The 113,936-nt window shown below is 64.5% G+C and carries 109 protein-coding genes, 2 tRNA genes and 1 pseudogene (2 of these 112 running past the window's edge); 56 read left to right on the forward strand and 56 right to left on the reverse strand.

Annotated elements, in window-relative coordinates; genetic code table 11:
* From HRU92_RS12610 to HRU92_RS12620, 3 genes are all read right to left on the reverse strand, one after another.
* Positions 1-267: the 5' portion of a hypothetical protein gene (locus HRU92_RS12610; RefSeq protein ID WP_172125663.1), read on the reverse strand. 228 nt of this gene lie to the left of the window's left edge; 267 of the gene's 495 nt are visible here — the first part of the coding sequence; it begins with the start codon at positions 265-267; the stop codon falls past the left edge of the window.
* Positions 264-998, reverse strand: a complete 735-nt coding sequence (locus HRU92_RS12615; protein ID WP_127754607.1) for a helix-turn-helix domain-containing protein — start codon at positions 996-998, stop codon at positions 264-266. The genes HRU92_RS12610 and HRU92_RS12615 overlap by 4 nt, the downstream gene beginning before the upstream one ends.
* A gap of 322 nt (positions 999-1,320) precedes the next feature.
* On the reverse strand, positions 1,321-2,145 hold the full coding sequence (locus HRU92_RS12620; protein ID WP_173088268.1) for a universal stress protein: 825 nt from the start codon (positions 2,143-2,145) through the stop codon (positions 1,321-1,323).
* A gap of 315 nt (positions 2,146-2,460) precedes the next feature.
* Here HRU92_RS12620 and HRU92_RS12625 point away from each other — a divergent pair, with 315 nt between their 5' ends.
* The 3 genes from HRU92_RS12625 to HRU92_RS12635 all read left to right on the forward strand — a co-directional run bounded on the left by HRU92_RS12625 (position 2,461) and on the right by HRU92_RS12635 (position 4,131).
* Positions 2,461-2,691, forward strand: coding sequence for a hypothetical protein (locus HRU92_RS12625; RefSeq protein WP_172125661.1), 231 nt, complete (start codon positions 2,461-2,463; stop codon positions 2,689-2,691).
* Between the two features lie 159 nt (positions 2,692-2,850).
* Positions 2,851-3,345, forward strand: coding sequence for an Hsp20/alpha crystallin family protein (locus HRU92_RS12630; RefSeq protein WP_173088270.1), 495 nt, complete (start codon positions 2,851-2,853; stop codon positions 3,343-3,345).
* A gap of 189 nt (positions 3,346-3,534) precedes the next feature.
* Positions 3,535-4,131: a DUF308 domain-containing protein gene (locus HRU92_RS12635; RefSeq protein ID WP_172125659.1), complete on the forward strand. Its 597-nt coding sequence runs from the start codon at positions 3,535-3,537 to the stop codon at positions 4,129-4,131.
* Positions 4,132-4,246: 115 nt separating this feature from the next.
* Here the strand turns inward: HRU92_RS12635 and HRU92_RS12640 are convergent, their stop codons facing one another.
* Genes HRU92_RS12640 through HRU92_RS12650 form a run of 3 tightly spaced genes read right to left on the reverse strand, consistent with a single transcriptional unit; the run spans position 4,247 to position 9,075 of the window.
* Positions 4,247-6,151, reverse strand: a complete 1,905-nt coding sequence (locus HRU92_RS12640; protein ID WP_172125657.1) for a glycosyltransferase family 2 protein — start codon at positions 6,149-6,151, stop codon at positions 4,247-4,249.
* A complete protein-coding gene (locus tag HRU92_RS12645) occupies positions 6,145-7,872 on the reverse strand; it encodes a cellulose biosynthesis cyclic di-GMP-binding regulatory protein BcsB (protein WP_172125655.1) in 1,728 nt (575 codons plus the stop codon). The genes HRU92_RS12640 and HRU92_RS12645 overlap by 7 nt, the downstream gene beginning before the upstream one ends.
* A 9-nt stretch (positions 7,873-7,881) precedes the next feature.
* Positions 7,882-9,075: an NAD-dependent epimerase/dehydratase family protein gene (locus HRU92_RS12650; protein WP_172125653.1), complete on the reverse strand. Its 1,194-nt coding sequence runs from the start codon at positions 9,073-9,075 to the stop codon at positions 7,882-7,884.
* Positions 9,076-9,431: 356 nt separating this feature from the next.
* On the opposite strand from HRU92_RS12650, the gene HRU92_RS12655 reads away from it, so the two are divergent.
* The gene (locus HRU92_RS12655; RefSeq protein ID WP_172125741.1) at positions 9,432-9,968 is read left to right on the forward strand and encodes a DUF1269 domain-containing protein; all 537 of its coding nucleotides are present in this window, start codon (positions 9,432-9,434) and stop codon (positions 9,966-9,968) included.
* Positions 9,969-10,047: 79 nt separating this feature from the next.
* Positions 10,048-10,635 (forward strand): helix-turn-helix domain-containing protein, encoded by a 588-nt coding sequence (locus tag HRU92_RS12660; protein WP_127754616.1) that lies wholly within the window; start codon positions 10,048-10,050, stop codon positions 10,633-10,635.
* Between the two features lie 100 nt (positions 10,636-10,735).
* Here the strand turns inward: HRU92_RS12660 and HRU92_RS12665 are convergent, their stop codons facing one another.
* Complete coding sequence (locus HRU92_RS12665; protein WP_173088272.1) at positions 10,736-11,548, reverse strand: universal stress protein; 813 nt, start codon at positions 11,546-11,548, stop codon at positions 10,736-10,738.
* An 18-nt stretch (positions 11,549-11,566) separates the two neighbouring features.
* On the reverse strand, positions 11,567-12,112 hold the full coding sequence (locus HRU92_RS12670) for a GNAT family N-acetyltransferase (protein ID WP_127754618.1): 546 nt from the start codon (positions 12,110-12,112) through the stop codon (positions 11,567-11,569).
* A gap of 246 nt (positions 12,113-12,358) precedes the next feature.
* Here HRU92_RS12670 and HRU92_RS12675 point away from each other — a divergent pair, with 246 nt between their 5' ends.
* Positions 12,359-12,775, forward strand: coding sequence for a host attachment family protein (locus tag HRU92_RS12675; RefSeq protein WP_210258718.1), 417 nt, complete (start codon positions 12,359-12,361; stop codon positions 12,773-12,775).
* Between the two features lie 26 nt (positions 12,776-12,801).
* On the opposite strand, the gene HRU92_RS12680 is transcribed toward HRU92_RS12675, so the two are convergent.
* Both HRU92_RS12680 and HRU92_RS12685 read right to left on the reverse strand, forming a co-directional pair.
* Positions 12,802-14,841 (reverse strand): response regulator, encoded by a 2,040-nt coding sequence (locus tag HRU92_RS12680; RefSeq protein ID WP_248307137.1) that lies wholly within the window; start codon positions 14,839-14,841, stop codon positions 12,802-12,804.
* Positions 14,838-20,513 carry a HAMP domain-containing protein gene (locus HRU92_RS12685; protein WP_172125735.1) on the reverse strand — a complete coding sequence of 1,892 codons (5,676 nt, stop codon included), beginning with the start codon at positions 20,511-20,513 and terminating at the stop codon, positions 14,838-14,840. Before HRU92_RS12685 ends, HRU92_RS12680 begins: the two co-directional genes overlap by 4 nt.
* A gap of 200 nt (positions 20,514-20,713) precedes the next feature.
* Between HRU92_RS12685 and HRU92_RS12690 the strand changes: the two genes are divergently transcribed.
* From HRU92_RS12690 to HRU92_RS12700, 3 genes are read left to right on the forward strand one after another with little or no spacing between them, the layout of a single operon-like run.
* The gene (locus tag HRU92_RS12690) at positions 20,714-21,064 is read left to right on the forward strand and encodes a hypothetical protein (protein ID WP_127754619.1); all 351 of its coding nucleotides are present in this window, start codon (positions 20,714-20,716) and stop codon (positions 21,062-21,064) included.
* A complete protein-coding gene (locus HRU92_RS12695) occupies positions 21,061-21,330 on the forward strand; it encodes a DUF5985 family protein (protein ID WP_248305167.1) in 270 nt (89 codons plus the stop codon). The genes HRU92_RS12690 and HRU92_RS12695 overlap by 4 nt, the downstream gene beginning before the upstream one ends.
* A gap of 3 nt (positions 21,331-21,333) precedes the next feature.
* A complete protein-coding gene (locus HRU92_RS12700) occupies positions 21,334-21,585 on the forward strand; it encodes a DUF5985 family protein (RefSeq protein ID WP_172125649.1) in 252 nt (83 codons plus the stop codon).
* Here HRU92_RS12700 and HRU92_RS12705 read toward each other — a convergent pair.
* Positions 21,569-22,621: a LacI family DNA-binding transcriptional regulator gene (locus HRU92_RS12705; protein WP_173088274.1), complete on the reverse strand. Its 1,053-nt coding sequence runs from the start codon at positions 22,619-22,621 to the stop codon at positions 21,569-21,571. The two genes, HRU92_RS12700 and HRU92_RS12705, sit on opposite strands and share 17 nt — an antisense overlap.
* A gap of 158 nt (positions 22,622-22,779) precedes the next feature.
* On the opposite strand from HRU92_RS12705, the gene HRU92_RS12710 reads away from it, so the two are divergent.
* Entirely contained in the window at positions 22,780-25,551 is a 2,772-nt protein-coding gene (locus HRU92_RS12710; RefSeq protein WP_172125647.1) for a glycoside hydrolase family 2 TIM barrel-domain containing protein, read from the forward strand.
* A gap of 38 nt (positions 25,552-25,589) precedes the next feature.
* Here the strand turns inward: HRU92_RS12710 and HRU92_RS12715 are convergent, their stop codons facing one another.
* Both HRU92_RS12715 and HRU92_RS12720 read right to left on the reverse strand, forming a co-directional pair.
* Complete coding sequence (locus tag HRU92_RS12715; protein WP_172125645.1) at positions 25,590-27,095, reverse strand: acetyl-CoA hydrolase/transferase family protein; 1,506 nt, start codon at positions 27,093-27,095, stop codon at positions 25,590-25,592.
* A 71-nt stretch (positions 27,096-27,166) separates the two neighbouring features.
* Positions 27,167-27,988 (reverse strand): universal stress protein, encoded by an 822-nt coding sequence (locus tag HRU92_RS12720; protein ID WP_172125643.1) that lies wholly within the window; start codon positions 27,986-27,988, stop codon positions 27,167-27,169.
* Positions 27,989-28,142: 154 nt separating this feature from the next.
* On the opposite strand from HRU92_RS12720, the gene murB reads away from it, so the two are divergent.
* Positions 28,143-29,141, forward strand: a complete 999-nt coding sequence (murB, locus tag HRU92_RS12725; protein WP_210258717.1) for a UDP-N-acetylmuramate dehydrogenase — start codon at positions 28,143-28,145, stop codon at positions 29,139-29,141.
* Positions 29,138-29,560 carry an arsenate reductase (glutaredoxin) gene (gene arsC, locus HRU92_RS12730; protein ID WP_172125639.1) on the forward strand — a complete coding sequence of 141 codons (423 nt, stop codon included), beginning with the start codon at positions 29,138-29,140 and terminating at the stop codon, positions 29,558-29,560. Before murB ends, arsC begins: the two co-directional genes overlap by 4 nt.
* A 36-nt stretch (positions 29,561-29,596) precedes the next feature.
* Here the strand turns inward: arsC and HRU92_RS12735 are convergent, their stop codons facing one another.
* Genes HRU92_RS12735 through HRU92_RS12750 form a run of 4 tightly spaced genes read right to left on the reverse strand, consistent with a single transcriptional unit; the run spans position 29,597 to position 33,774 of the window.
* Positions 29,597-30,736 (reverse strand): iron-containing alcohol dehydrogenase, encoded by a 1,140-nt coding sequence (locus HRU92_RS12735; RefSeq protein WP_248307138.1) that lies wholly within the window; start codon positions 30,734-30,736, stop codon positions 29,597-29,599.
* Entirely contained in the window at positions 30,729-31,658 is a 930-nt protein-coding gene (locus tag HRU92_RS12740) for a dihydrodipicolinate synthase family protein (protein WP_172125637.1), read from the reverse strand. Before HRU92_RS12740 ends, HRU92_RS12735 begins: the two co-directional genes overlap by 8 nt.
* Entirely contained in the window at positions 31,655-32,605 is a 951-nt protein-coding gene (gene pdxA, locus HRU92_RS12745; protein ID WP_172125635.1) for a 4-hydroxythreonine-4-phosphate dehydrogenase PdxA, read from the reverse strand. Before pdxA ends, HRU92_RS12740 begins: the two co-directional genes overlap by 4 nt.
* Complete coding sequence (locus HRU92_RS12750; RefSeq protein ID WP_172125633.1) at positions 32,602-33,774, reverse strand: exo-alpha-sialidase; 1,173 nt, start codon at positions 33,772-33,774, stop codon at positions 32,602-32,604. Before HRU92_RS12750 ends, pdxA begins: the two co-directional genes overlap by 4 nt.
* Before the next feature lie 363 nt (positions 33,775-34,137).
* Here HRU92_RS12750 and HRU92_RS12755 point away from each other — a divergent pair, with 363 nt between their 5' ends.
* The 6 genes from HRU92_RS12755 (at position 34,138) to HRU92_RS12780 (ending at position 40,857) form a co-directional block, all read left to right on the forward strand.
* The gene (locus tag HRU92_RS12755; RefSeq protein ID WP_172125727.1) at positions 34,138-35,583 is read left to right on the forward strand and encodes an ABC transporter substrate-binding protein; all 1,446 of its coding nucleotides are present in this window, start codon (positions 34,138-34,140) and stop codon (positions 35,581-35,583) included.
* 77 nt (positions 35,584-35,660) lie between these two features.
* A complete protein-coding gene (locus tag HRU92_RS12760) occupies positions 35,661-36,575 on the forward strand; it encodes an ABC transporter permease (RefSeq protein ID WP_172125631.1) in 915 nt (304 codons plus the stop codon).
* Positions 36,576-36,586: 11 nt separating this feature from the next.
* Positions 36,587-37,510 carry an ABC transporter permease gene (locus HRU92_RS12765; protein ID WP_172125629.1) on the forward strand — a complete coding sequence of 308 codons (924 nt, stop codon included), beginning with the start codon at positions 36,587-36,589 and terminating at the stop codon, positions 37,508-37,510.
* Entirely contained in the window at positions 37,503-39,119 is a 1,617-nt protein-coding gene (locus HRU92_RS12770) for an ABC transporter ATP-binding protein (protein WP_172125627.1), read from the forward strand. Before HRU92_RS12765 ends, HRU92_RS12770 begins: the two co-directional genes overlap by 8 nt.
* The gene (locus HRU92_RS12775; RefSeq protein ID WP_172125625.1) at positions 39,116-40,147 is read left to right on the forward strand and encodes a four-carbon acid sugar kinase family protein; all 1,032 of its coding nucleotides are present in this window, start codon (positions 39,116-39,118) and stop codon (positions 40,145-40,147) included. Before HRU92_RS12770 ends, HRU92_RS12775 begins: the two co-directional genes overlap by 4 nt.
* A gap of 11 nt (positions 40,148-40,158) precedes the next feature.
* Positions 40,159-40,857, forward strand: a complete 699-nt coding sequence (locus HRU92_RS12780) for a FadR/GntR family transcriptional regulator (RefSeq protein WP_172125623.1) — start codon at positions 40,159-40,161, stop codon at positions 40,855-40,857.
* On the opposite strand, the gene HRU92_RS12785 is transcribed toward HRU92_RS12780, so the two are convergent.
* A complete protein-coding gene (locus tag HRU92_RS12785; protein ID WP_172125621.1) occupies positions 40,858-41,367 on the reverse strand; it encodes a lipocalin family protein in 510 nt (169 codons plus the stop codon).
* 240 nt (positions 41,368-41,607) lie between these two features.
* On the opposite strand from HRU92_RS12785, the gene HRU92_RS12790 reads away from it, so the two are divergent.
* Positions 41,608-42,315, forward strand: coding sequence for a L,D-transpeptidase (locus HRU92_RS12790; RefSeq protein ID WP_127754636.1), 708 nt, complete (start codon positions 41,608-41,610; stop codon positions 42,313-42,315).
* Between the two features lie 36 nt (positions 42,316-42,351).
* On the opposite strand, the gene HRU92_RS12795 is transcribed toward HRU92_RS12790, so the two are convergent.
* From HRU92_RS12795 to HRU92_RS12845, 11 genes are all read right to left on the reverse strand, one after another.
* Positions 42,352-45,234: an EAL domain-containing protein gene (locus tag HRU92_RS12795; RefSeq protein WP_173088276.1), complete on the reverse strand. Its 2,883-nt coding sequence runs from the start codon at positions 45,232-45,234 to the stop codon at positions 42,352-42,354.
* 137 nt (positions 45,235-45,371) lie between these two features.
* Positions 45,372-46,193, reverse strand: coding sequence for a CoA ester lyase (locus HRU92_RS12800; RefSeq protein WP_173088278.1), 822 nt, complete (start codon positions 46,191-46,193; stop codon positions 45,372-45,374).
* On the reverse strand, positions 46,190-47,395 hold the full coding sequence (locus HRU92_RS12805; protein WP_173088280.1) for a CoA transferase: 1,206 nt from the start codon (positions 47,393-47,395) through the stop codon (positions 46,190-46,192). Before HRU92_RS12805 ends, HRU92_RS12800 begins: the two co-directional genes overlap by 4 nt.
* Before the next feature lie 219 nt (positions 47,396-47,614).
* Complete coding sequence (ugpC, locus tag HRU92_RS12810) at positions 47,615-48,673, reverse strand: sn-glycerol-3-phosphate ABC transporter ATP-binding protein UgpC (RefSeq protein WP_173088282.1); 1,059 nt, start codon at positions 48,671-48,673, stop codon at positions 47,615-47,617.
* Between the two features lie 130 nt (positions 48,674-48,803).
* Positions 48,804-50,900, reverse strand: a complete 2,097-nt coding sequence (locus tag HRU92_RS12815; protein WP_173088284.1) for an ADP-ribosylglycohydrolase family protein — start codon at positions 50,898-50,900, stop codon at positions 48,804-48,806.
* A gap of 76 nt (positions 50,901-50,976) precedes the next feature.
* The gene (locus HRU92_RS12820) at positions 50,977-52,146 is read right to left on the reverse strand and encodes an ADP-ribosylglycohydrolase family protein (RefSeq protein ID WP_172125607.1); all 1,170 of its coding nucleotides are present in this window, start codon (positions 52,144-52,146) and stop codon (positions 50,977-50,979) included.
* 183 nt (positions 52,147-52,329) lie between these two features.
* Entirely contained in the window at positions 52,330-53,754 is a 1,425-nt protein-coding gene (locus HRU92_RS12825; protein WP_248305169.1) for an extracellular solute-binding protein, read from the reverse strand.
* Positions 53,755-53,922: 168 nt separating this feature from the next.
* Positions 53,923-54,822: a carbohydrate ABC transporter permease gene (locus HRU92_RS12830; protein ID WP_127754643.1), complete on the reverse strand. Its 900-nt coding sequence runs from the start codon at positions 54,820-54,822 to the stop codon at positions 53,923-53,925.
* Positions 54,822-55,853: an ABC transporter permease subunit gene (locus tag HRU92_RS12835; protein WP_248307139.1), complete on the reverse strand. Its 1,032-nt coding sequence runs from the start codon at positions 55,851-55,853 to the stop codon at positions 54,822-54,824. The genes HRU92_RS12830 and HRU92_RS12835 overlap by 1 nt, the downstream gene beginning before the upstream one ends.
* Positions 55,854-55,867: 14 nt before the next feature.
* Positions 55,868-56,914: a LacI family DNA-binding transcriptional regulator gene (locus HRU92_RS12840; RefSeq protein ID WP_127754644.1), complete on the reverse strand. Its 1,047-nt coding sequence runs from the start codon at positions 56,912-56,914 to the stop codon at positions 55,868-55,870.
* Between the two features lie 142 nt (positions 56,915-57,056).
* A complete protein-coding gene (locus HRU92_RS12845) occupies positions 57,057-57,788 on the reverse strand; it encodes a Crp/Fnr family transcriptional regulator (RefSeq protein WP_173088286.1) in 732 nt (243 codons plus the stop codon).
* 506 nt (positions 57,789-58,294) lie between these two features.
* Between HRU92_RS12845 and HRU92_RS12850 the strand changes: the two genes are divergently transcribed.
* The 3 genes from HRU92_RS12850 (at position 58,295) to HRU92_RS12860 (ending at position 61,855) form a co-directional block, all read left to right on the forward strand.
* A complete protein-coding gene (locus HRU92_RS12850) occupies positions 58,295-58,804 on the forward strand; it encodes an oxidoreductase (RefSeq protein WP_172125603.1) in 510 nt (169 codons plus the stop codon).
* 8 nt (positions 58,805-58,812) lie between these two features.
* A complete protein-coding gene (locus tag HRU92_RS12855; protein WP_172125601.1) occupies positions 58,813-61,224 on the forward strand; it encodes an EAL domain-containing protein in 2,412 nt (803 codons plus the stop codon).
* Between the two features lie 91 nt (positions 61,225-61,315).
* Positions 61,316-61,855, forward strand: a complete 540-nt coding sequence (locus tag HRU92_RS12860; RefSeq protein ID WP_172125599.1) for a hypothetical protein — start codon at positions 61,316-61,318, stop codon at positions 61,853-61,855.
* Between the two features lie 7 nt (positions 61,856-61,862).
* On the opposite strand, the gene HRU92_RS12865 is transcribed toward HRU92_RS12860, so the two are convergent.
* A complete protein-coding gene (locus HRU92_RS12865) occupies positions 61,863-63,011 on the reverse strand; it encodes a YihY/virulence factor BrkB family protein (protein WP_172125597.1) in 1,149 nt (382 codons plus the stop codon).
* A 140-nt stretch (positions 63,012-63,151) separates the two neighbouring features.
* Entirely contained in the window at positions 63,152-65,206 is a 2,055-nt protein-coding gene (locus HRU92_RS12870) for a hypothetical protein (protein ID WP_172125595.1), read from the reverse strand.
* 307 nt (positions 65,207-65,513) lie between these two features.
* Between HRU92_RS12870 and HRU92_RS12875 the strand changes: the two genes are divergently transcribed.
* Both HRU92_RS12875 and HRU92_RS12880 read left to right on the forward strand, forming a co-directional pair.
* Positions 65,514-66,005: a CAP domain-containing protein gene (locus tag HRU92_RS12875; RefSeq protein ID WP_172125593.1), complete on the forward strand. Its 492-nt coding sequence runs from the start codon at positions 65,514-65,516 to the stop codon at positions 66,003-66,005.
* Positions 65,995-66,222, forward strand: a complete 228-nt coding sequence (locus HRU92_RS12880) for a sulfurtransferase TusA family protein (protein WP_248307140.1) — start codon at positions 65,995-65,997, stop codon at positions 66,220-66,222. Before HRU92_RS12875 ends, HRU92_RS12880 begins: the two co-directional genes overlap by 11 nt.
* On the opposite strand, the gene HRU92_RS12885 is transcribed toward HRU92_RS12880, so the two are convergent.
* Complete coding sequence (locus HRU92_RS12885; protein ID WP_172125589.1) at positions 66,219-67,385, reverse strand: D-alanyl-D-alanine carboxypeptidase family protein; 1,167 nt, start codon at positions 67,383-67,385, stop codon at positions 66,219-66,221. The genes HRU92_RS12880 and HRU92_RS12885 overlap by 4 nt on opposite strands.
* A gap of 164 nt (positions 67,386-67,549) precedes the next feature.
* Here HRU92_RS12885 and HRU92_RS12890 point away from each other — a divergent pair, with 164 nt between their 5' ends.
* From HRU92_RS12890 to HRU92_RS12920, 7 genes are all read left to right on the forward strand, one after another.
* A complete protein-coding gene (locus HRU92_RS12890; protein WP_172125587.1) occupies positions 67,550-68,131 on the forward strand; it encodes a DJ-1/PfpI family protein in 582 nt (193 codons plus the stop codon).
* A gap of 54 nt (positions 68,132-68,185) precedes the next feature.
* On the forward strand, positions 68,186-68,602 hold the full coding sequence (locus HRU92_RS12895) for a helix-turn-helix domain-containing protein (RefSeq protein WP_127754655.1): 417 nt from the start codon (positions 68,186-68,188) through the stop codon (positions 68,600-68,602).
* Positions 68,603-68,606: 4 nt separating this feature from the next.
* Positions 68,607-69,404 carry an aminoglycoside 3-N-acetyltransferase gene (gene aac(3), locus HRU92_RS12900; protein WP_173088288.1) on the forward strand — a complete coding sequence of 266 codons (798 nt, stop codon included), beginning with the start codon at positions 68,607-68,609 and terminating at the stop codon, positions 69,402-69,404.
* An 82-nt stretch (positions 69,405-69,486) separates the two neighbouring features.
* Positions 69,487-69,570 (forward strand) — tRNA-Leu (locus HRU92_RS12905).
* Between the two features lie 376 nt (positions 69,571-69,946).
* Positions 69,947-70,633, forward strand: a complete 687-nt coding sequence (locus HRU92_RS12910; RefSeq protein ID WP_127754657.1) for an outer membrane protein — start codon at positions 69,947-69,949, stop codon at positions 70,631-70,633.
* Positions 70,634-70,654: 21 nt separating this feature from the next.
* Positions 70,655-71,476 (forward strand): DUF72 domain-containing protein, encoded by an 822-nt coding sequence (locus HRU92_RS12915; protein WP_172125583.1) that lies wholly within the window; start codon positions 70,655-70,657, stop codon positions 71,474-71,476.
* A gap of 85 nt (positions 71,477-71,561) precedes the next feature.
* The gene (locus HRU92_RS12920; RefSeq protein ID WP_172125581.1) at positions 71,562-72,080 is read left to right on the forward strand and encodes a disulfide bond formation protein B; all 519 of its coding nucleotides are present in this window, start codon (positions 71,562-71,564) and stop codon (positions 72,078-72,080) included.
* Here HRU92_RS12920 and HRU92_RS12925 read toward each other — a convergent pair.
* From HRU92_RS12925 to HRU92_RS12935, 3 genes are all read right to left on the reverse strand, one after another.
* The gene (locus HRU92_RS12925) at positions 72,077-72,634 is read right to left on the reverse strand and encodes an HNH endonuclease (protein WP_172125579.1); all 558 of its coding nucleotides are present in this window, start codon (positions 72,632-72,634) and stop codon (positions 72,077-72,079) included. The two genes, HRU92_RS12920 and HRU92_RS12925, sit on opposite strands and share 4 nt — an antisense overlap.
* Positions 72,635-72,695: 61 nt before the next feature.
* Positions 72,696-73,385 carry a phospholipase gene (locus tag HRU92_RS12930; protein ID WP_172125577.1) on the reverse strand — a complete coding sequence of 230 codons (690 nt, stop codon included), beginning with the start codon at positions 73,383-73,385 and terminating at the stop codon, positions 72,696-72,698.
* Positions 73,382-74,041: a DNA-3-methyladenine glycosylase 2 family protein gene (locus HRU92_RS12935; RefSeq protein WP_172125575.1), complete on the reverse strand. Its 660-nt coding sequence runs from the start codon at positions 74,039-74,041 to the stop codon at positions 73,382-73,384. The genes HRU92_RS12930 and HRU92_RS12935 overlap by 4 nt, the downstream gene beginning before the upstream one ends.
* A gap of 13 nt (positions 74,042-74,054) precedes the next feature.
* Between HRU92_RS12935 and gluQRS the strand changes: the two genes are divergently transcribed.
* From gluQRS to HRU92_RS12960, 5 genes are all read left to right on the forward strand, one after another.
* On the forward strand, positions 74,055-74,930 hold the full coding sequence (gene gluQRS, locus HRU92_RS12940) for a tRNA glutamyl-Q(34) synthetase GluQRS (RefSeq protein ID WP_349236751.1): 876 nt from the start codon (positions 74,055-74,057) through the stop codon (positions 74,928-74,930).
* Between the two features lie 153 nt (positions 74,931-75,083).
* Complete coding sequence (locus tag HRU92_RS12945) at positions 75,084-75,284, forward strand: twin transmembrane helix small protein (RefSeq protein ID WP_127754664.1); 201 nt, start codon at positions 75,084-75,086, stop codon at positions 75,282-75,284.
* Between the two features lie 3 nt (positions 75,285-75,287).
* The gene (locus tag HRU92_RS12950) at positions 75,288-75,884 is read left to right on the forward strand and encodes a cob(I)yrinic acid a,c-diamide adenosyltransferase (RefSeq protein WP_127754665.1); all 597 of its coding nucleotides are present in this window, start codon (positions 75,288-75,290) and stop codon (positions 75,882-75,884) included.
* 16 nt (positions 75,885-75,900) lie between these two features.
* Positions 75,901-76,584 carry a rhomboid family intramembrane serine protease gene (locus tag HRU92_RS12955; RefSeq protein ID WP_127754666.1) on the forward strand — a complete coding sequence of 228 codons (684 nt, stop codon included), beginning with the start codon at positions 75,901-75,903 and terminating at the stop codon, positions 76,582-76,584.
* Positions 76,585-76,637: 53 nt separating this feature from the next.
* A complete protein-coding gene (locus HRU92_RS12960; RefSeq protein ID WP_172125573.1) occupies positions 76,638-76,820 on the forward strand; it encodes a hypothetical protein in 183 nt (60 codons plus the stop codon).
* 3 nt (positions 76,821-76,823) lie between these two features.
* Here the strand turns inward: HRU92_RS12960 and HRU92_RS12965 are convergent, their stop codons facing one another.
* A complete protein-coding gene (locus HRU92_RS12965; RefSeq protein WP_172125571.1) occupies positions 76,824-77,486 on the reverse strand; it encodes a TlpA disulfide reductase family protein in 663 nt (220 codons plus the stop codon).
* Between the two features lie 20 nt (positions 77,487-77,506).
* Here HRU92_RS12965 and argH point away from each other — a divergent pair, with 20 nt between their 5' ends.
* Both argH and HRU92_RS12975 read left to right on the forward strand, forming a co-directional pair.
* Entirely contained in the window at positions 77,507-78,958 is a 1,452-nt protein-coding gene (gene argH / locus HRU92_RS12970) for an argininosuccinate lyase (RefSeq protein WP_172125569.1), read from the forward strand.
* Between the two features lie 101 nt (positions 78,959-79,059).
* The gene (locus HRU92_RS12975) at positions 79,060-79,779 is read left to right on the forward strand and encodes a gamma-glutamylcyclotransferase (protein ID WP_172125568.1); all 720 of its coding nucleotides are present in this window, start codon (positions 79,060-79,062) and stop codon (positions 79,777-79,779) included.
* 6 nt (positions 79,780-79,785) lie between these two features.
* Here HRU92_RS12975 and lysA read toward each other — a convergent pair whose 3' ends face one another.
* From lysA to HRU92_RS12990, 3 genes are all read right to left on the reverse strand, one after another.
* Entirely contained in the window at positions 79,786-81,036 is a 1,251-nt protein-coding gene (gene lysA, locus HRU92_RS12980; protein WP_172125566.1) for a diaminopimelate decarboxylase, read from the reverse strand.
* A gap of 78 nt (positions 81,037-81,114) precedes the next feature.
* On the reverse strand, positions 81,115-81,525 hold the full coding sequence (locus tag HRU92_RS12985) for a response regulator (protein ID WP_127754672.1): 411 nt from the start codon (positions 81,523-81,525) through the stop codon (positions 81,115-81,117).
* On the reverse strand, positions 81,525-82,391 hold the full coding sequence (locus tag HRU92_RS12990) for a zinc-ribbon domain-containing protein (protein ID WP_173088290.1): 867 nt from the start codon (positions 82,389-82,391) through the stop codon (positions 81,525-81,527). The genes HRU92_RS12985 and HRU92_RS12990 overlap by 1 nt, the downstream gene beginning before the upstream one ends.
* Positions 82,392-82,620: 229 nt before the next feature.
* Here HRU92_RS12990 and ftsE point away from each other — a divergent pair, with 229 nt between their 5' ends.
* The 4 genes from ftsE (at position 82,621) to HRU92_RS13010 (ending at position 85,552) form a co-directional block, all read left to right on the forward strand.
* A complete protein-coding gene (gene ftsE, locus HRU92_RS12995; protein WP_127754674.1) occupies positions 82,621-83,283 on the forward strand; it encodes a cell division ATP-binding protein FtsE in 663 nt (220 codons plus the stop codon).
* Entirely contained in the window at positions 83,276-84,211 is a 936-nt protein-coding gene (locus tag HRU92_RS13000) for an ABC transporter permease (RefSeq protein ID WP_127754675.1), read from the forward strand. Before ftsE ends, HRU92_RS13000 begins: the two co-directional genes overlap by 8 nt.
* A 64-nt stretch (positions 84,212-84,275) precedes the next feature.
* On the forward strand, positions 84,276-85,082 hold the full coding sequence (locus HRU92_RS13005) for a lysophospholipid acyltransferase family protein (RefSeq protein ID WP_172125562.1): 807 nt from the start codon (positions 84,276-84,278) through the stop codon (positions 85,080-85,082).
* Positions 85,083-85,207: 125 nt separating this feature from the next.
* Positions 85,208-85,552: a hypothetical protein gene (locus HRU92_RS13010; protein WP_127754677.1), complete on the forward strand. Its 345-nt coding sequence runs from the start codon at positions 85,208-85,210 to the stop codon at positions 85,550-85,552.
* Here HRU92_RS13010 and HRU92_RS13015 read toward each other — a convergent pair.
* The gene (locus HRU92_RS13015; protein ID WP_248307141.1) at positions 85,549-86,100 is read right to left on the reverse strand and encodes a gamma-glutamylcyclotransferase; all 552 of its coding nucleotides are present in this window, start codon (positions 86,098-86,100) and stop codon (positions 85,549-85,551) included. The two genes, HRU92_RS13010 and HRU92_RS13015, sit on opposite strands and share 4 nt — an antisense overlap.
* A 101-nt stretch (positions 86,101-86,201) precedes the next feature.
* Here HRU92_RS13015 and HRU92_RS13020 point away from each other — a divergent pair, with 101 nt between their 5' ends.
* Positions 86,202-87,173: a DUF2125 domain-containing protein gene (locus tag HRU92_RS13020; protein ID WP_172125558.1), complete on the forward strand. Its 972-nt coding sequence runs from the start codon at positions 86,202-86,204 to the stop codon at positions 87,171-87,173.
* Here the strand turns inward: HRU92_RS13020 and HRU92_RS13025 are convergent, their stop codons facing one another.
* The 3 genes from HRU92_RS13025 to HRU92_RS13035 form a co-directional block, all read right to left on the reverse strand.
* A complete protein-coding gene (locus tag HRU92_RS13025) occupies positions 87,174-88,121 on the reverse strand; it encodes a prephenate/arogenate dehydrogenase family protein (protein ID WP_172125556.1) in 948 nt (315 codons plus the stop codon).
* Entirely contained in the window at positions 88,118-89,209 is a 1,092-nt protein-coding gene (gene hisC / locus HRU92_RS13030; RefSeq protein WP_172125554.1) for a histidinol-phosphate transaminase, read from the reverse strand. The genes HRU92_RS13025 and hisC overlap by 4 nt, the downstream gene beginning before the upstream one ends.
* A gap of 89 nt (positions 89,210-89,298) precedes the next feature.
* Entirely contained in the window at positions 89,299-90,030 is a 732-nt protein-coding gene (locus HRU92_RS13035; protein WP_172125552.1) for a methyltransferase domain-containing protein, read from the reverse strand.
* Between the two features lie 100 nt (positions 90,031-90,130).
* Here HRU92_RS13035 and gloB point away from each other — a divergent pair, with 100 nt between their 5' ends.
* The gene (gene gloB / locus HRU92_RS13040; RefSeq protein WP_172125550.1) at positions 90,131-90,898 is read left to right on the forward strand and encodes a hydroxyacylglutathione hydrolase; all 768 of its coding nucleotides are present in this window, start codon (positions 90,131-90,133) and stop codon (positions 90,896-90,898) included.
* A 144-nt stretch (positions 90,899-91,042) separates the two neighbouring features.
* Positions 91,043-91,312, forward strand: coding sequence for a hypothetical protein (locus HRU92_RS13045; protein ID WP_173088292.1), 270 nt, complete (start codon positions 91,043-91,045; stop codon positions 91,310-91,312).
* A gap of 40 nt (positions 91,313-91,352) precedes the next feature.
* Here the strand turns inward: HRU92_RS13045 and fumC are convergent, their stop codons facing one another.
* The 5 genes from fumC to HRU92_RS20875 all read right to left on the reverse strand — a co-directional run bounded on the left by fumC (position 91,353) and on the right by HRU92_RS20875 (position 96,116).
* Positions 91,353-92,753, reverse strand: coding sequence for a class II fumarate hydratase (gene fumC / locus HRU92_RS13050; RefSeq protein ID WP_172125546.1), 1,401 nt, complete (start codon positions 92,751-92,753; stop codon positions 91,353-91,355).
* Positions 92,754-92,875: 122 nt separating this feature from the next.
* Positions 92,876-93,055 (reverse strand): 50S ribosomal protein L32, encoded by a 180-nt coding sequence (rpmF, locus tag HRU92_RS13055; RefSeq protein ID WP_127754686.1) that lies wholly within the window; start codon positions 93,053-93,055, stop codon positions 92,876-92,878.
* A 143-nt stretch (positions 93,056-93,198) separates the two neighbouring features.
* Positions 93,199-93,879 (reverse strand): transglycosylase domain-containing protein, encoded by a 681-nt coding sequence (locus HRU92_RS13060; protein WP_349236750.1) that lies wholly within the window; start codon positions 93,877-93,879, stop codon positions 93,199-93,201.
* A gap of 93 nt (positions 93,880-93,972) precedes the next feature.
* Positions 93,973-94,917, reverse strand: coding sequence for a cupin-like domain-containing protein (locus HRU92_RS13065; RefSeq protein WP_172125542.1), 945 nt, complete (start codon positions 94,915-94,917; stop codon positions 93,973-93,975).
* Positions 94,914-96,116 carry a GNAT family N-acetyltransferase gene (locus tag HRU92_RS20875; RefSeq protein ID WP_172125540.1) on the reverse strand — a complete coding sequence of 401 codons (1,203 nt, stop codon included), beginning with the start codon at positions 96,114-96,116 and terminating at the stop codon, positions 94,914-94,916. The genes HRU92_RS13065 and HRU92_RS20875 overlap by 4 nt, the downstream gene beginning before the upstream one ends.
* A 311-nt stretch (positions 96,117-96,427) precedes the next feature.
* Between HRU92_RS20875 and dapF the strand changes: the two genes are divergently transcribed.
* From dapF to HRU92_RS13090, 4 genes are all read left to right on the forward strand, one after another.
* On the forward strand, positions 96,428-97,279 hold the full coding sequence (dapF, locus tag HRU92_RS13075; protein WP_172125723.1) for a diaminopimelate epimerase: 852 nt from the start codon (positions 96,428-96,430) through the stop codon (positions 97,277-97,279).
* Positions 97,279-98,544, forward strand: coding sequence for a tRNA (N(6)-L-threonylcarbamoyladenosine(37)-C(2))-methylthiotransferase MtaB (gene mtaB / locus HRU92_RS13080; RefSeq protein ID WP_173088294.1), 1,266 nt, complete (start codon positions 97,279-97,281; stop codon positions 98,542-98,544). The genes dapF and mtaB overlap by 1 nt, the downstream gene beginning before the upstream one ends.
* Positions 98,545-98,628: 84 nt before the next feature.
* A complete protein-coding gene (gene ftsY, locus HRU92_RS13085) occupies positions 98,629-99,909 on the forward strand; it encodes a signal recognition particle-docking protein FtsY (protein ID WP_172125536.1) in 1,281 nt (426 codons plus the stop codon).
* Positions 99,910-100,014: 105 nt separating this feature from the next.
* The gene (locus HRU92_RS13090) at positions 100,015-100,632 is read left to right on the forward strand and encodes a septation protein A (protein ID WP_172125534.1); all 618 of its coding nucleotides are present in this window, start codon (positions 100,015-100,017) and stop codon (positions 100,630-100,632) included.
* 389 nt (positions 100,633-101,021) lie between these two features.
* On the opposite strand, the gene HRU92_RS13095 is transcribed toward HRU92_RS13090, so the two are convergent.
* The 4 genes from HRU92_RS13095 to tsaD are packed head-to-tail and all read right to left on the reverse strand — an operon-like array spanning position 101,022 to position 103,789.
* Entirely contained in the window at positions 101,022-101,456 is a 435-nt protein-coding gene (locus tag HRU92_RS13095) for an EVE domain-containing protein (RefSeq protein WP_172125532.1), read from the reverse strand.
* 4 nt (positions 101,457-101,460) lie between these two features.
* Positions 101,461-101,754 carry a YciI family protein gene (locus tag HRU92_RS13100; protein WP_127754694.1) on the reverse strand — a complete coding sequence of 98 codons (294 nt, stop codon included), beginning with the start codon at positions 101,752-101,754 and terminating at the stop codon, positions 101,461-101,463.
* 3 nt (positions 101,755-101,757) lie between these two features.
* The gene (locus HRU92_RS13105) at positions 101,758-102,744 is read right to left on the reverse strand and encodes an NAD(P)H-dependent glycerol-3-phosphate dehydrogenase (protein ID WP_172125530.1); all 987 of its coding nucleotides are present in this window, start codon (positions 102,742-102,744) and stop codon (positions 101,758-101,760) included.
* Positions 102,734-103,789, reverse strand: coding sequence for a tRNA (adenosine(37)-N6)-threonylcarbamoyltransferase complex transferase subunit TsaD (gene tsaD, locus HRU92_RS13110; RefSeq protein WP_172125721.1), 1,056 nt, complete (start codon positions 103,787-103,789; stop codon positions 102,734-102,736). The genes HRU92_RS13105 and tsaD overlap by 11 nt, the downstream gene beginning before the upstream one ends.
* 78 nt (positions 103,790-103,867) lie before the next feature.
* Between tsaD and hemC the strand changes: the two genes are divergently transcribed.
* The 6 genes from hemC to HRU92_RS13140 all read left to right on the forward strand — a co-directional run bounded on the left by hemC (position 103,868) and on the right by HRU92_RS13140 (position 110,039).
* Positions 103,868-104,809: a hydroxymethylbilane synthase gene (gene hemC, locus HRU92_RS13115; protein WP_172125528.1), complete on the forward strand. Its 942-nt coding sequence runs from the start codon at positions 103,868-103,870 to the stop codon at positions 104,807-104,809.
* Complete coding sequence (locus tag HRU92_RS13120; protein ID WP_173088296.1) at positions 104,806-105,540, forward strand: uroporphyrinogen-III synthase; 735 nt, start codon at positions 104,806-104,808, stop codon at positions 105,538-105,540. Before hemC ends, HRU92_RS13120 begins: the two co-directional genes overlap by 4 nt.
* A gap of 25 nt (positions 105,541-105,565) precedes the next feature.
* Positions 105,566-107,083 (forward strand): hypothetical protein, encoded by a 1,518-nt coding sequence (locus HRU92_RS13125; RefSeq protein WP_172125524.1) that lies wholly within the window; start codon positions 105,566-105,568, stop codon positions 107,081-107,083.
* Complete coding sequence (locus tag HRU92_RS20765) at positions 107,080-108,450, forward strand: heme biosynthesis HemY N-terminal domain-containing protein (protein WP_172125522.1); 1,371 nt, start codon at positions 107,080-107,082, stop codon at positions 108,448-108,450. Before HRU92_RS13125 ends, HRU92_RS20765 begins: the two co-directional genes overlap by 4 nt.
* A 110-nt stretch (positions 108,451-108,560) precedes the next feature.
* Entirely contained in the window at positions 108,561-109,490 is a 930-nt protein-coding gene (locus tag HRU92_RS13135) for a tartrate-resistant acid phosphatase type 5 family protein (protein WP_172125520.1), read from the forward strand.
* A gap of 473 nt (positions 109,491-109,963) precedes the next feature.
* A tRNA-Thr gene (locus HRU92_RS13140) sits at positions 109,964-110,039 on the forward strand.
* 47 nt (positions 110,040-110,086) lie between these two features.
* On the opposite strand, the gene HRU92_RS13145 is transcribed toward HRU92_RS13140, so the two are convergent.
* The 4 genes and pseudogenes from HRU92_RS13145 to HRU92_RS13160 form a co-directional block, all read right to left on the reverse strand.
* Positions 110,087-111,070 carry a zinc-binding alcohol dehydrogenase family protein gene (locus HRU92_RS13145; RefSeq protein ID WP_349236649.1) on the reverse strand — a complete coding sequence of 328 codons (984 nt, stop codon included), beginning with the start codon at positions 111,068-111,070 and terminating at the stop codon, positions 110,087-110,089.
* 113 nt (positions 111,071-111,183) lie between these two features.
* A pseudogene (locus HRU92_RS13150) lies at positions 111,184-111,914 on the reverse strand (sulfite exporter TauE/SafE family protein).
* Between the two features lie 29 nt (positions 111,915-111,943).
* The gene (gene xth, locus HRU92_RS13155; protein ID WP_172121517.1) at positions 111,944-112,714 is read right to left on the reverse strand and encodes an exodeoxyribonuclease III; all 771 of its coding nucleotides are present in this window, start codon (positions 112,712-112,714) and stop codon (positions 111,944-111,946) included.
* On the reverse strand, positions 112,711-112,911 hold the full coding sequence (locus HRU92_RS13160; protein WP_172121518.1) for a hypothetical protein: 201 nt from the start codon (positions 112,909-112,911) through the stop codon (positions 112,711-112,713). Before HRU92_RS13160 ends, xth begins: the two co-directional genes overlap by 4 nt.
* Before the next feature lie 254 nt (positions 112,912-113,165).
* Between HRU92_RS13160 and HRU92_RS13165 the strand changes: the two genes are divergently transcribed.
* Positions 113,166-113,936 carry the 5' portion of a DNA repair exonuclease gene (locus HRU92_RS13165; RefSeq protein ID WP_173088298.1) on the forward strand. 498 nt of this gene lie beyond the right edge of the window, so the window shows 771 of its 1,269 coding nt (coding positions 1-771); the start codon lies at positions 113,166-113,168; the stop codon falls past the right edge of the window.

The raw sequence follows: 113,936 nt of genomic DNA on the forward strand, positions 1-113,936 counted from the left end.
GCGCCGGAAGGGGAGCGTTGTCGCCTGGTGCCGGCAGCTGCCGGGCGCGGGATTGTTCATCAAACCCGCCGATTTCAACCGCAGTCCATCGAGGAACGCTCTGACCTTGCCCGCGAACTGGGCAATGATCGGCGTGGGAGCCGGATCGGGCACACCGCCCCATGATCGTGCGGCCTCGTGCAGCGCCACGCTGGTCTGGGCGGTGTCACCACGCAGTTCGAACTCGAAATCATCGATGATGGGCTGGGTACCAATGCTGTCTTTCACTTGTTTCTCCTTTCCGATCGGGCGCCTTGCGCGTCACCTTGGAGACTAAGAGCTCCGAACTCAGAGGCCTTGACGGGGGTCAAATCTGCTTCATGCCCGCAGATGGCCTCGAGCGTGGCCCGGTCCAAAATCTCGATGGAATGAATGTCGGGGACGCGGATCAGGCCCTGGTCGCGGAACCGGCGCAGGATGCGCGACACGGTTTCAAAACTGACCCCGAGATAGTCGGCAATATCGTTGCGGGCCATGGGCAACTCGATGCGCGAGCCTGCGCCCTGGCGGGCGGCGAGATCGCACAGAAAGGCCGCCAACCGCTCATCGACAATGGTTTTGCCCAGCACCAGCAGATGCTCCTGGAAGCGTGTCAGGCTTTGCACCACCAGCGGAAAAAGCTTGGCTGCCGCCTCGGCATCACGGTTGGGCCGCAACACGCGGATGCCGGTGACCCCGACCGCTTCGGCAAAGAAGCGATGCTCGCGCCCGCACTCCCAGCCAAACACATCGCCGCCAAAGGAAAAGCCGCAAACCTGCCGCTTGCCTTCGGGCGTGAGGCGGCCGATGCGCACACATCCGAACTCAACTGCATAGATCGGGCCGGCAAGTTCTCCCTGGCCATAAATCTCGGATCCAGCCCCATAGGTGGACAGCGCATCCTGGGCCGTTTCCGCCAAGTACATTGCCGGGCCTGACATGGCAGGGGCCGGCTGTAGCAGCATGGTCTGGAAGGTCATGCAGTTCTCCCCGTATCCTGGTTGATCCCTGTCGATGCACCTGATTTCCAACAGTGCCGATGCGAGGTCGCTGGTCGGACATTCCCGCCAGCTATGGGCCTCGCCCGCTTCAAGGAGGGTAGGGAATTGGGCGACGGGCTCGTTGATGGAAATCAAGCACCGGGTTTTATCGGAGATCAAAAAAGCCGGCGGCATCCCCCGGCACCAACAGCGCCGCAACCAAAGGGACCGCCTGTTGCACCCGAAAAAGGCGAGGCCATAGGCGATGGGGGGAAGGAGGAAACACCGGCGTTTTTCGCTCGCCGGTGCTCAGGCACGGGCGTTATCGCGACATCAGCACCGGCACATCACATTTGCTGAGCAGCGCCCGGGTGACGCCGCCGAGCACGCGTTCGCGCAGGCGCGAGCGGCCATAAGCGCCCGCCACCACGAGATCGGCGCCGGATAGCCGCGCTTCGCTCAGCAAGGCCTCGGCGGCGGAACGCCATCCGGCCAGTTCCTTGATTTCGCCATGGATATCGTGGCGGCTGAGATAGCGCGCGATATCGGCGCCCGACGAGGTCTGGGCCTGCTCTTCGGGCTCATCGGTGACCACCGCCAGCACAACTTGCTGGGCCTTTTTCAGGATCGGCAAGGCGTCCTTGATCGCCCGCGCCGCTTCGCGCTGGTTCTTCCAGGCTACCAGCACGTTTTCGAGCTGGAACGATGCCGGTTTCTGGGGCGGCAGGAACAATGCAGGCCCGCCCGAGCCGAACAGCACCCCCTCCTCGTCGCGATAGTTCTTGTCGGGATCACCATATGGACGGGTGCCAATAAAGAGATCCGAGGCCCGCGCTTCGGCCGCGAGCCCCTCCCCCACGGTGTCGGTGACCCCCGAAACGATGCGCAAATCGTTGGGCACAACCATCAGTGCAAAGCGGGCGGCGAGCACCTCCCGGCGCTGTCGCGTCAACGCAGCCGCTTCGTCCATCAAGGTCGGGAGCACATCGGCATAAATGAGGCCAGGCGAGGCGACCAGTTCGGGCTCAAGATGCACCAGCAGCCCCGTCAGATGGGCATCAAACACCCCAGCCAGGGTTTCGGCATAATCGAGGCGCACCCGATCTTCATCTGAGCCGGTGAGGTGAACGACAATATCCTTGATCATGGCGGGCGCTCACTTGCCTTGGGGGTTGGGTTTGTGCTGCGGGGCGGGCTGCAGGGTACCGAGCGCCAGAAAGAAAAAAGAATAGCGCGACGGCCAGCGGAGCGGGCCAGGGGCTTGGTTGGGGTTTAACATGGCGGCTCCTTTTGTTCCCGCGAGCTTCCCACCTCCAGCCCGCCGCGCTTTGACGGAGGTCAAAACCGGCAACAAGCGCACGCCCACCGCTCGGCCCACGGAATGCCCGTCTCTTGATTCCCGTCAACGCAGCTCGGGCAAGGGGGCGTATCCTCCTTGCACGAGGTAAGCAGGACAGGGCGGATGAAGCCGATCTGGATCGCCGTTGCCATCATTTTGCTGGTCTTCGCCGCGATGGGCGCCGCGATCTACCAGACCAGCCCCTGCCAGCGCATGCTGGGCTTTTCGGCGGCAGCATGGCGCGGCCAGATCGTGGTTTGCTCGAGCGTGTCCGAAACCCGGATCGCCGCCCTTCGCGGGAGCGGTTTGGAGCCTGCCGGAGGCTCACTTCCCTACCGGCAGGCGGCCGGCTGATCCTGCGCGTTAGGAGTCGGGAATGTGCTCGAAAAGCCCGGTTGACGGGCGCTCCGGACGCCCAATCGCACCGTTCCTTGACTTTGGTCACCGCGCCATTTGGTCCGCGATTGTAGCCTTGCTGGCATCCTGAGGGATGCAATCGGAAAGGACCAGACCATGACCATGACTGATAAAACGCCTGCGACCACCAACGGCAATGGCCGGATGCCAGCTTCCACGGGCGAGCATCGGCAGATTGACGCGCTTCGCGACCGCATCGAGGAGTTTTTTTATGCCCTGACCCCAGGTTTTCCAACCTCGCTCAGCAGCAGGATGCGCGGCTTCCTCCCCGATGCCGAGTTGCGGCAAACCGATTCCGGTCTGATGCTGTCGCTCGAACTACCCGGGATGAGCGACGAGGACGTCAAGATCACGGTTCAGGATCGCACCGTGACGGTCAGCGGGGAAAAGCGGGAAACCACCGAGTCCCAGGAGGGCTCGGTTTATCGCAGCGAGCGCAGCTATGGCTCGTTCAACCGCACCTTTACAGCACCCTTCGCTGTTGATCCCGAGAGCGTCAACGCCAAGTTCGAGAAAGGCGTGCTGACGCTGACCATTCCCAAGCCGGCGGGATATTCCGATACCCCCAAGGAAATTCCCATCCACCATTGACCATGAGATAAGGCCCACCGTGGGGGCGGGCACCTGCGCAGTTTATCGGGTTGGCGGCGTCCCCCGCCAACCCCCGAGCGGCCGAGGTTATCGGCAGTCTCAGCCCTTTCGGCCCTCGCCGGCCCCAGCAGGCACCGGGTCGCCTTGCTCGGGCCATTGCCCAGCATCATTGCTCGCGAGGAGCTCGAAATGAGTGATCAATCCACAGAGCACAAACGCTATGGCGCCTATGTCCTGCTTGCCCGCAGTGCAATCATGCTGGCAGCCGGGATTTATGGCCTCAATGACCCCGAAGCGGCCCTTCGGCTTCTCGTGGTGATTTCCGCGATGCTGCTGGTGGCGGACGGCATGCTTGGGCTGCTGGCCGACATTTTCCGCACCCCCACCATCAACCTGCAATTCAACGATGTCGTGCGCAACGTCCTCGAGATCCTGGCCGGCATCCTGATCTTCAGCAGCCAATATGTCAGCCCGGAAGTGACGCCCAAATTCATCATCACCGTGGTGGGTCTTCTCGGCATTTGCGCTGGGCTGGTGGAACTCTACATCGTTTACAAATATCGCAGCACAGTGGATCGGTTCTGGCCATCGGTGTTCACGGCGCTGGCTCATCTTGGCGTCGGGATCGTGCTGCTGGCGATGCCATCGCAAAGCGCTCTTCAACTGATCAACATCGTTTCCATCCTGCTGATCGTTTATGCCTGCGCCCTGCTGGCGGTCGCCTGGTATATGCTGCGCTCACGCCAGCCCGCAGCGCCGCGCCAGGCTCCGGCCCCCCGACAATAAGCGGCGGGCTAGAAACGCTTTTGGGGGGCGAAGCCCCCCTTTTTTTCGGATACTGATCGGGATGGTGGTCCTGGCCCCTGTGGCCTGAACCCTCGCGCCAGGGGCGAGCTGAGCCTTAGCTGGTCGCCCCAATGGTCCGGTGCGCCATCGCGGGGGCAGTGCCGATCCGCCTTTCATTGGCGAGCCGCGCCCGCTCGCGCGCTGGCGACAGCACCCCCGCGCGCGCGGTGTAGCGCTCGAAGGTCATCGAAAGCACCGCTTCCAGGGTGAAATAATAGCGCAGCATGCGGAAGGCGATATAGGCGGGCAGCTGCAGCAAGTCGCCAGGGCGAAGATTGACGAGAATGGCGATAACTGCGTTGAGCAATGGGGCGCCCATCAGAATGGCCAGCAGCGAGGTGGCGCTGGCCGTGCTTCTGGGATCGGCATGAAGCAGCAGGAAGTTGATCGCGAAAAACAGCAGCGGCCAGCCCATGGCGCGCCGCCCCGTATTCATCAGCATGAAGGGCAGCACGATCTTGCCACGCACCGAGGGGGTAAAACCTGCCAGCAATTGGCGGTTCCGGGCCGCCACATGATAAAGCGAGCGATACCAGCGCTGCCGCTGTTCGCGCAGATGCGCAAAGCTGCGTGGCACCTCGGAGATGAACCGCAGCTGTGGATCAACGATCAGCCGATACCCGGCTTCCCCGATCCGCAGCGCGGCGTCGGTATCCTCGCCGTTCAAGCCATTGGCGAACCCGCCAACCTCCCGCACAACCGCGGTGCGGTAGCAGGCGAACATACCGGGAATGCCGATGATCACGTCCGCAGCGCCGAAGGCGACCTGATCATAGCCCGACTTGAGCAACACCTCGATCTGGCGCGGCCCATCAAAGGCTCCGCCACCTGGCGGCATGGGCATGCCACCGACACAGCCGACATAGGGATGGGCGAAGTGCGCGAGACAATCCGCCAGCAGCTGCGGATGGAGCAGCGTATCGGCATCGAGGCGGGCAAAGAACTCGGTTTGCACCGCCGCAAGGCCCCGGTTCAAGGCACGCGACTTGCCCGGCGTGGGCTCACGCAGCAACTGCCCCGTCACATGCTCGCAGCGCGCAAAGGCTGCCTCGGCCGCCGCCGGCGTATCGTCGCTGGAGTTGTTGTCCACAACGATCAGCGTCACGGCGCCGGCATAATTGCCTGCCGCAATATCGGCCGCCGCGATGGCGGCGGCGATGTTGTGGCTTTCGTTATGGGCCGGAATGAGCAGGGTTATGTCGGGGGCAAAATTCTTGCGGCCCCGGAACAGGTTCTGAAACGCAGCCAGGATGTTGAGAAGAAAGAAAATCAGCGGCACGAACATGAACAGGCCGACGGCGACGCCCCCCAGCAGCGACATCTCGCGCAGCCGGTAAACAATGGGCAGATCAAGCCGCATCACCCAGACGGACACCGCCGCCGAAATCACGATGGTGCTGGCAAGGGTCAGCAGAGAGCCCAGCTTGAACCGCAAGTTGAGCGGAGCATCGTCGCGCTCGGGCATATCGGCGCAGGACAGCATGGTGAGCGAAAAGATGTAAAAGCCCGCGAGACCGGTGATGATGCTGATCGCCTGCAGGGGCAGGCTCGCGCCGGTCAGCGCCAACAACACGCCATTGCAAAGATCGAGCGTGGCACAGAACAGGGCAAAAGGCAGCACCAGCTCCAAGCCAAACAGCAGCCGCGCCCAGCCTGGCGCCTGGATCGTGGTGGCGAAGGCCAGATAGAAGCTCAACACGAAGATGCGCAGCGGCACGGCATAATTGCCGTCATATTGCGAGAAATAAAGGTCGCCGTCCGGGAATATCGCCCGGAGTGCCGGTTGCCGTTCGACCAGGATCAGCAGCACGAACGAGATCAGCGTAGCCAGCGCCAGCACCTGTGGGGCACTGGTGCTGGCTACGGGGCGGGAAAGCAGCGGCGGCGCCGAATCATGGGATCTGTATTGATCCGGCTGCAGCCGATGCTGGAGTGCCTGGCGTTGGGGTGTTTCTACCATGATACAAACAGCGCACCGGGTTGAACAGGATCGGCAGTCCCGCGGTCGCGCCACTCGTCCAAGGGCCAGACGGCAACGCCATCAGGGTCCTGGCCTTCATGGGCAACAACAAGAAAGCCCTGGGAAGCATCGTTGTCGCGCAGCGCCTGGAGCGCGGGCTCGTCCAGCATCTGGATGCTGACCGGCTTTTCCTCGAGGAACGAGGCCGGCACATCGAGGGGCAGGATCAGGTCAAGCAGGCGCTGGGTCTGCAATGTCGCGCCCTGGTCGGCGCTGGCGGGACCGGCAACAAAGACTCCGCCCGAGCCGGCCAGCGCGGACACGAGGACCTGCTTGGCCCCTTCGGGGGTCTGGACGGGATCGAGATAGCTTTCGGGCAGCAATTGCGCGGCAGCTTCGGGCCCGGCCCGGCAGATGCCCTGGTTGGGGGAATTGTCTACCAGGACGATCGCCAGCTGGTTGGACAGGAACTGGGACTGGGCGGGCAATGGCACATCGAGGGTGATGGCGCCATCGGTGCCGGGATGATTGGCGGCATGAACGAGATTGCCATTGAGCAGCACCCGCAGCGACCACTGGTTTGGCTCGACGAGTTGACTCGTCTTGAGCGCTAGATGGAGGCGTGCTGGCGCGAGCCCATCGGGCAGGTCGGCGAGCTTGTAATCGAGCAGCCAGCGGCTCGAGCCGCGGAAGGTATGCGCCGCCAGATCGGGGGTAAGCGCATTGATGGGCAGCGGCCATTGGGCCTCGTAACTGGCGGGCAATGTAGCCCCCTTGATCCGTGCGACCATGTCGAGGGCCTCCGTTCCGGCAAGCGTGATTTGACCGGCGTCGTTCATGCTCAGGGGCTCGGCGGCCTCGGCCACGAGCGAAAAAGATCCGTTCTGGTCCAGGGGGCGCGCTTGGGCCGGAACACCCTGGCGCGACAACCACTGCGTGGCCCAGGCCTGCATCGCCGGCTGGTCGGGCGCCCACAATCCGATCGGCTCGGAGGCGAGCGCGATCCTGGTTTCCACATCGCTGCGGGGCGCATCGAGCTGCAGGGCCAGCCCACTGCTTTCGAGCACCGCGATGGCAGCACCCAGATTGGCGGCATTGGTGGGACAGATCTGGCCCCAATTGGTGGTGCCATTGGCATCGAGGGTGACGAGGATTTCTCCCGCCGCCAAATCTGCCGGCAGCAAGGGATAAGTCAGCTGCAGCGTGGTCGTGCCGCGCATGAGCACAATGGCATCGCGTTCGGTGCCGTTGACGAGGACGGTCAATAATCCATCGCCCTGCTCGACCAGCTCGCTTTGCAGATCCAGCTGCACCTGGCCCTCAACAATGTTGACGCCTTCGGGCAAGGGGAAACGCAGGGTAGTCTGGGCGGGGAAACCCGCCAGACCCATCCAGACGCCGGGCTGTGCCCGAGGAATGCGCACGACTGCCTCGCCCGCGGTCAAGCGGGCCGGAGCTGCCTGTTGTCGACCGGTAGCGGCTGGAGCCGCTTCGGCTTGCGCCGCCGCCGCAGGGGCCGCCGCTTGGCCCTGGGCTGGGGGAGCCCCGGCCGGCGGGCTGTCAGCCTGCGCAAGTTGGATGGGTGCTGCCTCGCCTCCTTCCGAGAAGCCGAGGCGCTCGGTGAGATTGGCGGCAAAGCCGGGGTCGCTGAACAACACGGACAGTGTCGTTACCCCAAAGATGATCACGGCGAACATGACGAGGCGGAGGGCATCACGCATGGCTCAAACTCACTCTTTCACAAGGCCGGGGCGATGGTTTCGGGTCCACAAGGAGCGGGCCGCCACCATTTTGGGGTTGTAGCGCGACTTGAAGCGCTCCACGATTTCCATGGTTTCGCCGAACAGCTGTTCACGCAGCAGGATCGGATCGAGCCCTAAAGATCGGAAAGCCGCATTGGACATGAGCAGATCGTTTTCGGCGTCTTCATTGCGGGGATTGTCGACATAGGCGATGCGCGCGCCGGTCATGGCGGCGATCATCTCGGCCAGGTCCCGCACCCGTTTGGTTTCGGCGACCTGGTTGAAGATCTTGACCCGATCGCCGGGCTGGGGCGGATTGTCGATGGCGAGCTGGACGCAGCGCACCGTGTCCTGGATGTTGATAAAGGCGCGCGTCTGCCCTCCGGTGCCATGCACGGTCAGGGCATGGCCCACCACGGCCTGCATCAGGAAGCGATTGAGCACCGTGCCGTAATCGCCATCATAATCGAAGCGGTTCACGAGCCCGTCGTGCTGGCGGGTTTCCTCGGTCTGCGTGCCCCAAACAATGCCCTGGTGCAGATCGGTGATCGGCAGGCGATCATTGTGGGCGTAGTATTGGAAGATCAGCTGATCCATCGACTTGGTCAGGTGGTAGACCGAGCCGGGACTGGTGGGGAACAGGATCGAGCGCTTCACAAAATCATTGTCGTGGGCCTTGATCAGGACATCGAGATAGCCTTCGGGGATTTCGACCCCGGCGCTGGCATAACCATAAACGCCGGTCGTCCCCAGATGGACGACGTGAATAGACTTGGCAAGATCAACAATGGCCGCCAGCAAGTTGTGCGTGCCACCAATATTGTTCTCCATCGTATAGCGCTTGTGACTTGAATTGGTCATCGAGTAAGGGGCGGAGCGTTGTTCAGCAAAGTGGACGACGGTATCGGGCGCAAATATCTCGATGGCGTCGCGCAGGCTGTGGAAGTCGCGGGCGACGTCGATAAAGAAGTAGTCGATCTGCTGGCCCGATATATCCCGCCAGATGTCGAGCCGCTCCCGAATGGAGGTGATCGGGCTAAGGCTGCCCGCGCCCATTTCGTCATCGATGTGGCGGCGCGACAGATTGTCGATGATGCCAACCCGGTAGCCGCGGGCCGAAAGGTGCAAGGCTGTGGGCCAGCCGCAAAAGCCGTCCCCGCCAAGAACGAGTACCGATCGCATTTTCAACTCCGCACTGGGACATGCATCCGGGAGGACGCTCCTGATAGCGGGGGATCATAGGGGGCACATCGAACAGCTTATTGACATTGGTCAAGATTGCGGAATTGTTCCGGTACAAAGAAGACAATCCGGAACAATAAAGTTAGAGACTTATTCCACTATTTGCTCGCGTGTATTTCAGACTGTCACACAATCTAAATTGCCACGATCGCAGTTCTTCTATGAATCAAAATCCAAGTACTATGGCAACGGAACTAAATATTGCCTCGACGTATTTTGATTTTTGTCAGGACGGCGGTGAAGCTTCTTCAGTTCACGTACCGGCGGACACACTTGATTTTCAAGGAGATGGCAAGGTGAGTGACCTAATAGCGATATCGTTTGACGACGTGAATGAAGCCGACCGCGTGCTCCACGAACTCAATCAACTCCAAAAGGAGTACCTGATTGATCTCGACGATGCCGTGGTGGTGATCCGCCGCCACGACGGCAAGATCAATCTCAAGCAGAGTTACAATGTGGCCGGCGCGGGCGCCGCCTATGGTGGGCTTTCGGGCATCGCCTGGGGCACCCTTGTCGGCCTGTTGTTTCTCAATCCGCTCGCCGGCCTGGCCATAGGCGGACTGCTTGGCGCTGCCACTGGCGCCATTTCGGGGTCGCTCGTCGATTATGGGCTGGATGACACCTTTGTCCGCTCCGTGGCGGAAAAGCTCACGCCCGGCACCTCGGCCTTGTTCATCCTCGTGCGCAAGGCGCAACCGGAAAAGGTTATCGCCGAGCTGTCCAAGTTCAATGGCACGATCCTGAAAAGCTCGCTTTCGCCCGACCAGGAGAAAAAGCTGCACGAGGCAATCATGCGCGCTCGCCAGCAAGACAATCCGGTCGCAGCCTAAGGAGCCATGCCATGCATCTTGCTGCCCCAGACTGACGACCCTCCCGATCAGCAGCGCAATGAACCCTTAGGAGCCAGGCATGAGCCAACATGTTAAGACCTCCAGTGCCGAGGCACCTATCTCCATCTACAGCAATGGCATGAAGATCTACCGGCAAGGGGACCCTTCGGGGTCCCTGTACTCGGTACAGTTCGGGTGCGTCCTCCTGGCCCGCGTGACCTATGGCGGCAATCGCCAGGTCGGCGGGTTCTTTTTTCCCAACGAAGTGTTTGGCTGGGAAAGCGAAAGCGAACACTGTTTCTCCGCTGAATCGGCAGGAACCACCGGTATTCGGGTGTTCGGGCCCACCAAGGACCCCAATGCCGCCGAATGGCGCCACAAGCAACTCCTGCCCAGCCTCACCCGCCTGCGCGAACAATTGTTGATCGTTTCGCTGGGAACGGCCGATGCGCGGCTCGCGGCGTTCTTTTGCGACCTCGTCGAGCGCAACGGCAACAATCTCCTGGCGCTTCCCATGCACCGGCTCGACATCGCCGCTTATCTTGGCATCAGCCCCGAAACGGTTTCGCGGGTCCTGCGGCGGTTCAAGGATGCCGGGATCGTCAGCGTGCCCAGCACCCACTACATCAAAGTGCTGAACCTGCCCGCACTCCAGCAGATTCAGTGATCGGATAGCTCCCGCCCCCTCCCCGCTGGGGGAGGGCGGGCCAGAGCGCCTCAGTGCACCACCAGGCCCTTGGGACACAACCGTCTAAGCAGGCACGGCGCTAGCGGGCCATCAGCACCGGAATATCGGCATGGGTCAGCACATAGCGGGTGGCCCCGCCCAGCACCCAGTCCATGAATTTGGAATGGCCACAGCCGCCCATCACCAGCAGATTGGCCCCGGTGCGCCCGACCTCGTCCAGCAAGGCTTCCCCAGAACCTTCGGTATCGGTGTCGAGCGTCCTGACCTCGGCCGAGATGCCGTGGCGCCGCAGATGGCGGGCAAGATCACCAGCGGACAGGGCGTCCTCATCCTGGCGCAGTGACACGATGATGACCTGGCTGGCTTGCTCAAGAAAGGGCATGGCTTCGGTAATGGCGCGCACCGCCTCGCGGCTGCCATCCCAGGCGACCGTCACCCTATTGAAGCCATTGGTGTGCCGGCCATTCTGGGGCACGAACAAGCACGCCCGTCCCGAGCCGAACAACACGGACACTTCCATGTTCACGTCCTCAGCCGGATCCTCTTCGGGCCGGGCTGCCACAAAAAGGTCGGCGACGCGGGCGCGCGCAGCCATGGCCTGCCCCGCAGCGCCCGACGACACATCGAGCCGGCGCACATCATGGGGGATGCCCAAATCGTCGAACCGGGTTTTGAGCTTTTTGAAGCTTTCATCGGCGCGCGCAGCGGACTGCTCGAACCAGGGTTCCATCCCGGCCATCACGATGGGGTCGAGATCGGAGGTTTCGGGCAGGATATGCACGTAAAGCCCCGTCAGATGGGCATCGAAGCGGTTGCCAATGGATTCGGCTACCCCCAGGCGCGCTTGGTCCTGGTCTGAACCGGTGAGATGAACCACGATGTTCTTGATCATTTTGCAGCCCTTTTCGCCTTAGGATTGATGCGCATCGAGCGCCCCGGCCAGGGGGCGCAATTGCTTTTCCAGCACAACCACTGTGGGATCGCCCGGGCAGGCCCGGGAGGTGAAACCCATCTCCTTTTCGAGACTGATGGCCGACAGATTGGAGCGGTCCTCGATCGACTCGAGCCGCCCAACGCCCCTGGCCTGGGCAAAGCGGCTCACATAGCCCAGCAGCTCCCAGCTCACGCCGCGGCTCTTGAAGTCCTGCCGGATGGAGATGGCGACTTCCCCCACCGCCATGGCGGGATCGCAGGCCAGCATGGCCGTCGCGATCACTGCGTCCGTCTCGGGGTCGATGGCCACGAAATTTTCAGTGCGCTGATGGTCGACCTCGGTCATGGCCCGGAGGCGATCCTGACCCACCTTCTTGACCGTGCTGAGGAACCGGAAGCGCAGATCCTCGGGCGAGACATGCCCGAAGAATTCCTGCAGCGCCGCCGCGTCATCCCCCCGAACAGGCCGGACATGAAAGGTAAAGCCGGTGCGGGTGGTGAGGTCGGTCTCCCATTGAGCCATGGCGGTGGCGCTCCTGCTCGCGCCGACCGGCTTTGCGCCGGGCGGTGGCCCGCACCATGCCCCATTCCCGCAGCAAGGTTTTGACGCTTATCAATTCCCGCGCGTCCTGGCGGGCCGGTTTGCCGAGCGAATGCGCGTGGGGTTTACGACCTCGTTAAGCCCATGCGGGCAAAACCGGGAACATCGCGCCCAACCGCTTCGTTTGCCTGCAAATCGCCCGCCCGCGGGGACCCAGGAAAATCAATCATGTCCGACATCATTTACATTCCCCAGCGCACGCTGGTGGTGGTCGCTGATGGGCACCAGGCCGTGCTACTGCGCACCCATGGGATCAGGGCAAATCTGAGCCTGACCGAAGAACAGCGCCTCACCCCACAGAACCTTGACCGCGAAGGCCCGTCCGGGGTCCGCCCCGAAGAGCAAACGCCCCGCCAGACCGACGAGGCGACCTTCGCCAAGCAACTGGCCGAAGCCCTTTACACAATGAAGCAGGCCAACAAGTTCGAGCATCTCGTGCTCGCGGCCGATCCGCAGACCCTGGGTCAGCTGCGCCAAACCATGCACAAGACCGTTTCGGCCAGCATCATGCTGGAGCTGCCCAAGGAACTCACCAATCGCACAACCACGGAAATCGCCGCCGCCGTCCGCGACGCGGCCGGCTGACGCCGACCGCCTTGTTTTAAGCGCCGCTAGTGCGTCGAGCGCTGGACGGCGACATTGCGGACCGCCTGCAGCAATGCGGCCCGGGTAAAGGGCTTGGCCAGCAGCGGAACATCGGCTGGCCGGCGAGCGACGTCTTCCAGATCGGCGTAGCCGCTGATGATGACGGCCGGCCATAGCGGCCGCTGCGCCCGCGCGGCTGTGATCAGGTCAAGTCCGGACATGTTGGGCATGGCATAATCGGTGACAATGACGTCGAAGCGGTCCGCCCCGCCCCGGATCAACTCCAGCGCCTCGGTGCCGCTCGCCGCGCAAGTGACCGCATAACCGGCATCGCTCAGATGCATCTGGGTAAGATCGCGCAAACCCACCGCGTCATCGACCAGCAAAATCGTTTGCCCGGCGGTGACAGCCAGTTCCGGCTCGCTGATCGCGTCCGAGATCAGGCTGGGGGCGATCTCGGCGCAGCGCGGCAACCAGACCTCCATAACCGTGCCCGCCCCCACAACGCTTGAAGTGAGCAGCGTTCCCCCCGACTGCTGGGCAAAGCCCAGCACGGAGCTTAAGCCCAGGCCTGTGCCCTTGCCGGCATCCTTGGTGGTAAAAAAGGGCTCAAGCACCCGCTCCAGCAGTTCGGGCGGAATGCCGGTGCCGGTATCGGCGACCGACAGCACAACGTAATCGCCGGCCTTGAGGTCCCCTCTGGCAACCGGCAGGTGCCGGTTAACGCCAGTGATGGTCACCGTGCCGCCCGTCGGCATGGCATCGCGCGCATTGATCACGAGATTCATCAGCGCCAGCTCAAGCTCGCCCCCGTCCACAAAGGCGGGCCAAAGCGCCGCCTCGAGTTCCCAGCTCAGCGTCACGAGCCCGCCCAGCACCGGCGCCAGCAGGCCATCAAGCGCCTGCGCCACCGCCTCGATCCGGATCACCTCGGGCTGCAGGTTCTGCCGGCGCGAAAAGGTCAGCATGCGATTAACCAGATGCGCGCCTTGCTGGGCGGCATGGCGCATCATGCCCAAAACCTTGCGACCGCGTTCATCAAGTTCGCTGCGCCGCTCAAGGAGGCCAATCCCGCTCAGCACGGAAGCGAGGAGATTGTTGAAGTCGTGCGCGATCCCGCCGGTCAGCTTGCCGATCGCATCGAGCTTTTGCGATTGCAGCAATTGGTCCTGGAGCCGGCGCTGTTCGGTGATGTCGCGCAGCGTGCCGACATGAATGCCATCCCGCCCGGAAACCGGCACCCTTTGATCCACGAACACGCGATAAGAGCCGTCGCGATGCTGCCAGCGATACTCGCCCGGCTTGAAGGCCTCGCCTGCCGCGTCAGTGCCCCCGTCGCGATCGTCGGGGTGGATGCGCCCGAGCCAAAGCCTTGCGTCCTCGGCAAAGGCCTCGGGGGAAAACCCGGTCAGGCTCTCGATATCGCCGGCAATGAAGCTGGGCGCCCCGGCCCCGGCCTCGACCTGATAAACCGCAAGCGGCAGGGAGCGCAGCAGCAGGGCCTGGCGCTCTTCGGCTTCACGCAGCGCCTGGTCCGTGCGCAGCTTTTCGGCCTGGGCGCGCAGCGCCTCGTGCAGCAGCACCTGCTCGCGCTCGGCATTACGCTCGATCTCGCGGGTTTTTTCAAACAGGCTGACAAAAATCTGCACCTTGGAGCGCAGGATGGTGGGATCGAACGGCTTGAACACGAAGTCCACCGCGCCGCTGTCATAGCCGCGCATCAGATGGGCATCTTCCTTGTTGATCGCGGTCAGGAAGATGATCGGGATGTCGCGCGACTGCTCGCGCATGCGCACGAGCTTGGCCGTTTCATAGCCATCGATCCCGGGCATCAGCACATCGAGCAGGATCACCGCGAACTGCTCCTTGAGCAGGAATCGCAGCGCTTCGGTGCCCGAGGACGCGGTGACGATTTCGGCTACATCCTGGAGCACTTCGCTCAGCGCCAGGAGATTGCGCGGATCATCATCCACCACCAGCACGCGCGGACGCGGCGCCGCCCCGGCCAGGCCGTCGCCAGGGCGGCCCAGTTCCATTCCGCTCAGCTCGGTCAAACCCGCGGTCATGCGCGCGTCGCAGTCATGCCCAATGCCGCGCTCCGTTCCCGCGAACGCGCGACCCAGACCCGCAGCAGGGCCAGCAACAAATCAAGATCCACCGGCTTGGCAATGTAATCGGACGCTCCTGCATCGAGGCATTTCTGCCGGTCCCCCTTCATCGCCTTGGCGGTGACCGAGATCAGCGGAATATGCGCCAGGGCCAGGCGGCCCCGGATCGTGCGCATGGTTTCGTAGCCATCCATTTCGGGCATCATGATGTCGACCAGGGCAATATGGGTGTCGGGATTTTGCTCGAGGATGGCGATGCCCTCGCGCCCGCTTTCAGCATGCAGCACCTCGATGCCGCAGGTTTCGAGCATGCTGGTGAGCGAATAAATGTTGCGGATGTCATCGTCGATGATCAGCACCTTGGTGCCCACCAGATCCTGGGTGGCAGCGCGATCGCTTTCGCCCGGGCCGGACGCTGGCTGGCGCGCGACGAGCTCGGTCAGCTGGGACAGGCTTTCGGCGCGCGGCAGGCCGGCAAGGGCGCTGTTTGCCGCCGAGCCCAGCAGCGCTTCGGCATTGGCGCCAAAGATCACCGTCTTGCCCAGAACTGCGCTCCCGTGGCTGCCAAGCCGCCCAAGAGCGGCCTGGTCGTCCTTGGCGGAGCGGCCAATCGCGACCACGACGTGATCATAGCCATCCAGCGCCGCCTCATCGCTATTGGCCGGCAGCAGCGCCACGGCGGTGACGGCGGTCAGCCCGTCCCGAATCGCCTCGGTGGTGGCCAGGCGCCGCTCGGCGTCGGCGTCTACCACGAGCACACGGCGATGATTGCGCTCCGGATTGCTGCTGATCGCCTCGAACACGGCCGTCAGCTGCTGCGGATCAACCGGCTTGAGCATCACGCTGGCCGCGCCCTTGGCGGTCAGCTCCGCCGCATGCTCGGCGCCCGAAATCACGTGGATCGGGATCGATGCGGTCTTGGGATCGTGCTGCAACAGGTCAAACAGCACCCAGCCATCGATGTCGCTGAGCCCAAGATCAAGCGTGATCGCGTCGGGCATGGTCTTGCGTGCCAATGACAACGTGCCCGAGCCGGCATTGGACAGTACGCCCTTGAGCCCGGCGGAACGGGCGACATCCAGCAGCACCCGGCCAAAGGTCGGGTCGTCCTCGACGATCAGGATCACCTTGTCGCCGGGCTGGATCGTGTTGCGATCGTCGCCATCGGGCGCCTCCCCCGGGCTGGCTGGGCTCGCGGGACTGGGCTCGACCGCAGCGGGGCTATGCTGCAGGCCCAGCGTTTCGGGGCCATCAAGGGGCACGACAAGGGTGAAAGTCGAGCCCTGGCCGGGCGTGCTCTGCACCTTGAGTTCGCCCCCCAGGAGATTGGCGATCTCGCGGCTAATCGAGAGCCCAAGCCCAGTGCCGCCATATTTGCGGCTGGTCGTGCCATCGGCCTGCTGGAAGGCTTCAAAGATCAGCTTCTGCTTTTCCTCGGGAATGCCGATGCCGGTATCGCTGACGGCGACAGCGAGCATGCGACTCCCGCCTTGGCCGTGCGCATCCACCGCTTCGAGGCCGAAGCGGAGTTTGACCTGCCCTTGTGCGGTGAACTTGAAGGCGTTCGATAGGAGGTTCAGCACCACCTGCTGCAGCCGCTTTTCGTCGGTGCGCATGGTTTCGGGCAGCGCCGGATCGATGTCGATGGCAAAGTTCAGCCCCTTGTCGGTGGCGAGCTGGCGGAAGGTGCGCTCCATATGCTGGCGCAGCTGGGTCAGCTTCACATGACCGATATCGATGGAAACTGTGCCGGACTCGATCTTGGAGAGATCGAGAATGTCGTTGATGAGGTTGAGCAGGTCCGTGCCCGCCGCATTGATGGTGCGGGCGAATTCCACCTGCTTGTCGTTCAGGTTCCCCTGCTGGTTGGAGGCGAGGAGCTTGGACAGGATCAGCAGCGAATTGAGCGGCGTGCGCAGCTCGTGGGACATATTGGCCAGGAACTCGGACTTGTATTTGGAGGTCAGCGCCAGCTGTTCGGCCTTTTCCTCGAGCGCCCGGCGGGCCATTTCGATTTCGAGATTCTTGTTCTCGACCTGCTTTTTCTCGTTTTCGAGCAGTTGTGCCTTTTCCTGCAGCTCCTCGTTGGTGGCGTGCAGCTCTTCCTGCTTTTTCGTGAGTTCGGACTGGCGCGACTGCAGCTCGGCGGTCAGCAACTGGGACTGTTTGAGCAGCCCCTCGGTGCGCATGGTGGCCGCAATGGTGTTGAGCACGATGCCCACCGATTCCATCAACTGGTTGAGGAAGCTCTGATGGGTGTCGTTGAACTCGCTGAACGAGGCGAGCTCGATCACGGCCTTGACCTCTTCTTCAAAGAGAGCCGGCAGGATGATGACATTGGCCGGATCGGCCGAGCCAAGGCCCGAGCTGATCTTGAGGAAATCGGGCGGCACATTGTCGAGCATGATGACGCGCCGGTCAGCGGCGCTTTGCCCGATCAGCCCTTCGCGCAGCGCCACCTGGCTGCGGATCTGGGCGTGGCTTTCCGCCCCATAGCTGGCGGCGAGTTCCAGCCGGGTTTCGCTGTCTTCGCGCGTCGTCACATAGAAGACGCCATATTGCGCGTTCACGAGCGGCGCGAGCTCGCTCATGATCAGGCGCGACACGGTCGAGAGGTCGCGCTCGCCCTGCAGCATTCGCGAAAAGCGGGCGAGATTGGTCTTGAGCCAATCCTGCTCGGCATTCTTAAGGGTCTGATCCTTCAAATTCCGGATCATCTCGTTGATGTTGTCCTTGAGCGCGGCGACTTCACCCGAGGCTTCCACCGAGATCGAGCGGGTCAGATCGCCCTTGGTCACGGCAGTGGACACTTCGGCAATGGCGCGCACCTGGGTGGTGAGATTGGCCGCGAGCTGGTTCACATTGTCGGTGAGGTCGCGCCATAGGCCCGCCGCGCCTGGCACGCGCGCCTGGCCACCGAGCTTGCCCTCGATACCCACTTCGCGCGCCACATTGGTCACCTGGTCGGCAAAGGTCGCGAGGGTTTCGATCATGCCGTTGATGGTTTCGGCAAGGGCGGCGATTTCGCCCTTGGCATCCACCGCGAGCTTGCGCTTGAGGTTACCCTGGGCCACCGCGGTCACCACCTCGGCAATGCCGCGCACCTGATTGGTGAGGTTGGTCGCCATCAGGTTCACATTGTCGGTGAGGTCCTTCCAGGTGCCGGCCACGCCTTCCACTCGCGCCTGACCCCCGAGCTTGCCCTCGGTACCCACTTCGCGCGCCACGCGCGTCACTTCGCCGGCAAAGGAGTTGAGCTGGTCCACCATGGTGTTGATGGTGGATTTAAGCTCGAGGATCTCGCCCTTCACGTCCACGGTGATCTTCTTGGACAAGTCACCCGAGGCCACGGCGGTGGTCACTTCGGCGATATTGCGCACCTGACCGGTGAGGTTCGCCGCCATCAGGTTCACATTGTCCGTGAGATCCTTCCAGGTGCCACCGACGCCGCGCACCTGGGCCTGACCGCCGAGCTTACCTTCGGTACCCACTTCGCGCGCCACGCGCGTCACTTCCGAGGCAAAGGAGTTGAGCTGGTCCACCATGGTGTTGATGGTGTCCTTGAGCTCGAGGATTTCCCCGCGCACCGCCACGGTGATTTTTTTGGACAAATCACCCGAGGCCACGGCGGTGGTCACTTCGGCGATGTTACGCACCTGGCCCGTCAGGTTGGCGGCCATGGCGTTCACATTGTCGGTCAGGTCCTTCCAGGTCCCGGCAACGCCGCGCACCTGCGCCTGACCGCCGAGCTTGCCGTCCGTGCCCACTTCGCGCGCCACGCGCGTCACTTCCGAGGCAAAGGAGTTGAGCTGGTCCACCATGGTGTTGATGGTGTTCTTGAGCTCGAGGATTTCCCCCTTCACGTCGACGGTGATCTTTTTGCTGAGGTCACCCGAGGCCACGGCGGTGGTCACCTCGGCGATGTTGCGCACCTGACCGGTCAGGTTCTGCGCCATCGAGTTCACATTGTCAGTCAGATCCTTCCAGGTGCCGGCCACGCCCTCCACATGGGCCTGGCCACCGAGCTTACCTTCGGTACCCACTTCGCGCGCCACGCGCGTCACTTCACCGGCGAAGGAATTGAGCTGGTCCACCATGGTATTGATGGTGTCCTTGAGCTCGAGGATTTCACCCTTCACATCCACGGTGATTTTTTTGGACAGATCGCCACGCGCCACGGCGGTGGTCACTTCGGCGATATTGCGCACCTGACCGGTCAGATTCGCGGCCATCAGGTTCACATTGTCGGTCAGATCCTTCCAGGTGCCGCCGACGCCCTTCACATCGGCCTGGCCGCCCAGCTTGCCTTCGGTGCCCACTTCGCGCGCCACGCGCGTCACTTCCCCGGCAAAGGAATTGAGCTGGTCCACCATGGTATTGATGGTGGATTTGAGCTCGAGGATTTCCCCCTTCACATCAACGGTGATCTTCTTGGACAAATCGCCCGACGCGACGGCGGTGGTCACTTCGGCGATATTGCGAACCTGACCGGTCAGGTTCGCCGCCATCAAGTTCACATTGTCGGTGAGATCCTTCCAGGTGCCGCCAACGCCGCGCACCTGCGCCTGACCGCCGAGCTTGCCTTCGGTACCCACTTCACGCGCCACGCGGGTCACTTCCGAAGCAAAGGAATTGAGCTGGTCCACCATGGTGTTGATGGTGGATTTGAGCTCGAGGATTTCGCCCTTCACGTCCACGGTAATCTTTTTGGACAAATCGCCCGAGGCCACGGCGGTGGTCACTTCGGCAATGTTGCGCACCTGACCGGTGAGATTCTCGGCCATCAGGTTCACATTGTCGGTGAGGTCCTTCCAGGTGCCGCCGACGCCTTCAACGCGCGCCTGGCCGCCCAGCTTGCCTTCGGTGCCCACTTCGCGAGCCACGCGCGTCACTTCCGAAGCAAAGGCGTTGAGCTGGTCCACCATGGTATTGATGGTGTTCTTGAGCTCGAGCACCTCGCCCTTCACCTCCACGGTGATCTTGCGGCTCAAATCGCCATTGGCGACGGCCGTGGTCACTTCGGCAATGTTGCGCACCTGGCTGGTGAGGTTGGCCGCCATGGAGTTCACATTGTCGGTGAGATCCTTCCAGGTGCCGGCCACGCCCTTGACCTGCGCCTGACCCCCGAGCTTGCCCTCGGTGCCCACTTCGCGCGCCACGCGCGTCACTTCCGAGGCAAAGCTGTTGAGCTGATCGACCATGGTGTTGACCACCTTGCCGATGCGCAGGAACTCGCCGCGCAGCGGACGGCCATCGATCTCTTCCATCATCGATTGGCTGAGATCGCCCTTGGCCACCGCCCCGATCACGCGCGCCACTTCCGCCGTGGGCTGCACCATGTCTTCGATCAGTTCGTTCACCGAGCGCACGCTGGCTTCCCAGCTGCCGCTGGCATTGCGCACATGCGCGCGCTCGCCGATGCGCCCATCCTTGCCCACCACGCGCCCCAGACGGGCAAATTCATCGGTCAGCGCCTCGTTGAGCTCAACGATTTCGTTGAAGCTCTGGGCGATCTCGAAGTCGATGCCGTCGAAATCCCCGTCCAGCCGTACCGAAAAATCGCCGCGCCGGAAGGCGCGCAGGGCGTTGAGGATATGACGGCGATCGAGCTGTTGGGTGGGGGCGGTCATGGTCAAGGTAGTGTGCTCCTCATCGCGGCCAGTCAGCCTCTTGCGGGCGGCCAAAACCCTTCTAGCGCAAGCGCAAACAGATGGCATGGATTTGTTAAAAGCGAAACGAAACTCGCTGTGAGGGTTGATCCATGCGTTGACCGCTCCTACACCGCTGTGCAATGAGCCCGCCCGCGCCATCTGAGTCTGACTTTGTCGAGATGATCGAGAGCTGTCTGGACTCCGTCTGGTCGCTCGAGCTCTTGCTGCTGCTGTATTCCCAGCCCGAGCGTAGCTGGACCACGACAAGCCTCGTGACCGAGCTGCGCAGCAGCGAACTTGTCGTGGCCCAATCGGTGCGGGGCCTGGTTGAGGCGGGGCTGGTGGTGCAACTCGAGCCGGGCAAGCTGCGCTTTTCAGCAGCCTCGCCCGACATTGCCGGCTTTGTGGCAAGGCTCGAGCGCGACTATCGCGCCCGCCCCAACTATATTCGCCGAATAATCGTTGGTCGGTCCAACGCCAAACTGCAATCCTTTTCCGACGCGTTCCTGCTCAGAAAGCCATCCAAGTGAACGAGGCTATTCCGGTTGCCATTTACGTGCTGTGCATGCTGGCCAGTACCGCCTGCACCTGGCTGCTGTTGCGCGGGTTCTGGCGCAGCCGCACGCCCCTGCTGTTCTGGGCCGGAATCTGCTTTCTGTTTCTGAGCCTCAACAGCGTGATCGTCCTGTTTGACCTCTTGATCTTCCCGCTATACGACCTGCGGGCTTGGCGGCATGCCGCTTCCCTGGCCGCGGTCAGCGTGTTGATCTTCGGTCTGGTCTGGGAATCGGAGTAGGCGATGTTCGACTTCGTTTCCGGCCTGATCACGATGGGCTTTGTGGTTTCCGGACTGTTTTTCCTGCGCTTCTGGGTGCGCACCCGCCAATTGCTGTTTGCAGCCTTTGCAGCGGCGTTCTGGCTGCTGGCGGCCAATCAGGCGCTGCTGGCGCTGTCCGGCTTGCCGGCCGAAGAACGCAGCTGGCTTTACCTGCTGCGCCTTTCAGCCTTTGTGCTCATCATCATCGCCATCGTCCTCAAGAACCGACGCTAGGGCCGACATCACCTCGTGCCAAGGCGCGCGGTGGAGCGATCGACTGGCGCAACGCCAGCGGGCAATCCATTTTCATGCGCACCGGCCGCTCCGCCTTGATGACGGCCCCATCAAACAGCGCCCCAACCGCCCAGCGCGCCATCTCGTCATGGGGCAGCACCACGCTCGAAAGCGGCGGCTGCAGATAGCGCACCAGATCCTCGTCGTCGTAACCCATCACCGAAAGATCATCGGGCACGCGCAGGCCCCTATTGCGGATAGCGTCGCAGGCACCCACCGCCATCCGGTCATTAAAGCAAAACAAGGCAGTGGGCGGCTCGGGCAGCGCCAGTAACTGGGCGGTGAGATCGCGCCCGCCCGTCACGGTAAACCCGCCCGCAAGGATGAGGTCTGGGTCCACCGGCACATCCCAGCTCGCGAGGGCCCGGCGATAGCCGAGCTCCCGGTCCCGCGCCGCTTCCATCCAGCTTTCCCCCGCCAGATGCGCAATGCGGCGATGCCCGGCCTTGAGCAGGGCTTCGGTGGCCGCAAAGGCGCCCGCCACATCGCCCGGCAACACTGCAGGAAACCTTCGCTCGCCATCGTGGCAGTTCAACGAAATGGTCGGGATAGCTTTCAGCCGCTCGGGCGGGGTCACCCCCTGGGTCACCAGGGCTGCATAAACCACCCCCTGCAATTGCGTCGCTGCCAAGAGATCAAGTGCCGCTTCTTCCAGCGCCTCGTCGCGCCGGGTACAAAACACCGCGACGATGCAATCATGCAGCGCCGCCTCGTCGCGCGCCCCTTCGATGAACTGGGCGGCAAAGGGGGTCGTCGTCACATCGTCGATCAGCAGCCCGATCACCCGGGCCCCGGTTGGTGAGCGGTGCAGGCGCTGCGTCTTGCGGTACCCGAGCGCATCGGCGGCTTCCAGCACCCGCTGCCGGGTGGCCGCCCCGACCCGGGCATTCTCCACCTCATTGAGCACGAGCGACACGGTGGCTTGCGAAACCCCGGCGTGATTGGCGATGTCGGTCATGGTCGCGCGCTTGCCCATCGCCTTCTCCTTGCCTCAAGCTCCCCCGCACCCAATCTAGGGGTGGGATGGTGCGGCTTGCTTAGCCTCTTGCCGGCGAACTCCGCCAGCGCTAGAGCTGATAATAATATTATCAAACCCCGAGCTGATATTAGCGCAGCCCGGCCGGAGTGCACAACATGACGCAAGCAGCGGTTGAAGCGGGCGAAGGACTGCGGGCAGTTCTGTCGCTTGATGGTGAGTGGAGCTTCACGCACGAGAGCGACGGGCGAACGCGCACCGCTGATGTGCCCAACCCATGGCAGGCCGAGTTCGCCGATCTGCGCTATGCCTCGGGGCGAGCCATTTATGGCCGCAGCTTTTCCGTCCCCGCTGATTGGGACGGCGGCACGCTGGTGCTCTGCTTTGGGGCCGTGAGCTATTTCGCCGAAGTCAGCCTCAATGGCACGCCGCTGGGCAGCCATGAAGGCGGCTACCTGCCCTTTGAGATCGTGCTCCCGCCGGGCACAAGGGGCGAGAACCAGCTCGAGGTCGCGGTCACCCTGCCCTCGGGCGACCGGCGCAACTACCCGGACTTTCCGTTTTCCGAAATCCCTCACGGCAAGCAAAGCTGGTACGGCCCCTTGGGCGGCATCTGGCAGTCAGTCACGCTGGAGCGGCGCGGGGTCGCCCATCTCACCGGCTGCGCCATCACCCCTGATCCAGATACCGGCGCGGTGCTCGCCCGCCTAACACTGTCCGCCCCGGCACAAGTCGCCCTTTCCGTGCTGGCGAACGATGGCACCGTAGTCGCAACCGCAACGGGCGACGCCACGGCCGGGCAAAGCGAGTTCAGCCTTGCCATCACGGACCCGCTGCTTTGGTCGCCGGAGCACCCCCATCTCTACCGCCTGCAAGTCGAGCTCAGCATCCCGGTGGGCGTCAGCGACCGCACCGAGCACAGCTTTGGCTTTCGCAAGATCGAGTCGCGCGATGGCAAGCTGTTCCTTAATGGGGAGCCGCTTTATATGCGCGGCGCGCTCGACCAGGATTATTATCCCGACGGCATCTGCACCCCGCCTTCGCTCGAGTTCATCGAGGACCATTTCCGCAAATCCAAGGAGTTGGGCCTCAATCTCCTGCGCTGCCACATCAAGGTGCCCGACCCGCGCTACTATGAAGTGGCGGACCGGATGGGCATGCTGATCTGGACCGAAATCCCCAATGTTGCGACCCTGACCCTGGCTTCGGCCGAGCGGCTGCGCCAGACGATGAAGGGCATTCTCGAGCGCGACGGCAACCACCCCTCCATCATCTGCTGGACCATCATCAACGAAGACTGGGGCACGCGGCTGGTGGAAAACGCCGACCACCGCGCCTGGCTCAAGGAAACCTTTGATTGGCTCAAGGCGCTCGACCCCACCCGCCTTGTGGTCGACAACTCGCCTTGCATTCCCAATTTCCACATCAAGACCGACCTCAATGACTACCATTATTATCGCTCCGTGCCCGAGCGTCGCACCGAATGGGAGCGCCTGACCGAAGAGTTCGCAGCCGGGGCCGACTGGACCTTTTCGCCCCATGGCGATGCCGAACGCACGGGCAAGGAACCGCTGATCGTTTCGGAATTCGGCGTCTGGGGACTGCCCCGGCCTGCCGAGGTCGCCAACCCCGATGGGTCGGAGCCCTGGTGGATGGAAACCGGCTTTGGCTGGGGCGACAACTCCGCCTATCCCCATGGCCTGCAGAACCGTTTCGCCGCCTACCATCTCGATGAAGTGTTCGGCAGCTTCGATGCCTTTATCGAAAAGGTGCAGTGGTACCAGTTCGACAATCTCAAATACCAGATCGAGGCGATGCGGGCCCGCCAGCCCATCCAGGGCTATGTGATCACCGAGATCACCGATGTGCATTGGGAAGCCAATGGGCTCCTCGACATCCGGCGCAATCCGCGCGTGTTCCACGAGCGCTTCCCCCAGATCAACGCCGATCTCGTGATCGTGCCCAATATCCTGCATTATTCCGGCTGGGCCGGCGAAAAGTTCAGCTTTGGCCTGTCCATCGCCACCGGGGGCACCCGCCTGCCGGCCGGCGCGATCCTCCACTGGTCGCTCGCCGATGGCCCCTCGGGCACCATCCCCGTCCCCCAGGCGGACGCACTGGAAGTGATCGATCTCACCCCAACCGAGCTGCAACTGCCGGGCTATGACAGCAACCGGATCGCGACGCTGTCTTTCGCCTTGCGCATTGGCGAGCAGGAACTGGCGCGCAACAGCGTCGACCTTTCGGTCTTCACCCCGCGCCAATCCCAGCGCGAGCTGCGCCTTCATACTCGGGACGGCAGTCTTGCTGCTTTCCTGCAGGGCCTTGGCTACAGCATCGTATCGGCCGCCCATGCCGATGTGACCGTTGTTTCCATGCTCGACGCCCAGGACATCGAGGCAATGCGCTTTGGCGCGCGTTATCTGGTGCTAGCCCATCCCAAGCTGCAGGAAAAAAAGAACCTGCGCGCCGATGCGCCCCGGCGCGAACCGCCCAACATGCCGGTTGAGGACGAACAGCCGGGCCTGCATATGGGCTTTGAAACCCAGCTGCCCAATATCGCGCTCCACCCGCGCCAGGGCACGATCTGGCGCGGCGACTGGATCGCCAATTTCAGCTGGATCAAGCGCAATGTTGCCTTTGCGGCCTTGCCCGGCGGCCCCATGCTGGACATCGCCTATGACCGGGTCGTCCCCCGCCATGTGCTCGGGGGCATGCGCGACTGGGAATATGACGGCCTCGTGCATGCCGGGCTGGTCGTGGGCTGGGTGCATAAGCCAGCGGCCACCATCATCGAGCGCCGGATCGGGCGCGGCGCGCTGGTTGCCACCACCTTCCGGGTGATGCAGGACCCGCCCGGCGTTGATCCGGTGGCCGCAACCCTGCTCGATGGCATGCTCGCCACCATCGCCCAGCTGGAGCTAAACTAAGCACAAACAAGGGGCCGCTATCGCCGCGGCCCCAGCCCTCAGCCCGCGAGCATGCTGCCCGTGCTCATGCGGCGCTGATGCCAGGACAGTGCTTCTTCCAGCAGATGGGGCGTATGCCCGCCCCGGGCGCTGGCGCGCGTGAAATAATCCTCGAGCTGCGCCCGGTAGTCGGGGTGCACGCAATTGTCGATGATGGCGCGGGCCCGCTCGCGCGGCGCCAGGTCTCGCAGATCGGCGAGGCCACATTCGGTGATGACGACATCGACGTCATGCTCGCTGTGATCCACATGGCTCACCATCGGCACCACCGAAGAGATCGTGCCGCCCTTGGCCATGGATCGCGTCACAAAGATCGACAGATAAGCGTTGCGCGCAAAATCCCCCGAGCCGCCGATGCCATTCATCATCTGGGTGCCGTTCACATGGGTGGAGTTCACATTGCCATAAAGGTCGAACTCGAGCGCGGTGTTGATCGCGATGATCCCGAGCCGCCGCACCACTTCGGGGTGGTTGCTCATTTCCTGGGGCCGCAGCACCAGCCGATCGCGATAACGGTCAAGATTGGTGAAGACGCGCCCCGCACATTCCGCCGTCAGGGTGATCGACGAGGCCGAGGCAAACACCAGCTTGCCGGTATCAAACAGATCAAAGGTGGAATCCTGCAGCACCTCGGAATACATCTTGAGGTGATGGAACGGCCCATCGCCCAACCCCGCCAGCACTGCATTGGCGATGGTGCCGATCCCCGCCTGCAGCGGCTGCAATGACAGATCAAGCCGTCCGGCGGCCACTTCGCTTTCCAGCAAGCCGATAAGCTTATCCGCGATGGCGTTGGTATCGGCATCGGGCCGTTCATTGTTGGACGCGCTGTCGGCAGTATGGGTCAAGACAATCGCCACGATCTTGTCGGGATCGATCGGCACATAAGGCAGGCCCACCCGGCTATCCACGGCAACGATCGGGATCGGCAGGCGCGTGGGGCGCTTGGAGGGGAAATAGATGTCGTGCAGCCCTTCGAGGGCCAGGGGCTGGGCGAGGTTGATCTCGACGATGAGCTTTTTGGCCAGAACGGCAAAGCTGGCCGAATTGCCCACCGAGGTACTAGGCACGATGCCCCCGGTCTCGGTGATCGCTGCCGCCTCCACAATGGCGTAGTCCATCACCCCAAGTTGCCCCGAGCGCAGATGCTCCACCGTTTCGCTCAAGTGCTGGTCGATAAACATCACCTCGCCCCGGTTGATGGCGGCGCGCAGCGTTGTATCCACCTGGAACGGCATGCGGCGCGCCAAAACGCCCGCTTCGGTCAACACCCGGTCGACGTCATGGCCCAGCGAGGCCCCGGTAATGAGGGTGATCGTGAACGGGTCAAGCGCTGCCCGTTCCGCCATGGCCAGCGGCACCGCCTTGGCGTCCCCGGCGCGCGTGAACCCGCTCATGCCCACCAGCATGCCATTACCCAGCCGGTCGGCCGCTTCGCGCGCCGTGCAAATGCGCTCGAGCAGTTCGGGGCGGCGGATCCGGGCGGCGAGTTCGGCTTGGTTCAACACATCAGCACCAGGGTAGTTGGGGGGGAAAAGCGGGCGCGCGGCCCGGGCGTGATTTGCTGCCAGTTGCCCTAGCGGGACATGAACACCGGGATCACCGCTTCACTCAGCAACACCCGGGTGACGCCGCCTAGCAGGCGCTCGCGCATGCGCGAATGGCTATAAGCACCGGCAACAATCAGTTGGGCGCGCAGCTTTTCCGCCTCGTTCTGGATCGCTTCGGCGGCATTGCGCCAGCCGGCGATCTCCCGGAGCTCCACCGCCACCCCATGCCGGCTGAGATAGAGGGCAATATCGCCGCCCTCGACCACGCCGCTGGCTTCACCCGCCTCATCGGTGACCATGGCGACGACGACCCGCCCCGCCAGTTTGAGCAGCGGCAGCGCATCCTTGACCGCTCGCGATGATTCACGTGTGTCTTTCCACGCCACCAGCACCATATCGAGCGCGCTCGCGGCAGCTTTCATCGGCGGCAGCCACAAGCAGCCGGTGCCCGATTCAAACAACACGGCCTCCTCGATCTGGGAATCCTGCGCTCCTTCCCCATAGGGCCTGGTGCCAACGAAAAGGTCGGCGGTCCGCGCCTCGGCCGCCATTTGACTGCCCACCGTCCCGGCAAAACCCGAAACCACGCGCAGCTCGGTGGGCAATCCCATCTTGTCGAGACGATCCTCGAGTGCTGCCTGCCGCTCGCGCGTGAGCCGCTCGGCCTCGTTGATCATTTCCTGCAACATCAAGCCCAGTGACGCTTCGGGCCCGGCAAAAATCTCGGGCCGCATATGCACCAGAAGCCCCGTCAGGTGCGCCTCGAAGCTGCGGGCAATTGTTTCGGCGGTGGTCAGGCGAAACTCGTCCTCGGGGGACCCGGTGAGTTGAACCACAATATCCTTCATCTGCCACTCCCGTTGCGGGCCAGCTCACAGGGCCACCACACCAGACTAGCAAGGCCAAGGCGGGGCGACCTTGACCTCGGTCAAGTCGGCGGGCCACCTCCGTTGCCACGCGGAGCCTTGCTCAAACCATCAAGGCCCGCTAGCGGGTATGCCGATGCAATTGATTCCCGACTTCGACCTGCGACCCTGCAACACCTTTGGCCTGTCAGCCAAGGCGCGCTTTGGCACGACGATCAACACGCCCGCCGATATTCCCGCCCTGCTCGACGCGGCCAAGGATTTGGGCCTGCCGCTGCGCATTCTCGGTCAGGGCAGCAATGTCGTGCTGCGCCCGCGCTTCGAGGGCATTGTCGCGCAGATGGCGATCACGGGCCGCCAGATCATCGACGAAACCGCCGAGCACACCATCATCGAGGCCGGGGGCGGCGAGAACTGGCACGAGTTCGTCGCTCATACGGTCGCGAGCGGCCTGCCCGGGCTCGAGAACCTGGCGCTGATCCCGGGCACGGTCGGGGCATCCCCGGTGCAAAATATCGGCGCCTATGGGCTTGAACTGGCGGACCGCTTCGCGTCGCTCACCGCCTATGACACGCATGAGCAGCGCTTTGTCGAACTCGACGCGGCCGCTTGCGCCTTCAGCTATCGGCAAAGCCTCTTCAAGCGCGATCCCGACCGCTTCATCGTTTCCGCAGTGCGCTTTGCCCTGCCCCGCGCCTGGACGCCCAATCTGGGCTATGCCGGCCTGTCCGAGCTGCCATCCGATGCCAGCCCCCAGGCGGTCATGGATCGCGTCGTGGCGCTGCGCCGCTCCAAGCTGCCCGACTGGACCCAGACCGGCAATGCCGGCTCTTTCTTTCACAACCCGGTGGTGGATTCCTTGACGCTCGAGCGCATTCGCGCCGCCTATCCCGCCGCGCCCGCTTATGCGCAGCCCGATGGGCGCAGCAAGCTATCGGCGGGATGGCTGATCGAGCAGAGCGGCTTCAAGGGCCTGCGCATTGGCGGCGCCGGCGTGTCCGAGCGGCACGCCCTTGTCGTGGTCAATCATGGCGGCGCCACCTATGCCGATATTGCGGAGATCAGCGAACGCGTCCGCGCGGGCGTTGAGGCCGAATTCGGCGTCATCCTGGTGCAGGAGCCCGAAACGATATGAGCGTCACCATCTACCACAATCCCGATTGCGGTACCTCGCGTAACACCCTCGCCATGATCCGCCAAAGCGGCGTCGAGCCGGACGTGGTTGAATATCTGAAAACCCCACCAGACCGCGCCGCGATACGCCAGCTCGTTGCCGATGCTGGCCTGACGCTGCGTGAGGCGCTGCGCCAGAAGGGAACGCCCTTTGACGCGCTGGGGCTTGGGGACCCTTTAGTCGATGAGGAGGCCATGCTGGACGCCATCGCGGCGCACCCGATCCTGCTCAACCGGCCCTTTGTGGTGACTGCCAAGGGCACCCGCCTGTGCCGCCCCTCCGAGCTCGTGCTCGAGATTCTGGAGAACCCGGCGATCGGCCCCTTCACCAAGGAAGATGGGGAAGTGGTGGTCGATGCCGAGGGCCGCCGCGTGGTTTGATCGCGCAGCGCCGGGTCTTGCCCGGCGCCGCAAACGTCAGTTCAGTGCCGCCTGGTAGATGGCCAGCACATCCTCGGCGGTCATCGTGCGGGGATTGTTGTCCATCAGCCGGCGAATGGCATGGGCCTCGACCGCCCAGTCCGGCAAGGCCGCCCCTTCGGCGCCATGGGCGCCAAGGCCCATCTCGACCCCCAGCTGCCGGCAGAACTGCATCGCCCCGGCCAGCACCGCTTCTGGGTTTTCTGCTGCCGGCAGGCCAAGCAAGGCCATGATCTCGGCAGTCTTTTCCGGCTGAGCAGGCTGGTTGAAGGCCAGCACATGCGGAAAAATGATCGCATTGGCGAGGCCATGGGGCAGCTTGAGCCGCGTGCCCAGCGGATAAGCGAGCGCATGCCCAGCCGCCGTATTCACGGGCCCGAGGCAGATCCCGCCATAATAGGAGGCGAGCATCATGCCGGCCCGCGCTTCGGTGTCTGAACCATCGGCCACGGCCCGCGCCAAATAGCGCCCGACCAGTTCGATCCCCAGCCGCGCATAGCCATCGATCAGCGGATGGGCCTTGATATTGGTGAAGGCCTCAACGCAATGGGCCAGCGCATCAACGCCCGTCGCTGCCGTCACCGCCGAAGGCACCGAATAGGTCAGCTCCGGATCAAGAATGGCGAGGTCGGCCAGCATGAACTGGCTTTCGATCGCGAGCTTGGCCAGCGTCTCGGGATTGGTGACGAGCGCGCGGATGCCCGCTTCCGAGCCGGTGCCCGAAGTGGTCGGCACCTGCGCCAATGCGGTGCGCCGGCCCTTGACCTTGCCCGGCCCCACCACATCAAGAATGGTTTCCGAGCTGTCCCACAGGACGGCCACGAGCTTGGCGACATCCATTACCGAGCCGCCGCCCAACCCGATCACGAGATCGGGCTTGAAGGCGCGAGCGGCGGCCAGCACCCGCTCCACCGCCGGCAGGTCCGGCTCGGGCGGCAGGTCGACAAACACTTGCAACTCACCGGCAAGGCCGATCCGCTCGACAAAACCCTCCGTCGGCGGCATTGCCACAACGAAGACGCGGCTGAACGCGCCGGCCCATTCGCCGAGCTTGCTGATCGCGCCGGCGCCGATTTCCAGCCGCGCCGGCTGCAGCAAGGTAATCGGCCGTGCCATGGAAAGAGTGGCTTCAGCCATTGTCCTGCGCCTCAAGTTCGGCCATCTGGCCCCAAACAGTTTCGAGCTGAGCCGCGTCGAGCTCCACCAGCGGCGGGCGCACGCGCGTCCAGCCGGGATGACCGCGCCGCTTGGCCAGCATCGCCTTGATCGTGGGCAGCTGCACATAGGCATTGGAGAGATTGCGCCAGGCCTCGATCCGGCTCTGCGCCCGGGCCACCTGCTCGGCTTGCGCCGGATCGTGCCAGCCATCGAAAACGACGCGCAGATGCGCCCCGATCAAATTGGACGAGGAGGTGATGCACCCCGCCCCGCCCGACTGCAGCAGCGGCAGCATGAAGGGATCGGCGCCCGAGAGCACCGAGAAATTCTGGAAGGCGCCAGCGAAAGCCTGCATGCTCTCGAGCTTGCCCGAGCTGTCCTTGATGCCGACGATCACGCCCGGGAACGCCTCGCGCAGCCGGCCCACCAATTCGAGTGACAAGCCCACCTGAGCGATGGGCGGGATGTGATACAGCACGACGCGCAGCGCATCGCTGCCCACGGCCCCGATCACCTCAGCATAAAAGCGAAACAGACCCTCGTCGCTTACCCCCTTGTAGTAAAAGGGCGGCAGCACCACGACGGCCTTGACCCCCGCATCCACGGCATGGCGCACGAGGGTCACGGTATCGGGCACATTGGTCTGCGAAGTGCCGGGCAGCAGGCGCTGCGGATCGATGCCGCTGCTGATCACCTGCTCGAGCAGCGCCTGGCGCTGGGCAATGGAAAAGCTGTTGGCCTCTCCCGTCGTGCCCAATAGTGCGATGCCGTCGCAACCCTCATCGAGCAGCGCATCGCAATGGGCGGCGAACGCAGCGTGGTCAGGCGTGCCATCCGCCGCAACCGGCGTGGCCGAAGCGCAGAACACCCCATGGATGGGCAGGTTCAGGGCCGTATTCATGTGTTCTTTCCCGCAACAAGGCGACGCGCATAAGCGATCGCGGCATTCATATTGGTGTGGTTGGCCTTGCCGGTGCCGGCAATGTCGAAGGCCGTGCCATGGTCCACCGAAGTGCGGTCGATCGGCAGGCCCAGCGACACATTGACCGCGGTATCGAAGGCCACGAGCTTGATCGGGATATGCCCCTGATCGTGATACTGGGCGATCACGAGGTCGAACCCGCCATTATAGGCGCGGTGATAAACCGTATCGGCCGAGATCGGCCCCTGCACTTCGATGCCTTCCGCACGGGCCATGGCGACGGCGGGAGCCACCTGCACATCGTCCTCGGTGCCGAACAAACCGCCTTCCCCGCAATGGGGATTGATGCCCGCAACGGCAATCCGCGGTTTGGCGTAGCCGATGCGCTTGAGATGCTCGTTGCCGGCGCGGATGGTCGCGAGGATCCGCTCGGGCGTCGCCCGGTCGATCGCTGTTTTGAGCGACACATGGGTGGAGACATGGATAACCTTGAGCCGCTCGGAAGCGAGCAGCATGAAGGCCGACTTTTGCCCCGTCAGGGCCGCGAGCATGCCGGTATGGCCATCATAGTGATGCCCGGCCAGGTTGAGCGCTTCCTTGTTGATCGGCGCCGTCACGATGCAGCCGATGCGGCCGGCTTCGGCATCGCGCACTGCCTTTTCGATGAAGCGGAAGGCGGCGTCGCCGCCGCGCGGATCGAGCTTGCCCCAGGGCAGCGGCCCGCCTTCAATCGGCAGGTCTTCCACCACGCCATCAAGATCGAGCGTCACGCCGGTGGCGGCCAGCGCCAGCTCCAGCGTCGCCCGGTCGCCATAGATGCGGGTGCGCGCCCGGTCCTCGGGGCTCATCTCGCTGAGCGCGCGCACGCTGATCTCGGGTCCGACCCCGGCGGGGTCGCCCATGGTAATGCCGATTACATCGCTCATGCAGCGCCTCCATCGATCCAGCCCTGGGGCAGCCGGACATATTTGATTGCCCGCCGGAAATAAGTGTAGGCGACATGGATCGCCCCATCCTCGCCCTCCAGCAGATAGGGATAGGACAATTCCTTGTTGCGGCCGTCTTCCGAATTGTTGGACAGGCACGTGCCGGGGCTGTCATCGATGACGCGACGAAGGGGCCAGGTCAGCCCGCCATCGCTCGAGACGCAGAGGCTCAGAGGCGCGCGCGGCACGCCCCAGATCGGCTGGCAGCCGCCCGTGGCGTCGGGCCGATCGTCGCCCGCTTCGATCTCGTCATAAAGCGAGACGCGCCGATCGCTTGAAGTGGCCGCGGATGCGGGGTTGCACACCATGGCCAGCCGTCCATCGCGCAGACGCACCACATTGATCGAGGAATTGTTGTTGGGCACATCGGTCGGCTCGGGGGCCGACCAGGTGAGGCCACCATCAAGGCTTTCCGAGCGGTGCACGAAGTCCGACTGCCGGCGGCGATAAAAGGCCACCATGTGCTCGCCATCGAGCGGCACGATGGTCATATGCACCGAGCCGATGGAGCCGGGCACTTCGGTCAGCTGCCAGCTCTCGCCATCGTCATGGCTGACGGCAACGCCCGCGGTATCATGGCTGCCGTTCCAGCGCTGCCCGGGGCGTGGGATGCAGCGGAACACCGGCATCATCCAGGCACCATCGGCGCGGCGCACAAAGCGGGCGCGCACAAACGTACCCAAGGGCAGATCGACCAGCCGCGGCTCGCCTCCGGCGAGGAGGCCATTTTCGAGCGTGATCGGGCGGGCCCGCAGCAGGCACTCGTCCTGGTTGCCAGCGGGCTGGGCGGTGTGGAACAGCTGCCACTGGCCGCGCTCGTTACGCGTCAGCACCGGGTTCTGCTCGGAGCGCTCGGGATCATTGCTCAGCTGCGCCGGCTCGGACCAGCGCTCGGCGCCGGGCGCCAGCGTGCAGCCGAACACGGAGATGTCGGACTTCCCCTCGAGCGTGCCGCCGAACCACAGGCAAGCCAGCGTGCCACCCTCCAGGCGCTCGATGAAGGCGGCATGGTTCTGCACCATGGGCGAAGGCAGATAGGCCTCCAGCAAGCCGTCCTGCCCGGGCAGGATCTCCCCCGTCATGCGAGCGGCGATTTGGTCTGGAGTCATGTCTCTCCCCACGGTTTTGGTTGCCGCAAACTCGGCGGGACAATCCATGTTGTCAAGTTATTATTGCCACATCTCACACGGACAAGTCTAAGGGGTGCCAAGATTGTTGTTTGTAATCAGCGTCTTATATCGGAGAACGGAACGCCGCAGCGGCACTCGCCCAAATTCGTTTGACAACTCCATGACAGCGCTAGATAGTGCCGGCCAACGGCAAGCCGACTGTTATCGGCGCGTCCGGAGGAACGAGCGGGAGCGCTTCGCAGCGGCGTTCATCCATCCGCAAGCTGCCTTAGGGAGGTAGAATTGATCTTCAAACGCATTCTGGTCGGCGTTCTGCTGGCTTCCACCGCGATTGCCCCGGCAATGGCGCAGTCCGATACCGATATCACCGTGGTCTTGAGCGAAGAGCTCGACCTGGTGGATCCCTGCATGGCCACCCGGTCCAATATCGGCCGCGTCGTGCTCCAGAACATCAGCGAAACCCTGACCGAGCTCGATGTGCGCGGCGACAAGGGTCTGATGCCGCGCCTGGCGGAATCGTGGGAAGACAAAGGCGACGGCACCTGGCAGTTCAAGCTGCGCCAGGGCGTGTCCTTCTCGGACGGCACCAGCTTTGACGCTGCCGACGTCAAGCACTCCTTTGACCGCGTGTTCAGCGACCAGTTGACCTGCGAAAGCGCGCGCTATTTCGCCGACACCGACCTGACCTTCACCGTGGTCGATGACAACACCATCGACGTCAAGGCCGAGCCCGCCCAGCCCATTCTGCCGCTGCTGATGTCGCTCGTGACCATCGTGCCCTCCGAAACGCCTATGGAATTTGTGCGTGAGCCGATCGGCACCGGCCCGTATGCCATGACTGACTGGACCGCCGGACAGCAGATCGTGCTGACCCGCCGCGACGATTACTGGGGCGAGGCTCCGGCCGTGACCTCGGCCACCTATGTGTTCCGCTCCGAGCCCGCCGTGCGCGCGGCTATGGTGGAAACTGGCGAAGCCGATATCGCCCCCCAGATCACCGAAGTGGAAGCCACCAACCCGGCGACCGACTTCACCTACCCCAATTCCGAAACCGTCTATCTGCGCATCGACCAGACCGTCGAGCCCATGGGTGACCTGCGCGTCCGCAAGGCGCTGAACGCCGCCATCGACCGCGAGGCCTTCATCGGCACCGTGCTCGCCGCCGGCACTGAACTCGCCACCGCCATGGTCCCGCCGACGACGCTTGGTTGGAACGCCGACCTTGAGCCCCATGCCTATGACCCCGAACAAGCCAAGGCCTGGCTCGCGGAGGCCGAGGCCGAAGGCGTCAACATCAAGGCGCCCATCGAGGTGATCGCGCGCACCGAGAACTTCCCCCATGTCACCGAAGTCGGCGAAGCCCTGGTGCAGATGCTCAACGAAGTGGGCTTCAATGCCAGCCTGCGCATGGTGGAAGTGGCCGAGCACGAGCAGTACTACTCCAAGCCCTATCCCGAAGGCCGTCCTGCCCAGCTGGTTGTCGCCCAGCACGACAATTCGCGCGGCGACCCGGTATTCTCGATGTACTTCAAGTACCACAGCAACGGCACCCAGTCGGGCATCTCCGACCCCAAGGCGGACGATCTGATCGAGCGCGCCACTGCCGCTACCGGTGAGGAACGCGCTGCCCTTTGGTCCGAGCTGTTTGCCTATGTCCATGACGAAGTGGTTGCCGATGCGCTCCTCTTCCACATGGTTGGCCATAGCCGCGTCAGTGAGCGTCTCGACTTCACGCCCACCATCGCCACCAACCAGCAGCTGCAGCTCTCGGAAATCGGCTTCAAGTAAGCCGCCACGACTGCCAACCTCTGCGGTGCCGGGTCCAACCCCGGCATCGTCTTTCGCTTCCAACCGGATGATCGGCCATGACCAAACTGATCTCGCAGCGCGCCATCGCCAGCTTGCTGTCGCTCCTGGGCCTGCTCGTGCTGGTCTTCTTCCTGTCCCGCCTCACCGGTGATCCGGCGGCCCTGTTCCTGCCCATCGATGCGACCGAGGAAATGAAGGCGCAGTTCCGCGCCATCAACGGCCTGGACCTGCCGCTGATGGAACAGTTCGGCCGCTATGTCTGGGATTTCCTGCATCTCGATTTCGGCGAAAGCCTGCGCAAGGCGCGTCCGGCCATCGATGTGGTGCTGGAAGCCTATGCCTGGACCTTGCCGCTGGCGCTGATCACCATGGCGCTGGTTGTCGTGGCCTCCATCATCCTGGGCGCCCTGGCCGCCTTCAATGTCGGCGGGTTCTTTGACCGGCTGGTGTCCATCATCTCCCTGATCGGCGCTTCGGCCCCCGATTTCTGGATCGCCATCGTCGCTATCGTCATTTTCTCGATCAACCTGGCCTGGCTGCCCACTTCGGGCGTCGGCACGCCCTGGCACTGGATCTTGCCCATTGCCGTGCTGTTTGTGCGCCCCTTCGGACTCATCGTGCAGGTGGTGCGCGGCTCCATGCTCGCGGCGCTGAGCGCCCCCTATGTCAAGACGGCCAAGGCCAAGGGCGTGCGCAACCTCCCCATCATTTTCGTCCATACCCTGCGCAATGCCATGCTGCCCGTGATCACCGTGATCGGCGACCAGGCCGCCGCCATGCTCAACGGCGCGGTGATCGTTGAAACCATTTTCGGCTTCCCCGGCATCGGCAAGCTCATGATCGACTCCATCCTGCAGCGCGATTTCAACGTCGTACTCGCCGCCATCATGGTCACCGCCATCGCCATTTTCCTCATGAACATCCTGATCGACTTCGCCTATGGCCTGCTCGATCCGCGCATTCGGCACTGAGGAGGCGCGCCATGTCGGACCTTTCGACCGTCACTCCCGCCCCCAGCGAAAAACAGCGCCACTGGCCGCTGCTCTCCATGCTCTGGCGCGACAAGCTGGCCTTTGTGTCGGCCATCGTACTGCTGATCATCGTCCTCTTTGCCGTGTTCGGCCCCATGCTGCTCGGCGATCTCGCCTCGAGCCAGAACCTGCGCGGCCGCAACAGCCCGCCCTTTGACCTCGCGCGGGGCTGGGCCTTTGTGCTGGGCGGCGATAGCCTTGGCCGCCCCATGCTCGCGCGCCTCGTTGTCGCGGCGCGCTCGACCATGCTGGTTGCCGCCGGCACCGTGGCCGTCGCCATGCTGGTGGGCGCGGTGCTGGGCCTGCTCGCCGGCTATCTCGGCAAGCATGTCTCCCAGGCCATCATGCGCCTTGCCGACGTCATCATGAGCTTCCCCTCGCTCCTCATCGCGGTGATCGTGCTTTACGTGCTGGGCCCCTCCATCCCCAACATGATCCTGGTTCTGGCTATCACCCGCATCCCCATCTATCTGCGCACGACCCGCGCCGAAGTGCTCGAAGTACGCCAGCGCATGTTCGTGCAGGCCGCCGTGGTGATGGGCGCCTCCAACCGCCGCATTATCCTCCGCCATATCCTGCCGGTGGTTGCGCCCACGCTCGTCACCATCGCCACGCTCGACTTCGCCTTTGTGATGCTGGCCGAATCCTCGCTGTCCTTCCTCGGCATCGGCATCCAGCCGCCTGACATCACCTGGGGCCTGATGGTGTCGCAGGGCCGCCCCTATCTGACCTCGGCCTGGTGGCTGGCCTTCTGGCCGGGCCTGCTGATCGTCATCACCACACTTGCCCTCAATCTCCTGTCCAACTGGATGCGCGTCGCGCTCGATCCCGCCCAGCGCTGGCGCCTTGAAGCGCGGAGCACCACCGATGCCTGAGGCCCTGCTTTCGGTTCACAACCTGTCGGTTGATTTCCACACCGCTCGCGGCACCGTTCATGCCGTGCGCAATGTGTCCTGGTCAGTCAATCGCGGCGAAACCCTCGCCATCCTCGGGGAAAGCGGCTCGGGCAAGTCGGTGTCCGCCTCGGCCGTACTCAACATCCTCGATATGCCCCCCGCCCATATCACCTCGGGCGAGATCCTCTTTGAGGGCAAGAACCTGCTGACGATGAGCAACGAGCAGCGCCGCGCCATCAATGGCAAGCGCATCGCCATGATCTTTCAGGACCCGCTGGGCCATCTCAACCCGGTTTACCCGGTGGGCTGGCAGATCGGCGAGGTGATGACCGCCCATGGCCGCTCGGCCGCCGAAGCACGCGCCCGCACGCTCGATCTCCTCACCCGGGTCGGTATTCCCGAACCCGAAAACGCCGTGCGCAAATACCCCCATCAGTTCTCGGGCGGCCAGCGCCAGCGCCTGATGATCGCCATGGCTTTGGCGCTCAAGCCCGATATCCTGATTGCCGACGAGCCCACCACCGCGCTCGACGTCACCATCCAGGCCGATGTGCTCGCGCTCCTCAAGGAATTGCAGGCCGAAACCGGCATGGGTCTCGTGCTCATCACCCATGACCTTGGGGTCGTCGCCGAAATTGCCGATCGTGTTGTCGTCATGAATAGCGGCCAGATCGTTGAGGCCGGCACGGTCCACGATGTCTACCACAACCCCCAGCACGCCTATACGCGCAAGCTGATCGGCTCGGCCCCCGGCAAGGGCGAGATCCGCCTGCTCGACGCGCAAGCGCCGGTGCTGCTCGAAGCGCGCGACCTCTGCAAGACCTACGGGCAATATACCGCCCTCAAGAGCGTATCCCTGACGCTGGCGCGCGGCCAGACCCTTGCCGTTGTCGGTGAAAGCGGCTCGGGCAAATCCACCCTGGCCCGCTCGATCCTGCGTCTCGAAACCGCCGACAGCGGAGCGGCGTTCTGGAAGGGGCAGGACCTGCTCAAGCTCAGCCCGCGCGAGCTGCTGGGCGTGCGCCGGCAGATCCAGATGGTGTTCCAGGACCCCACCCAGTCGCTCAATCCGCGCATGTCGGTTTACCAGCTGATTTCCGAAGGCTGGGACATCCACAAGCTCATGCCCGACCGCAAGCAGCGTCAGACGCGCGTGCGTGAACTGCTCGAACAGGTCGGCCTCGGCGCCGAGCACGCCACCCGCTATCCCCATCAGTTCTCGGGCGGCCAGCGCCAGCGCATCGCCATTGCCCGGGCCCTTGCGCTCGAGCCCGAACTCATCATCTGCGACGAGGCGGTTTCGGCGCTCGACGTCTCCATCCAGGCCCAGGTGATTGCGCTGCTCAACAGCCTGCGCGAACGGCTGGGCATTTCCTTCCTCTTCATCGCCCATGATCTGGGCGTTGTGCGCGACTTTGCCGATACGGTGATCGTGATGAAGGCCGGCGAGATCGTCGAGCGCGGCCCCACCGAGCAGATCTTCACGGCGCCAACGCACCCCTATACCCAGCGCCTCCTTGCCGCGGCGCTCGATCCCGATCCCGAAGTGCAGGCGCAGCGCCGCGTCGCCACCACCGGCCTGGCATGACCCGGCTGGTTGTGCTCGCCGACGATCTGACCGGGGCGCTCGATGCCAGCGCCCCCTTTGCTATGCATGGCCTCTCGACCGCCGTGGCGCTCGCGCCGGCCGGACTAGGCGAGGCGCTGGCCAGCGGCGCCGAGATCGTCGGCGTATCCACCAATAGCCGCGAGATCGACCCACCCGCCGCCACGGCCGCCGTCCAGGCGGCGCTCGCCGAACTGCCCCGCGGGCTGCCGATCTTCAAAAAAGTCGACTCCCGCCTCAAGGGCAATATCCCCGCCGAACTCGACGCCATCACTTATACCAGCGCCCTGGTAGTTCCCGCGATCCCCGCCTTTGGCCGCTGGGTGCGCGACGGGCAATTGGGCGGCTTCGGCCTCGCTGAACCCATCAGCGTCGCGAGCCGCCTCGGCGGCCATGCCGGCAGGGCCGCTATCCCCGACGCCGTCACCCAGGCCGATATCGCCGCCGCGCTCGCCTGCGGCGGGCATGATCTGCTGGTGGGCGCCCGCGGCCTTGCGGAAGCGCTGGCCCAGAGCTGGTCCACCGCAAACGAGCCGCACCTCGCCGCAGCGGCACCAGCGTCAACGATCTGCGTCATCGGCTCGACCGACCCCATCACCTTGGCGCAGATCGAAGCCCTGCGGGCACGCCGGCCCGACCTGGTTTATCTCGCCGCCCCGCTCGGAATCGCGCCGGCGCAATTGCCTGCCGCCGCGCCCCTCACCCTGTTGCAGGCGATGCCGGGCACCGAGCCGGCAGAACCGGCCCGCGTCGCCGCCAATCTGGCCGCGTCCCTTGCCCGGCTGGCCCCCGCGCCGGGCACCCGCCTCGTGCTTTCGGGCGGCGCCACCGCCCATGCCATTCTCGAGGCTATGGGCATTGGCGTGCTGTTCCTTGACGGCGAAGCCTTGCCCGGTCTGCCCCTTGCCCGCGGCGGCGGCTTCACGATAATCACCAAATCGGGGGGCTTTGGTGACAGCGACACGCTGCTGCGTCTGCTTGCCTCCCCGGTTGCGGGGCAAGGGGAGTGACACGAACAGCTATGTCCGATGGTCTCCAGGCACGGCGCAGCCTTTCCGACGCGGTTTTCGACCGCATGTTGCGGGCCATCAAATCGGGCGCCTATGGCGTCGATGAGCGCCTGCCCACCGAGCATACGCTGGCGGCCGAATTCCAGGTTTCGCGGCCCGTCGTGCGCGACGCCCTGCAGCGCCTGCGCGACCAGGGCCTGATCTATTCGCGCCGTGGCGCGGGCAGCTTTGTGCGCGACCATGGCCTGCGCGAGCCGCTGGGCTTTGGGCAGATGGAGAACCTGTCCGATCTGCAGCACTGCTATGATTTCCGCCTCACCATCGAGCCCGAAGGGGCGGCAATGGCCGCAAGGCGCCGCACCGATGCGGCGCTCGCCGAAATCCGGGGCGCGCTGGATCTGCTGCGCGACGCCACCAACCGGCAGGCCCACCGTGCCGACGCCGATTTCATGTTCCACCTGGCCATCGCCAAGGCCTCGGGCAATCCCTATTTTTCAACCGCCATGCAGGCGCTGGAAGAACATATCGCCGTGGGCATGCGCTTTCATGGCATGTCGTTGCGCAGCACCAGCGATGGGCTCGCGCATGTATTCACCGAACACACCGCCATTTACGACGCCATTCGCGCAGGCGATGCCGAGGGCGCGCGCCAGATGATGAAAACCCACCTCTCCGGCTCGCGCGATCGCTTGTTCGAGCCACGCCGTTAGCTACTGCGCCTCGACCATCGCGTCGGTGACCTGGCGGCCGGTATGGCGCGGCGTGATCAGCTTGCTGAGGTCAAAGCCCTGCCGGCGTGCTTCCGCGAGATAATCCTCGAGCACCGCCTCGGGCAGTTGCGGCTCACGCGCCAGCACCCAAAGATTGTTGCGGTCCGGGCCGCCCACCAGCGCCACCTGGTAGTCGGGATCGAGCTTGAGCACCCAGTAATCCCCGCTGGTGAACGGCAGCCAGCGGATGAACCCCGGCAGAAACGTCACCTTGAGCTTGGCCTTGCTGTCATCGACCGGTGTGGCTTCCCCCAGAGCCTGGCTCGGCTTGCCTTCCGCATCAAAGCAGCGATTGTCCACCCGCACCTTGCCCCCATCGGTCAGCGAATAGGTCGCGGTGATGTCGGTGGCGGTCTCGTCCTCCCATTTGAGCGGCAGCCGGCAGATTTCATACCAGCGGCCGAGATAGCGGTTGAGATCGAGCTTGGGGATCGTGGTTACATCACTCATGGGACACTCCTTGCCCGGTCCAACGCCACCCCGCCGGCAACGTTCCCCCTGCGACAAACCGGCCACTTTGCGGCCCTTAGCGCGCCAAACCGTTGCCGCAAAACCTCACCTTTCCCCCATCTGCCCCTAAAGAGCACACGATCGTTTGAGGGGCCTGCCCTTTGTGCTGCGTCAACAGTACTGACCTTTCTTCCCTCCGGGTCAGCCCCGGCAAAACCACAAAGAACCAAGGATGGTCCAATGACGAGCCCCGTATTGAGCAGGCGCAGCTTTCTGGCCGGAGGTGCAGCCCTTGCCGGGCTGGGACTGGCGGGATGCACCAGCTCTGCCCCGGGCCTCGTTGCCGCCTCTGCAATCAGCGCCCCCAATGCGCCGCCCGCGGCCAAGCCCCTGCCCACCAGCGTGCCCCCTGACGTACAGGCCATGTATGGGGCCATCACCGATGACCTTTACCCCGTTCGCGCGTCGCGCATGGAACTGGTGCCAGCCGTTTATTGGCGCCAGGAGGTGGACGATCCCACCGGGGAAAAGCCCGGCACGGTGATTGTCGATACCACCGATCGCTTCCTTTACCATGTGGGCGAAAACGGTCGCGCCACCCGTTATGGCGTGGGCATCGGTGCTGCAGGCTTTGAATGGTCTGGGCGTGCCCATATCGCTTATAAGCGCGCCTGGCCCCGGTGGACGCCGCCGTCCGAAATGATCGATCGCCACCCCGAACTCGAGCAATACCGCCACGGCATGGAGCCGGGACCGGACAATCCCCTCGGCGCCCGCGCGCTTTATATTCACCAGGGCAACCGGGACACGATCTACCGCATCCACGGCAACCAGGACGAAACCACGATCGGCAAGGCCGTATCCAGCGGCTGCGTCCGCATGCTGCCTCAGGACATCATCCATCTCTATGATCATGTTCGAAGCGGCGCCCCGCTCGTCGTCGCCTGATCCCCGCAGCATGGGGCTGCCGCCTGGTGCAGCCCCTTAGCCGGCGGTTTGGTCGGCCCGGAGCGCCGCTTCCCAGCGGCGTTCCTCCAACTGCTCGAGGAGGTCGGGAACTCGGCTAGCGGGAATGGGCCGGGAAAACAGATAGCCCTGGCCAAGATCGCAGCCGCGCTCGTGCAGAAATTCGGCCTGCTCGCGCCGCTCGATGCCCTCGGCCACCGTGGTGATGCCCATGCTGCGCGACATTTCCAGCACCGCATTGATCACCGCCGTATCGCGCCGCTCGCTCGAGCCGATCAGCTCCACAAAAGAGCGGTCGATCTTGAGCACATCCACCTTGAACTGCTGCAAATGCGTGAGCGAGGCATAGCCCGTGCCGAAATCGTCGAGCGCAATGGTGACACCCGCCTGCTGCAGCTTTTCGAGCGTGCTCACATGCCCGCCCATCTGGCTGATCAGCACGGATTCGGTGACTTCGAGTTCGAGCACACTTCCCGGCAGCCCCGCATTGTCGAGCCGCCACAGCACCCGTTCCGCCAGCCCCCGCTGGCGCAGATCCGCCGCCGACAGGTTGAGCGCCACCCGGCCAACCTCCAGCCCACCTTCACGCCACGCCACGCAATCGGCCAGCACCCGGTCGAGCATGCGATCGGTGATCTCGACCGAGAGCTGGGCATCATCGAATGCGGCGGCAATGCTGGCCGGCGGCTGCAACCCGGACTGGTCATGCCAGCGCAGCAGCGCTTCAAAACCGGTCACCTGCCCCGAGCGCAGGCACAGCTTGGGCTGGTAGAACGGCACGATAGCATCGGTATCGAGCGCCTTGCGTGCATTGGCCAGTGCCCTGGCTCGCGCTTCGGAGGCCTGCAGCATCTGCGGCTGGAAGCCCCGGATTGTTCCGGGCAAATCCGCCTTGGCGGCATAAAGCGCCAGATCCGCCGCCCGCAGCAGCTCGCCCGCGCTTTGCGCATCTCGGGGAAACACCGCGCCTCCCGCGCAATAGCTGACCGCAATCTGCAGCCCGTCAATGGCAACGGGCTGGTCAAGCGGGCCAAGCCGCTGCCGCGCCACTTCCATGCGCAGATCCTCGGCCGCAAGGCCCGGCGAGATGACCGCAAATTCATCGCCCCCGAGCCGCGCGACGGTTACCCCCTCAGGCGCTGCAGCCACGAGCCGGCTGGCGATCTCCTTGAGCAGCCGATCGCCGGCGGCATGACCCATCGTGTCGTTGAGCGTCTTGAAGTTGTTGAGGTCAAACACCAGCAAGCCCACGATCTCGCCGGTGCCACGCGCCCGCTCCAGCGCCGCATCGAGCCTTTGGGCATACAGCGCCCGGTTGGGCAGCCCGGTCAGCGGATCATGGAACGCCGCCCATTGCAGCTCGGTCTCGGCCTGCTTGCGCGCGGTGATGTCGAGCATCGAGCCAACGAACCGCACGGGCTTGCCAGAAGCATCGGGCACCAGCACCCGGCGCGAGGAGACCCAGATATAATCCCCATTCACCGTGCGGAACCGGTATTCCTGGGTATTCTGCCCTTGCCCGTCCCGCCCGAGCGGCTTTTCCATCCCCACCAGCGCACCGCGATCCTCGGGATGCACCTTGTCGGACCACCAGGCGATAGTAGTGCCTTGCGCCAGTTCGGGATAACCCAGAACCTTGCCCGCAATCCCGGTCCAGGTGGTGCGATCGCGCTCTACGTCATAATCCCAGATGATGTCGTTGGTCGCCTCGGACGCCAGCCGATAGCGCTCTTCGCTGCGGCGCAGCGCCATTTCGGCCGCCACCTGATCGTTTATATCCTCGAGCGAGCCATACCAGCGCAGCACCGTGCCGGCTTCGTCGCGCAGCGGCCGGGCCCGGGCCCGAAACCAGCGATAGCTGCCATCGCGAAACCGCACGCGATAGCGCACATCCGCAATGCTCCCGTCGCCAGTGCGAACCGCCCGCGCCCACAGCGCGCGCACCGGCTCGCGGTCATCGGGATGCATGGCATTGAGCCAACCCTCGGTAATACTTTGCTCGCGCGACACCGCCACGCACTCCCACCAGCGCGGCCCCATCTCGAGCACCCGTCCATTGGCATCGGACAGCCACTGAATCTGGGAGTTGAGCTCGATATAGGCACGGTGATGGGCTTCGCTGCCCCGCAGCGCCTCGAGCGCCGAGGCCAGCCGCTTGCCATCGGCAGCCGTGACATCCGCCAGGCGCCGGTGATGAAACACCAGCGTCAGCGCCGAAGCCAGCAGCAGCAGGCTCCCTCCAACCAGCACCCCTCCGACACCCGCCAGCTTCAGCTCCGGCCGGGCCGGCAGGCCCGTCAATGGGGCCAACTCGATGCCCGCACTGGCAACAAAATGGAGAAACAAAACCCCCAGCGCCAGGGCCGCACCCGCGGGCCAGGCCAGCGTCGCCTGGGCAAAGCGCCGCAGCAGCGGGCCCGCAAGCGCGGTGATCGCGATGCCCCCGATCACCGCCATCGCCAGCAAACCGTAATCAATCCGCACGATCTCGGCGCCATGCAGCGCTGTCATGTCAAAGAAATGGGCGATCGCCAGTCCCGCGCCGATCAGCACGCCCGCCAGGAGACCACGTGCCCGCTCCGGATTGGCAAAACCAACAATCCAGCCCAGCGTCGTCAGCACCAAGCAGAGCCCCACCGAAACCAGCGCCTCGCGCGGATTGAAATGCAATCCTGCCTGCGGCAGAAACCCGAGCATTGCAGTGAAATGGGTGGTCCACACCCCCGCGCCGGTGACCACGCCCGCCGCCAACAGCCATAGAAAGCGGTCCTGCCCCTTGGCGCCGATGGCCCGCTGGGCCAGGCCGACAGCAGTGAAACTGCTCAGGATGCAAATAATGGCCGCGAGCGCGACATAGGCCGGATCATGATTGTCGACGATACCGGAATAGACGCGCAACATTGAGCTTAACTGGCCCCTCAAGCACTCCCTTCTAGTGCAAAGCCATTGCAAAACCCTGAATCCAACATGTCGACTTCGGCGGCAACTTGGATCGGCGGGCGGACAACTATAGATGTTTCAGTGGGATAACTAAACTGTCACGGCTTTGTTACTGCGAGCAGCGCTCGGGCGCGCGCAACAACTGGCGCGTCGATCATGCGGCCATCCAGCGCAAAGGCTCCACTCTCCTGTTGGGCGGCCGCGACGACGCGCTGGGCCCAGGCCAGCTCCTCGGCACTCGGAGCAAAACCCGCATTGAGCAAGGGCACGACGCCCGGATGCACGCAGGTGGCGCCATCAAAGCCATGCTCGCGCGCTTCGCGCGCCGCCGCGCTGATCCCCTCATGGTCGGTGTAATCGGCCACGCTGCGCAGCATCCCCCAGGACAGCAATCCCTGCGCCTTGGCGGCGTAATGCACCAGCAGCTTTGGCAACCGCAGCACGTCGGGCGTGGGCTGGCCGCCCAGCGCCAGCGCCAGATCCTCCCCGCCCGTCGCCAGCGCCAGCAGCCGGGGCGCGCGCGCAATAGCCCGTGCCTCAAGCACAGCGCCGGGGTCTTCCAGAATGGCCACGAGGCTCATGGGGCTGCGCCCGAGTTCACGCTCCGTCGGCTCTAGGGCTTCACCCAGCCGCTCCAGATCTGCCGCGCGCTCCACCTTGGGAACCAAGAGGCCCATCGCGCCGGCCCGGCACGCTGCAAGTGCATCTTCGATGCTTGCGGCATTGATGCGCACGAACACCTGCGCGCCCGCCTGCCCGACGCTGGGCACGCTCGCCCCGAGCCCCTCGCGGGCGGCAAGCTTGTGCTCGGGCGGCACGGCATCCTCGAGATCAAGGATGATGGCATCCGCTTGGCGCTGATGCGCCTTGGCGATGAAGCGCTCGGCATGGGCCGGCACATAGAGCAGCGAGCGGATCACGGCGCCACCGCTGCAGCAATCGCCGCCTCGTCCAGCCCCGCTTCGCGCAGGATTTCGGTGCTGTGCTCGCCAAGGCCTGGCGCCGGCCGCCGCCACACGCCCGGCGTGCCGGAGAGGCGCGGCACGATATCGTGCATGGGCAAATGGCCGAACTGCTCGTCCTCCACTTCGACGATGATTTCGCGCTTGGCAAAATGCGGATCGGCCATGGCATCGGCAATGTTGAAGATGGGCCCCACCGTCGCGCCGGACTGGCGCATGACCGCGAGCGCTTCTTCGCTCTGGCGCTGGGCAAACCAGGCACCCACCGCCTCGTCCACCAGGGCGCGGTGCTTGACCCGCTCGGAATTGTTGGCAAAGCGCGGATCCTCGTTCATATCGGCCCGCCCGATGATCTCGAAAATGCGCCGCGCCACCGCCGGGGTCGAGCCCGACAGCGCCAGATACTTGCCGTCGGCGCATTGGTAGACATTGCGGGGCGATGCGGTGTTGGAGGCGCTCCCCACCCGCTGCTTGATCTTGCCCGTCACCGCATGAATGGCCGCTTCCGGACCGAGCACCGAAAACATCGGCTCGAGCAGACTAAGGTCGATGACCTGCCCGCGCGCCGTTCCGGCCTGACGCGCATAAAGCGCCATAGTCGTGGCCGAAGCCCCATAGATGCCAGCGATCATATCGGCCAGCGCCAACGGCGGCAGCACCGGCTCGCGGTCGGGAAAGCCCGTTCGGTCGGCAAAGCCACTCATGGCTTCCACGATGGTGCCAAAGCCGGGGAACTGCGCATAAGGCCCGGTCTGCCCGAACCCGGAAATGCGCACCACGATCAGGTCGGGATTGCGCTCCAGCAGCGCCTGGGGCGCCAGCCCCATCTTTTCCAGCGTTCCTGGCCGGTAGTTTTCGATCAGCACATCGGCCGTTTCGATCAATTTCCACAATGCCGCCATTGCCGGCGCGTGCCGCAAATTGAGCGCCACCGAGCGCTTGTTGCGCCCATAGGTCTTCCAGAACAGCGAATGCCCGTCATCACGCCAGTCGCGCAGGGGGTCCCCTTCTGGCGGCTCGATCTTGACCACATCGGCACCAAAATCGGCCAGTTGCAGGCTGAGCATATTGCCCGCCATCAAGCGCGACAGATCCAGCACCCGGATGCCATCGAGCGGCCCGGTCGCCTGGGGATCAAAGGATTTTTGTGCATGCGTCATCAATTCAACCAATCTCAACTGAGCCCTTTGCCGGACCCGTCGCTTCCCGCTCCCTGTGGAGGGGGACCAGCTACCGAACTCGCGGCTCCTGCCCTCCCCTCCCCCTTGAGTGGAGGGATCAAGGGTGGGGTCGCCGGGCCGACCACTGATGCCTCCTCCAACCCTCTCCCCAAGGGAAGGGAGGTCCAAGCACCCACCCGCGTGCGTGCTGCCCTGAACTTACCGCAACCGCAGCCCGGTCTTGGTATCGAACACAAACAGCTTGCCCGGATCGATCACCAGCTGCACCACTTCGCCCGGCGTCAGCAGGGGATGGTCGCGCACCACCACCGAAACGTCTTCCTCGCCCACCCGCGCCAGCACTTCCTGCGCGTCGCCGGTAGGCTCCACCACCAGTACCTCGGCCGGAACGCCGCTGGCGCCCAGGGTGATATGCTGGGGCCGCACGCCATAGGTGATCGCGGTGCCCGCCGGCACGTCGAGGGCGGTGCCGAGCGGCATCGACTGGCCGCCCTTGATCGCGATCTCGGTGCCGCCGGTGTAAGTCGCCTCAAGCAGGTTGATCTCGGGAGAGCCGATAAAGCCCGCGACAAAGAGGTTAGCCGGGTTGTTGTAGAGCTCCAGCGGCGCGCCGGCCTGCTCGATCCGCCCGCCATTGAGCACCACGATCTTGTCGGCCATGGTCATGGCTTCGGTCTGGTCGTGGGTCACATAAACCATGGTCTTGCCCAACCGCTGATGCAGCCGCTTGATTTCGCCGCGCATTTTCACGCGCAGCTTGGCATCTAGATTGGAGAGTGGCTCATCAAAAAGGAAAGCGCGGGGGTCGCGCACAATGGCCCGGCCCATGGCCACGCGCTGGCGCTGCCCGCCCGATAGCTCGCGCGGCAACCGGTCGAGCAGGTTTTCCAGCCCCAAAATCTCGGCTGCAGCGGCGACGCGGCTCTTGATCTCGGCCTTGGAGGTACCCGCCAGCCGGAGCGAGAAACTCATATTGTCCGCCACCTTCATATGCGGATAAAGCGCATAGCTCTGGAACACCATGGCGATGTCGCGTTCCTTGGCCGGCATGTTGTTGACGATCTTGCCGCCAATGGTGATCTGGCCCGCCGTGATATCCTCCAGCCCCGCAATCATGCGCAGCAGGGTGGATTTGCCGCAGCCGGACGGGCCCACGAGCACGACGAATTCGCCATCCGCCATTTCAAGCGAGATGTCATTGAGCACGGTGACATCGCCATAGCGCTTGCCGACATGCTTGAGTTCGATTTCCGACATGCGGTCTCTCCTTTGAGATTCCCCTGGCCCGGCGCTCACTGGGAGCGCACGGGCCAAAGCCTTGGCAGGATTAAACCCCAGCCACGGGGCAGACACCCTCCCCCACCCGGGGAGGGTTGGGAGGGGTTCCTTACCCCTCAACGATCTCGAAACGGCCCACGCTCATCCGCCCGGCCGAAGCCAGCCGCAGCCCCGCCATGCCATAGGCATAGTCAGCGTCGGTTGCGGTCACGAGCTGCTGCCCGTCCACGGCCAGGCTGAGCTGGTCGCCCCGCACGGTGAATGCGATGTCGTAGCTCTTGCCCGTTTCCGCCTTGAACGGCGCCCGCGCCAGCACCGTGCTGCCGAAATCCTCCTTGAGGATCACGACCTCATCGCCCTCGAGACCCGCCGCATAGAACCGGCCGGTGCCCTGCACCCGCGCGCTCACCAGCTGCGAGATGCCCGACAGGCGCTGGATATCGGCCTTCACCGTCACGTCGCGGCTATAATAATGGCCGGTCCACATATCGGCATCACCCGCCGTATGGCCCTGGATGCGGTCAAAGCTCTTGGTCCAGTGCCCCCTATTATAGGTGAAGCGCGAAATGGCACCCCATTCCTGCACTTCAGTTTCCGGCTCGATCACGGTGTGACCCGCACCACCAACGCTGAAATCGGCGAGGAACAGGCGACCCAGGAATTTGAGCCGGCCGAAATACTCGATGGAAATGCCGATCTCGTCGATCGCCTCGACCCCCTCGGGCACCGCAAAGCTGTAATCCTGCCAACCGGTGGCCGATGGCACATCCCAGGCGCCCACTTCCTCGATCCCCCCGCTCATGGTGCGGCGCACATAAGGCACCACCCGCAGATTGCCGTCGCCATTCCAGGGGTCGAGCCAAAGCTTGAAGCTGACCGTCTGGCCACCATCCACCACCGGCGAGAACATCGGGCGATAGCGCTCGTCGTCGAAATCCGTGCGCCGATAAAAAGGCTTCCAGAATACGCGTCCGCCCTGCCCGCGCTCGAGGCGATCGAGCTGGATTTCAAGCGAACCGCGCGAGCCCTCGACGTGACGCTCAGCGGAATGCTTGACCGAGATCTGGTTGGTGCCATCGCTGCGGAAGCCATGGGTCGAGCCGGGCAGATCGAAGTCAAAGCGCAACCCGCGCCGCGTCATGTCCTCGATCCAGAGCTCGGGCACTTCGCGGCCGGCCAGCTGCAGCGCCAGCACGGTCAGCTCGCGGGCAAAGCTCGGGATATCGACAATGTTGATCGTGCCCACAATGCCCGAGGCAACAAGGAAATCGTTGATGGGCTTGCGATATTTGTCCCAGCCCTCATGCAGGCCCTGGAAGGTCGCAACGATCGCCGCCGCATTGCCCGCATTGCAGTCGGTGTCCCAGCCCGCCATGGTCGCGATTTCGGCCGTGCGCGGCAGGTCGCCCTTCCCGTAAAGGATGGCCATGATCGTCACGCCGGCATTGGGGATGATGTGGCAAACGCCCGGATAGCGGTCATAGCCCCATTCGGCTTCCAGCATCTCGCGGCAGGCGCGCCAGTTGTCCGGGTTGGCGCGGTGGAAGTCGATCACCGCCTGGCACACCCGCGCATAAGTGGAAGCCGGATCAATCGTGGACATCGCCGCCGCGATGATCTCGTCGATGCTCTTGGCTTCGAACGCCGCCGCAATCGCTGCCGCGCAGAACCGCGCGCCGTTGAGCCCGTCGCCATCATGGGCCACCGAAGCGGCCATGGCCGACATGTCGGCTGCGCGCTGCGGATTGCCCGGGTTCACCCAGCCCCAGCTATCGATAAAGATCTGCCCGCCGATCTGCTCGGCCACCGTCGTGCCGTTTTGGGCAATCGAGCCCGATTGCGGCGCAGGGATGCCGGCCCGCAAATTGCGATAAGCGGTGTGCTCGGTGGACACGCCAAACCCGCCCCACCAGTACATGCCATGCTCTTCGGCGGCATAATTGAGCCAGGTCTTGCCCACATCCGCGGCCGTTGCCCTGAGCCCGTAATCGCGCAGCGCCCGGATGAAATACACCGGGCCATTGGTGTCGTCGTCGGCGGCGAAATTCTTGAAGTCGCGCAGATATTGCGTCACCTCGCCATAGGTCTTCTGGATGCGCTCATAGCTCCAGATCGTGGGCTCGACGGGCGCGCCCAGGCGCACGCCGATGGCCTTGCCGATAAAGCCGGCATAGATCTTTTCGAGGATTTGCGTTTCGGACAGCATGCTTGAACTTTCGAATACTGAAGAGACTGGATGAGATGCTCAACCGCGGCGCGCGGCGAGCCGGACAGAGTTCACATCAGGCCAAACCCAGTTCCGCCCTGGCCACCCAGCGCGCCTCCATTGCTTTTCGGTCCGCCGCCAGCATGTCCTCGACCACGGCGGCGAACGCATCGGCGGCCGCAAACAGGTCGAGCCGGTTGGCCAGGTCGAGCTGCGCGCGGTCCTCGGCCTCGATCACCGCTTCGCCATGCATCGCGCCCAGGATCGCCCCGGCCATCACCCCGATGGAATCGGTGTCCCGGCCCGAATTGATCCCGTCCTCGATCGAGGGGCGGAACGCGCCGTTGTTGAGGAGGCAAAAGCCCAGCGCCAGCGGCAGCTCTTCGATTGCCTGCAGCCGCGAGGGGCGATAGGCATCGCTCAGCCGCCCGACCTTGGCGGCGCTGTGGTTGACGTCGTCACCCATCACCGAATAGCGCGCAATTGCCCCATGAAAGGCGTCGCACACTGCCGCATGATCTGCGCCAGTGCCGCGCAGCTGGCGCGCCAAGGCGGCAATATCGATGATGGCATCGCGCGTGCCATCCTTGGCCAGTCCGATCACGGTATCTACGATCGCATCAATCGTCGTGCCCGGCACGAAGGCGGCCGCCACTGCGGCTGCCACGACGCCCGCGGCCTCCAGCCCATAGCTTTCCTGGTGCCCGGCGGCAAAGGCGATCGCCTCGTCATAGGCGCCCTTGGGATCGGCGGCATTGGCGACCCCGATCGGGGCGATATACATCGCGGCCCCGCAGTTCACCATGTTCCCGATCCCGCCTTGGCGTGGATCGCAATTGGACAGCTGATGGCGCTGGAAAATCCACTTTTCCGGATAAAACAGCCGGTCGATCAGCATGGCTTCGCGCTGCAATTCGGGCACCCAGCGTGGGGTCCAGGCAATCTGGCGCACCATGCCGTCGGCCATGTCCCAGGCATCGAGATGCCGGCGCTCCTCGGCATAGATCTGCATCACCGCCAGGGTCATCAGCGTATCGTCGGTGACGATCCCGTCCCCCCGCACCCGGTGATTGCGCTGCTCGGGCGGCAAATCCATCTTGTGCCAGCGCGTCATCACCGAAGTGACCCGTCCATAGCGTTCGCGGATCTGCGCGGCCGAAAGCTTTTCCACCGGCGCCCCGAGCGCGTCGCCCAGCGCCACGCCATGCAACATGCCGCGAATACGCGATTGGAGGGATTTGGTCATTTGTTTGGGCACTTTCAGTTGAAGTCTTCTACGAGGCCGGGGCGGCGCCTCCCTCCCTCTTGAGGGGAGGGATCGAGGGTGGGGGTTCGGGCCAATCCGAAGGCCAGGAAGGTTGCGGGAGCAGCAGAGCCCCCGCCCCAACCCCTCCCCCTTGAGAGGAGGAGGGCTCAAGTTGCGCCGGGCTTACTGACCCAGCACCGTCGCGGCATATTCAGCCATGCGCTGGCCGCCCGCGGCATTGTATTCCGCCACAAACTGGTCCCATTGATCGAGGCTCGCTTCGCCGGTGATGAACTTGGCGACCCAGCCGCGATAAACCTGCTCGGCCGCGTCCACATCGGCGGCATATTCAGCTGGCCAGACAAAGGCGTTGTCCGGGGTGAAATTGCCCTTGATCGTGTCGAGCGCCGTCTGCGCCGTGGGCGAAAGCAGCGGGGTCGCGGGCGTCCAGTTCGCGGCATTGAAGAAGCGCGCATACCAGGTCGAGATCTGATCGGTGAAGGTCACCGTGCCGTCGGCGCCCACAGTATGGTGCACATCGGCAAAGCCCATGCGGTCGATATCCTGACCTTCCTTGCTCGCCATGAAATCGAGCACGGCAAAGGCTTCTTCCTTGTGCTCGGACAGGGACGAGATCGCCCAGCCGCGCGCTTCCTTGGACACGTCAACCGCTGCAAGGCCCTTGCCGCCCGGGCCTTCCGGTACTGGCAGCACGGTCAGCGTGATCTCCTCGCCCGGATGGGCCTGGCGCATCTTGCCCGAATAGATGTCGATCACCTCTGGCGAAGAGCCAAAGATCACCCCGGCCCGGCCGGTATAGAACTTGTCTTCCTTCACATCGAAAGTGTTGGTGACATATTCCTTGTCGTAAAGACCCTTGCTGGCAAGGCGCGCATAGAATTCGAGCTTGGCGCGCTCGGCATCGGTGACGCGCGAATTAACCCAGGTGCCATCGGCATTTTTCATCCAGGTGGCGCTGACGCCAAAGGCCTGGTTGAAGATGGAATCGAGTTCGCCAGTATTGCCGAACCCCGTCAGGCCCAGCGTATTGCCCGGCGTGCCGTCGCCATCGAGATCGGCATCGTGGATGGCCTGGAACAGCGCTTCATAGTCCTCGACCGTGGTCGGGGGCTCCATGCCCAGCTCGTCGAGCCAGTCCTGGCGCATCACCGGCTGAGGCGCGCGCGAAGGGTACACGTAGAGCAGATAAGGGTAGTTCGCGAGGCGCTCCACATTGTGCGGCCACAGCGCATCCTTGATGAACTCGGACTTTTCGATCCAGGGCGTGAGGTCCTCGAGCACTCCCTGCTCGGCCATTTTCTGGTCGCCACCCTGGAAATACATGATGTCCGGGATATCGCCCGAGAGCAGCATCACGCCCAGCGCATCGGCATAGCCCGAGCCCGGCAGGTCGACGATCTGGATATCGACATCAACGCCGCGCTCCTTGAGCGCCGCTTCGATCGCCTCGATCTCCTTGACGTCATCGGGATTGCTGTTGAGCAGATCCTTGCTCACAAGGCGCAGCGTGGTTTGCGCCATTGCCGGCGCAGCGAGCGCCCCCAGCATTGCCATGGCGGTCGAGGCCAGCAGTAGTTTCTTCAGCATCAGACATTTCCTCCTTGGATTGTCGTTTGTTTCGTCATTGGCCGCAATTTTGCGGTTCTTGTGGAAAGGTTGGAAAAACGGGATCTCGGAGCCTGGCCTCCCTCCTTCTTGAGGGGAGGGCCGGTTTGGGGGGCCATCGGCGAGCCCCCCAAGATTGTGTCGTCCCAATCATCCCTTGAGCGCTCCCGACATCGTCCCCTTGGTGAAGAATTTGAGGATCAGCGGATAGATCGCGAGAATGGGCAGGATGGTGATGAGGATCATCCCCGCCTTGAGCGCGCGGATATTGATCTGCGCCAGCCCGATATTGTTGGCGGCATTGTTGGCCCCGACGATGGCGAGCTTGTCGCCCTCGATGACGAACTGGCGCAACACCACCTGCAGCGGCCATTTGGTCTGGTCGTTGAGATAGATCATCGCCCGGAAAAACTCGTTCCAGTGCAGCACGAGATAAAACAGGGCAATCGTCGCCAGCGCCGGCTTGGCCAGCGGCAGCACCACCATGAAAAAGGTCTGGAACGGATTGGCGCCGTCGAGCTCGGCCGCTTCCAGAAGCTCCTGCGGAATCTCCTCGAAGAAGCGGATCAGGATGATGAGATACCAGGCGCTGATCGCCTTATACATGATCACCGACCAGGGCGTGTTGAGCAGGCCCATGCGTTTCATCAGGAAATAGTCGGGAATGATCCCGGGCTCGAACACGATGGTGACGAGCACGAGCAGGAAAATGATCCGCCGTCCGGGCAGGCCCGGCCGCGACATACCCCAGGCCATCAAGGCGGTGCCGAAGACGCCGATGCACACGCTGGTGGCGGTCATCCACACCGAGTTGAAAATGCCGCGCTGCACATTGGGATGCTGCAGCAGCAGCATCCACACATCGGGCGAAAACCCGTCGGGGATGATCGAGAGGCCCGAAAAACCGGCGACCTTGCTGGGCTCGGACAATGACAGGGCCAAAAGGTTCAGCAGCGGCTGCAAGGTGAACACCACCAGCAGCAGGAGCGTTGACACGATCAGCACATATTCGACCCGCTCGAGCGGCGTCCGGCGCGATTGACCAAACATCACCACACTCCCTTGCCGGTAAGGCGCTTGCTGACGAGATGCGAGGTCAACACCAGGATCATGCCAATCACCGCCTTGAACAGGCCGGCGGCCGTGGCCAGCGCATATTCACCGGTCGAAAGGCCCATGCGGTAGACATAGGTGTCGATGATATCGATGGTGGAAGCGTTGACCGCGTTCTGGAAATTGATGACCTGGTTGAGGTCGGCCGACAGGAACATGCCCATATTGAGGATGAACAGCGTCGCAATTGTCGGCACGATCCCCGGAATGGTCACATGCCAGATCTTTTGCCAGCGATTGGCGCCATCCATTTCGGCGGCTTCATATAGCTGCGGGTCGATGGCAAAGATCGCGGCCAGATAAAGCAGGCTGTCCCAACCCGCCGAACGCCAGATTTCCGATACCACCAGCACCCAGCGGATCGTGCCGGTATTGGTCAGGTAATTGGTGGTGCCAAAGCCCATGGACTGCTGGACCTGGTTGACGGCACCATCGGTGGGCGACAGCAGCGCGATGAACACGCCCGCGATCACCACCCAGCTCAAGAAGTGCGGCAGGTAGATCGCCGACTGGATCGCCCCGCGCAGCTTGCCATTGCGCACTTCATTGAGCAGCAACGCCACCATGATCGGCACCGGGAACACAAAGAGGATCTTCATGCCCGAAATGATCAGCGTGTTGAGCAGAACCTGATGGAAGATGGGCGAGGAAAACAGCACGCCGAAATTCTTGAGCCCGACCCAGATATTGGGCGGGATGATGCGAACCTGCTCGAAAGCCATCTTGGCTTCCCAGATCGGCACGTAATGCCAAACGAAAAAGAACAGCAAGCCCGGCGCCATCATGGCGTAATAGGGCCACCATTGGCGCAAACCGAAGCGGAAGCGCTCAAGCCTGTTCATACCCTGTTCAGCAACATGGCGCGATTGCGGCCCCGCTTCGGGCAAAACGCCTGCGGCATGTCCGTTTACGGGAACGTTCCCACTCGCCACTGCGGCGCCGAGCTGCTCTTCCGATGAGCCAACCATCAATCAGATACTCCTTAGCTCGCGGCGCGTCGCTGCGCGGCCTGCGCCGACAGTTCGGCAATCGAGCCGCGCTCAACCAGCCGGCACGGCATGTAAATGCGCCGGTGGTCCGGCTTGTGTTCGATTTCGTCGAAGAGCCCGTCCACGGCGCGCTCGCCGATATCGCGGCCCGGCTTGGCCACCGTGGTCAGCCCCGGCCAGGCGAACTCGCCCGAGGGAATGCCGTCAAAACCCATGATTGAAACGTCGCGGGGGCATTCGAGCCCGGCATCGCGCACCGCCATCATCGCGCCCAACGCCATCATGTCATTGGCCGCAAACACAGCCAGGTGCCCGACGCGCGGGCGCTCCAGCAGCCGCGCCATCGCCTCGCGCCCGCCCCTGACGGTATATTCCCCGTCCTCGATCGGCAGCACGGCAGGATCGACGTCCCGCTCGACGCAATGCTCATGCACCGCGCGCAAGAACCGTGCCCGCGCCAAGCGCGATTTCGGGCCAAGCAGGAGGCTCGGCGCCGGATGGCCCTTTTGCACGAAATGGTCCAGCCCGAGCCGTACCGCCTGGGCAATGTCCGAACCGACGCTGGAAATATTGGGAAAGCGCTCGGCGCTCGAGCCGATGAAAACGCAAGGCAGGCCGAAGCGGTCGAGATCGTCAAAACTGTCGGCCACCGGGTTGATGATCGCCCCATCGACCCGCGCCCGGCGCAGCGCGCCCAGATGCGCCGCTTCCGCCTTGGGGTCCCAGTCGGAAGAAAAGATCAGCAGTGACGCCCCGCTGCGCGAAGCACGATCCTGCGCCCCACGCGCCACATCGCCCCAGAACGGGTTGGTGATATCGGGGATCACGAGGCCCAACAGACCGCTGCGGCCCGAGCGCATCCCCACCGCCAGGTGATTGCGTTCATAGCCAACGGCGGCGGCGGCCCGGATCACCCGGTCACGGGTTTCCTCGGTGATGTTGGACGAGCCCGTCAGCGCGCGGGCCGCGGTGCTCTTGGACACCCCGGCGCGCTCGGCAACATCAACAATGGTTGGTCGGCGATCGCGGCTGTTGCGCATGAACCATCCCTTGCAGCCGGTCCGCCCTGCCACACCGCGGGAACGTTACCGCGAATACCAGCAATGTCAATACTGCAACCCTCGACAGCTCGCCGCAGCCACCCCAAACCAGGGGATTACTTATTTTCGAGAGAAACTCGCCTCACCGCGGCGTATGCACGACATCAAGGAAGATCGGATCGAACTGCCCCACATCCTGCAGGCGCTTCCAGTCGATCACCCGCACGCGCTTGGTGTCCCAAGACACCAGATCCTGGCGCCGCAGCTCCTGGAGCGTGCGGTTCACATGCACATTGGAGAGCCCCAGCGCATCAGCGAGCTCCTGCTGCGTGATCTCGAAGGGAAAGCTCATATCGTCGGCCAGCCCCACGGCCTGGGCGCGCACAAAATGCTCGCAGAACAGATGCGCCATATGCGCAATCGCGGTCAGCCGCCCCATCGCCACCAGCCATTGCCGGTGGATCGCCCCATCCAGCAAGGTCGAGAGCCACAGCAGCCGCGTCAGGTGCGGATAGTCCTCGGTGATCTGCCGCAAGGCATCATGAGGGAACTCAACCGCCGCCACGGCGGACATCGCGCTCACATCATGATCCAGCTTTGACAGCAGGAAGGCATGCAGATCCACGAAATCGCCCGCGATGTGAAAGGCCGTGATCTGCTGCTGGCCGTTTTCCACCGTGTTTTGCCGGGCAGCCATGCCCTGGATCAGCAGCAGGCTCTTGTTCGGGCTGCTGCCATAGCGCGCCATCAACTCGCCCGGAGCGAAATGAACGGTCTGGCCGGCCGCCGCTGAAAGCGCATCCCGTTCTGCTTGTCCTAGGGTATCACGCACCCGCAGGCGGCGAAAAAATCTATCAAGACGCTGATCGTCCATGGTGGGCCTTGGTACCGGACCTTCGCGCACAAACGTGCGCGGGTCACTGTAGTTGCTTCTTTTCTTGCCAATCGCTGTTCGCGAACCAGGTTTGTGGCGCGGCCAAACGCCCCGACCCAGAGGAGGATGCGCCCGCAAAGGCCGGCACCCACGCCCGTCCTTGTCCCCCCGCCGATATGGTCGTTGTGCTTGCGGCCTTGGCGCTTGCAGGCAAACGCGCCATGTCAGCTTTAATGCCGCTAAGTCGCTGATCCGCGCACTATCGTATGTTAGTCAAAGCCAGAATGCGGAGCCAACCCGATCTCGCCAAGTCACCGGCGCTGCCGGCAAGATGATCCGCCCAGCGAGCACTGACAGCTTGCTCTTGCCGATCGAAACGGCGCTGGAAGTGCAGCATCAGGCCTGGCGGTGCAAACATGTAGGCCATCTGGAGCTTTTACCGACTTGGTTTCACCTGACCTTCATCTTTCTAGCTGACCTTTGCCGCATAAAGGATCAAGCCAGCGATGAACATGAAGTTGTACCTGTCCCTGCTCACCAGCGCCGCGATGATTGTCTGCTCCACCTTGGGTGCAGTGGCGCTTGATGTGCCAACAGCTCAGCCCATCCTGACCGTATCCGGCAACATCACCCAGACCAATCAGGACGGGGTGGCGGTGTTTGACCGCACGATGCTCGAGGCGCTTGGCAACGCCGCCATTGTGACCCGGACGCCCTGGTTTGACGGGGTGAGTACCTATGAAGGCGTGCCGCTCGAGGCGCTGATGGATGCCGTGGGCGCCGAGGGGCACACCGTCACTGCCATTGCGCTCAATGACTACGTCACCACGATCCCACTCTCGGATTTTGCCGATTTCGGACCCATTTTGGCGCTGCGCCATAACGGGCAATACATGACGGTGCGGGAAAAGGGCCCGCTCTTTATCATCTATCCCTTCGACGAAAACCCGGACCTGCGCACCTCGACCTATTATGGGCGGGCCGCCTGGCAGGTCAAACAGTTGATCGTGGAGTAACCAGAGCTGTGCAGGCCGCGTCGGTCAAGTTCATGCAGCGCGCCTTGGCAGTCATCGTGTGCTGCCTTGTGGTCGCGACCTGCTACACCTCGCTGGTGATTGCCCAGCGCCAGACCGCATTGCAAAACCTGTCGCGCTACAATGTTGCCTGGACTGTCAGCCAGTCCCTTTCCGAGTTCACCCGGCTCGAGCAGAGCCTGGCCCTTTACGCGCTCGACGCCACGCCAGAGCGGCTGGCCGAAGCCATGCTGCGGCTCGACATCATGTTCAGCCGGGTCGAGATGTATGAAGCTGGCCCGGCTTCCAGTGAAAACTCGCGCACGCTGCGCATCTTTATCGAGGCCGATCCGGCCAATCAGGAAACCGTTCATGCTGTGCGGGGCGCGCTTGAAACGGTCGATGGCCTGCTCGCCTCCGAACCCCATACGCGGGCCAAACTGCTCGAGGGGCTTGCGGCCCTTGCCCCGTTGGACGCGCGCCTGACCGCTCTTGCCTCCGCGGCCGGCGCCTATGGAGCCGCACGCACTGCCGCCGATCGGGCCGAACTGCAGCGCCTGCACTGGATCTTCACTGGCCTCGCCTGGGGCCTGATCCTGTGCGGTGTCGCTTTGACGCTGCTGCTGTTCCGCAACAATCGGCTGTTGCAACGCGCCTACCAGGATGTCAGCACGCTCGCCGCCCAGTTGGGGGCAACCTCCAAGACCTTGCGGGCGCAGAATGACCGGTTCGATGCTGCCCTCAACAACATGTCCCATGCGATCTGCACCTTCGACGCCGATGGCAAGCTCGTCGTGTTCAACCAGCGATTTGCCGAACTTTGCGGCCTGCCGCAGAACCTGGAGCCTGGTCTCACCGCCACCCAGATGGAGGAAAGGGCGGCCGAGCAAGGCGCGGACACCGCCTATTACAGCATCCTGGCCCGCCAGCTCCCGATGATCTGGAACCGCACCGGCAAGGTGTTCACCTCCGAGCTACCCGATGGCCGCGCCTATGCGGTTTCCCATACGCCGCTACCGGATGGCGGATGGCTCGCCACCTATGAGGACATCAGCGAGCGCCGCCGCGCCGAGCTGCGCATCGCGCATATGGCCCACCACGATGCCCTGACCAATCTGCCCAACCGCGTGCAGTTCAGGCTGCAGCTGGACCAGATGTTGCTGCGCTCGCGCAAGCATGACCTCAGCTTTTGTGTGTTCCTGCTCGATCTCGATGGCTTCAAGGACGTCAATGACACCTTCGGCCATCATCTGGGCGATCAACTGCTCAAAGTCGTGGCCCAGCGCCTGCAGCAGGGCAGCACGACCTACCACGCCGTGGCGCGGCTGGGCGGCGACGAGTTCGCCACCGCCTGCTGGATTGAAGGCGATGCCGAACAGCAGCGCCGGATCGGCGAGCGGCTGATTGCCGATCTGTCCCGGCCCTATTTTCTGGAGGGGCGCGAACTGTCCGTCGGCGCCAGCATCGGCGTGGCGCAGTTCTGCCCCAAGACGCCAGTGGAAACCGAGGAATTGCTGCGCCATGCCGATCTGGCGCTTTATGTCGCCAAGGCCGATGGCAAGGGCCGGGTGCGGTTTTTCGAGCCGGAGCTCGACCAGCAGCTGCAAACCCGCAAGACGCTGGAAGCCGATCTGCGCAAGGCGCTGGATCGGGGCGAGATGGAAGTGCATTACCAGCCCGTTCTCGTGGCCGAAACGCGCCAGGTGTGCCGCTACGAGGCGCTGCTGCGTTGGCGTCCGGGTGGGGATCGGCTCGTGCCGCCCTCGACCTTCATTCCCCTCGCCGAGGCGACGGGCCTGATCAACGAGATCGGCGCCTGGGTGCTGCAGCAGGCCTGCGCCGAAGCGGCCTGCTGGCCCGGAGACATGGGCCTGGCGGTCAATTTGTCTGCCGTTCAGTTCAAGAGTGGCGAGCTGGTCAGGACCATCGGCGATGCCCTCGCCGCATCGGGGCTGGACGCGCACCGGCTGGAGCTGGAAATCACCGAATCCGTGCTGCTGCAGGGCGACGAGCAAACCCTGTCCGCCCTGATGCGCCTCAAGGACATTGGCGTGCGCATCGCGATGGACGACTTCGGCACCGGCTATTCCTCGCTCAGCAATCTGCGTCGCTTCCCCTTTGACACCATCAAGATCGACAAGTCGTTCGTGGCCGATCTGACCAATCGCGATGACGCAGTTTCCGTGGTGCGACTGATCATTCAGCTCGGTGAAGTGCTGGGAATGCAGACCACCGCCGAAGGCGTGGAAACCGAGGAACAGTTCCACCTGCTCCAGCAAGCCGGCTGCACCAATGTGCAGGGCTTCCTGTTCGATCGCGCCAAGCCGGCGAGCGAGATAGCCCATCACATCGCCGCAGCTCACGCGCCCCCCGCAAAAGTCGATTCTGCAGCCGATCCACTTGCGGAACGTAAATCGGCCTGAAACCTCCCCCATCTCTCCCCCGCGACGCCGTGATCTTGTGGCGCCACCGCGCCCGCAAGTATAGCAAGGGCGCAGCTAAGGGACTGATTTGATGCGTTTTCTGCCTGCAATCGCGCTTGCATCCGCGCTGGTGACGAGCGTCGTTCCCGCGGGCGCTCAAAGTTGGGGCTTGCTGGATCGGGCCCTTGCCGACGCCGTGCAGACCTTCGCCAAGGCGCAAGGCGCACTTGGCTCATCCAGCATGGGGGTGCCGACCACGGCTTACGCGCAGGCCTTGCGGCAGTTGCGCTTTGTCCCGTCCAGCGGATCGGGGGAGGTGCAGGTGGCCTTTCAGGCGCAGGGCGAAGGCGATAAAGCCTGCACCCGCTTTGCCGCTTATGTGATCCCGAACCCGGCCGCAGATACGATAACCATCAATCTCTGCTCGCAGTTCTTTGACTCCGGCACCGATGCCCTGCGCCAAACCACTATCCTGCATGAAATGGTGCATGTGGTCGCCGGGCCCGGCGAATGCATGGCCATGGCCTATACCGCTCAGCTCCAGTTCCTCGCCACTGGCGCGTTTCAGCCGGTCACCAATTACTGGCGCCAAAGCGGCTGCGGGTCCTCGGCCTATAGGCTGCCGGGATAACGCGCCGCTAGGAGCGCTTGTCCCGCCGCCGCATTGCGCCCAGCGCCAGTGAAGCCGGCACTGCCAGGGCCAGGGCGCCCAGGGAATGCTGCCGCCGTGGGCGCAGCTGCGCCGCTGCGGCCCGGTAACCGGCCTGCCATTCCGGGCTTTTGCCTGAAATATCGTCGGTGGGTTCCCCGCCTTCCTCGCGGGACTTGCCTACCGTGTCGGCTGCCGTGGCGTTGCGATGACCGAGCGGATCGCTGCTGCCCACGGTGGAATCGCGCCGCGTCTGCCGCTCGGCCTCCGCATTAAGCTCGGCACCCACGATCAGCATGGTGACCGAGATCCACATCCAGGTCAGCAGGGCAATGAGCCCGCCCAGCGAGCCATAGGTCTTGTCGAAATTGGCGAAGTTCGCCGCATACCAGGAGAACAGCAGCGACACGACGATGATCCCGACCACGGCAAGGAGAGCGCCCGGGGTAACCCAGCGCCATTTCGGCTGCTGCCGGCTTGGGCCGAAGCGATACAGAACGGCAATACCCAACAGCAAGACCACGGCGAGCAGCAGGTAGGAGCCGATCTTGAGCACCCATTCCAGCCCACTCCCCAGCCCGAGGAAATTCAGCACCGCTGGCACCACCACGGCCACGCCAATCATCACCACCGCGCCAACGACACCGGCAAGGGTAAACACGAGGGCGGTGGCGTTCAGAACAAAGAAATTGCGCTTTTCGCGCTCGTCATAGGCGATGTTCATTGCCTCAAACAGCGTCTTGACCCCCGAACTGGCGCTCCAAAGCGCAATGGCGATCGAGATGATAAGGGCAAAGCTCAGCGTCGATTCCTGGCTCGAGGTCAGGCGCTTGAGTTGTTCATCGATGATGGCCATGCCTCCTTCGGGCACCACCGCGGACAGTGCCCTGACATGCTCGGTCACGGTGGCCGGGTCGGTGAACAGGCCATAAAGGGACACAAAGGCCGTGAGGGTGGGGAAGATCGCCAGCAGCAGGTAATAGGTCACCGCCGCCGCGATCAGGGTCACCCGATCATCATTGATCTCGGCATAGGTGCGCCACAGGATGTCCTTCCAGCCCTTTGCCGGTACCTCCGTTGGCGCATCCGCCTCACGACCATGATCCTGCTCGGCACTGCGGTTTTGGACTGTTGCCATCTGCTTTGTTCCCTTGCCTTGGGAGGGGCAACGACAAAGCGCCAGCGTGGTTGCAGGCCACCAGCCTGCGAGACCCAGCAAACAGCAGGCCCCGCTCCAAAAAGGAGCGAGGCCCGCTTTGCCCGCTTGTGCCCGTGAGCTTAGTTGGGGTCGACCACGAAAAGGGTCAGGCCCGTATCTCCCTGGGTCACGGTCACCACATCGACCGGCCCGACCCCGGACTGCGCCAGGGCTGCCCCGAGGGCCTCGTTGGCGGCAACGGCATTGCGCAGCTCCTCGGCTGCGGGGATCGGCAGACCGGCGGAGCCGCAACCTTCCAGCAGCACCAGGGAGGCATCGCCCGAACCCGCGGCAAGAACATCGGCAGGCTCGGCCGCATCGCCTGCGGCGACCGCTTCGGCCGCCCCGGAACACCCGACGGTGCGAAGCGGAAGGGCAAAGGCTTCGACTTCAGCCGTCAGCACCTGAGCGGAGGCTGTTGCGGCCAACGGAACGCCGCCCGGCAACGCGCCGGCCTGGTCTCGGGCGCCCGTTGCACCATCACTGCTGCCGTCGGAGCCAGCCGTGTCCACATCGCCGGAGGCTCCGCCGCCGGTCGCGCCATTATTGGCGCCACCAGCATCATCGGGCGCCGCACTGCCGTTATCCGTGTCCGGACCACCTGCATCGCCGCTGGCATCATCGCCAGTGCCATCGGCTCCATCACCGGCACCATCGCTGCCTGCCTCGTCCGCAGGAGCCGACCCGCCAGCCCCCGTGACGCCTCCTGCGGCGCCATCACCGCTGTCGGCAAGCTGGGCCTGCGTATCAACCAGGAGCCGCACCTGCCCGGCGCGGCCGGCGCGAACCGCGACTACGGCTTCGGGCGCAATCCCGGCATCGGCCAGCGCCTGCGTGAGGGCAAGATTGGCCTCAACCTCGGCGAGGGTCTCATCGTCGCCACTGCCGCCGAGCGTTGCCAGCACATCGGCCTGTGCGGCCTCACCCAGCAAGGCATCAAGATCGAGGATGGTGATCTCGCCGCCGCCCGCTCCGCTCGCATCGCCCTCCGTGCCCAGAATGCGCAGCACGGCATCCACACGCTGCTGCTCATCGGGAAGCAGCGACAAGTCCAGCGCCGCCAATTCCTCTTCAGTGAGGGCGGCGATGTCGAGATCGGCAAGGTCTCCGCTTGCGGCGCCCTCCCCGCCAGCCTGGCCGTCACGGGGCAGGATGGCGACATCGGCGGCGAGTTCACCCGAGCCGGCGCCCAGCTCGGCATCGACCACATCGATGCCAGCCGCGTCCACTTCCGCCACCAGGGCCTCGGGGGCCCCGCGCACCAACACTTCGGTCAAGCCATCGGCCCCGACCTCGATCGCGAGCACATCTTCCAGCGCCACGCCTTCGCGTTCCAGCACCGAGCTCAGCACCGCGCTGTCTTCAAGAACCGCGAGCAAATCCGCCCGACCCTCGGGATTGTCGCCGATGGCGATCTCGATCTCCGCCAGCGCCGCCTCGGACAGCACCTCGTCCACCCGGACCAGCGCGATGCGGCGATCATCGATGCTGGCATCAAGGTCGATCTCGGCCAATCCTGGATCGGCGATCAGCTCGATCAGCGCCTCGGTCCGCGCCGTTGGGCTGCCCAGCGCCAGCAGCCTGGTGCCACCGTTTACCGTTTGCGTGGGATCGATTGTCGCTGTTTGCTGGGCTCCGATCTGCACATCGGCATCTACTGCCGCGCCGGAGCGGGAACCCGAGCCGAGATTGACATCGGCGCTGACCGGAGCGCCCTGGATCACGTTGACATCGGTGTCGAGCACATTGGCGCGGGGGCTGCCGTCGCCGCCCAGCACCGTGCCGGACACCATTTCGCTGTCGCCGGCCTCGACGCCGACATCCACGGCCGCGTCCCCGCCTATCTCGGCATCGACGCCCAGACCATCATCACCACCAACATCGACGTCGGCATCGACCGCCGTATCGCCACCAAGGCCCACATCGGCATTGATGCCGTTATCGCCACCAAGCCCCACGCCGGCATCCAGCCCGCCATCGCCGCCGCCCACCCCGACATTGAGGCCATCATCGCCCCCCACCGAGATGTCGACACCGCCACTGCCAATGTCGGCATCAAGCAGCTGGGCAGAAGCGGGGGATGCTGCCAAGGCAGCCGTCAAGGCAAGAACAGAAATGCTGGATCGAAGGAACATAGACATCTCCTAAGCCGAAATGATTAGTTCCGATCAACGGAGGGCCGAGGCGGCGGTTTCTTGCCTTTGCCCCCACTTTACTTGGCGTCCTTGCCGACCCGAAAAGCAATTGATGTCAATTTTACTGACCGGCGCTCCCCCGCCTGGCCGCAACGCCTGGGGAGAGGCCTGCAAAGGGTAAGCAAACCGTCAACGCGCTGGCTGAAAGGTGACCTTAAGCGCCACATAAAGGCCCCCCACCCGCCGGTTCAACGGTGTATAGGGGAGCATTCCGCCCTTCATCCGTGCCTTTGCCGAAGGAAAATCCATGAGCGCCATTCGCCGCCGTACCGCCATTTTGCTCCCCACCCTTGGTCTTCTTGGCGCGGTCCTGCTGTCCGCCTGCAGCCCCTTTGGCAACACTGGTGGCTCAGCCGGGACCCTGTCGCCCGGCCTGTCCGCCCGCATGGACCAGCCAGGGGCCAGCCTCGACCGGGCCCAGGCCATCGGCATCATCAATGCCTATCGCGCCACCAACGGCCTGCCGGCCCTGGCGCTCGATACTGGCCTCAGTGGCACCGCCCAGGCGCTCGTCAACCAATATGCCTCCACCGGCACCCCGCCCAAGACGCCCAATGGCGTCACGGCGCTCAAGCTCAGCGCCGGTTACGCCACCTTCGCCGAAACCTTCTCGGGCTGGCGCAACAACCCCGCCGATGCGGCTGGCCTGCGTGCCAATGCCGGCAAGGCCGGCGTCGCGGTCGCCTTCAATCCGACCTCCAATTACGGCATCTACTGGGTGCTTATTCTTGCCGACTGAGCCGACACTGATTGACGCGCGGGGGCTCAAATGCCCCCTGCCGGTGCTGCAAACCGAAAAACGGCTGGCCCAACTGCCAGCCGGCGCCCGGCTCGTCGTGCTGGCCACCGACCCGATGGCGCGCATCGACATCCCGCTCTATTGCCGCCAGAACGGCCATGACTGCACGGTGACGGATGCCGGCGATCACCTGCGCTTCGAGCTAGTGCGCCGCTAAAGGTTCGGGCGCGGCCGTGGCATGGGTACCGGCCCGGTGGCAGTTGCCGCCATACCAGGCCGCAGCTCCGCCTCGATCCCTACGACATCGCTGGCGATCGGGAAGGCCGGCGCGTGATCGGGACGCGGACGCGGCAATTCGATCCCCACGCGCACCCGGCCCAGATTGGTCGCCACATAGGACTGCGCCGGTATCGCATCATTGAGATAGCTCGGCTGCCCCTTGAGGCCCATGGGGAAGGCCGCTTCCTGCGCCTTCACATATTCCGGTGCTTGCTGGCCGCAAATGCGCGCGCGCATATCCACGGGCGCGGCGCTTGGATTGTTGGCCAGCGCCAGCAGCGACTGCCCGGCCGGCCGGGCCGCGCCTGACAGGCCGCGCAACACCAATTCGGCCGCCCGCTCATTGCGATCGCGCGCCGATGAGCCGCCCAGCACGACCGCCAGGAGCCGCCGCCCGTCGCGCTCGACGGTCACCACCATGTTGAGCCCCGAAGCACAAACATAGCCAGTCTTCATGCCGGTAGTGCCGGCAAACTTGGTCAGCAGGGCATTATTGCTTTCGAGCTTGGCCTTGCCAAGCTGCACAAATTCGGTGCCGAACATCTCGGCATATTGCGGGAAGTTCTGCCGCAAATACAGCGACAGCACCGCCAGATCGCGCGCCGAAGTTTGCTGGGCCGGGTCATGCAGCCCATGCGGATTGACAAAGCGGGTTGCCGACAGCCCCATCCGCGCCGCCGTCTCGTTCATCTTGGCGACAAACTGGGCTTCGCTGCCCCCCACGGTTTCGGCGATCCCCATGGCGATGTCATTGGCCGACTTGACGATCATGATATAAAGCGCGTCCTGCAGGCTCAGCGCGCTATCCACCGGCAGCCCCGACTTGCTGGGCGCCTGGTTGATGGCATTGCGCGACAGCACCACCGGCGTTTGCAGCGTCACGGTGCCCTTCTGGATTTCCTCGAAAGCCACATAAGCGGTCATCAGCTTGGTAAGCGACGCTGGGTGCCAGGGCTGGCCGGCATCTTCCTCATAAAGCACCGCAAGATTGTCCATATCCACGAGCAGCATGGGATTGGCCTGGACCACTGCAGCACCCGCCCACAGGCAGTTAAGGACAATGGCAATGATGGCTGAGCGCAAGGATCGAGCTGACGGCACGAGAGCGAGCTCCGGGACTGATAAGGGGCGCGCGTTCTTAACAGCCACCTTGCCCAAGCTCAATGCACGGGCCCTCCCACCCACGGGCTTTTGAACCCCCAACCTCCTGACATCCCTTGACGAGGGGTCGCGGCACAACCGCAATTTCCACCTGGAGAACGCCCATGACCACCATTGTTACCGTCCTCACCCCCGGCTTTGCCGATTGGGAAACAGCCCTGTTGAACGCGGCCAGTGCCGGCCATCTCGGCATCACCACCCGCTACGCCGCCCCCGGTGGGATCCCGCTGGCCTCCGCCGGCGGCCTGCAGGTCACGCCTGACCTGCCTGTCGACAATATCGATCCCGCCGGCATTGATGCCCTTGTCATCTGCGGTGGCGCGGCTTGGTCGCAACCCGGAGCACCCGACCTTACCCGCCTGCTGCAAGCGACGGCGGCAGCCGGCAAGGTGGTCGGCGGCATCTGCGATGGCACCCTGCCCCTTGCCCGCGCCGGCCTGCTCGACACCATCCCCCATACCAGCAACAGCACCGACAACCTCGCCCCTACCGGTTATGCCGGCGCCCGTTTCTACCGGGACCAGCCCCGGGCCGTCCGCGCCGGTGCCATCATCACCGCCCCCGGCACCGCCCCGGTCAGTTTCATGGCCGAGATGCTCGAGGCCCTGGGCTATGGCAGCGACGATCTGCGGTTTTACTATGGGCTGTTTGCCGCCGAGCACCCGCCGGCACAAACTGCACCCTAGGCACTGAAAGGAACCATCTCTATATTGAGGGCCAACCAACCCCGCAGGTCGCCCATGTCGCTCCAGGACACCGCCAATCGCTCCAACTGCACCGCCATGTCCGATGTGCTCAACCGCATCGGCGACAAGTGGAGCGTGATGGTGGTGGGCATTCTCGCCCGCCATGACACCATCCGCTTCAACGAACTCAAGCGCTCGATCAATGGCGTGTCGCAGCGAATGCTGACCCTCACCCTGCGCAATCTCGAGCGCGATGGCCTGGTCACCCGCACCATCTATCCCGAGGTGCCGCCCCGGGTTGAATATGGCCTGACCGAACTGGGCAAGACGCTGACCAACCCCATTCAGGCGCTGTGGGACTGGTCGGCCGAGCATCATGGCGCCATCATCGATGCCCGCACGGTCTACGATCAGCGTGCCATCGCCGTTGAGGCCGAGCAGCCGCGCAAGATCGCTTACGCCAGGGGGTAGCTGAATGCCCTCGCCCTCGCCCTGGACCCGACCGTCCCTCGCTGGGCAGTTGCAGGACCTGGGCCTCGGGCCCGGCGATGCCGTGCTGGTGCACGCGGCGCTACGCCAGGTCGGCCCTATTCTGGGCGGCCCCGACGCGCTGATCGACGCCTTCACTGATGTGCTCGGCCCCGAGGGCACGCTCCTGGGTTATTGCGACTGGCAAGCCGAGGAAGACGCCTTTGCCGATCCCGCGCTCCGCCCCCATGTGCCGCCGTTTGATCCGGCGCGCTCGCGCTCGATCCGCGACAACGGCGCCTTTCCCGAATTGCTGCGCACCACCCCCGGGGCCCGGCGCAGCGGCAATCCCGGCGCCTCTTGCGCGGCCCTGGGCGCGCAGGCCGATTGGTTCACCGCCGATCATGCCCTCGATTATGGCTATGGCAGGCTATCCCCGCTGGGCAAGCTGGTCGAGGCAGGCGGCAAAACGCTGATGCTGGGCGCCCCGCTCGACACCATGACCCTCCTCCACCATGGCGAGCACCTGGCCCGCTTCCCCGACAAGCCGGTTAAGCGCTTCGAGGTCCCGCTGCTTCTAGATGGCGCCACTCACTGGCGCTGGTGCGAGGAGTTCGACACTGCCAACGCCCCGCCTGGGCTCCCCGAAGATTATTTCGCCACCGTGGTGCGCGATTTTCTCGCCACTGGCGCCGGGCAAACGGGCCGGGTCGGCAATGCCGATTGCGTCCTCGTTGCCGCGCCCGAGATCCTTGCCTTCGCCGTTCACTGGCTCGAACAGCATTACCGCGCGGTGGGAAACTGATCGGCTCCGCGCTAAAAACCTGCGCACGCACCCTATCGCACCCAGTTGCGGCGCACAGCGCCTTGCGCTAGACACAGCCCGTGCCCCTCTGGCGGAATGGTAGACGCAGAGGACTCAAAATCCTCCGCCGCGAGGCGTGCCGGTTCGAGTCCGGCGGGGGGCACCAGTTTCCTTCAGCTTTGGCGTTCCACAGTTGCTCCCGGCAATGCCGGTGACCTCTGGCTGGGTTTGCATGCCTGCTGGCAAGCAAGACCAGGCACCTGCGCCAGTCAGCCCAGTGGCGCAAGGCGGCCGCAAAGCCGACCCACTGGCAGCAGCAGAACCTTATCGACCTAAATTTGCTGACCGTGCTGGTCGTATCCCCATTCACCGCGCTTTGCTCTCCATCAGCCGCCAGCGGCAAAGGGGGAAAGTTCCCCAACTAAGCTCTCAGATTTTTGTGACCAGCAAACCGCACAACATGGCGCCGTTAACCAAACGGCTTACCGCGCTATTAAGACTCTCTGCGCAATTTGCAGGGACATCTTTATACGAGGTTTATCATGAAGCATGCAGCGATCATCTTGGGCGGAGCGCTTCTGCTGACGGGTACGGCCAACGCCGCCGACCTGTCCTGGAACAGTGGCGCGGCCGCGACGCCGTTCTATTCGTCATCCTCCGCCTTCAACTGGTCCGGCTTTTATGCCGGCGTGAACGGCGGCTACGGCTTTGGCGAAACCACGCAGGAAGCATCTGGCGGCGGCCCCGAGATCGACACCAATACCGATGGCTGGTCGCTCGGCGCCCAGGTCGGCTACAACATGGACATGGGCAGCGGCTTCATCGTCGGTGTGGAAGCGGACGGCCAGTGGTCCTCGATCGGCTATGAAGAAGATATCGGCCCAGGCACCACTTTCGAATCGGGCATCGATGCCTATGGCACGCTGCGTGGCCGCGCCGGCATGGCGCTGGATCGCGTGATGCCCTATGTCACCGCCGGTGTCGCCGTCGGCAAGGGCTCGATGAGCACCACGGACGCGGCCAATGTCGTGACCTCGCAGTCCACCACCCATCTGGGCTGGACCGTGGGCGCGGGCCTCGAAGCTGCCGCCACCGACAACCTGACCCTCAAGGCCGAATATCTCTATGTGGACCTGGGCACCCAGACCTATTCCGGCCTGCCCGGCGGCTCGGTCGACTCCACGCAGCGCTTCAGCGTGGTGCGCGCCGGCATGAACTACAAGTTCTAGTCCAGCGGCAATGTCCCAACCATGACCATCAGGACCGGAACGGCAGGCTGGGTGTTCGAGCCTTGGCGCGGCACGTTCTATCCTGATGGTTTGGTGCAGAAGCGGGAGCTCGCCTATAGCAGCTCCCGGCTCGGCACCATCGAGATCAATGCGACCTTCCGGGCCAACCAGAAGCCCGCGAGCTTTGCCAAATGGGCCGCCGAAACCCGCGATGGGTTCGTGTTTGCGGTCAAGGGCGCCCAGCTCGTCACCCATATCCGCCGCCTCAAGAACTGCCGGCCTGAACTCGCCAATTTCTTGGCCTCGGGTCCCCTGGCACTCGGCCCCAAGCTCGGCCCCTTTGTCTGGCAGCTGCCGCCCAACCTGGCGCTGGACCTCGGCGTGCTGGAAGACTTCCTCGCTCTCCTGCCCCGCACGGCGGACGACTATCTTGCCCTCGCCGCGCAAGCCGATGAGCGCCTCAAAACCCCGCCTTTTCTTGATGCCACCGGTGTCGGCCCAATCCGCCACGCCATCGAAGCGCGCCACCCCAGCTGGGATGACCCTGCCGCCCGCGATCTGCTCGCCGCACACAACACCGCCCTGGTGATCAGCGACACCGTCCAGCAGCCCGCCCGCGTTCTCACCGCCGATTTCGCTTATTGCCGCCTGCAGGGCCCTGCCCGCCCCGATGCTGCCGGCTACACTCCTGACGACATCGCCGATTGGGCTAGCCAGATCCGCGATTGGGACGCCGCGGGGCACGATGTTTTTGCTCTTTTTGTGCATGAGGACAAGCTGCACGCCCCCGCCAATGCCATCGCCCTGCGCCAGGCCCTCGGGATCAGCCTGCCCGGCGATTAGCATCAAATCGCCGTTCCGCTCTGGTTTTTACCGGCTTGTGCGGCTATCCCACTCGCACCCACAAGCGTCACTCCGGAACCCGCCCATGGCCGCCTCGCTTCGCTCTCCGCTCGACAAGATCAGTGCGGCCCTTGCTTTTGCGCTCGGCCTGCTGGCGATTACGCTCGCCTGGGCGTCCGAGCTGATCGGCGGTCTCGTGCCATGCGATCTCTGCCTTGAGCAGCGCCTCGCCTATTATTTCGGCCTGCCCATCCTGTTCCTGGTGCTGCTGTTCTGGAACCGCATGCCGCTGGCGCTCTGGTACCTCGCCATGGCCGTGGCCACCGCCATCTTCGCCTGGGGCGCCTATATGGGCATCTACCATGCCGGGGTGGAATGGGGTTTCTGGCCCGGCCCCACTGCCTGCACCGGGGTAGGCGCCGGCGTGAGCTTTGATGCGCTGAGCGATCTCAACGCCGCCCATGTCGTGGGCTGCGACGTCGTGCAGTTCCGCTTCCTTGGCCTGTCACTGGCGGGCATGAATGCCTTGGTCAGCCTGGCTATTGTCGCGCTGCTGCTGGTCTCGATTGTCGCCCAGCGGCGCAACAATCCGCGCCTCGCCTAAGGCTCGAGCTCGATATCCCAGTAGAGATAGTCGAGCCAGCTCTGGTGCAAATGGTTGGGCGGGAACGCCCGGCCATTATTGTGCAGGTCATAGACCGTGGGCGGATAAGGCGACTGGCGCGGGAACATCTTGATTTCCGAAGGCATCCGATTGGCCTTGCGCAAATTGCAGGGCGCGCAGGCCGCCACCACATTTTCCCAGGTGGTCTGCCCGCCCTTGGAGCGCGGGATCACATGGTCGAAGGTCAGATCATCCTTGCAGCCGCAATATTGGCACTGGAAGTGATCACGCAAAAACACGTTGAAGCGCGTAAAGGCGGGATGGCGCGCCGGCTTCACATAATCCTTGAGCGACACGACGCTGGGCAGCCGCATCTCGAAGCTCGGTGAATGCACCACCATGTCGTAGTGCGACACGATATTGACGCGCTCCAGGCACACCGCCTTGATGGCGTCCTGCCAGGACCATAGCGACAGGGGATAGTAACTGAGCGGCCGGAAGTCGGCGTTCAGAACCAGGGCGGGACAGGCCTCAGGCGACACGTGGATCGTCACTTGAGTCTCCCGAAACGGGAATCGAAGGAGTCCATATCCTCCTTATACTAAGCCCTTTGTATCAGTCCTGTGAAGGCTGCTCGTGCAGAACTGCGTTCCCGTTGTTTTGATTGATCTTGCGGATGAATTGATCAACAAACGCCACCCCGTCGGGCGCAATCCCATGCGCTACCCCAGGCGAGACATGGTAGTGCACCTCGATCCTGGCTTCCTTAAGCTTGCGCGCGGCTTCGGCGCTGAAGCGCGGCTCCACCACCCCGTCGCGATCCCCATGCACGAGGCATACCGGCGGCGTGCCCAGCTTGCCCTCGCCAAATCCCGGCGGCGGCGCCAAGGCTCCGGCAATGGCGACAATGCCCATCAGCCTCTCGGGAATGGACAGCCCGGCATGCAGCGCCACCATCGCCCCCTGGCTAAAGCCGGCCAGCAGCGTGTTCTCGGGCGCAATCCCGGTCTCGTCCCATAGCTCGCGCAAATAGCGCACCAGCGTTTCGCGCGCCTCGGTCGCCCCGCTCCAGCTCACCTCGCCCCCTCCGAAGTAGATGGGGAACCACTGGTAACCCGGCGAGCCCGGGCAGGGCTGGGGCGCATTGGGCGCAATGAACATCGCCTCGGGCAAGCCATCCTGCCAATAAGGGGCCAGCCCGATCAGGTCGGCCCCATCCGAGCCATAGCCATGCAGCAACACAGCCAGCTGGCGGGGCGCGCCTCCGCTCTTGGGGGGCACGCTGGGGCCGGTGAGAATACTCAAAGCGCAATTCCTTCCTTGTCGCGGATCGCCGCGAAATACCGCCAGAACAGCAGCGCTGCCGCCGAGCGATGCGGTGTCCAGCCGGCGGCAATGGCTTCCATCTGCTTGATGGTGGGGCGCACCTCAAGCTCGAGCCCCCAATGCACCGCCTTGAGCAGCGCTAGGTCCCCCGCGGGAAACACATCGGGATGGCCCGCGCAGAACATCAGGTAAACCTGCCCCGTCCAGGGGCCGATCCCCTTATGTGCCGTGAGATAATCCACCGCCGCCTCGGCGGGCAATGTTTCGAGATGGGAAAAATCGAGCGCCCCCGCCACCACCGCTTCGGCGATCACCCGCACGGTGCGATATTTGCCGCCCGAAAAGCCGGTGGCCCGCACCTCCGCTTCACTGAGGGCGAGATAAGCGCGGGGATCATGCGCCCCCGGCAGTTGGGCAAAGCGGCTCCAGATCGCATTGGCGCTCGCCACCGATAATTGCTGGCCACAGATCACCCGCGCAATGCCGGCAAATCCCGCCTCGGTGATCCGCGGCCGCACGATCCCCGCGCGCTCGCGCACCGGGGCGAGGCGCGGATCGAGCCGCACCAGGGCGTCTAGATGGGCGTCCACCGCCGCTTGCGTATCGAGGCGCGGTGACGCCAGCGCGTCGTTCATGTAGTGTGCCGCTGTGTCGAACTCACCCAATCGTCCCCTGTTGCGTTTCGCCCCCAGCCCGAATGGGCTCTTGCATCTGGGGCACGCCTTTTCCGCCCTTTACACCTGGGCTGCGGCCGCCGCCTTGCGCGGCACCGTCCTTTTACGGATCGAAGACATCGACTTCGAGCGGTGTAAACCCGAATTTACCGACGCCATCTTTCGCGACCTGCATTGGCTGGGCCTCGACTGGCCTGAACCGGTGCTGCGGCAATCTCAGCGCTTCGACCACTATGCCCAGGCGGGCGAGCGGTTGCGTGACCTCGATCTGCTATATCCCTGCTTTTGCTCGCGCAGCGAAATCGCCGCTAAATCCACCGGCACGGACCCCGACGGCGCCCCGCTTTACCCCGGCACCTGCCGCCACTTGAGCGCCGCCGAACAGATCGAGCGGCTCGAGCGCGGCGATCCCGTGCAGTTCCGTTTGCGCAATGATCGCGCCCGCGCCATGACCGGCCCGCTGACCTTTACCCTTGTCGGCCCGCTTATCACCGATCGCCCGCAGATCCGCTATGCCCGCCCCGAACGCTGGGGCGATGTGGTGCTCCAGCGCAAGGGCACCCCCACCAGCTATCACCTGAGCGTCGTTGTCGATGACGCCGCGCAAAACATCACCCATGTGACCCGTGGTCGCGACATGGAAGCCTCGACCGATATCCATGTTCTCGTGCAGTTCCTTCTCGGCCTGCCCTCGCCCATCTACCATTTCCACCGCCTCATCCTTGATGGAGAGGGCAACAAGCTCAGCAAATCGCGGAACTCGCAATCCCTTGCGGCGCTGCGGCAGGCCGGCTGGAGCCCCGACGATGTCAGGCGCGAACTCGGCTTTGCGCCGCGCCAGCTCAATTGAGGCTCAAGCGCGTGAGCCAGCTTGGATGCGGGGAAAGCACCCCGGCAGTTCACCTGCAGCAAGATTTATGGCATGCAGGCCCCGCTTGCCGCTGCCGTTTGCATCCCGTCAGCGGCTCGCCCATTTAGGGATCATCATCCCCGGCAGGAACTCATGGAAAACCTTCTCAATATCGTCACTGCCCTGGTCATGCTGTTTGTAGTCGGGGTGCTCCTGCTGGGCTTTTGGAACATGCTCAAGGGCGGCTCGGGCAATACCAGCCAGCGCCTGATGCGCCTGCGCGTGATTGGCCAGGCGGTCGCATTGCTGCTGCTGCTGGCCGCATTGTTCTTCTTTGGCGGATCGAGGGGCTGAACCATGGTCAAACTGAATTCCATCTATACCCGCACCGGCGATGACGGCAGCACCGGCCTCGTGCGCGGGCCGCGCCGTCCCAAATATGATTTGCGGGTTGAGGCTTATGGCACGGTCGATGAAGCCAACAGCTTTATCGGCCTCGCGCGGCTGCAAACCGGCTCCATGCCCAAGATCGACACCATGCTCGCCCGCATCCAGAACGATCTCTTCGATGTCGGCTCCGATCTCGCCACCCCCGGGCAAGACGCGCCCGATGCCGAGCACCCCTCCCTGCGCATCACTGCCGCCCAGACCACTTGGATCGAAAAGCAGATCGACAGCTACAATGCCGATCTCGCCCCGCTCAAAAGCTTTGTCCTCCCCGGCGGTACGCCCTTGTCCGCGGCCTTTCACGTGGCACGTACGGTGACGCGCCGTGCCGAGCGGCTGGTGGTGGAACTGGCCGCGGCCGAGCCCGACACCAATCCCGAAGCTGTTCGCTACCTCAATCGCCTGTCGGATCTGTTCTTTGTGCTGGCGCGCGTTGCCAACAACCAGGGCGCCAAGGACGTGCTCTGGGTGCCGGGCGGTTACGGGGACGCCCGCAGGGGCAGCTGAACGGGGGCGGATCGGCATGTTCCTGCCCCTGCATGACACCAACCCGATCCGCCACATTGCCTTTCCCTGGGTCACTTATGGCCTGATGGCGTTCACCGCCCTTGTTTTTGCAGCCCAGTCGCTCCTGCCGCCAATCGGCTTTCTTCAGGCCGCGATCCAATGGGGCATGATCCCGGTGGTGGTACGCGACATCTATCCCCAGCCCCTCCCCTGGCTGCCCGATTGGGCGACGCTCTTTACCTATGCCTTCCTGCATGCCGACTGGCTGCATCTGGGCACCAATATGCTGTTTCTCTGGGTGTTCGGCGACAACATCGAAGATGCCCTGGGCCATTTCCGCTTCGTGTTGTTTTACCTCGGCTGCGCGGCCGGCGCGGCGCTCCTCCACCTCCTGCTCGATCCCAACAGCACCACGCCGCTGATCGGTGCTTCGGGCGCCGTCGCCGGGGTGATGGGGGCGTATTGCCTGCTTTATCCCCATGCCCGGGTTTATGTGCTGGCGCGCATCGTCATTCCCATTCCGCTGCCGGTGCCCGCCTTCTGGATGCTTGGCGTCTGGATTGCCGTCCAGATCTTCAATGTGGTGATGGGCTCGCTGGAGCCCGTGTCATGGTGGGCCCATCTTGGTGGCTTTGCCACCGGCATGGTGTTGGCCGCGATCGGCAAGCGCTCGCAAGTGGCGCTGCTGGGCGGGCGCTAGGGCTTTGTTTACCCGCCCCTCTCTATGATCCCGCCTGGAACGGGAGCGCCCTTATGAACACCGACCTTGCCATGCAGATGGTCACCACCCGCGCCGCCGCCACTCAGCAAAGCGTGCAGCTGGCCGTGCTCAAGAAATCCCATGAGATGGAAGCCAGCCTCATCAACATGGTCGCCCAAGCCGTGCAGGCCGCGCCACCACCCGGTCAGGGCCTCGTGATCGACAAGCGCGCCTGAGGGTCAGGCACCAAGCCCGATCAGCGCTTCCACCACCGCATGCCCGTCCGGCGTGTCCCATTCCGCCGGCCCCTGCAGCACGCCCAGTTCGCACCCGTTTTCGTCCAGCACCAGCGTCACCGGCAGCCCCACCGCCACCGCTTCGCGCTTGAGCCGCTCGAAAGCGGCAAAGCTCGGATCCGCAAACAGCGGCAGATTGGCGAACTGGCCTTCGGCCAAAAACGCGCGCGCCTTGCCGAGCCCGTCTTCCCCGATATCGAGATTGATCGGCAGCACCGCGAAATCGTCCGAATTATATTGGCTCGCCAGCGCATCGAGCGCGGGCATTTCTTCCCGGCACGGCACGCACCAGCTGGCCCAGAAATTGACCAGCAATTTCTTACCCTTGAAGCTCGCAATGCTCATCGGCGCACCCGCATCGTCCTGGAAGGCAAGCGTCGAATAGCCCCGCCCTTCCCCCGTGCCATTGAGCGCAGCGAGTTCCCCCACTGCGGCAAAGTCGATCGCCTCGGCCGCCTCGGCTTGCACCGGGCATTCGCGTGCCTGCCCGGCATTGCCCAGCCACGCCCACGCCGTTATAGAAAGCGCCACCACACCAACTCCAAGTCCCAGCAGCAACCGGAACCGATGGCGAGCTTCGGGGCGGACGGGGCTGGATTGAGTCATGGGATCTCCGGAGAGCAGCAATGAGCAACAAGATGTGGGGCGGCCGGTTTGCATCGGGCCCCGACGCCATCATGGAAGAAATCAACGCCTCGATCGGCTTCGATCAGCGTCTTTTCCCCCAGGATATTGCCGGCTCGATAGCCCATGCCCGCATGCTTGCTGCAACCGGCATTCTGACGCAGGCCGATGCCGACAGCATCACGGCCGGTTTAACCGAGGTGCTGGGCGAGATCGAGAACGGCACCTTCACGTTCTCGCGTTCGCTGGAAGACATCCACATGAATGTGGAATCGCGCTTGCGCGAAAAAATCGGCGATGCCGCCGGGCGCCTCCATACCGCCCGCTCGCGCAATGACCAGGTCGCCACCGATTTCCGCCTTTATGTGCGCGACACCATCGATACGCTCCTCGTCCAGATCCGCGGCCTGCAGCTTGCCCTCGTCACCAAGGCCGAGGACGAAGCCGAAACCATCATGCCCGGCTTTACCCATCTGCAAAACGCCCAGCCGGTGACCTTTGGCCACCATCTCCTGGCCTATGTGGAAATGCTCGGGCGCGATGCCGGCCGGCTCGAAGACGCCCGCAAGCGCCTCAATGAAAACCCACTAGGCTCGGCGGCGCTGGCCGGCACGCCTTATCCCATCGACCGGGACATGACCGCGCAGGCCCTCGGCTTTGATCGCCCCACCGCCAATTCGCTCGATGCCGTGTCCGATCGCGATTTCATCCTCGAAACCCTCGCGGCCGCCGCGATCTGCGCCATGCATCTCTCCCGCTTTGCCGAGGAACTGGTGATCTGGAGCTCGGCCCAGTTCGGCTTCATCAAGCTGTCCGACAAATGGACCACCGGCTCGTCCATCATGCCGCAAAAGCGCAACCCCGATGCCGCCGAACTGGTGCGCGCCAAGGTCGGGCGCATCATCGGCGCCCTGTCGAGCCTTCTCGTTGTCATGAAGGGCCTGCCGCTGGCCTATTCCAAGGACATGCAGGAAGACAAGGAAGTCGCCTTCGACGCCCTCGATGCCCTCTCGCTGTCCCTCGCCGCCATGACCGGCATGGTGGGCGATCTCACCGCCAATCGCGAGCGCATGCACGCGTCGGCCAGCGCCGGCTTTTCCACCGCGACCGACGTCGCCGACTGGCTGGTGCGTCAGGCCAATATCCCCTTCCGCGATGCCCACCACATCACCGGCCAGATCGTCGCCCTCGCCGAAGCCAAGGGTTGCGGGCTCGAGGGCCTCACCATCGAGGATTTCAAATCGGTCGACGAGCGCATCGACAGCCGCATCCACAAGGTCGTGACCGTTGAAGCCTCCGTTGCCGCCCGCAGCAGCTATGGCGGCACCGCGCCAGGCAATGTGGTAACGCAAGCCGCCCGCTGGAAAACCCTCCTCACCGGCCAGCCCGCCGAGCCGCGGGCCCTTGCCAAGAAGAAGGCGCATGGCGGCCATGGCGATGGCGGGGTTGAATAGCAGGGTAAACTGAACCAGTCTTTTACCATCTGAGCCGTTTCCCCGGTCCTGCCCCATCCTGATGGGCGAGCCGGGGAAACCGGCAGGTGAAAGGACCTGGAATGCCCCAAAAACTCCGGCAGATGCGCCTGACCGAGCGCCATGTCGGCTATCTGCAGCCCCCTGAAGTCACCGACATCCTGCCGCCCCCGCCCGAGGGCATGTGGGAAGCCACCCCCGAGGATCACCGCGCCACCCTTGGGCGTCTCCTTGCCGAGCGCGAGGACACCGACGAAATCTGGTTCTTTGCCTATGGCTCGCTGATCTGGCGCCCGGCCTGCGACTTCGTGGAAATGCGCAAGGGCCTGGTGCGCGGCTGGCACCGGTCCTTTTGCCTCGGCTGGAACAATCGCCATCGCGGCAGCCCGGAAAATCCCGGCCTCATGCTGGCGCTCGATCGCGGCGGCTCATGCAATGGCGTGCTGTATCGCCTGCCCCCCGATGCGGTTGAGGCCAATCTCATCAAGTTGCTCGAGCGCGAAATGGCCTGGCTGCCCTCAGCGTTTCCGCCCCGCTGGGTGCGCGCCAAGAGCGGCGAGCGCACCATCACCGCGCTGACCTTTTGCATCGATCGCCATTCCGGCCGCTATGTGAGCGGGCTCTCGGACGAGGCCATTGCCGATGTGCTGGCGCGCGCCGTCGGCACCCGCGGCTCCATGGCCGAATATCTCTTTGCCACCGTCCGGCACCTCGAGGACATGGGCATCCACGACCCCCATCTCTGGCGCCTGCAACACCTCGTCGCCGACCGGATCGAAGCGGTGTACGAAAGCAACGGCTAGGCGCCTTTAGCCCTCGAGCGCCAGCAGCTCCTGCACGCTCTGGCGGCGCCGGATGAGACGCAGCGCCCCATCATCCAGCAGCATTTCCGGGGCAAGCGGACGCGTATTGTAGTTCGACGACATGCTCGCGCCATAAGCGCCCGTATCCCGGATGATCGCAAAGTCTCCCACCGATGGCAGGGCCATGTCGCGGAACTCCACATAGCCCCCATCGGACTGGGTGAAGACGTCGCCTGATTCGCAGAGCGGCCCAGCCACCGCCGCGGCGCCCGCTTCCCCGGTGACAAGGCTGCCATCCCGCCTGACAAAAACGATGTCGTGGTGGCTGCCATACATTGCCGGCCGCGCCAGGTCGCTGAACCCCGCATCGATCAGCACGAAATGGTTGTTGGCGACCTTTTTCACGGCCCGCACTTCGGCAACCAGCACCCCGGCATTGGCGACCAGAAACCGCCCCGGCTCCAGTTCCAGCCGCAGCTTGCTGCCGGTGATGGCCTCGGCTTGCTCGCGCGCCTTGTCCCAGGACGCGTAATATTCGGCAATATCGATCTCGGGCTCACCAGCACGATAGGGCACGGACAGCCCACCCCCGGCGGAAATCGCCTGGAGTGGTCGGTTGGCGCGGCGCACCGCATCGACCATGCTGTCGCACACCCGGTGTAGATGCTGATAGTCGACGCCCGAGCCGATATGCATGTGCAGGCCCACGAGCTTGAGCTCATATTGGTCGACCAGCCGCAGGCACGCTTCGAGCTCGTCATGCCAGATGCCATGCTTGCTCGACGGCCCGCCGGTATTGGTCTTGCGGCTATGGCCGTGCCCGAAACCCGGATTGAGGCGCAACCAGATGGGGTGCCCAGGGCTGGCCTCGCCCACTTGCGCGATCATGTCGGGCGAGCCGCAATTAACCGGAATGCGCAGCTCGATCACCCGCGCCAATGTGGCCGCATCGATGATATCGGCGGTAAAGACGATTTCTTCGGCTTGGGTGCCCGGCTCAAATCCTGCGTGCAGCGCCCGCTCGATCTCGCCCAGCGACACGGCATCCACCATCACGCCCTCGTTGCGCAGCAGGCGCAGGATATGGGTATTGCTGTTCGCCTTCTGGGCAAACCGGATGGTGTCGAATGCCCGCAACTGGGCAACCCGCTGCCGGATCATCTCGGCCTCATAGAGCCAGACCGGAGTGCCCACCTCCTCAGCCGAACGGATGGCAGCCGCGATCAGCTGGGGCGGCAAAGTGTCAGGTCTGGTCACGTGAGGTCTTCCATCTGGCGGGATGGAGCCTGTCTAAACCACGAATGCAGCGCGCGAAAGGGCCCGCCTGCCTTGCCGCTAGCCCACGATCCCGCGGCGAGCGATGCTGACCACTTCCACCGGCTTGCCCGCAAGCGCGTCATCGACCTTGGCCAACAGATCGGCCAGCGAAAACGGCTTGGTAATCACGTCATAGATCAGCGCATCGAGCCCATGGGCCCGTTCGCGCTGATCGGCAAAGCCGGTCATCAAGACGATAATGACCTGCGGATATTGCGCCGCCACCTGCAGCGCCAGCGCGATCCCGTCCATGATCGGCATCTTGATGTCGGACAAAAGGAGGTCGAACCGCCCCCCTTCTTCTTCCATCGTCTCGATCGCCAAACCCCCATCTTCGGCCGCGACCACGTCGTGTCCCTTGATCTCGAGGGCACTAACCACAAAAGCGCGCACCGAAGGATCGTCTTCAGCAACCAGGATTCGGGCCATCAATGCTGCTCCACTTCATGTGCCGGCTCGGCGGCTGCTGCCGGCTCGGCGGCCGCCGCCACCGGACGAGCATCGTCGCCATCGGCCCGGCCGCTGGCAAAGCTCAGCCGGACGCGCTCCGCTTCTGCCGGCGGCACGGTTAACAAGGTTTCCACCAGCGTTTGCTCGCCAGCCTTGAGCATGGGCGCATTTGCCGCCACGCTCCACTCATAAATGCCCGCGCCCGCCCCATTCAGCAGGGTAACCACCAAAGGCGGCACCGGGACCGCGCGATCGCTGGTGCCGGCAATCTGGGCTGAAACCAGCAACACTTCCTTGCCCCCTTGCAGGGTGCGCAGGGTTTTGACCTCACCAAATTCGAGACCAACCACATTCACCGGCAGCCCGGCGGCGCTATAAACCCCGGCGAGCGACGGATAGCGCTTCACGATTTCGACGCGCCCCCAAACGGCAAACACCGCCAGCCCTGCCAGCGTCAGCACGCCCAGCACCCGCACCGCGCGGCGCAGCCTGGCCAGTGGCAATTGCGCGTTGACCGCACTTTGCCGCTGGGTGAAATCGCGCTGCCTTTGCCGGATCACGGCGGGATCCACCGCGCCCGCCGGCTCCGACCCCGGCCACTTCCGCCGCTTGGCGCCAGCGGGAATGGGGCTCGCCTCGCGCTCTTCGGCCTCTATGGCCTCGTCGAGCCCGTCTTCGGTCAGGGGGTCGATCGCCACCGGTTCGGGCTCGGGGGACGGCGCCTGGAGCGGCACCTGCCGCCAAGCCTGCTGGCACTGGGCGCACTGCACCTTGCGGCCGGTCGAGCCAATGGCCTCGTAGGTCACCTGGTATTTGGTCTGGCAATGGGGACAGGTGATGATCATGCGGCCGTGATTCTACGGGCAGGACGCCCGCCCCCAACCTAGAAGACGGGGGTTAAGAACCCTCAAACCTTCCACAGGCCCGCCTCCCTTCACATTTGCGCCGCTTTCCTGCCGGCAAAACCCTCCTCGTCTGCGCCATCATGGGGTTAGCCCTGTTATGGTGCGCTAACAGCTGATTCGGCGCGCGCGCCAAAGCCACAGCATTTTTGAACGGTGGGAGCCTGCCGACTTGATCGAGTTTTCCGATGTTGGACTGCGCTACGGCAATGGTCCGGAAATCCTCAAGGACCTCACCTTTTCCATCGAGCCGGGCTCGTTCCATTTCCTGACCGGCCCTTCGGGCGCGGGCAAGACCTCGTTGCTGCGCCTGCTGCTGTTGTCGCTCAAGCCCTCGCGTGGCCGCGTTACCATGTTCGATCAGGACGTGTCAGACTTGACCCAGGACCGCCTGCTGCAGATGCGCCGCCATATCGGCATCGTCTTTCAGGAGTTCCGCCTGCTCGACCACCTCACCACCTATGAAAATGTCGCGCTCCCCCTGCGCGTCCTGGGTCAGGCCGAAAGCGAATACCGGCCCAATGTCACCGAACTGCTGGAATGGGTGGGCCTGGGCGAGCGCATGGACGCGCCCCCCTCGCTCCTCTCGGGTGGTGAAAAGCAGCGGGCCGCCATTGCCCGCGCCGTGATCGCCCGCCCCAAGGTCCTCCTCGCCGACGAGCCCACCGGCAATGTCGATCCCGAGCTCTCGAGCCGGCTGGTGCATCTGTTTGCCGAGCTCAACCGCACCCTTGGTACCACCATTATCCTGGCGACCCACGAACTGCCCCTGCTCGACCAGTTCCCTTATCCCCGCATGCTGCTCTCCAAGGGTGAGTTGGTGATCCATGATTGAGCGCGTCCTGGCCTTCCTGCCCCGCCGCGTTCGTGTCGGTGCTGCCCCCATTGTGCCCGAACGCAGCGTCGCCGGCCGCACGCTGCTGCTCCTCATCACCATCATGAGCTTTTTGTCCGCCGTCACCCTGGGCGGCGTGGTGCTCGTGCAAAAATCGGCCATCGCCTGGTCATCCGATGTGGGCCGCGAAGTCACCATCCAGATCCGCCCCGTCGAGGGCGAGGTGATGGAAAGCAATCTGCGCACCGCCGTATCCCTCGCCCAGGCCACGCCAGGCGTATCCAGCGCCCGCGCCCTCACGCTTGAGGAAAGCCAGAAGCTGCTCGAGCCCTGGCTCGGCGCCGGCCTTGACCTGACCGCCATCGAAGTGCCGCGCCTCGTTGTCGTGCAGCTGGCCGACCCGGTCGATGCCGATGTGGAAAAACTCGCCCGCGACTTGCAGGCGATCAAGGGCGCGAGCCTTGATACCCATGCTGCCTGGCGCCAGCAGCTCAACACCATGGCCGGCACGATCGTTTTTTCCGGCCTGATGATCCTGACGCTGATCGGCGTTGCCACCGTGCTCGCCATCATCTTTGCCACACGCGGCGCCATGGCGACCAATCGCGAAATCGTCGATGTGCTCCATTATATTGGGGCCTCCAACCGGTTCATTGCCGGCGAATTCCAGGGGCGCTTTTTGTCCATTGGCCTTCAGGGCGGCCTTTTGGGTGCCGTCGCCGCAGTGCTGTTTTTCCTGCTGATCGGCACCGCGGCGGGCAATATGATGTCCAACCAGGCCAGCGCTCAGTTCGGCGTCCTGTTCGGGCGCTTTGCCCTGGGCTGGGACGGCATCATCTTCATCATGCTCGTCGTGCCCGTTATTGCCGCGCTGACCGCGGTTACTTCGCGCCACACAGTGCGGCGCTATCTGAGCCAAACCTCCTGATCCCCGCCGCCGCTGCCTAGCGCAGCGGCCGGGATGGACTAGGGGCAATGGAGGCCCCTTTCGCATGGTTATCATCCAGGCACTTCGTTCGGCGCTGTTCTACCTGCTGTTTATCGGGCAAACCGTCCTCGTCGCCATCAGCATCGGCACCATCGCGCTGTTCAACGGGCTCAAGCGCACCCCCGCTGGCTGGGCGCTCGCCAAATACTGGTGCCGCTCCAATCTCGCCATGCTGCGCTGGATCGTCGGGGTCAAAACCGAGGTCACGGGCGCCGAACACATTCCGGCCGGCGGCTGCATCATCGCCGCCAAGCACCAGAGCGACTGGGATGTGTTTGCCATTTTCCCCTATACCGGCCGGCCCGCTTATATCGTCAAGAAGGAGCTGATGCGCATCCCCTTCTTCGGTTGGGCTGCCCGCTCGCTCGATTGCATTGAAGTCGATCGCAAGCGCGGCGCCGAAGCTATTCCTCTGATGATGGCGCAGGCCCACGCCGCTGTCGGCCGCGGCTGCCGCATCGTCATCTTCCCCGAAGGCACGCGACGCGCTCCCCTCGATCCCGCGCAATATCGCCAGGGCGTCGTACGGCTCTACAACGAGCTCAAGGTTCCGGTTGTGCCCGTGGCGCTCAATTCGGGCCTGTTCTGGCCGCGCAACAGCTTTTTGATCTGGCCCGGCACTGCCCAGGCCCGCTTTCTGCCGCCCATTGAAGCGGGACTGCCGCCGGCTGAATTCATGGAGCGACTCAAAATAGCCATCGAGACCGATTCAGATGAACTGATTCTCACGGCGGTCGATCAAGGACTGTCCCGTCCGATCGATCCAGAACTGCGCCGCCGCGTCAACGCGCGCAAACCGGAAAAATCCTGAGGAACCCCAGATATGGGGCCTTTCAGCGTGACAGGACTATATCTAGAACCGATACTGCGAGAGCATTGACTTGACTAAAGTTTTGTTCTAATTTTGTTCTTGTCGCAGCTAAGGACATCGTCCAAATGGCCCCGTCCGCCGAAATCACTGTTCTGGGTGCAGGCTTTGGCCGCGCCACTTACTGGCAAGGCCGCTCGGGCCGGGTTTACGACCTGCTGAGCGAAAATCTCGAGCATTTTTCGGTGGCTGACGACGACCTGTTTTTGGTCGCCAAGGGCGGTCACGCCCTTTGGGTTGGCTCCAGCGAAGACCTCGTCAATGACCCTATGAGCCGTACGCGGTTCCGCCTCGCGCTCGATTGTGCCGATCGCGCCTTCCGCGTGCGCAGCTCGGGCGCCGCAAATGAACGGCTCAGCACGGTTTGGGACCTCGAAGGCGCCGCTCCGCTCCAAACCCGCTCGGCTGCTTAACTCTGCTCAGGCGCGTCCTCGCGCGCCAGCAATTCGGCCAGCGCCATCACCTGCCGGTCCTTGATCCCCAGTTCCGCCAGATGCCGCGCAGTATTGAGCACATAATCGATATTGCGCCCGGATATTCCTGAACTGCGCCGTACCATTTCGAGCTGCCGCTCCAGCGGCAGCCTGCCGGCATATTGCGCATGCCGCTCATCCACCACAAATGCCAGCGCCTGCACCACGCGGCCATCCTCGAGCCGCACCGGCCGGAACACGTCGCGATAAACGCTGGTGACCTGTTCGCGCTCATGCAGATAGGCGCGCACACCGGCCCAGTCCGCCTGCGCAACCTCAAACACCATGCCCCGGCACGAACCACCCCGCGCCAGCCCGAAGACGAGTCCAGGCTGTTCGGGCGTGCCGCGATGGTGAAAGGAATAAATCGACAGCGCCCGATGCGCGCCCCCCAACAGCCCGCCCTGGCTGGACACAAACGGAAAACCCGGGTTCCAGATCAGCGAGCCATAGCCAAAAACCCATTGGGTCGGGGAAGCATTGTCCATGCCCATCCGATTGCACCCGCCTTGCGGCGCAGTCAACGCCCCTCGCGCAAAACCGAGAACTTCGCTTGGGCCTTTACCGGACCGGAGCTAGAAAGGCTCCTATGAGCAAGCGAATCAAAATTCTTCTGGTGGTCGTGGTCGCCGTTCTCCTGATCTGGAGCGTCGCCTGGTACATCATTGCCGGCCAGGTGCGCACCCAGGTCGCGGCCCTCGCCCAGGCCGATGGAGTCACCACCCCGCGTGTCGTTTGCGAAAACCTCAACGTCACCGGCTACCCGTTCCGCTTCGACGTGGATTGCAGCCCCGCCCGCATCACGATCGAGGATGTGAGCGCTGACATCGCCGGCATTCGCGCTAGTGTCCTCGTTTATCGCCCCACCCATGTCCTGGCCTCCGCGCTTGGCCCCCTCAGCGTCAGCGATGCCTTTACCGGCTCGCGCAATGCGCTGGATTGGTCGGGCCTCGAAGCCAGCCTCCGGCTCGATGACTGGCGCATTTCGCGCCTCTCGGTCTCCGCCCATGATTTGGTCTGGACCAATCCCCTCATGGGTGAAGCACCCATCGCCACCGCTACGCTCAGCGAGTTGCACCTGCTCGACATTCCCGAGCAGCACGATCCTGATCGCCATCTGGCTTCGCTCGCCGGTTATGCCCGCACGCAGAACCTGGTTTACCCCGCCCTCACCCTCACCGACACCAACAGCGAAATCCAGCTGGAGCTGACGGGCCTGCCCGATGATGTCCGGATCTGGAACGATCCGCTGCTCTTGCGCACCATGCAGGCGGTGGACGCAACCTTGCGCATCGTGTCGGCCCGCGCCACGGACGGCGCCTCGACCCTGACGGCGGAAGGCGAAATCCAGCTCGATCCGCAGGGCCAGCTCGAAGGCCAGATCAGCATCAATTCCACTGGTGTCGCCGAACGGGTCGGCCCCTATCTGCAGGAGCCCATCCGCACCCTCGTCCTCGGCACCCCGGCGGCCGATGGCAGCCACACCAATATTCTCAGTTTCCGTGCCGGCGGCGTGTTCTCGGGCCTGATACCGATCGGGGCCGTGCCGCCCCTCTTCTGATCAGGCCTTCTCGTCGCCCTCTGCCGCTGGCGGCGCCTCATGGGGCCGCCCGAAATCGGGCGCCGCGGTTTCCTGCCCCGCCGAAATGATCGAGCGCCGGATGGCGCGGGTGCGCGTGAACATGGCCTCGAGCGCCGGACCGTCCCCGGTGCGCACCGCCCGCTGCAACACGGCCAGATCCTCGAGAAACCGCCCCAGCATTTCCAGGACGCCATCGCGATTGGTCAAGAACACGTCGCGCCACATCACCGGATCGGAAGCGGCAATGCGGGTAAAATCGCGGAAACCGGACGCCGAGAACTTGATCACTTCCGATTTGGTATCGGCCTCGAGGTCAGCAACGGTGCCCACGATATTGTAGGCAATGAGATGCGGCACATGGCTGGTGATCGCCAGCACCATGTCATGATGCGCCGCATCCATGCACTCGACCTGGCTGCCCATGGCGCGCCAGAATGCCGAGAGTTTTTCCACCGCGGCCGGGTCCACTTCGGGCCCCGGCGTCAATACGCACCAGCGCCCGGCAAAGAGCTCTGGAAAGCCCGCCGAGGGGCCGGAATGCTCGGTGCCGGCAATCGGGTGCCCCGGGATCAGCTGCACCCCTTCGGGCAAGAGGGGCTGGAGCACCTTGACCACATGTTCCTTGACCGAGCCGACATCGGAAAGAATAGCGCCGGGCGCCAGCGCCGGCGCAATCGCCTCCATCACGCTCTTATAGGCGCCGACAGGGGTGCAGAGGATCACGAGATCGGCGTCGCGCACCGCTTCGGCGGGGTCGAGCGTATAGCTGTCGCCCAGCTGCAGCGCTTCGGCTTCCGCCAGGGTTTCGGGCTTGCGGGTGGAAATGGCGATGTGATCGACCAGCCCCTGCCGCCGCGCTGCCAGCGCAATGGACGAGCCGATCAGGCCAATGCCGATCAGGGCGAGTTTCTTGAACTTCACGCTCATTGCGCCGCTCCCGATTTTAGCACTGCCGCCACGTCGCGCATCGCCTGCTCCGAACCAATGGAAATGCGCAGGCCATTCTCGATGCCATAGGAGGCGCCGACCTCGCGTACGATATAGCCGGCCGCCGCCAGCCGCTCGAAACCGCTGGCCGCTTCGGCCGGCGTTTCGAAGAGGACGAGGATGAAATTGGCCTGGCTCGGCACCACCCGCATGGCATTGCCGGCCAGCTGGGCGCTGAGCCACTCGCGCCACTGGGCATTGTGCTCGCGCAGCCGCTGGGTGAATTCCACGTCGCGCGTTGCCGCCGCCGCCGCCACCTGCCCCGGCAGGTTCACATTGAACGGCCCGCGAATGCGGTTGATCGCGTCAATCACATGCTCGGGCCCCACCATCCAGCCGACCCGCACGGCCGCCAGTCCCATCTTGGAGAAGGTGCGCACCATCACGACATTTTCGTGTGCCGCCACGAGATCCATCCCGACCGAATAATCCGCCGCCGTCACATATTCCGCATAGGCGCTGTCGATCACGAGCAGGATGTCGGGGCGCAGGCCGGCATGCAGCCGCCCCACCTCGGCCGTGTTGAGATAGGTGCCGGTGGGATTGTTGGGATTGGCCAGCCAGACGATCTTGGTGCGCGGCGTAACGGCCGCGAGGATCGCGTCCACATCGGCGCGGTACTCGGGCTCGTCCACCGGCACGATCCGCGCCCCCGCGGCCCGGGTGATGATGGGATAAACCGAAAAGCCATAGCGGTTCATCACCGCCTGGTCGCCCTCACCCAGATAGATTTGCGCCAGCAGATGCAGCAGATCGTCCGAGCCATTGCCACACACAATGCGCGCGGGATCGATGCCATGCACCTCCCCCAGCGCTTCGCGCAACAAGCGCGACGAGCCCTCGGGATAGATCTCGGGATGGCTCACCGCCTCGCGCAGCGCTGCTACCGCCTTGGGGCTCGCGCCCAGCGGCGATTCATTGGCTGAAAGTTTGATGGCCTTGCTGCCCGGCGCGCCGGATTTTCCCGGCAGATAAGGCGCAATCTCGAGAATGCCGGCTTGCGGCGTGGGACGGATGGGATCGGGCATGATTTCGTCTTGGCTGAATTGGGGCGGACCATATGCGCTCGGGCCCCAAAGGCAAAGGGGGCATTGCACCGCAAGCCGAACCTGCTTGGCTACGGCGCGCGGGCCGTCGCGGGGTTGAGCACCGGCACCTTGACGAAGCGTTCCTCGCGCTTGCGCCGCGGCACGGCGGGAAAGGCTTCCTTTCTCGCGCGCACGCAGATCACCCCCGACATTGCGGGTCCCAACAGCCGTCCCGCCCCCTCGAAGAACCGGGTGGATTTGAGCACCAGCGAGGATTGAATGGGCGGCAAGAACAGCCCGTCGCGCCACGCTTCAGGCACGAAGCTGTGGTCCCGCAGCAGTTTTTCCAGCTGACTGCCTGAATAGGGATTGCCCGTACCGAACGGGGTGGTGTCACGCTGCGCCCAGATCCCCCGCCGCCGCGGCACAACGAGGATCAATTCCCCATTGGGCGCGGTGATGCGCCAGAGCTCACGCATCAGCTCTTCGGCATCGGCAATATGCTCGAGCGCATGCACGGCAATGGTCAGATCGATCGCCGCATCGGTCAGCGGCATTTCCAGCGGATCGCACAGCACCGTGCAGCTCGGCCCCTCCCGTGGCCAGGCAGAAGCGCCCTGCCGCGCCGGCATGAAGGCCAGCACCCGCTCGGCCCGCTCCAGCGCAAAGCGCAGATAAGGGGTGGCAAAGCCCAGCCCCAGCACCCGCTTGCGCTCCACCTGCCCCGCCAGCGCAACGACATGTTCGCGCACCAGCGTCCGCGAAATGCGGCCAAGCGGGGATTTATAATATTCGATCAGGCGCACAACATCGCTGGTCATGGGCCCAACTGTGCCAAACCCCGGTGGACTTGTCTAATCGGAGGTTGCCTTCCCCAGCGCGGCTTCCTAGCTAAGGGCACCAGCAACAAGGAGCGGCACCATGGGTTTGATTGTCGAGGTATTTCCGGCACGCGACGACAATTACGGCTATCTGGCCCACGACACCGCCACCGGCCGCACTGCCGCCATCGATGCGCCCGAGGCCGGCCCGATCAAGATGGCGCTGGCCCGCCGCGGCTGGACCTTGTCCGATATCTTCATCACCCACCACCATATCGACCATGTGGAAGCCATTCCGGAACTCAAATCCGAGTTCAACGCCCGCGTCGTTGGTCCGCGCGCCGAAGCGGGCAAGATCGAAGGGCTCGACGAGCTGGTCGAAGCCAGCGACACGGTAACGCTTGGCGAAACCCGGTTCGACGTTTACGCCGCGCCCGGCCATACGCTCGGGCATATCGTCTTTCACGATGCCAAGAACGGTCACCTGTTCAGCGGCGATGCGCTGTTTTCGCTAGGCGTCGGGCGCATGTTCGAAGGCACGCCCGGGCCGATGTGGGAAGGCGTCAAGGCGCTGCGCGACCTGCCCGCCGACACCCTCGTTTATTGCGGCCATGAATATACCGCGAGCAATGCCCGCTTCGCCCTCTCGATCGATCCGGACAACGAAGCGCTCAAGGCACGGGCCGCCGAAGTGACGCGCCTGCGCGAAGCGGGCCTGCCCACCATCCCCTCGCGCCTAGGCGACGAGCGGCTGGCCAATCCGTTCCTGCGCGCCGACGAGCCGGTGCTCGCGCGCTTTTATGGGCTCGAAGGCGCCAGCCCCGGCGAAGTCTTTGCGGCCATCCGCAAGGGCAAGGACAACTTCTAAACGGCTCTAGACTTAACCAAGCCGAGGAAAACCTCCGCTCGCGTGTTAAGAATTTGTTTACCTCTGCGCCGGGCTCTGCGACTTTATTGCCGCAGGGTCGTTGTCCTTCTTGAGAAGAGGACGATCCCAAGCGGGAGGCGCGCAATGGCACTGGGCGAGGACAGCGAGAGCACTTTCGAGATTGCCCCGGGCATGCCGGTCCTGATCAGCCCGCCCGCGCCCCGGCCCTCGCTCGAGCGCACCGCCACCACTGCCGCCTTTGTCAGCCAGCTCCTCGCCGAACGGCACCATCTGCCGCCCCAGCGCTCGCGCCGGCGCGGCTCGGTGGAAGGCGCGCTCCACGCCTATGCCGACAGCGCCCGCATGGCCGTGCGCCGCTTGCCCCAGGGCTACCGCAAGACCCTCGTGGTTTGAAAAAAGCTGCGGGGCCCCGCAGGGCCCCCAACCATGTTCCTTACTTCTTGAGCTGGATCGGCCCGACCATGCTTTCGGGCTTCACTTCCGCGTCGAACTCTTCGGGGGTCAACAGCCCCAGCGACACCGCCGACTCCTTGAGGGTCGTGCCGGACTTGTGCGCGTTCTTGGCGATCTTGGCGGCATTGTCATAGCCGATCTTGCGGTTGAGCGCGGTCACCAGCATCAGCGAATTGTTGAGATGCTCGTTGATGCGCTTGCGATCAGGCTCGATGCCGATGGCGCAATTGTCGTTGAACGAGCGCGCCGCATCGGCCAGCAGCCGCACCGATTGCAGGAAATTGTAGGCGATCACGGGCTTGAACACATTGAGCTCGAAATTGCCCTGCGAGGCGGCAAAGCCGATCGCCGCGTCATTGCCCATCACCTGCACCGCCACCATGGTCATGGCTTCCGACTGCGTCGGATTGACCTTGCCCGGCATGATCGAGGAGCCCGGCTCGTTTTCCGGGATGGTCAGCTCCCCCAGCCCCGAACGGGGACCCGAGGCGAGCCAGCGCACATCGTTGGCAATCTTCATCAGCGCCGCCGCCAGCTGCTTGAGCGCGCCCGAGGTGCCCACAAAGGCGTCGTGCCCGGCCATGACGGCATATTTGTTGGGCGCGGTGACAAAGGGCTGCCCCGTCAGCGATGCGATTTCGCCCGCGACCGTTTCGGCATATTCGGGATGGGCATTGAGCCCGGTGCCCACGGCCGTGCCGCCCAGCGCCAGCTCATAAAGCTGGGGGAGCGTCGCGCGGATGGCCTTGAGCGCGAGGTCGATCTGGGCGACCCAGCCGCTCATTTCCTGGCCCAGCGTCAGCGGGGTGGCATCCTGCAGATGGGTGCGGCCGATCTTGACCACATCCATGAATTCTTCCGACTTGGACGCCAGCGTATTGCGCAGCACTTCCACCCGCGGGAACAGATAGTTCGCCAGCGCCTCGACCGCCGCGATATGCATGGCGGTCGGATAGGTGTCGTTGCTCGACTGGCTCATATTGACGTGGTCATTGGGGTGCACCGGCTTTTTGGAGCCCATGGTCCCACCCGCCAGCTCGATGCCGCGATTGGAGATCACCTCGTTGACATTCATGTTGCTCTGCGTGCCCGAGCCGGTCTGCCACACCACCAGCGGGAAGTGCTCGTCGAGCTTGCCCGCGATCACTTCGTCAGCGGCCGCGACGATCAGGTCGCGCGTTGCCTCGTCGAGGAGCCCGAGCTTGTGGTTGGCCAGCGCCGCTGCCTTTTTGAGGATACCGAAGGCGACCACGATCTCCTTGGGCATCTTTTCCCCGCCAATATCGAAATTGGCGAGGCTTCGGGCCGTCTGCGCGCCGTAATACTTGTCGCCGGGCACATTGATGGTGCCCATGGAATCCGATTCAACGCGCATGCTCATTGGGAAAACTCCGGTGGTCCTTGGTGCCGCCTTCGCGGCCACTGCAAACGAAAAACGGCCGATCCCCGGAGGAATCGGCCGCAAAAACTCTCAGACAAGCCAGCGCAAGGCGCCGCTCGCCGTTACTTCTTGACGTCGAGGATCTGCCGGCCGCGATACATGCCGGTCTTGAGATCAACGTGGTGCGGACGACGCAGCTCACCCGAGTCCTTGTCTTCGACATAGGCGGGTGCGGCCAGCGCATCGGCCGAACGGCGGAAGCCACGCTTCATCGGCGAGGTCTTTCGTTTTGGCACTGCCATGGCAAAAACTCCAATATTCGATATCGTTGCGCCGCCAGAAGCGGCCCAGAGACGTGTTGCTCTCTGCGGGATTGACGGGCTCTATAAAGCAAGTCCGCGGGCTTGCCTAGCCTTTTTCGCAAGCCCGCTGGCGCATTCCGCGCTCACAGCGCCAGCTGCCCGCCCTCCCCCACACAGGCCGCCCGCTCGCCAAATTGCTGTGCCCGCTGCTGCACGATCCCGGCGATGCGCACCATGCCCCGCGAGGGCTTGCCGGGCTGGCGCAGCATGGGGTTGGGCAGTGCCGCGGCGAGCAGTGTCGCCGTGCGCCAATCAAGGTTTTGCGGTGCCCGGCCAAAGGCGCGCTCCGCTCCCGCCGCCACCCCGAACTGCCCTTCGGGCCCCCATTCGGCAATATTGAGATAAATTTCCATGATCCGCTTTTTAGGCAGGACCAGGTCGAGATACAGCGCCAGCGGAATTTCCAGCACTTTGCGCACTGGGTCGGGGTCGTTCCATAAAAAGAGGTTCCGCGCCACCTGCATGGACAGGGTGGACGCGCCCCGCGCCGGCTTGCCGTCAAGGAAATTGTCGACTTCGGCCCGCAGCGCGCTCACATCCACGCCCCCGTGCCGGCAGAACAGCCCGTCTTCCGACAGGATCACCGCGGCCTTGAGCCGGTCGGAGATATCATCGATCGGCCGCCATTGCCGCACCACCGGTCGCCCGGTGAGATAACGCTCCAGCATCGGCACCGATACGGGATCGATGAACCGATAGACCGGCGTCAGCAGCAGCGGAATGGCCACGAGCACGGCGAGCGCTGCGCCTCCCAAGCGCAGCACTCGCCGCCAGCCTTTTGCTTTGCGCGCACTTGCCATAAACCCTGCCTTACCCAAGACAGGGCCGTGGGCAAAGCCTTTGCGGCCTGGGCGCGGCTATTTGGCCTTCTGCGCCTTGCCGGCGCGGTAGTAGTAATTGGCGTCCTTGCCGAGCACCACCGAGCGCACCAGCTTGCGAATAGCCTCGCTCTTGCGGAAGGGCGACACCACCGCATTGACCGTGCCGAACACCGCCAGCTTGGCGGCATCGAGCGCCGGCTGCTTGCCGGGCGCCTGTTGCGGCAGGCCGCGGCCACGCAGCATGGAATTGAATATGTAAAGATCGTTGCGGCGCTTCACCGCCGCGGTCTTCCAGGTGATTGCCACCGAAATGGAATAGCTGTCCTTGGTGCGCACCCAGTGCGGCCAGAGATAGGGCACGAACACCCCTTCGCCGGGCTTGAGCGCATTGAGCATTTCCTTGCTTACGAACCGCTCCTCGAATTTGAGATTGCGGTGCTTGGTAATGCAATGCTCGATCTGGTCCTCGCTCGCAATGGAGCGATCCTCGTTGTCGTAGACGGCAAATTCCTTGTCGCCATGGATCTGCACAAAGAAATTGTCTTCGCTGTCGAGATGGAAGGGCGTCGTTGAATTGGGCGAGGACACGAACAAGAAGCCCTGGATGTCGGAAAAGCCGGCATCGGCAAGGCTCTTGTGCCCCTGCGCTGATGCCACCGACATCAGCGCGTCCTCGAGCAGCGCCTTATAGGCGGGGTGATGCTCGATGCGCTTGAGCACCATCCAGGCACCGGCGGTTTCGATCTGGCTGATCACCTCTTCGGGGTCGAGTTCCACCAGCGGGGTGGTGGACGGATCCTGGCTCACCGCCGCCTTGCCCGAATTATATTCGATCCGGTCGCGCGGCAGCGCTTTGACGAGTTCGAGGATCGCCGGCAGCGTCAGCCGCGGATCGCCCACAAGGCCATGGGTGATGCGAAAGGGCTTCAGCGGAAACAGCGATTGGAAGGCAGAGTTAGGCGCAGTCAAAAGGCTGGTCATAAGCGTTTCTCCTTGCGGTTTCGAAGAGACAACAGAAGCGATTTGGCCCGCTCGCGGGCGCGGCGGCGCCCGATCACGAGCCGGGAAATACCGGCAGCGAGGGGATCATTGGGGCGGGTTGCAATCAGCAGGTCGCCCACGGCCAGCCGCTCGCGCCAGATATGGTCGATCATCGGGTGCCCGGCGGCGGCGGTGGAGTCGACAAAACTGATCTCGGGGTTCTCGGCAAAGCGCCGCGTCATCTCGAGCGTCAGCTGCACGCCCGGAGACACCCGCCCCATGCTTTCGTCATAAGCAATCTTGAAAAACAGCGCCTGGCCTGCACCCTTGAGCACCAGCCCTGCCGCGATCGTGCGTCCATCCAGCTGCAGTTCCGCCACTTCAAAGCCACCGCGCGCACCCATATCCAGCGCCGCCAGTTCGACAAAGCGCGCATCGCCCTGCGCTTGCGCGAGGCCGGTGCCCTGCTTGCCCTTCCAGCCGCTGGCTTCAAGCGCAAGAAAGCGCTGCACCGCCGGGGCAATGGTGTCGGGCCGGTCGGCAACGGTGAACGCTACCGCGCCTTCATCGTCCAGCCGGTGGCGCAACCGGCGCATTTCCTTGAGCCGCTTGGCCCCCATGCCGCCGCGCAGATAGCTCTCGACGTCGCCCGTCGATGCATAGGCGGCGCGCTCATGGGCATTGTCGACCTCAGCCGGCGCAATGCCCCGCCGCGCCAAGGCCTCGGCGATCGCGTCCGCCGTCGCTCCTTGCAGCCGGGCAAAAGGCAACACCAGCAGATGGGCGCCCGCCCCTGCCGCACCATCGATCAGCGCCCCGGCGGCTTCCACCGCCCGCTCAGGATCAAGCAGCGGGCTCGACAAAACTGTATAGGGTTGCCGGGCCACCAGCGCCGGCACCGGTAGGCGCAGCGCCGCCCAGGCGCTCACCACCGGCAGGAAAGCCAGCATACGCCCCTGGCTGGCGCCATCAAACGCGACCAGCGCATCATTGCCCCGCCCGTTCCAGGCATGGCGCGATGCCGCCTGGGCAAAACCATGATCGAAAAATCCATTGGGCTCAAGGCTGCGGCCGCCAAGCGCCTCCCAGGGCGCGCGCGGCACCTGCGCCACCGGCAGGCGAAGCACATGCTGGGCATGGCTGTGCCGCCGGGCACCGGCGCGCGTGAGCAGTTGGGGCGCCATTGCTCGCCCGCTCACTCCAGCTCTCCCTGGCAGTTAACCATCGCGCCTGCTCACCATCCGCCAAACGGCTTAGTTCCGACGCCCGCCTTTTATCGCAAAAGGGTGAGCGTGACGCGCTTTGGCTGCTTGCTTGGTTAAGCCGATCTTGCGGTAAACCCTTTTAAATTCAATCTTAATTGTAATAATCGGCCCTCAGGCCACCTCCATTGCCCGCCCTGGTCCAGACATGGCGCCGCACTGGCAATTTGCCGCCCGATCCGCCATATAGGGCCCTGCAACAACACTGGGCAGCGAGGCCGAACGTGGACGGCGTGCCGTTTTGGAAAATGAATGGGCTGGGCAACCAGATCATCGTGGCCGATTTGCGCGGCCGCGCCGGCCGCATCACGCCCGAAGCGGCCATTGCCATCAACGCCACGCCCGGCACTCGCTTTGATCAGATCATGGCCCTCCATGATCCCCGCATCCCCGGCACCGCGGCGCTGGTCGACATCATCAATTCCGATGGCTCGCGCGCCCAGGCCTGCGGCAACGGCATGCGCTGCGTCGTCCAGGCGCTCTCCGCCAAGACCGGCACCACGAGTTTCGTGTTCGAAACCGTCGCGGGCCTCCTCACCGGCGACGAACATCCCGATGGCTCGATCACCGTCGATATGGGCACACCCAAGCTCGCCTGGTACGAAATCCCCTTGGCCGAGGAATTTGCCGATACCCGCAAGATTGAGCTGCAGATCGGCCCGATCGATGCGCCCGTGCTCCATTCCCCTTCGGTCGCGTCCATGGGCAATCCCCATGCGACCTTCTGGGTGCATAGCGATGTCTGGGGCTTTGCGCTCGACCGCTTCGGGCCCATGCTCGAAAACCACCCTATTTTCCCTGAGCGCTGCAACATCTCCATTGCCCAGGTCCTCGCGCCCGATCGCATCGTGCTGCGCACCTGGGAGCGCGGCGCGGGCCTGACCGAAGCCTGCGGCACCGCCGCCTGCGCTGCCGTGGTCAATGGCGCCCGCACCCGCCGCACCGCCCGCAAGGCGACCGTCACCCTGCCCGGCGGCGATCTCGTCATCGAATGGCGTGGGGACGATCATGTGGTGCTGACCGGCCCTGCCGAAACCGAATGGGCCGGCACCCTCGATCCCGCTACCGGCGCCTGGACGCGCAGCGAGGCCGCCGCCTGATGGCAGTTCAAACCCTCACATTTGGCTGCCGCCTCAACGCCTTTGAAGCCGAGGTGATGAAGACCGAAGCGCAAAAGGCCGGGCTCGATAACGCCGTGATCGTCAACACCTGCGCCGTCACCGCCGAAGCCGTCCGCCAAGCCAAGCAGGCCGTGCGCAAGGCGCGGCGCGACAATCCCGATGCGCGCATCATCGTCACCGGCTGCGCCGCACAGACCGAAGCGCGCTCGTTCGGCGACATGCCCGAGGTCGATCTCGTAATCGGCAATGCCGACAAGCTCGAGGCCAAAAGCTACGCGCCCATGGTCTTTGGCACCCCGCTCAACGACAAGGTCCAGGTCAACGACATCATGAGCGTGCGGGAAACTGCGGGCCATCTGATCGAGGGCATGGATGGGCGCGCTCGCGCCTTCGTGCAGGTCCAGAACGGGTGCGACCACCGCTGCACCTTCTGCATCATCCCCTTTGGCCGCGGCCCTTCCCGTTCAGTTCCCATGGGCCTCGTCGTCGATCAGTGCAAAAAACTCGTCGCCAATGGCTACAAGGAAGTGGTGCTGACCGGGGTCGACATCACCTCCTATGGCGGCGACCTGCCCGGTACCCCGACCCTGGGCAAGCTCGCCCAGGCCATTTTGCGCCATGTGCCCGACCTGCCGCGCCTGCGTATTTCCTCCATCGATTCCATCGAGGCCGACGAAGCGCTTTATGACGTGGTCGCCGGCGATCGCCGCCTGATGCCCCATCTGCATCTGTCGCTGCAGTCGGGCGACGACATGATCCTCAAGCGCATGAAGCGCCGCCACAGCCGCGCCGATGCGCTCGCCATCGTCGACAAGCTGCGCAGCCTGCGCCCCGACATGGTGTTTGGCGCCGATATCATCGCGGGCTTCCCCACCGAAGACGACGCCATGTTCGCCAATACGCTGGCCATCGTGGCCGAGGCGGGGCTGACTTATCTCCACGTCTTTCCCTATTCCCCGCGCCCCGGCACCCCCGCCGCGCGCATGCCCCAGGTGAGCAAAGCCGTGGCGCGCGAACGCGCGGCCCTCCTGCGCGCCGCCGGCGACCGGCAATGGGCCGCGCTCGCCGCAGCGCGGGTCGGCCAGATCGAGCACGTGCTGGTCGAGCGCGAGGGCCTCGGGCGCACCGAGCAGTTCATACCCGTCGCCGTCCCTGGCACGCAACCGGGCGACCTGCTCGCCGTTCGCATCACGGGCACCACGCCCGAAGGTCTGGTTGGCGAGGCGCTGCAGGCCGCTGCCTGAGCGCCCGACGCACTCGCCTGCCCCCGCATCCTGCGCCTGTCGCAGCCTGCTGCCGCACAAGAAAAAGCTTGAGGAGCAACAACAATGGCACAAGAAAAACCCGGCTTCTTCAAGCGCCTGTGGGGCGAAATCATCGGCGAGGAACCCAAGCCCACCCCCGCCGAGCCCATCCCCGCGCCCCCCGAAGCCCTGCCCGAGGACCCTGAACCCACGCCCGAGCCCGAGCTCGAGGCCCCTGCCCCCGAGCCGGTGCCGCCGACGCCTGAACCTGAACCCGAGCCCGACACCACTGCACCTGACGAGCTCCTCCCCGGCCCGCCCGAAACCACCCCCGCCTATGTGGAGGAGCTCGAGGAGGAAGCCGAAGCCGCCACCGCCGCCCATCTGGCCGAAGGCGTGCCCGAGGCCGTGCCCGTCGTGCCCGCGCCTGCCACCGCCGAGCCCGTGCGCACGGGCTGGTTTCAGCGCCTGTCGAGCGGGCTCAAGCGCTCCTCGGACCAGCTCACCTCCTCGATCACCGGCGTCTTTACCAAGCGCCGGCTCGATGCCGCCACGCTCGATGAACTCGAAGACGTGCTGATCCAGGCCGATCTGGGCATCGACACCGCCACCGCCATCACCGACACCCTGCGCCGCGACCGCTTCAACCGCGAGGTCAGCGGCGATGATGTGCGCGCCGTGCTCGCCGCCGAAGTGGAAAAGGTCCTCGCCCCGGTCGCCGTGCCCCTCCACATCGATCCCACTCACAAGCCCTTTGTCGTGCTGATGGTGGGCGTCAACGGCTCGGGCAAGACCACCACCATCGGCAAACTCGCGCAAAAATGGACGGGCGAAGGCCGCTCCGTGCTCCTGGCCGCCGGCGACACTTTCCGCGCTGCCGCCATCGAGCAGCTCCAGGTCTGGGGCCAGCGCACCGGCTCCCCCGTCGTGTCGCGCCCCGCGGGCTCGGATGCCTCGGGCCTCGCCTTTGATGCGGTCACGCAAGCCAAGGCCGAAGGGCGCGACATCCTCATCATCGATACCGCCGGGCGCCTGCAGAACCGCGACGAGCTGATGAACGAGCTCGAAAAGATCATCCGCGTGATCAAGAAGGTCGACCCCTCCGCCCCGCACGCCACGCTCCTGACGCTCGATGCCACCACCGGCCAGAACGCCCTCAAACAGGCCGAGATCTTTGGCACCCGCGCCGGCATCACCGGAATCGTCATGACCAAGCTCGATGGCACCGCCCGCGGCGGCATTCTCGTCGCCATTGCCAGGCGCTTCGGCCTGCCCGTCCACTTCATCGGCGTGGGTGAAGGGGTCGATGATCTCGAGCCCTTTGCCGCCACCGATTTCGCGCGCGCCATAGCGGGCCGGGAATAATCCGGCCCTCAGCCTAATTATCACCATGCTTAGGTCCTAGTGATCCCTTGCCGTTTCGGGCAACTCACCCCAGACTGCTGCGCAAGTAACAAGAGTTATGCAACAATGCCCAACCAAGCCGAACCCGAGATCGCCTGGGACGAACTTCGGCCTCAGATGATCAAGCTCGGTCTCGAACTGGGGCCGCTGGTCGTTTTCTTTATCGTCAACAGCCGCGCCGATATCTTCGCCGCCACCGCCTGGTTCATGGGAGCCATGGTCGTTTCGCTCCTTGCCTCCTGGCTGATCCTGCGCAAGATCGCGGTCATGCCACTGGTCACGGGCGTGGTCGTCTTGGTGTTTGGCGGCCTGACGCTCTGGCTGCAGGACGAAACCTTCATCAAGATGAAGCCCACCATCACCAATGGCCTGTTCGCCGCGGTGCTGCTGGGCGGCCTCCTCTTTGGCCAATCGCTGCTGAAATACGTCTTTGGCGACGTCTACAAGCTGCGCCCCGAAGGCTGGAGCAAGCTGACCCTCAACTGGGGCCTGTTCTTCCTCGTCCTTGCCGTCATCAACGAAGTGCTCTGGCGCAATTTCTCCACCGACTTCTGGGTCACCTTTAAGGTCTGGGGCGTGATGCCACTGACTGTGCTGTTCTCCCTCAGCCAGCTCAGCCTCCTCAACAAATACGCCCCCTCGAGCGAGCCCACCCATGTCCCCCCGGTGGTCGTCGAAACCTAGTTTTGGTCACTTGGCCTCTGTGACACGGCCTGGGGCCAAGCGCACCGGGCGCAAGGTCCCGGCCCTCCCTCCCCCTTGAGGGGCTTCGAGCCGTCCGCGAAGGCGGCGGAGCGCTCCAGTGGAGCGCTCCGAGGTGAGAAGGCAATGAGAGCTATGCTCGAATGGCCAAGGGGTGGGGGTCCATCAGCCCACCCACAAGCCTATCCAAACACCCGATTGTCACCCCGGCCCCAAGCCGGGGCCCATGCCGAGATTTTTCCGCGCGCCGCCAGCAGTGCGAACCTGCCGCCTCAGCGCTCCCAAAAGCTTAGCAATAATCCCGCGGCTCCCGCCTACCCCCCTTGAGGGGCGGGTGTGAAGGCCCACCCGCGCGCGTGATGGCTGAAAAACTACAACCCACCCATCCGGCAGATCAGCTCCCATTCCTCGGGCCGCACCTTTGACACCGACAGCCGCGACAGCTTCAACAACTCGATCTCGGCCAGCTCGGGCGTCTGCTTGATCGTCGCCAGCGTCACCGGCCGCGGCAGCGGCTTGACCGCTTCCACATCCACGCATTCCCACACCACCTCGCCCTTGGCATTGAGCTCGGCCGTATCGTCGGGATGGGCCAGCGCGATCACCCGGATGATCCCCACGATCTCCTTGCCGATATTGGAGTGGTAGAAAAACGCCTCGTCCCCGATCTGCATGGCCCGCATATTGTTGCGCGCCGCATAATTGCGCACGCCATGCCAGGCTTCGGGCTCGCCGCGCGCCGTCTTGGCCATCATGTCCTCAAACGAGAACACATCTGGCTCCGACTTCATCAGCCAATAGGCCACCGGGTCAGGCCTTGGGCGACATGTGGTCGAACGCCACGCGCCAGGGCTTGATCTCGTAGCTGCCGAAAATCCCCGCCTTGATGAAGGGATCGGCCATGAACATCGCCGTGGCGGCCTCGAGGCTCTCGGCTTCCACCACCATCAGCGAGCCCTCGGGCTGGCCGGCTTCATCGAGCAGGGCACCGGCGAGCCGCAGGGTCTGCCCAAGGCTCTCCAGATGCTCCAGATGCACCGGGCGCGTCGCGAGCCGCTGCTCCATCGTACCCGGCTTGTCCTTGGCGATCATGGCGTAAAGCATAGTTCAGTCCTCTCGTTTGAGCGGCCGGGACATCAGGCCCGCCACCACATCTTCAATTCCGGCGTGTTGATTGAGCACCTGGTCCACCGCATCCACCAGCGGCGCATCGACACCCAGCCGCCGCGCCAGCGCTGCCGCGACGGGCGTCGTTGCCACCCCTTCGGCCAGCTTGGCGCCCGCCCCCTTGATTTCGGCGACCGTGCGTCCCTGCCCCAGGGCAATGCCGAAGAGGTAATTGCGCGATTGCGGCGAGGTGCAGGTCAGACAGAGATCGCCCAATCCAGCCAAGCCGGTCAGCGTGCGGGTCGAGCCGCCCATGCCCACGACCAGCCGCGACATTTCGGCATAAGCGCGCGCGATCAGCGCCGAACGCGCCGACAACCCCAGCCCCGCGCCCTCGACAGCGCCACAAGCCAGCGCATAAATATTCTTGAGCGCGCCCGCCACCTCGACCCCGATCCGGTCATCGGCCGCATAGGGGCGAAAATGCGGGCCGGCCAGCGCTGCGGACAGCGCCGAGCTGTCCCCCGCATCATCCCCCGCCAGCGTCACCGCGGTCGGGCGCCCCGCCGCCACATCGGCAGCAAAGCTGGGGCCCGACAGCACGAACGGCACCGCCTCGGGCGCCACCTCCAGCAAAACCTCGCTTTGCCGCTGCAGGCTCCCCGCTTCCAGCCCTTTTGCACTCAGCACCACCGGCTTGCCCGCGAGCAGCGCGGGATCCAGCCCGCGCAAGGCGGCGCGGGTCGCCTGCGCCGGCACAGCCATGATCACAAAGTCTGCCGGCTGGGCGGTCATCACTGCCCGCAATCCGGGCAGCAGCGCCTGCTCGCCCAGGTAACGCCCATTGGTGTGGGCGCTGTTGATTTCCTCGGCCTGCGCCGCGTCCCGCACGAGGAGCGTCACGCCACGACCCGCCATGGCGGCGGCCTGCGCCAGGGCCGTGCCCCAGGCGCCGCCCCCGACCACCAGGGCTGTTTCAAGCCGCATCGGGCGTCACCTTCATGTCGGGCAGATCCAGCGGCCAGCGCGGACGCGCTACCGCATCAAGCCCGTCGCGCACGCCCAGCGCAAACCGCTCCGCCCCGGCCCAAGCCACCATCGCCCCGTTATCGGTGCACAGCGCAATCGGCGGCACCACCAGCTGCGCCCCCGCCTTGCGGCAAACCGCGTCCAGTGCCGCGGCGATGCTGCGATTGGCTGCCACGCCCCCCGCTACCACCAGCACCGGCGGGGCACTCGGCAACTCGGCCGCAAACCGCTCCAGCGCCTGTCCCGCCCGCACTGCGACCACCTCGGCCACCGCGGCCTGAAAGCTCGCGGCAATGTCGGCCACATCCTGGTCGCTCAGCGGCGCCAGCGCTTCGGCCTGCAGCCGCACCGCGGTCTTGAGCCCGGAAAAGGAAAAATCGAGCCGCGCTTCGCGCAGCAGTGGCCGGGGAAAGCGGAACCGCTTGGGATCGCCCGCGAGCGCCGTTTGCTCCACCGCCGGGCCGCCGGGATGACCAAGGCTGAGGAGCTTGGCCACCTTGTCGAAGGCCTCCCCCAGCGCATCGTCGATGGTCGTGCCCCAGCGCTCATAATCGCCGACGCCCCGCACCAGCACGAACTGGCTGTGCCCGCCGGACACCAGCAGCATCAGATAAGGAAACTGCACCCCATTGGTCAGCCGCGCCGTCAGCGCATGGGCTTCGAGGTGATTGACCGCCAAGAAAGGCTTGCCCAGCGCGGCGGCCAGCGCCTTGCCGGTGGTCAGCCCCACCAGCACGCCCCCGATCAGGCCCGGCCCGGCCGTTGCCGCAATGGCATCCACCTCATCGAGCGCTATTCCCGCCTCGCGGCAGGCCTGCGCAATGATGTGGTCGAGATAGGTCACATGCGCCCGCGCCGCCAGTTCGGGCACGACCCCGCCAAAGGCTGCATGTTCATCCAGTTGCGAGCGCACGACATTGGAACGAATGACGCCCTTGCCGGATTGCTCGCGCACAACCACGGCTGCGGCGGTTTCGTCGCAGCTGGTCTCTATGCCCAATATGGTCGCTTGCGCTTGCCCGGTCACGTTGAACTGGTCTACTCCCTCGGGAGCTTCTGCCTACTATAGGACGCCAAGAAATTGCAATCGTCCCAGTTCTTCCTCCGGATCGGTACCCGCGGCTCCCCGCTGGCGCTCACCCAGGCGCGTCTGGTGCGCAGCCGGCTGGGCGCGCTGCACCATATTCCCGAGGAGGAGATCGCCATCGAAGTCATCTCCACCGCCGGTGACCGCACCCAGGCCACCAATCGCAGCCTGCTCGATATCGGTGGCAAGGGGCTTTTTACCAAGGAGATCGACGACGCCATGCTCGATGGCCGCGTCGATATCGGCGTGCATTCCTCCAAGGATGTGGCGACGCGCCTGCCCCCGGGCATCCGCATCGCCGCCTTCCTCGAGCGCGAGGATGTGCGCGACGCCTTCATCTCGGTCCATTATGCCGGCATCGATGCCCTGCCCGAAGGCGCCAAATTCGGCACCTCCTCCATTCGCCGCGCCGCCCAGGTGCTGCGCCAGCGTCCCGATCTCGACATTGTCCCCTTCCGCGGCAATGTCGGCACCCGGCTCGAAAAGCTCACCAATGGCATCGCCGATGCCACCATGCTGGCCCTTGCCGGTCTCAACCGCCTGGGCGAAACCCATCGCGCCACCGCGCTGCTTGATCCCGATATCTACATGCCCGCCCCCGCCCAGGGCGCCATCGGCGTAGCCGTGCGCAGCGACGATGCGCGCGCGGCCGAGCTCGTTGCCCCACTCGATCACCTCACCACCCACCGCGCCGTCGAGGCCGAACGCGCCATGCTCGCCGTGCTCGATGGCTCCTGCCGCACACCTGTTGGCGCGCGCACCGTCTGGGATGGGACCACCTTGACCCTCAAGGGCCAGATTCTCAGCCTTGATGGCACCATGGCCTTTGACAGCGCCGCCACCGGCACCGATACGGCCGAGCTTGGCCGCGCCGTGGGCGAAGACCTCGTCGCCCAGGCCGGCACTGAATGGCTCGCGCAATGGGCCCGCTCATGACCACCATGCTCGTCACCCGCCCCGAGCCCGATGCGCAATCCACCCTGCTGCGGCTCGAAGCGCTAGGAATAATCGGGCTCGTTGCCCCGCTGATGACCCGGCTGACCCTTGATTCCAGCCTGCCGCCGCAGGATGGCTTTGCCGCCATGGCCGTCACCTCGGCCAATGCCCTGCGTGCCCTCGACGATCGGGGTGCCCTCGAGCACTATATTCACCTGCCCGTCTTTGCCGTGGGCGACCGCACCGCCTGGGAAGCCCGCCAGATGGGCTGCACCGACGTGGTCAGTGCCGATGGCACCGCAACCGAGCTGGTTAATGCCCTGGTGCGCGCGCGCCTTGATGGTCCGGTGTTTTATCCCGCCGGCAAGCATATGAGCCACGACCTCGGCAAGTCCTTGGCCCCGTTCGGGCTCATGGTGGTGACCACCCGCGTTTATGACATGGTCGCGGTGGATGCCCTGCCCGAGCCGGTGATCAGGCAGCTTGCCGATGGCAGCATCGATGCGGCGCTGCTTTATTCCCGGCGCACCGCCGAAATCTTCGTTGAGCTGCTCGAAGGCAAGCTCGACCACAAGGAGCGCAGCGCCTCCACCATGCTGTGTCTTTCGGAAGCCGTGGCCGAGCCCTTGATCTCGGCCCATTTCAACCGCATCGGGCTGGCTGATCATCCGAGTGAAGAAGCCATGATGGCCCTGGCCCTGGCTTTCACCCGCGAGCAAACTGCGCCATGATCGGACAACCACAGGGAGCCTGCTGATGGCCGACGATACCGACCCCAAGAACGGCACTGCCAATCCGGCCGATCCCGCAGCCAAGGATGCCGGCTCCCCCAACGCTGCGCCCCAGGACAGCAAGCCGGCCGAAACCCGCACCGGGCCTGTGAAGCCGCCCGTGCTCGACCTCAAGGCGCGCCCCGGTGACAGCGACAGCGGCAAGGCTGAGCGGCCCCAACCCGGCCCGACGCCCAAATCCTCGTCCAAGTCCTCGCCCTTGGGCTCGTCCCGCGACGCGGCTCCTGCCCCCACAACGGCCGGGTCGGGTTCCCGCACCGGCGCCACGGCCGGCGCTGTTGTTGGCGGGGGCCTGCTCGGCCTTGCCGCCGCTTATGGCCTCGCCTTTGCCGGCCTCTGGCCCACCCCCGATCTGCCCACGCCCCCGCCGGCGCCCGAGGATCCGCGTCTCGCCCAGTTCGCCAGCGCCATTCCCGAGCTCGAAACCGTCACCCAAACCACCCAGGCCGAGCTGGCAGCGCTCCACAGCCGCATTGCCGAACTGGAAACGGCCGAGCCGGCCGCCCCCGAACCCGCTGCGGCACCGGTGGACCTGAGCGGCATCGAAACCCAGATCGCCGCCCTCCAGACCCGGATCGACGAACTCGACGCCCGCCCCGCCGCTCCCGCCGCTGCTCCCGGAGCGCCTGCTGCACCCCCTGGCGCTGCAGTTCCGGCCGATCCGGCCGCCCTCGAGGCGCTCCGCACTGACCTTGCTGGCCTCGCCGATCGGGTGGACCAGCTCAGCACCCTACCCCAGCAGGTCGAGCAACTTAGTGCCCTGCCCGCTCAGGTCGAACAGCTCAGCGCCCTTCCGGCGCAGGTTGCCCAGCTTGAAACGCTCCCGGCCCAGGTCGACCAACTCAACGCCCTGCCGCCGCGCGTTGACGAACTGGCCGCGCGCCTCGGCACCACCGAAGCCAATCTGCGCAATCTCGACACCGCCGTCGCGCAAACCACCGCGACCCTCGCCGGCCAGCCCGAGGATATCGGCGCCGTGCTGCAGCTGCCCCTGATCCTTTCGGGCCTCGAAGCCGCTTTCAGCACCGGTCGCCCCTATGAGGCCGAGCTGGGTGCCCTGCGCGCCGCGCTGCCGGCCGTCTCCATCCCGCTGCCCATTGCCAACGGCGCTGCCACCGGTATTGCCCGCCCCGATCAGGTGGCGCAGCGCTTCAACGAGGTTTTGCCCGCCATTCTCGCCGGCCGCCCCGCCGACCCACAGGCCGGCTGGGCCGAGGGCGCGCTGGATTGGCTGCGCTCCGCCGTCGCCATCCGTCCGGTGGGCGAGCGTGAAGGCGATGACCCCGAAGCCATCGTCACGCGCCTCGAAGCCGCGATCGCCCGTCGCGATTGGGCCGCCGCCGAGGCGCTCTTTGCCCAACTGCCCGAGCCGATGCGCGCCGCCGCGGGCGACGTGCCAACCCTGGTTGCAACCGAAGCGGAAGCGGCCCGCTTCCTTGATACCCTGCGGGCCCAGGCGCTGAGTGGCGAGGCCGCATCATGATCCGACTTGCCTCCTGGATTGTCGCGAGCCTCCTGATCACCGCCGGCATCGCCTGGCTGATCGCCTTGCCCGGCACGCTGACCCTTGAAGTCGCGGGCTATCGCATGCAGCCCCAGTTGGGCGCCGCCATCTTCATGCTGCTCTTGGTGGCCGCGCTCATCATCCTCGTCTGGTCGATCGTCAGCCGCGTCCTGGCCACCCCCGGCTCCCTCGCCCGCCGGGGTCGCGAACGCCGCAAGGAGCAGGGTGTCGACGCACTGTCGGACGCCTTTATCGCCCTGCAGTCCGGTGATCCCGCCCGCGCCCGCTCCCTGGCGCGCGAAGCCCAGGCGCGCCTGCCCGGCAATGCCGCCGCCCAGCTGCTCGAAGCGCGCGCCGATCTCGCGCTCGGGGACATGTCCGCCGCCCGCGAGCATTACCGTGCCCTCATCGCCAGCGAAAAAACCGCCGTGGCGGCCCTGACCGGCCTTTACGACCAGGCCCGCGCCCAGAACCGCTCGGACGCCGCCCTCACCTTTGCCCGCAAAACCCTTGCCCTCGCGCCCGCCAGCGGCTGGGCGGCCTCCGCCGTGTTCGATGATCTCACCCGCAACGGCCAATGGGCGGAAGCCGTGGCCATGGTCAATGCCGAGCCCGTCGCCAATAGGGAGGAACGCGCTGTCAAGCGCCGCCGCCAGGCCGTGATCGAAACCGCCCGCGCCCGCGAAGCGGAAAACTCCGATCCCCTGCTCGCGCTCGACCATGCGCTGACCGCCCTCAAGCTCCTGCCCGATTTCGTGCCCGCCGCCCTCATTGCCGCGCGCATCCACATCAACCGCGGCGAAACCCGCAAGGCCATGAGCCTCTTGCGCCGCATCTGGCGCGCCACCGGCCACCCCGATGCCGCCGCCCTTTACGCCCACGCCCAGCCCGGCGCTTCCGCGCTCGAGCGCCTCAAGCGCGTGCGCGAACTCATCGAAACCCCGCCCACCACCCGCGCCGCCGCCATGGTGCTCGCCCGCGCCGCCATCGATGCCTATGACTGGCCGCTGGCCCGCAATGCCCTTGCCCCCTTCAACGGCCCCGATGCCACCCAGGGCGTTTGCACCCTCATGGCCGAAATCGAGGAAGGCCAGAATGGCGATCAGGGCAAGGCGCGCGAATGGCTCGCTCGCGCCGTGCGCGCCCCGCGCGATCCGGTTTGGACCGCCGATGGCATCACCTCAGACGAATGGGAGCCCATTTCCCCCGTTTCGGGCCGCCTCGACGCCTTTGAATGGAAAGTGCCCGTCACCGCCGTGCACCGCCCGACCGTTGAAACCGCACCGAGCCAATTGCCCGCCGTCGCCGCCGATCCCCTGCCCCTGCCCCAACCCGCGAGCCAGTAAGCGACCGCCACCGTCCCGCCCAGATCGGGGCTGAGGATGGCCTCCCGGCGCCGCCCCGCTCCGACGTCAGTCGGGGCTTGATGGGCCCGCCCCATGGGAGCATCGGGCTTATGAGTGCATCGCGGCGTCAGTTCCTTGGGGGCGCCGGTGCCCTTGCCACGCTTCCCTGGCTATTCGGCCCCGCCCGCGCAGCCGCGCCGCCCGCTCCCGCGACCCTGTCTTTCCTCGCTCTGGGGGATTGGGGCCAGCCCCGCGCCCTCGCCGATGCCACCACCGTCGCCGCCCAACTGGCGCAGGAAGCCAGAACCCGCGCCGCCGCCTTCATCATTTCCACCGGCGACAATTTCTATGATCGCGGCGTCGCCGACACCGCCGATCCGCTCTGGCAGGCGGCCTTTGAAACCATCTATGCCGATCCGGCCCTCCAGGTGCCCTGGTATGTGGTGCTCGGCAATCACGATTACGGCGGCCAGCCCGATGCCGAGCTCGCCTATGCCCTGCGCAGCGACCGCTGGACCCTGCCCGCCCGCTATTATGTCGAGCAATACCGCCTCATCGACGGCACTGGCGCCGATTTCTTTTTCCTCGACACCACGGGCCTTGTGAACCTCAACTTCGCCAATCGCTGGTTTTTCACCGGCGCCGCCGCCCGCGCCCAGCTCGATTGGCTCGATACGATGCTGGGCGCCAGCACCGCCCGCTGGAAGATCGTGGTCGGGCACCATCCCGTATTTTCCCACGGCGCCCATGGCGATAGCCCTGCCCTCGTCGAAGGCGTCCTCCCCATCCTGCAACGCCACCGCGTCCAAATCTATCTCAACGGCCACGACCACAATCTGGAACACGCCGAACGCGACGGCATCCATTTCCTCACCAGCGGCGGCGGCGCCGAACAGCGCCCCGTCACCCCCGTCGAGCCCCCAGGCTTTGCCGCCGCATCCCTCGGCTTTCTATCCGCAACCCTCGCCCGCGACCGCCTCGAGATCACCTTCATCGACCAAACCGGCACCCCCCTCCACCAAGCCACCATCCCCGCCTGATTTTTTTGGTCACTGCAACGCAACCCTCGACCCTCGCTCTTCGCCTGGGGGCCTTGCTCGAGCGGCTGTCCGGGATGGTATCCGCCCTGCCTCCGCACCATCCAAAAACTCCCTTTTCCACCAGAGCCGCAGGCGAAACCCTCCCCCTTGTGGGGAGGGATCAAGGGAGGGGGTTCCCTCAACACCCCACGAGGGCCGCCGCCTCCGCCACAGGGCCTTACTGAAGCAAAACGCGACGAAAGCCCCGATCCCCACCCTCCCCCTCGCGGGGAGGGCCGGGGAGGGGGCCGTTTGGCCCCGAGCCATCCCCCAGTCCCACCGTCCCCTCCTGAGAGAAGCAGGAAGCAAGAAGTCCCCCCGTCCACCCCGCCCCGCTGCTGCAACGCCGCAACACGGCCGCGCACAGATCCTGCCCGCCCCCCACGCAGCAACCCTTGCAAACCCCCGCGCCCCCTGCTATCTCCGCCTGCGTTGCCGCTTTAGCTCAGTTGGTAGAGCACATCATTCGTAATGATGGGGTCGCGTGTTCGAGTCACGCAAGCGGCACCACTTCCCCACCTGATGATAGCCGGCCACGGCGCCCCTGCGACGCCCCCTCAGGTCACCACCACGACTTTCCCGCCCGCCCGGTTTTCCTCCATGCAGCGATGCGCTTCAGCGATCTGCTCAAGCGTAAACCGGGGTCCGAGCGGCAGCAGCAGTCTCCCGGCCGCCACGTCCTCCGCCATCTCATTGAGCGGCATCTCCAAAAATTCCTCCACCCGACCGGCATAGGTCGACAAACCAACCAGATGGGGAACGTCGATCATCGGCTCGAAATTGGGCAGCGTCCAGGCGTCGCCCACCAAGCCGGTTGAGCACACAATGCCCCCTTCGGCGGCGCAGGCCAGCGAATCGCGCAGCGTTGTCGTGCCCACCAATTCGAGCACCTTGTGCACCCCCTCGGGCCACTGGGCGCGAATGGCCGGGGCGATCTCGCCGTCATCGATCATCACCTGGTGGGTCCCGAAGCGCTCGAGCAGGTCGCGCCGGTCCTCGCGCCTTGTGGTGGCGATCACCTCCGCTCCGAACCGCGCGGCAAGGCTCGCGGCGGTGAGCCCCACCGACGTGGTGCCGCCGCGGATCAACAGCCGCTCGCCTTGCTGCAGGCGCAGCCCCTTGAACAACGCGCCCCAGGCCGTTTGCCCCATTTCGGGCAGCGCCCCCAGCACTTCCCAGGGCAAATAGGTCTCGACCCGCCGCACCTGGCGGGCCGGAACAACGCAATATTGCGCATAGCCGCCATCGAACTGCCGCCCCATGCCACCCATGACGGTAGCGACGCGCTCTCCAACGCGCAAATCGCCGCCGGGAGCCTCGGCCACTTCCCCCACCGCTTCGATCCCCAGAATGCGGGGGAAGGAAACGCCCGGCGAATGGCCCTGCCTTGTGTAAAGCTCGGACCGGTTGACGCCAAACGCGCGGACGCGGATCAAAACCTCGCCGTCCTTGGCTTGGGGGATCGGCCGCTCCTCGATCCTCAACACCTCGGCCCCGCCCGGCGCCCGCACCACCGCCGCCCGCATCACCCCTGCCGCCACTTTGCTGCTCCCCCAACGGTCCTCGCCGTCGCCGCAAGGGGAAGCCGCGCACCGCATCGGGTCAAGCACCCAGCCGCGAAAGCACCGTTCGCCGGCTGTTTACGGCCAGACGCCTACAAAAACCGATACACCGACGTCCCGATGATCACCGCTCCCACGCCCACCATCAACGGGCGCAGTGGCAGGCGTTTGACGAGGAGGGCGCCGATCGGCGCCGCCAGCACGCCGCCAATGATGAGGCCGATAGCGGCGTTGAACTGGGTCCAGCCCAGCGTCAAAACAAAGGTGAGCGAGATCGTCACCGTCACCAAAAATTCCGACAGGCTGGTGGAGCCGATGACCTTTTTGGGATCATGCCCCCGCCCCACCAGCGACGAGGTGACGATCGGCCCCCAGCCGCCCCCGCCCATGGCGTCGAGCAGCCCGCCCCCCAGCCCGATCCCGGGCACCAGCTTGTCGCTCACCTGGCGCGGCTGGAATTGACGGAACGCCTTGTAGAGAATGTAGAACCCAAAGCCGATCAGATAGATCGACACCAGCGGCTCCATGAAACTCGCATCGATGCTGGACAGCAGATAGGCGCCGATCGCACCGCCGATCATGCCCGCCGGCGCCAGCCAGGCCACCAGTTTCCAGTCCACATTGCGATGATAGGCATGCGAGGCGCCCGAAGCGGCGGTGGTGAAGATTTCGGTCACATGCGTCAGCGCGCTTGCCGCTGCCGGCGGCAGGCCGATAGACAGCAGGGCCGTGGTGCAGATCACGCCAAAGGCCATGCCCAGCGCCCCGTCAACAATCTGGGCGCAAAACCTATCACGATGAAGATCAGCAGTTCCTGGCTCATGGCTGTGCCCCCTTAGCCCTCCGAAACGCCTAGCGCAGCACGATCCAGGTTGGCGCATGGTCGCTCGCCTTGTCCCAGCCGCGCACGTTCCGATCAACGCCGGCGTCTTCCAGCCGGTCGGCCAGGGCTGGCGCCACCAGCAGATGGTCGAGCCGCAAGCCGGCATCGCGCTCATAGGCGTTGCGGAAATAATCCCAGAACGTATAGATCCGCTCGCCCGGATGCATGGTGCGCAGGGCATCGGTCCAGCCCTGCTCGAGCAGGCCCTGATAGGCGGCGCGCACTTCGGGGCGAAACAGCGCGTCCTTGGTCCAGCGCTCGGGCTTGTACACATCGAGTTCGGTGGGCATCACATTATAGTCCCCCGCCAGCACGGCGGGGATATCGGCTGCGATCAGCTCGCCTGCATGTCGGGAAAAGCGCTCGAACCAGCGCAATTTATAGTCCCATTTCGGCCCCGGCGCCGGATTGCCATTGGGCAGGTAAAGGCAGCCCACCAGCACGCCATTGACCGCCCCCTCGATGTAACGGCTGTGCTGATCTTCGGCATCGGCCACGAGTCCACGCCGGGTTTCCACCGGCTCGGTGCCCCGCGCCAGCAGCGCCACCCCGTTCCAGCTTTTTTGGCCCAGCCAGATGGCGCCATAGCCTGCCTGTTCGATTTCCTTGCGGGGGAACCGCTCATCTGGCGCCTTGAGTTCTTGCAGGCACACCACATCGGGCGCCGCTTCCTCGAGCCAGCGCAGCAGCACGGCAAGCCGTCCATTGATGCCGTTGACGTTGAAGGTCGCGATCTTCACCCGCCGGCACTGTCCGGAAATGGCGAGCGCTCCGGCGGCATGGTAGGCCCAGGCTCCGGATTGTCATTGGGATTGGTTGGATCGGGCACCGGCAGGTCACCTTCTTTTGGCGCATCATCGATCGGGCGCGGAAAGATCGGCGGCACCGGCCCCGGATCAGGCGCGGTCGGGCTGGGATCGATGGGTGGAAAACTCATGACCTTGGCTCCCTGCTTGGGCGTGCTCACCCAATGGAGCCAAGCTCCACTTTGTTCCCGCGATTGACCCGTTCATAGTCCGTTCATCTTTGTGGCGGAACCGCGGCAGGAAGGTTTGCAACGCTATCGTGCTGCCGCATTTCCCTTGTTCTAAATCCGCCCATCCCACGCGCTTGCGATATACCTCGCCCCTCTGGCATGACATTGTTAAGTATAGTGCCCACGCGCCGCGCCCCTCCGACGAGCTCCCTTTCATGCCCTTCCGCTTCGTCCACACCGCCGATATTCACCTCGATTCCCCCCTCCGCTCCCTGGCATTACGCAATGCCGATCTGGGGCAACTGGTCGGCGACGCGACCCGCCAAGCGCTTGTTTCCATTGTCGATCTTTGCCTTGCCGAAGCGGTCGACGCCCTCGTGATCGCGGGCGATCTTTATGACGGCGACCAGACCTCGATGAAGACCGCCCGCTTCATCGCCACCCAACTTGGCCGCCTGCACGAAGCCGACATCGCGGTCTTCATCGTCCGCGGCAACCACGACGCACTGTCCAAGATCACCCAGGAACTGATCCTGCCCGACAGCGTCAAGATCTTCGGCAGCCGCGCCGAAACAATCACCCTGCGCCGCGGCGCCCTCGATATCTCATTGCATGGATTGAGCTTTTCGCGTCCGCACGCCCCCGAAAGCCTGCTGCCGAAGTTCCGCGCCCCCTCCCCCGACACCGCCCATATCGGCATCATGCATACCAGCCTCGCCGGCGCCCCGGGCCACGACAACTACGCCCCCTGCAGCCTCGCCGACCTGCAGGAATGGGGCTTTGATTACTGGGCCTTAGGCCATGTCCACGCCCGCGCCCATCACCCCGGCGACCGGCATGTCATCATGCCCGGAATGCCCCAGGGCCGCGACATCAACGAGGCTGGCCCTAAAACCGTATCGCTGGTGACCATCGCCGATGATCGCTCGGTAACAGTCGAGGAGCGGCTAACCAGCATCGCCCAGTTCGAGCGGCTCGCGGTTGAT

Origin of the sequence: Devosia sp. 1635 (assembly GCF_013185955.1) — a bacterium.
Classification (GTDB): Bacteria; Pseudomonadota; Alphaproteobacteria; order Rhizobiales; family Devosiaceae; genus Devosia.

Coding starts and splice junctions, on each gene's coding strand:
- HRU92_RS12615 (WP_127754607.1), bottom strand. CDS start 998: ATGACCTTCCAGACCATGCTGCTACAGCCGGCCCCTGCCATGTCAGGC.
- HRU92_RS12620 (WP_173088268.1), bottom strand. CDS start 2,145: ATGATCAAGGATATTGTCGTTCACCTCACCGGCTCAGATGAAGATCGG.
- HRU92_RS12625 (WP_172125661.1), top strand. CDS start 2,461: ATGAAGCCGATCTGGATCGCCGTTGCCATCATTTTGCTGGTCTTCGCC.
- HRU92_RS12630 (WP_173088270.1), top strand. CDS start 2,851: ATGACCATGACTGATAAAACGCCTGCGACCACCAACGGCAATGGCCGG.
- HRU92_RS12635 (WP_172125659.1), top strand. CDS start 3,535: ATGAGTGATCAATCCACAGAGCACAAACGCTATGGCGCCTATGTCCTG.
- HRU92_RS12640 (WP_172125657.1), bottom strand. CDS start 6,151: ATGGTAGAAACACCCCAACGCCAGGCACTCCAGCATCGGCTGCAGCCG.
- HRU92_RS12645 (WP_172125655.1), bottom strand. CDS start 7,872: ATGCGTGATGCCCTCCGCCTCGTCATGTTCGCCGTGATCATCTTTGGG.
- HRU92_RS12650 (WP_172125653.1), bottom strand. CDS start 9,075: ATGCGATCGGTACTCGTTCTTGGCGGGGACGGCTTTTGCGGCTGGCCC.
- HRU92_RS12660 (WP_127754616.1), top strand. CDS start 10,048: ATGAGCCAACATGTTAAGACCTCCAGTGCCGAGGCACCTATCTCCATC.
- HRU92_RS12665 (WP_173088272.1), bottom strand. CDS start 11,548: ATGATCAAGAACATCGTGGTTCATCTCACCGGTTCAGACCAGGACCAA.
- HRU92_RS12670 (WP_127754618.1), bottom strand. CDS start 12,112: ATGGCTCAATGGGAGACCGACCTCACCACCCGCACCGGCTTTACCTTT.
- HRU92_RS12675 (WP_210258718.1), top strand. CDS start 12,359: ATGTCCGACATCATTTACATTCCCCAGCGCACGCTGGTGGTGGTCGCT.
- HRU92_RS12680 (WP_248307137.1), bottom strand. CDS start 14,841: ATGACCGCGGGTTTGACCGAGCTGAGCGGAATGGAACTGGGCCGCCCT.
- HRU92_RS12685 (WP_172125735.1), bottom strand. CDS start 20,513: ATGACCGCCCCCACCCAACAGCTCGATCGCCGTCATATCCTCAACGCC.
- HRU92_RS12690 (WP_127754619.1), top strand. CDS start 20,714: ATGATCGAGAGCTGTCTGGACTCCGTCTGGTCGCTCGAGCTCTTGCTG.
- HRU92_RS12700 (WP_172125649.1), top strand. CDS start 21,334: ATGTTCGACTTCGTTTCCGGCCTGATCACGATGGGCTTTGTGGTTTCC.
- HRU92_RS12705 (WP_173088274.1), bottom strand. CDS start 22,621: ATGGGCAAGCGCGCGACCATGACCGACATCGCCAATCACGCCGGGGTT.
- HRU92_RS12710 (WP_172125647.1), top strand. CDS start 22,780: ATGACGCAAGCAGCGGTTGAAGCGGGCGAAGGACTGCGGGCAGTTCTG.
- HRU92_RS12720 (WP_172125643.1), bottom strand. CDS start 27,988: ATGAAGGATATTGTGGTTCAACTCACCGGGTCCCCCGAGGACGAGTTT.
- murB (WP_210258717.1), top strand. CDS start 28,143: ATGCAATTGATTCCCGACTTCGACCTGCGACCCTGCAACACCTTTGGC.
- arsC (WP_172125639.1), top strand. CDS start 29,138: ATGAGCGTCACCATCTACCACAATCCCGATTGCGGTACCTCGCGTAAC.
- HRU92_RS12735 (WP_248307138.1), bottom strand. CDS start 30,736: ATGGCTGAAGCCACTCTTTCCATGGCACGGCCGATTACCTTGCTGCAG.
- HRU92_RS12740 (WP_172125637.1), bottom strand. CDS start 31,658: ATGAATACGGCCCTGAACCTGCCCATCCATGGGGTGTTCTGCGCTTCG.
- pdxA (WP_172125635.1), bottom strand. CDS start 32,605: ATGAGCGATGTAATCGGCATTACCATGGGCGACCCCGCCGGGGTCGGA.
- HRU92_RS12750 (WP_172125633.1), bottom strand. CDS start 33,774: ATGACTCCAGACCAAATCGCCGCTCGCATGACGGGGGAGATCCTGCCC.
- HRU92_RS12755 (WP_172125727.1), top strand. CDS start 34,138: ATGGCGCAGTCCGATACCGATATCACCGTGGTCTTGAGCGAAGAGCTC.
- HRU92_RS12760 (WP_172125631.1), top strand. CDS start 35,661: ATGACCAAACTGATCTCGCAGCGCGCCATCGCCAGCTTGCTGTCGCTC.
- HRU92_RS12765 (WP_172125629.1), top strand. CDS start 36,587: ATGTCGGACCTTTCGACCGTCACTCCCGCCCCCAGCGAAAAACAGCGC.
- HRU92_RS12770 (WP_172125627.1), top strand. CDS start 37,503: ATGCCTGAGGCCCTGCTTTCGGTTCACAACCTGTCGGTTGATTTCCAC.
- HRU92_RS12775 (WP_172125625.1), top strand. CDS start 39,116: ATGACCCGGCTGGTTGTGCTCGCCGACGATCTGACCGGGGCGCTCGAT.
- HRU92_RS12780 (WP_172125623.1), top strand. CDS start 40,159: ATGTCCGATGGTCTCCAGGCACGGCGCAGCCTTTCCGACGCGGTTTTC.
- HRU92_RS12785 (WP_172125621.1), bottom strand. CDS start 41,367: ATGAGTGATGTAACCACGATCCCCAAGCTCGATCTCAACCGCTATCTC.
- HRU92_RS12790 (WP_127754636.1), top strand. CDS start 41,608: ATGACGAGCCCCGTATTGAGCAGGCGCAGCTTTCTGGCCGGAGGTGCA.
- HRU92_RS12795 (WP_173088276.1), bottom strand. CDS start 45,234: ATGTTGCGCGTCTATTCCGGTATCGTCGACAATCATGATCCGGCCTAT.
- HRU92_RS12805 (WP_173088280.1), bottom strand. CDS start 47,395: ATGACGCATGCACAAAAATCCTTTGATCCCCAGGCGACCGGGCCGCTC.
- ugpC (WP_173088282.1), bottom strand. CDS start 48,673: ATGTCGGAAATCGAACTCAAGCATGTCGGCAAGCGCTATGGCGATGTC.
- HRU92_RS12815 (WP_173088284.1), bottom strand. CDS start 50,900: ATGCTGTCCGAAACGCAAATCCTCGAAAAGATCTATGCCGGCTTTATC.
- HRU92_RS12820 (WP_172125607.1), bottom strand. CDS start 52,146: ATGACCAAATCCCTCCAATCGCGTATTCGCGGCATGTTGCATGGCGTG.
- HRU92_RS12825 (WP_248305169.1), bottom strand. CDS start 53,754: ATGCTGAAGAAACTACTGCTGGCCTCGACCGCCATGGCAATGCTGGGG.
- HRU92_RS12830 (WP_127754643.1), bottom strand. CDS start 54,822: ATGTTTGGTCAATCGCGCCGGACGCCGCTCGAGCGGGTCGAATATGTG.
- HRU92_RS12835 (WP_248307139.1), bottom strand. CDS start 55,853: ATGGTTGGCTCATCGGAAGAGCAGCTCGGCGCCGCAGTGGCGAGTGGG.
- HRU92_RS12840 (WP_127754644.1), bottom strand. CDS start 56,914: ATGCGCAACAGCCGCGATCGCCGACCAACCATTGTTGATGTTGCCGAG.
- HRU92_RS12845 (WP_173088286.1), bottom strand. CDS start 57,788: ATGGACGATCAGCGTCTTGATAGATTTTTTCGCCGCCTGCGGGTGCGT.
- HRU92_RS12850 (WP_172125603.1), top strand. CDS start 58,295: ATGAACATGAAGTTGTACCTGTCCCTGCTCACCAGCGCCGCGATGATT.
- HRU92_RS12860 (WP_172125599.1), top strand. CDS start 61,316: ATGCGTTTTCTGCCTGCAATCGCGCTTGCATCCGCGCTGGTGACGAGC.
- HRU92_RS12865 (WP_172125597.1), bottom strand. CDS start 63,011: ATGGCAACAGTCCAAAACCGCAGTGCCGAGCAGGATCATGGTCGTGAG.
- HRU92_RS12870 (WP_172125595.1), bottom strand. CDS start 65,206: ATGTTCCTTCGATCCAGCATTTCTGTTCTTGCCTTGACGGCTGCCTTG.
- HRU92_RS12875 (WP_172125593.1), top strand. CDS start 65,514: ATGAGCGCCATTCGCCGCCGTACCGCCATTTTGCTCCCCACCCTTGGT.
- HRU92_RS12890 (WP_172125587.1), top strand. CDS start 67,550: ATGACCACCATTGTTACCGTCCTCACCCCCGGCTTTGCCGATTGGGAA.
- HRU92_RS12895 (WP_127754655.1), top strand. CDS start 68,186: ATGTCGCTCCAGGACACCGCCAATCGCTCCAACTGCACCGCCATGTCC.
- HRU92_RS12910 (WP_127754657.1), top strand. CDS start 69,947: ATGAAGCATGCAGCGATCATCTTGGGCGGAGCGCTTCTGCTGACGGGT.
- HRU92_RS12915 (WP_172125583.1), top strand. CDS start 70,655: ATGACCATCAGGACCGGAACGGCAGGCTGGGTGTTCGAGCCTTGGCGC.
- HRU92_RS12920 (WP_172125581.1), top strand. CDS start 71,562: ATGGCCGCCTCGCTTCGCTCTCCGCTCGACAAGATCAGTGCGGCCCTT.
- HRU92_RS12935 (WP_172125575.1), bottom strand. CDS start 74,041: ATGAACGACGCGCTGGCGTCACCGCGCCTCGATACGCAAGCGGCGGTG.
- HRU92_RS12945 (WP_127754664.1), top strand. CDS start 75,084: ATGGAAAACCTTCTCAATATCGTCACTGCCCTGGTCATGCTGTTTGTA.
- HRU92_RS12950 (WP_127754665.1), top strand. CDS start 75,288: ATGGTCAAACTGAATTCCATCTATACCCGCACCGGCGATGACGGCAGC.
- HRU92_RS12955 (WP_127754666.1), top strand. CDS start 75,901: ATGTTCCTGCCCCTGCATGACACCAACCCGATCCGCCACATTGCCTTT.
- HRU92_RS12960 (WP_172125573.1), top strand. CDS start 76,638: ATGAACACCGACCTTGCCATGCAGATGGTCACCACCCGCGCCGCCGCC.
- HRU92_RS12965 (WP_172125571.1), bottom strand. CDS start 77,486: ATGACTCAATCCAGCCCCGTCCGCCCCGAAGCTCGCCATCGGTTCCGG.
- argH (WP_172125569.1), top strand. CDS start 77,507: ATGAGCAACAAGATGTGGGGCGGCCGGTTTGCATCGGGCCCCGACGCC.
- HRU92_RS12975 (WP_172125568.1), top strand. CDS start 79,060: ATGCCCCAAAAACTCCGGCAGATGCGCCTGACCGAGCGCCATGTCGGC.
- HRU92_RS12985 (WP_127754672.1), bottom strand. CDS start 81,525: ATGGCCCGAATCCTGGTTGCTGAAGACGATCCTTCGGTGCGCGCTTTT.
- HRU92_RS12990 (WP_173088290.1), bottom strand. CDS start 82,391: ATGATCATCACCTGTCCCCATTGCCAGACCAAATACCAGGTGACCTAC.
- HRU92_RS13000 (WP_127754675.1), top strand. CDS start 83,276: ATGATTGAGCGCGTCCTGGCCTTCCTGCCCCGCCGCGTTCGTGTCGGT.
- HRU92_RS13005 (WP_172125562.1), top strand. CDS start 84,276: ATGGTTATCATCCAGGCACTTCGTTCGGCGCTGTTCTACCTGCTGTTT.
- HRU92_RS13010 (WP_127754677.1), top strand. CDS start 85,208: ATGGCCCCGTCCGCCGAAATCACTGTTCTGGGTGCAGGCTTTGGCCGC.
- HRU92_RS13015 (WP_248307141.1), bottom strand. CDS start 86,100: ATGGACAATGCTTCCCCGACCCAATGGGTTTTTGGCTATGGCTCGCTG.
- HRU92_RS13020 (WP_172125558.1), top strand. CDS start 86,202: ATGAGCAAGCGAATCAAAATTCTTCTGGTGGTCGTGGTCGCCGTTCTC.
- HRU92_RS13025 (WP_172125556.1), bottom strand. CDS start 88,121: ATGAGCGTGAAGTTCAAGAAACTCGCCCTGATCGGCATTGGCCTGATC.
- hisC (WP_172125554.1), bottom strand. CDS start 89,209: ATGCCCGATCCCATCCGTCCCACGCCGCAAGCCGGCATTCTCGAGATT.
- HRU92_RS13035 (WP_172125552.1), bottom strand. CDS start 90,030: ATGACCAGCGATGTTGTGCGCCTGATCGAATATTATAAATCCCCGCTT.
- gloB (WP_172125550.1), top strand. CDS start 90,131: ATGGGTTTGATTGTCGAGGTATTTCCGGCACGCGACGACAATTACGGC.
- HRU92_RS13045 (WP_173088292.1), top strand. CDS start 91,043: ATGGCACTGGGCGAGGACAGCGAGAGCACTTTCGAGATTGCCCCGGGC.
- fumC (WP_172125546.1), bottom strand. CDS start 92,753: ATGAGCATGCGCGTTGAATCGGATTCCATGGGCACCATCAATGTGCCC.
- rpmF (WP_127754686.1), bottom strand. CDS start 93,055: ATGGCAGTGCCAAAACGAAAGACCTCGCCGATGAAGCGTGGCTTCCGC.
- HRU92_RS13065 (WP_172125542.1), bottom strand. CDS start 94,917: ATGACCAGCCTTTTGACTGCGCCTAACTCTGCCTTCCAATCGCTGTTT.
- dapF (WP_172125723.1), top strand. CDS start 96,428: ATGAATGGGCTGGGCAACCAGATCATCGTGGCCGATTTGCGCGGCCGC.
- mtaB (WP_173088294.1), top strand. CDS start 97,279: ATGGCAGTTCAAACCCTCACATTTGGCTGCCGCCTCAACGCCTTTGAA.
- ftsY (WP_172125536.1), top strand. CDS start 98,629: ATGGCACAAGAAAAACCCGGCTTCTTCAAGCGCCTGTGGGGCGAAATC.
- HRU92_RS13090 (WP_172125534.1), top strand. CDS start 100,015: ATGCCCAACCAAGCCGAACCCGAGATCGCCTGGGACGAACTTCGGCCT.
- HRU92_RS13100 (WP_127754694.1), bottom strand. CDS start 101,754: ATGCTTTACGCCATGATCGCCAAGGACAAGCCGGGTACGATGGAGCAG.
- HRU92_RS13105 (WP_172125530.1), bottom strand. CDS start 102,744: ATGCGGCTTGAAACAGCCCTGGTGGTCGGGGGCGGCGCCTGGGGCACG.
- HRU92_RS13120 (WP_173088296.1), top strand. CDS start 104,806: ATGACCACCATGCTCGTCACCCGCCCCGAGCCCGATGCGCAATCCACC.
- HRU92_RS13125 (WP_172125524.1), top strand. CDS start 105,566: ATGGCCGACGATACCGACCCCAAGAACGGCACTGCCAATCCGGCCGAT.
- HRU92_RS20765 (WP_172125522.1), top strand. CDS start 107,080: ATGATCCGACTTGCCTCCTGGATTGTCGCGAGCCTCCTGATCACCGCC.
- HRU92_RS13135 (WP_172125520.1), top strand. CDS start 108,561: ATGAGTGCATCGCGGCGTCAGTTCCTTGGGGGCGCCGGTGCCCTTGCC.
- HRU92_RS13160 (WP_172121518.1), bottom strand. CDS start 112,911: ATGAGTTTTCCACCCATCGATCCCAGCCCGACCGCGCCTGATCCGGGG.